General features: G+C 37.5%; 112 protein-coding genes (1 of these 112 cut by a window edge). 41 read left to right on the top strand and 71 right to left on the bottom strand.

The window, feature by feature from the left end:
- The first annotated feature begins 232 nt into the window (after positions 1 to 232).
- From rfbF to MWJ95_RS02365, 6 genes are all read left to right on the top strand, one after another.
- Complete coding sequence (gene rfbF / locus MWJ95_RS02390; protein WP_249072003.1) at positions 233 to 1,015, top strand: glucose-1-phosphate cytidylyltransferase; 783 nt, start codon at positions 233 to 235, stop codon at positions 1,013 to 1,015.
- An 829-nt stretch (positions 1,016 to 1,844) separates the two neighbouring features.
- The gene (locus MWJ95_RS02385; protein ID WP_249072001.1) at positions 1,845 to 3,083 is read left to right on the top strand and encodes a UDP-glucose dehydrogenase family protein; all 1,239 of its coding nucleotides are present in this window, start codon (positions 1,845 to 1,847) and stop codon (positions 3,081 to 3,083) included.
- A gap of 99 nt (positions 3,084 to 3,182) precedes the next feature.
- Entirely contained in the window at positions 3,183 to 4,223 is a 1,041-nt protein-coding gene (locus MWJ95_RS02380) for an NAD-dependent epimerase/dehydratase family protein (RefSeq protein WP_249103977.1), read from the top strand.
- Positions 4,224 to 4,243: 20 nt separating this feature from the next.
- Positions 4,244 to 5,587: a glycosyltransferase family 2 protein gene (locus MWJ95_RS02375; protein WP_249071998.1), complete on the top strand. Its 1,344-nt coding sequence runs from the start codon at positions 4,244 to 4,246 to the stop codon at positions 5,585 to 5,587.
- A 17-nt stretch (positions 5,588 to 5,604) separates the two neighbouring features.
- Positions 5,605 to 6,477, top strand: a complete 873-nt coding sequence (locus MWJ95_RS02370) for a glycosyltransferase family 2 protein (RefSeq protein ID WP_249071995.1) — start codon at positions 5,605 to 5,607, stop codon at positions 6,475 to 6,477.
- A gap of 206 nt (positions 6,478 to 6,683) precedes the next feature.
- A complete protein-coding gene (locus tag MWJ95_RS02365) occupies positions 6,684 to 8,213 on the top strand; it encodes a glycosyltransferase family 2 protein (RefSeq protein WP_249103976.1) in 1,530 nt (509 codons plus the stop codon).
- Between the two features lie 640 nt (positions 8,214 to 8,853).
- Here MWJ95_RS02365 and MWJ95_RS02360 read toward each other — a convergent pair.
- The 3 genes from MWJ95_RS02360 to MWJ95_RS02350 all read right to left on the bottom strand — a co-directional run bounded on the left by MWJ95_RS02360 (position 8,854) and on the right by MWJ95_RS02350 (position 10,966).
- Positions 8,854 to 9,900, bottom strand: a complete 1,047-nt coding sequence (locus MWJ95_RS02360; protein ID WP_249103973.1) for a DmpA family aminopeptidase — start codon at positions 9,898 to 9,900, stop codon at positions 8,854 to 8,856.
- A 1-nt stretch (position 9,901) separates the two neighbouring features.
- Positions 9,902 to 10,600, bottom strand: a complete 699-nt coding sequence (locus tag MWJ95_RS02355; protein ID WP_249071989.1) for an aspartate/glutamate racemase family protein — start codon at positions 10,598 to 10,600, stop codon at positions 9,902 to 9,904.
- Between the two features lie 81 nt (positions 10,601 to 10,681).
- Positions 10,682 to 10,966 (bottom strand): hypothetical protein, encoded by a 285-nt coding sequence (locus MWJ95_RS02350; RefSeq protein WP_249071988.1) that lies wholly within the window; start codon positions 10,964 to 10,966, stop codon positions 10,682 to 10,684.
- A 247-nt stretch (positions 10,967 to 11,213) separates the two neighbouring features.
- On the opposite strand from MWJ95_RS02350, the gene MWJ95_RS02345 reads away from it, so the two are divergent.
- Entirely contained in the window at positions 11,214 to 12,611 is a 1,398-nt protein-coding gene (locus MWJ95_RS02345; RefSeq protein ID WP_249071986.1) for an alanine/glycine:cation symporter family protein, read from the top strand.
- A 50-nt stretch (positions 12,612 to 12,661) separates the two neighbouring features.
- On the opposite strand, the gene MWJ95_RS02340 is transcribed toward MWJ95_RS02345, so the two are convergent.
- Complete coding sequence (locus MWJ95_RS02340; protein WP_249103971.1) at positions 12,662 to 14,623, bottom strand: methyl-accepting chemotaxis protein; 1,962 nt, start codon at positions 14,621 to 14,623, stop codon at positions 12,662 to 12,664.
- A 46-nt stretch (positions 14,624 to 14,669) separates the two neighbouring features.
- On the opposite strand from MWJ95_RS02340, the gene MWJ95_RS02335 reads away from it, so the two are divergent.
- Positions 14,670 to 14,939: a transposase gene (locus MWJ95_RS02335; protein ID WP_308221855.1), complete on the top strand. Its 270-nt coding sequence runs from the start codon at positions 14,670 to 14,672 to the stop codon at positions 14,937 to 14,939.
- Between the two features lie 292 nt (positions 14,940 to 15,231).
- On the opposite strand, the gene MWJ95_RS02330 is transcribed toward MWJ95_RS02335, so the two are convergent.
- From MWJ95_RS02330 to MWJ95_RS02300, 7 genes are all read right to left on the bottom strand, one after another.
- On the bottom strand, positions 15,232 to 17,193 hold the full coding sequence (locus MWJ95_RS02330; RefSeq protein WP_249103968.1) for a methyl-accepting chemotaxis protein: 1,962 nt from the start codon (positions 17,191 to 17,193) through the stop codon (positions 15,232 to 15,234).
- Positions 17,194 to 17,460: 267 nt separating this feature from the next.
- Complete coding sequence (locus MWJ95_RS02325; RefSeq protein ID WP_249071978.1) at positions 17,461 to 19,140, bottom strand: methyl-accepting chemotaxis protein; 1,680 nt, start codon at positions 19,138 to 19,140, stop codon at positions 17,461 to 17,463.
- A 259-nt stretch (positions 19,141 to 19,399) separates the two neighbouring features.
- A complete protein-coding gene (locus tag MWJ95_RS02320; RefSeq protein WP_249071976.1) occupies positions 19,400 to 19,936 on the bottom strand; it encodes a DUF1572 family protein in 537 nt (178 codons plus the stop codon).
- A 181-nt stretch (positions 19,937 to 20,117) separates the two neighbouring features.
- Positions 20,118 to 20,726: an SCO family protein gene (locus MWJ95_RS02315; RefSeq protein WP_249071974.1), complete on the bottom strand. Its 609-nt coding sequence runs from the start codon at positions 20,724 to 20,726 to the stop codon at positions 20,118 to 20,120.
- Positions 20,727 to 20,827: 101 nt separating this feature from the next.
- Positions 20,828 to 20,950 carry a YvrJ family protein gene (locus MWJ95_RS02310; RefSeq protein WP_082337366.1) on the bottom strand — a complete coding sequence of 41 codons (123 nt, stop codon included), beginning with the start codon at positions 20,948 to 20,950 and terminating at the stop codon, positions 20,828 to 20,830.
- A 76-nt stretch (positions 20,951 to 21,026) separates the two neighbouring features.
- Positions 21,027 to 21,251, bottom strand: coding sequence for a DUF2922 domain-containing protein (locus MWJ95_RS02305; RefSeq protein ID WP_249071972.1), 225 nt, complete (start codon positions 21,249 to 21,251; stop codon positions 21,027 to 21,029).
- Between the two features lie 12 nt (positions 21,252 to 21,263).
- Positions 21,264 to 21,479 carry a DUF1659 domain-containing protein gene (locus tag MWJ95_RS02300; RefSeq protein WP_249071969.1) on the bottom strand — a complete coding sequence of 72 codons (216 nt, stop codon included), beginning with the start codon at positions 21,477 to 21,479 and terminating at the stop codon, positions 21,264 to 21,266.
- Between the two features lie 120 nt (positions 21,480 to 21,599).
- On the opposite strand from MWJ95_RS02300, the gene MWJ95_RS02295 reads away from it, so the two are divergent.
- Positions 21,600 to 22,028, top strand: coding sequence for a DUF2621 domain-containing protein (locus MWJ95_RS02295; RefSeq protein WP_249071968.1), 429 nt, complete (start codon positions 21,600 to 21,602; stop codon positions 22,026 to 22,028).
- A 113-nt stretch (positions 22,029 to 22,141) separates the two neighbouring features.
- On the opposite strand, the gene MWJ95_RS02290 is transcribed toward MWJ95_RS02295, so the two are convergent.
- Positions 22,142 to 23,308, bottom strand: coding sequence for an ABC transporter permease (locus tag MWJ95_RS02290; RefSeq protein WP_249071966.1), 1,167 nt, complete (start codon positions 23,306 to 23,308; stop codon positions 22,142 to 22,144).
- Complete coding sequence (locus MWJ95_RS02285) at positions 23,292 to 24,044, bottom strand: ABC transporter ATP-binding protein (RefSeq protein ID WP_249071964.1); 753 nt, start codon at positions 24,042 to 24,044, stop codon at positions 23,292 to 23,294. Before MWJ95_RS02285 ends, MWJ95_RS02290 begins: the two co-directional genes overlap by 17 nt.
- A 177-nt stretch (positions 24,045 to 24,221) precedes the next feature.
- On the opposite strand from MWJ95_RS02285, the gene MWJ95_RS02280 reads away from it, so the two are divergent.
- Both MWJ95_RS02280 and MWJ95_RS02275 read left to right on the top strand, forming a co-directional pair.
- The gene (locus MWJ95_RS02280) at positions 24,222 to 24,920 is read left to right on the top strand and encodes a LytR/AlgR family response regulator transcription factor (RefSeq protein ID WP_249071963.1); all 699 of its coding nucleotides are present in this window, start codon (positions 24,222 to 24,224) and stop codon (positions 24,918 to 24,920) included.
- 14 nt (positions 24,921 to 24,934) lie between these two features.
- Positions 24,935 to 25,885, top strand: a complete 951-nt coding sequence (locus MWJ95_RS02275; protein WP_249071961.1) for a sensor histidine kinase — start codon at positions 24,935 to 24,937, stop codon at positions 25,883 to 25,885.
- A 313-nt stretch (positions 25,886 to 26,198) separates the two neighbouring features.
- Here MWJ95_RS02275 and MWJ95_RS24395 read toward each other — a convergent pair whose 3' ends face one another.
- The 4 genes from MWJ95_RS24395 to MWJ95_RS02260 all read right to left on the bottom strand — a co-directional run bounded on the left by MWJ95_RS24395 (position 26,199) and on the right by MWJ95_RS02260 (position 28,047).
- Positions 26,199 to 26,333 (bottom strand): hypothetical protein, encoded by a 135-nt coding sequence (locus tag MWJ95_RS24395; RefSeq protein WP_283164561.1) that lies wholly within the window; start codon positions 26,331 to 26,333, stop codon positions 26,199 to 26,201.
- Between the two features lie 62 nt (positions 26,334 to 26,395).
- A complete protein-coding gene (locus tag MWJ95_RS02270; protein ID WP_249071957.1) occupies positions 26,396 to 26,893 on the bottom strand; it encodes a CcdC family protein in 498 nt (165 codons plus the stop codon).
- Positions 26,894 to 26,915: 22 nt separating this feature from the next.
- On the bottom strand, positions 26,916 to 27,284 hold the full coding sequence (locus tag MWJ95_RS02265) for a response regulator (RefSeq protein ID WP_249071955.1): 369 nt from the start codon (positions 27,282 to 27,284) through the stop codon (positions 26,916 to 26,918).
- Between the two features lie 52 nt (positions 27,285 to 27,336).
- A complete protein-coding gene (locus MWJ95_RS02260; RefSeq protein WP_249071953.1) occupies positions 27,337 to 28,047 on the bottom strand; it encodes a cytochrome c biogenesis CcdA family protein in 711 nt (236 codons plus the stop codon).
- 528 nt (positions 28,048 to 28,575) lie between these two features.
- On the opposite strand from MWJ95_RS02260, the gene MWJ95_RS02255 reads away from it, so the two are divergent.
- The 4 genes from MWJ95_RS02255 to MWJ95_RS02240 all read left to right on the top strand — a co-directional run bounded on the left by MWJ95_RS02255 (position 28,576) and on the right by MWJ95_RS02240 (position 32,481).
- Positions 28,576 to 29,301, top strand: coding sequence for a FadR/GntR family transcriptional regulator (locus MWJ95_RS02255; RefSeq protein WP_283175697.1), 726 nt, complete (start codon positions 28,576 to 28,578; stop codon positions 29,299 to 29,301).
- 199 nt (positions 29,302 to 29,500) lie between these two features.
- Positions 29,501 to 30,214 (top strand): (Fe-S)-binding protein, encoded by a 714-nt coding sequence (locus MWJ95_RS02250; protein ID WP_249103966.1) that lies wholly within the window; start codon positions 29,501 to 29,503, stop codon positions 30,212 to 30,214.
- Between the two features lie 123 nt (positions 30,215 to 30,337).
- The gene (locus MWJ95_RS02245; RefSeq protein ID WP_249071949.1) at positions 30,338 to 31,765 is read left to right on the top strand and encodes a LutB/LldF family L-lactate oxidation iron-sulfur protein; all 1,428 of its coding nucleotides are present in this window, start codon (positions 30,338 to 30,340) and stop codon (positions 31,763 to 31,765) included.
- Positions 31,765 to 32,481: a LutC/YkgG family protein gene (locus tag MWJ95_RS02240; RefSeq protein ID WP_283164559.1), complete on the top strand. Its 717-nt coding sequence runs from the start codon at positions 31,765 to 31,767 to the stop codon at positions 32,479 to 32,481. Before MWJ95_RS02245 ends, MWJ95_RS02240 begins: the two co-directional genes overlap by 1 nt.
- Before the next feature lie 240 nt (positions 32,482 to 32,721).
- Here the strand turns inward: MWJ95_RS02240 and MWJ95_RS02235 are convergent, their stop codons facing one another.
- Complete coding sequence (locus MWJ95_RS02235) at positions 32,722 to 34,008, bottom strand: MFS transporter (protein WP_249103964.1); 1,287 nt, start codon at positions 34,006 to 34,008, stop codon at positions 32,722 to 32,724.
- A gap of 138 nt (positions 34,009 to 34,146) precedes the next feature.
- Here MWJ95_RS02235 and MWJ95_RS02230 point away from each other — a divergent pair, with 138 nt between their 5' ends.
- On the top strand, positions 34,147 to 35,397 hold the full coding sequence (locus tag MWJ95_RS02230) for a helix-turn-helix domain-containing protein (protein ID WP_249103961.1): 1,251 nt from the start codon (positions 34,147 to 34,149) through the stop codon (positions 35,395 to 35,397).
- A gap of 48 nt (positions 35,398 to 35,445) precedes the next feature.
- Here MWJ95_RS02230 and MWJ95_RS02225 read toward each other — a convergent pair whose 3' ends face one another.
- The 10 genes from MWJ95_RS02225 to MWJ95_RS02180 form a co-directional block, all read right to left on the bottom strand.
- Positions 35,446 to 37,350 carry an endonuclease MutS2 gene (locus tag MWJ95_RS02225; protein ID WP_249103959.1) on the bottom strand — a complete coding sequence of 635 codons (1,905 nt, stop codon included), beginning with the start codon at positions 37,348 to 37,350 and terminating at the stop codon, positions 35,446 to 35,448.
- Between the two features lie 428 nt (positions 37,351 to 37,778).
- A complete protein-coding gene (locus MWJ95_RS02220; RefSeq protein WP_249103957.1) occupies positions 37,779 to 38,168 on the bottom strand; it encodes a DUF302 domain-containing protein in 390 nt (129 codons plus the stop codon).
- A gap of 129 nt (positions 38,169 to 38,297) precedes the next feature.
- The gene (gene rarD, locus MWJ95_RS02215; protein WP_249071940.1) at positions 38,298 to 39,203 is read right to left on the bottom strand and encodes an EamA family transporter RarD; all 906 of its coding nucleotides are present in this window, start codon (positions 39,201 to 39,203) and stop codon (positions 38,298 to 38,300) included.
- Positions 39,204 to 39,326: 123 nt separating this feature from the next.
- Positions 39,327 to 39,860 (bottom strand): hypothetical protein, encoded by a 534-nt coding sequence (locus MWJ95_RS02210; RefSeq protein WP_249103955.1) that lies wholly within the window; start codon positions 39,858 to 39,860, stop codon positions 39,327 to 39,329.
- Between the two features lie 135 nt (positions 39,861 to 39,995).
- Positions 39,996 to 41,168: a toxic anion resistance protein gene (locus MWJ95_RS02205; RefSeq protein ID WP_249103953.1), complete on the bottom strand. Its 1,173-nt coding sequence runs from the start codon at positions 41,166 to 41,168 to the stop codon at positions 39,996 to 39,998.
- A 324-nt stretch (positions 41,169 to 41,492) separates the two neighbouring features.
- Positions 41,493 to 42,743, bottom strand: a complete 1,251-nt coding sequence (locus MWJ95_RS02200) for an ABC transporter permease (RefSeq protein ID WP_249071934.1) — start codon at positions 42,741 to 42,743, stop codon at positions 41,493 to 41,495.
- The gene (locus MWJ95_RS02195) at positions 42,721 to 43,626 is read right to left on the bottom strand and encodes an ABC transporter ATP-binding protein (protein WP_249071932.1); all 906 of its coding nucleotides are present in this window, start codon (positions 43,624 to 43,626) and stop codon (positions 42,721 to 42,723) included. Before MWJ95_RS02195 ends, MWJ95_RS02200 begins: the two co-directional genes overlap by 23 nt.
- An 11-nt stretch (positions 43,627 to 43,637) precedes the next feature.
- Positions 43,638 to 44,168: a DUF2812 domain-containing protein gene (locus MWJ95_RS02190; RefSeq protein ID WP_249071930.1), complete on the bottom strand. Its 531-nt coding sequence runs from the start codon at positions 44,166 to 44,168 to the stop codon at positions 43,638 to 43,640.
- Between the two features lie 211 nt (positions 44,169 to 44,379).
- Positions 44,380 to 44,919 carry a DUF2812 domain-containing protein gene (locus MWJ95_RS02185; RefSeq protein WP_249103951.1) on the bottom strand — a complete coding sequence of 180 codons (540 nt, stop codon included), beginning with the start codon at positions 44,917 to 44,919 and terminating at the stop codon, positions 44,380 to 44,382.
- Positions 44,912 to 45,235, bottom strand: a complete 324-nt coding sequence (locus MWJ95_RS02180) for a PadR family transcriptional regulator (RefSeq protein ID WP_249071926.1) — start codon at positions 45,233 to 45,235, stop codon at positions 44,912 to 44,914. Before MWJ95_RS02180 ends, MWJ95_RS02185 begins: the two co-directional genes overlap by 8 nt.
- Before the next feature lie 328 nt (positions 45,236 to 45,563).
- On the opposite strand from MWJ95_RS02180, the gene MWJ95_RS02175 reads away from it, so the two are divergent.
- A complete protein-coding gene (locus MWJ95_RS02175) occupies positions 45,564 to 46,145 on the top strand; it encodes a TetR/AcrR family transcriptional regulator (RefSeq protein WP_249071923.1) in 582 nt (193 codons plus the stop codon).
- A 53-nt stretch (positions 46,146 to 46,198) separates the two neighbouring features.
- Positions 46,199 to 47,407 (top strand): YhgE/Pip domain-containing protein, encoded by a 1,209-nt coding sequence (locus tag MWJ95_RS02170; protein WP_249103949.1) that lies wholly within the window; start codon positions 46,199 to 46,201, stop codon positions 47,405 to 47,407.
- A gap of 237 nt (positions 47,408 to 47,644) precedes the next feature.
- On the opposite strand, the gene MWJ95_RS02165 is transcribed toward MWJ95_RS02170, so the two are convergent.
- Positions 47,645 to 48,364 carry a metallophosphoesterase family protein gene (locus tag MWJ95_RS02165; protein WP_249103947.1) on the bottom strand — a complete coding sequence of 240 codons (720 nt, stop codon included), beginning with the start codon at positions 48,362 to 48,364 and terminating at the stop codon, positions 47,645 to 47,647.
- Between the two features lie 227 nt (positions 48,365 to 48,591).
- Positions 48,592 to 49,161 carry a TetR/AcrR family transcriptional regulator gene (locus tag MWJ95_RS02160; protein WP_249103945.1) on the bottom strand — a complete coding sequence of 190 codons (570 nt, stop codon included), beginning with the start codon at positions 49,159 to 49,161 and terminating at the stop codon, positions 48,592 to 48,594.
- A gap of 191 nt (positions 49,162 to 49,352) precedes the next feature.
- Between MWJ95_RS02160 and MWJ95_RS02155 the strand changes: the two genes are divergently transcribed.
- Entirely contained in the window at positions 49,353 to 50,111 is a 759-nt protein-coding gene (locus MWJ95_RS02155; protein ID WP_249103943.1) for an SDR family oxidoreductase, read from the top strand.
- A 313-nt stretch (positions 50,112 to 50,424) separates the two neighbouring features.
- Here the strand turns inward: MWJ95_RS02155 and abaF are convergent, their stop codons facing one another.
- From abaF to dapA, 3 genes are read right to left on the bottom strand one after another with little or no spacing between them, the layout of a single operon-like run.
- Positions 50,425 to 51,732: a fosfomycin efflux MFS transporter AbaF gene (gene abaF / locus MWJ95_RS02150; protein WP_249103941.1), complete on the bottom strand. Its 1,308-nt coding sequence runs from the start codon at positions 51,730 to 51,732 to the stop codon at positions 50,425 to 50,427.
- Between the two features lie 32 nt (positions 51,733 to 51,764).
- Complete coding sequence (locus tag MWJ95_RS02145; protein ID WP_249103939.1) at positions 51,765 to 53,249, bottom strand: aldehyde dehydrogenase; 1,485 nt, start codon at positions 53,247 to 53,249, stop codon at positions 51,765 to 51,767.
- Positions 53,250 to 53,264: 15 nt separating this feature from the next.
- Entirely contained in the window at positions 53,265 to 54,131 is an 867-nt protein-coding gene (dapA, locus tag MWJ95_RS02140; RefSeq protein ID WP_249103938.1) for a 4-hydroxy-tetrahydrodipicolinate synthase, read from the bottom strand.
- 449 nt (positions 54,132 to 54,580) lie between these two features.
- Between dapA and MWJ95_RS02135 the strand changes: the two genes are divergently transcribed.
- On the top strand, positions 54,581 to 55,126 hold the full coding sequence (locus MWJ95_RS02135) for a helix-turn-helix domain-containing protein (protein ID WP_249071907.1): 546 nt from the start codon (positions 54,581 to 54,583) through the stop codon (positions 55,124 to 55,126).
- A gap of 162 nt (positions 55,127 to 55,288) precedes the next feature.
- On the opposite strand, the gene brnQ is transcribed toward MWJ95_RS02135, so the two are convergent.
- Complete coding sequence (brnQ, locus tag MWJ95_RS02130; RefSeq protein ID WP_249103937.1) at positions 55,289 to 56,626, bottom strand: branched-chain amino acid transport system II carrier protein; 1,338 nt, start codon at positions 56,624 to 56,626, stop codon at positions 55,289 to 55,291.
- Positions 56,627 to 56,871: 245 nt separating this feature from the next.
- Positions 56,872 to 57,624 carry an alpha/beta hydrolase gene (locus MWJ95_RS02125; RefSeq protein ID WP_249071904.1) on the bottom strand — a complete coding sequence of 251 codons (753 nt, stop codon included), beginning with the start codon at positions 57,622 to 57,624 and terminating at the stop codon, positions 56,872 to 56,874.
- A 346-nt stretch (positions 57,625 to 57,970) separates the two neighbouring features.
- On the opposite strand from MWJ95_RS02125, the gene MWJ95_RS02120 reads away from it, so the two are divergent.
- Positions 57,971 to 58,852: a LysR family transcriptional regulator gene (locus tag MWJ95_RS02120; RefSeq protein ID WP_249071902.1), complete on the top strand. Its 882-nt coding sequence runs from the start codon at positions 57,971 to 57,973 to the stop codon at positions 58,850 to 58,852.
- Between the two features lie 155 nt (positions 58,853 to 59,007).
- On the opposite strand, the gene MWJ95_RS02115 is transcribed toward MWJ95_RS02120, so the two are convergent.
- From MWJ95_RS02115 to MWJ95_RS02105, 3 genes are all read right to left on the bottom strand, one after another.
- Positions 59,008 to 59,481: a GNAT family N-acetyltransferase gene (locus tag MWJ95_RS02115; RefSeq protein WP_249103935.1), complete on the bottom strand. Its 474-nt coding sequence runs from the start codon at positions 59,479 to 59,481 to the stop codon at positions 59,008 to 59,010.
- Positions 59,482 to 59,574: 93 nt separating this feature from the next.
- The gene (locus MWJ95_RS02110; RefSeq protein WP_249103933.1) at positions 59,575 to 60,375 is read right to left on the bottom strand and encodes a DUF1835 domain-containing protein; all 801 of its coding nucleotides are present in this window, start codon (positions 60,373 to 60,375) and stop codon (positions 59,575 to 59,577) included.
- A gap of 15 nt (positions 60,376 to 60,390) precedes the next feature.
- Positions 60,391 to 61,014, bottom strand: a complete 624-nt coding sequence (locus tag MWJ95_RS02105; protein WP_249072548.1) for a LysE family translocator — start codon at positions 61,012 to 61,014, stop codon at positions 60,391 to 60,393.
- Between the two features lie 313 nt (positions 61,015 to 61,327).
- On the opposite strand from MWJ95_RS02105, the gene MWJ95_RS02100 reads away from it, so the two are divergent.
- The 6 genes from MWJ95_RS02100 (at position 61,328) to MWJ95_RS02075 (ending at position 67,868) form a co-directional block, all read left to right on the top strand.
- Positions 61,328 to 61,711 carry a sodium:proton antiporter gene (locus MWJ95_RS02100; protein ID WP_249103931.1) on the top strand — a complete coding sequence of 128 codons (384 nt, stop codon included), beginning with the start codon at positions 61,328 to 61,330 and terminating at the stop codon, positions 61,709 to 61,711.
- Positions 61,712 to 62,306: 595 nt separating this feature from the next.
- A complete protein-coding gene (proB, locus tag MWJ95_RS02095) occupies positions 62,307 to 63,401 on the top strand; it encodes a glutamate 5-kinase (RefSeq protein WP_249071893.1) in 1,095 nt (364 codons plus the stop codon).
- A 12-nt stretch (positions 63,402 to 63,413) separates the two neighbouring features.
- Entirely contained in the window at positions 63,414 to 64,664 is a 1,251-nt protein-coding gene (locus tag MWJ95_RS02090; RefSeq protein WP_249071890.1) for a glutamate-5-semialdehyde dehydrogenase, read from the top strand.
- 292 nt (positions 64,665 to 64,956) lie between these two features.
- Positions 64,957 to 65,865 (top strand): DMT family transporter, encoded by a 909-nt coding sequence (locus MWJ95_RS02085; protein ID WP_249071887.1) that lies wholly within the window; start codon positions 64,957 to 64,959, stop codon positions 65,863 to 65,865.
- A gap of 150 nt (positions 65,866 to 66,015) precedes the next feature.
- Positions 66,016 to 66,996, top strand: a complete 981-nt coding sequence (locus MWJ95_RS02080) for a carbohydrate kinase family protein (RefSeq protein WP_249071885.1) — start codon at positions 66,016 to 66,018, stop codon at positions 66,994 to 66,996.
- Between the two features lie 107 nt (positions 66,997 to 67,103).
- The gene (locus tag MWJ95_RS02075; RefSeq protein WP_249103929.1) at positions 67,104 to 67,868 is read left to right on the top strand and encodes an aminoglycoside 6-adenylyltransferase; all 765 of its coding nucleotides are present in this window, start codon (positions 67,104 to 67,106) and stop codon (positions 67,866 to 67,868) included.
- Between the two features lie 35 nt (positions 67,869 to 67,903).
- On the opposite strand, the gene MWJ95_RS02070 is transcribed toward MWJ95_RS02075, so the two are convergent.
- Positions 67,904 to 68,602, bottom strand: coding sequence for a hypothetical protein (locus tag MWJ95_RS02070; RefSeq protein WP_249071881.1), 699 nt, complete (start codon positions 68,600 to 68,602; stop codon positions 67,904 to 67,906).
- Positions 68,603 to 68,708: 106 nt separating this feature from the next.
- On the bottom strand, positions 68,709 to 69,134 hold the full coding sequence (locus MWJ95_RS02065) for a GNAT family N-acetyltransferase (protein WP_249071879.1): 426 nt from the start codon (positions 69,132 to 69,134) through the stop codon (positions 68,709 to 68,711).
- A 190-nt stretch (positions 69,135 to 69,324) separates the two neighbouring features.
- Between MWJ95_RS02065 and MWJ95_RS02060 the strand changes: the two genes are divergently transcribed.
- Both MWJ95_RS02060 and MWJ95_RS02055 read left to right on the top strand, forming a co-directional pair.
- Positions 69,325 to 69,534, top strand: a complete 210-nt coding sequence (locus tag MWJ95_RS02060) for a hypothetical protein (protein ID WP_249103927.1) — start codon at positions 69,325 to 69,327, stop codon at positions 69,532 to 69,534.
- Between the two features lie 226 nt (positions 69,535 to 69,760).
- Positions 69,761 to 70,213: a MarR family winged helix-turn-helix transcriptional regulator gene (locus tag MWJ95_RS02055; RefSeq protein ID WP_249071875.1), complete on the top strand. Its 453-nt coding sequence runs from the start codon at positions 69,761 to 69,763 to the stop codon at positions 70,211 to 70,213.
- A 248-nt stretch (positions 70,214 to 70,461) separates the two neighbouring features.
- On the opposite strand, the gene MWJ95_RS02050 is transcribed toward MWJ95_RS02055, so the two are convergent.
- The 16 genes from MWJ95_RS02050 to MWJ95_RS01975 all read right to left on the bottom strand — a co-directional run bounded on the left by MWJ95_RS02050 (position 70,462) and on the right by MWJ95_RS01975 (position 92,607).
- Positions 70,462 to 71,289, bottom strand: a complete 828-nt coding sequence (locus MWJ95_RS02050; RefSeq protein WP_249071873.1) for an ABC transporter permease — start codon at positions 71,287 to 71,289, stop codon at positions 70,462 to 70,464.
- Between the two features lie 11 nt (positions 71,290 to 71,300).
- Positions 71,301 to 72,242: an ABC transporter permease gene (locus MWJ95_RS02045; RefSeq protein ID WP_249103925.1), complete on the bottom strand. Its 942-nt coding sequence runs from the start codon at positions 72,240 to 72,242 to the stop codon at positions 71,301 to 71,303.
- Positions 72,243 to 72,259: 17 nt separating this feature from the next.
- Positions 72,260 to 73,807, bottom strand: a complete 1,548-nt coding sequence (locus MWJ95_RS02040) for an ABC transporter substrate-binding protein (protein WP_249103923.1) — start codon at positions 73,805 to 73,807, stop codon at positions 72,260 to 72,262.
- A gap of 17 nt (positions 73,808 to 73,824) precedes the next feature.
- Complete coding sequence (locus MWJ95_RS02035) at positions 73,825 to 74,796, bottom strand: P1 family peptidase (protein WP_249071868.1); 972 nt, start codon at positions 74,794 to 74,796, stop codon at positions 73,825 to 73,827.
- Positions 74,797 to 74,834: 38 nt separating this feature from the next.
- The gene (locus tag MWJ95_RS02030) at positions 74,835 to 75,812 is read right to left on the bottom strand and encodes an ABC transporter ATP-binding protein (RefSeq protein ID WP_249103921.1); all 978 of its coding nucleotides are present in this window, start codon (positions 75,810 to 75,812) and stop codon (positions 74,835 to 74,837) included.
- Positions 75,787 to 76,815, bottom strand: coding sequence for an ABC transporter ATP-binding protein (locus MWJ95_RS02025; protein WP_249103919.1), 1,029 nt, complete (start codon positions 76,813 to 76,815; stop codon positions 75,787 to 75,789). Before MWJ95_RS02025 ends, MWJ95_RS02030 begins: the two co-directional genes overlap by 26 nt.
- Before the next feature lie 14 nt (positions 76,816 to 76,829).
- The gene (locus MWJ95_RS02020) at positions 76,830 to 78,287 is read right to left on the bottom strand and encodes an aldehyde dehydrogenase family protein (protein WP_249103917.1); all 1,458 of its coding nucleotides are present in this window, start codon (positions 78,285 to 78,287) and stop codon (positions 76,830 to 76,832) included.
- 11 nt (positions 78,288 to 78,298) lie between these two features.
- Positions 78,299 to 79,045 (bottom strand): SDR family NAD(P)-dependent oxidoreductase, encoded by a 747-nt coding sequence (locus MWJ95_RS02015; protein WP_249103915.1) that lies wholly within the window; start codon positions 79,043 to 79,045, stop codon positions 78,299 to 78,301.
- 1 nt (position 79,046) lies between these two features.
- Positions 79,047 to 80,135 (bottom strand): tartrate dehydrogenase, encoded by a 1,089-nt coding sequence (locus MWJ95_RS02010; protein WP_249103913.1) that lies wholly within the window; start codon positions 80,133 to 80,135, stop codon positions 79,047 to 79,049.
- Positions 80,132 to 81,364, bottom strand: a complete 1,233-nt coding sequence (locus tag MWJ95_RS02005) for a M20 family metallopeptidase (protein ID WP_249103911.1) — start codon at positions 81,362 to 81,364, stop codon at positions 80,132 to 80,134. The genes MWJ95_RS02010 and MWJ95_RS02005 overlap by 4 nt, the downstream gene beginning before the upstream one ends.
- Before the next feature lie 450 nt (positions 81,365 to 81,814).
- Complete coding sequence (locus tag MWJ95_RS02000) at positions 81,815 to 85,507, bottom strand: S8 family serine peptidase (protein ID WP_249103909.1); 3,693 nt, start codon at positions 85,505 to 85,507, stop codon at positions 81,815 to 81,817.
- Positions 85,508 to 85,988: 481 nt separating this feature from the next.
- Positions 85,989 to 87,113: a conserved virulence factor C family protein gene (locus MWJ95_RS01995; protein WP_249071852.1), complete on the bottom strand. Its 1,125-nt coding sequence runs from the start codon at positions 87,111 to 87,113 to the stop codon at positions 85,989 to 85,991.
- Positions 87,114 to 87,124: 11 nt separating this feature from the next.
- Complete coding sequence (locus MWJ95_RS01990; protein WP_249103907.1) at positions 87,125 to 89,011, bottom strand: ABC-F family ATP-binding cassette domain-containing protein; 1,887 nt, start codon at positions 89,009 to 89,011, stop codon at positions 87,125 to 87,127.
- A gap of 175 nt (positions 89,012 to 89,186) precedes the next feature.
- Entirely contained in the window at positions 89,187 to 90,656 is a 1,470-nt protein-coding gene (locus MWJ95_RS01985) for an anion permease (protein ID WP_374110090.1), read from the bottom strand.
- 338 nt (positions 90,657 to 90,994) lie between these two features.
- The gene (locus MWJ95_RS01980) at positions 90,995 to 91,609 is read right to left on the bottom strand and encodes an HD domain-containing protein (protein ID WP_249071846.1); all 615 of its coding nucleotides are present in this window, start codon (positions 91,607 to 91,609) and stop codon (positions 90,995 to 90,997) included.
- A gap of 764 nt (positions 91,610 to 92,373) precedes the next feature.
- The gene (locus MWJ95_RS01975) at positions 92,374 to 92,607 is read right to left on the bottom strand and encodes an S-methyl thiohydantoin desulfurase domain-containing protein (protein ID WP_249071845.1); all 234 of its coding nucleotides are present in this window, start codon (positions 92,605 to 92,607) and stop codon (positions 92,374 to 92,376) included.
- Between the two features lie 69 nt (positions 92,608 to 92,676).
- On the opposite strand from MWJ95_RS01975, the gene MWJ95_RS01970 reads away from it, so the two are divergent.
- Positions 92,677 to 92,895: a hypothetical protein gene (locus MWJ95_RS01970; RefSeq protein ID WP_249071843.1), complete on the top strand. Its 219-nt coding sequence runs from the start codon at positions 92,677 to 92,679 to the stop codon at positions 92,893 to 92,895.
- 205 nt (positions 92,896 to 93,100) lie between these two features.
- Here MWJ95_RS01970 and MWJ95_RS01965 read toward each other — a convergent pair whose 3' ends face one another.
- On the bottom strand, positions 93,101 to 94,780 hold the full coding sequence (locus MWJ95_RS01965) for a formate--tetrahydrofolate ligase (protein WP_249071841.1): 1,680 nt from the start codon (positions 94,778 to 94,780) through the stop codon (positions 93,101 to 93,103).
- A gap of 213 nt (positions 94,781 to 94,993) precedes the next feature.
- Between MWJ95_RS01965 and MWJ95_RS01960 the strand changes: the two genes are divergently transcribed.
- Positions 94,994 to 95,194: a cold-shock protein gene (locus MWJ95_RS01960; protein WP_249071839.1), complete on the top strand. Its 201-nt coding sequence runs from the start codon at positions 94,994 to 94,996 to the stop codon at positions 95,192 to 95,194.
- 91 nt (positions 95,195 to 95,285) lie between these two features.
- On the opposite strand, the gene MWJ95_RS01955 is transcribed toward MWJ95_RS01960, so the two are convergent.
- Positions 95,286 to 96,071, bottom strand: coding sequence for a VOC family protein (locus MWJ95_RS01955; protein ID WP_249071838.1), 786 nt, complete (start codon positions 96,069 to 96,071; stop codon positions 95,286 to 95,288).
- 194 nt (positions 96,072 to 96,265) lie between these two features.
- Between MWJ95_RS01955 and MWJ95_RS01950 the strand changes: the two genes are divergently transcribed.
- Positions 96,266 to 96,754, top strand: a complete 489-nt coding sequence (locus MWJ95_RS01950) for a flavin reductase family protein (protein WP_249071835.1) — start codon at positions 96,266 to 96,268, stop codon at positions 96,752 to 96,754.
- A 93-nt stretch (positions 96,755 to 96,847) separates the two neighbouring features.
- Here MWJ95_RS01950 and MWJ95_RS01945 read toward each other — a convergent pair whose 3' ends face one another.
- The 3 genes from MWJ95_RS01945 to MWJ95_RS01935 all read right to left on the bottom strand — a co-directional run bounded on the left by MWJ95_RS01945 (position 96,848) and on the right by MWJ95_RS01935 (position 98,902).
- A complete protein-coding gene (locus MWJ95_RS01945; RefSeq protein WP_249071832.1) occupies positions 96,848 to 97,003 on the bottom strand; it encodes a YezD family protein in 156 nt (51 codons plus the stop codon).
- A 256-nt stretch (positions 97,004 to 97,259) separates the two neighbouring features.
- Positions 97,260 to 97,925, bottom strand: a complete 666-nt coding sequence (locus tag MWJ95_RS01940) for a phosphopantothenoylcysteine decarboxylase domain-containing protein (protein WP_249071830.1) — start codon at positions 97,923 to 97,925, stop codon at positions 97,260 to 97,262.
- 101 nt (positions 97,926 to 98,026) lie between these two features.
- Positions 98,027 to 98,902, bottom strand: a complete 876-nt coding sequence (locus tag MWJ95_RS01935; RefSeq protein WP_249071827.1) for a LysR family transcriptional regulator — start codon at positions 98,900 to 98,902, stop codon at positions 98,027 to 98,029.
- Positions 98,903 to 99,037: 135 nt separating this feature from the next.
- Between MWJ95_RS01935 and MWJ95_RS01930 the strand changes: the two genes are divergently transcribed.
- Entirely contained in the window at positions 99,038 to 99,937 is a 900-nt protein-coding gene (locus tag MWJ95_RS01930) for a DMT family transporter (protein WP_249071825.1), read from the top strand.
- A gap of 145 nt (positions 99,938 to 100,082) precedes the next feature.
- Here MWJ95_RS01930 and MWJ95_RS01925 read toward each other — a convergent pair whose 3' ends face one another.
- Both MWJ95_RS01925 and MWJ95_RS01920 read right to left on the bottom strand, forming a co-directional pair.
- On the bottom strand, positions 100,083 to 100,523 hold the full coding sequence (locus tag MWJ95_RS01925) for a Dps family protein (RefSeq protein WP_249071823.1): 441 nt from the start codon (positions 100,521 to 100,523) through the stop codon (positions 100,083 to 100,085).
- 138 nt (positions 100,524 to 100,661) lie between these two features.
- Complete coding sequence (locus MWJ95_RS01920; protein ID WP_249071822.1) at positions 100,662 to 101,636, bottom strand: RpnC/YadD family protein; 975 nt, start codon at positions 101,634 to 101,636, stop codon at positions 100,662 to 100,664.
- A 158-nt stretch (positions 101,637 to 101,794) separates the two neighbouring features.
- Here MWJ95_RS01920 and pepF point away from each other — a divergent pair, with 158 nt between their 5' ends.
- Positions 101,795 to 103,609 (top strand): oligoendopeptidase F, encoded by a 1,815-nt coding sequence (pepF, locus tag MWJ95_RS01915; protein ID WP_249103905.1) that lies wholly within the window; start codon positions 101,795 to 101,797, stop codon positions 103,607 to 103,609.
- 219 nt (positions 103,610 to 103,828) lie between these two features.
- A complete protein-coding gene (locus MWJ95_RS01910) occupies positions 103,829 to 104,812 on the top strand; it encodes an SEC-C domain-containing protein (protein ID WP_249071818.1) in 984 nt (327 codons plus the stop codon).
- 276 nt (positions 104,813 to 105,088) lie between these two features.
- On the opposite strand, the gene MWJ95_RS01905 is transcribed toward MWJ95_RS01910, so the two are convergent.
- A complete protein-coding gene (locus MWJ95_RS01905) occupies positions 105,089 to 105,280 on the bottom strand; it encodes a zinc-finger domain-containing protein (protein ID WP_053482386.1) in 192 nt (63 codons plus the stop codon).
- 157 nt (positions 105,281 to 105,437) lie between these two features.
- Here MWJ95_RS01905 and MWJ95_RS01900 point away from each other — a divergent pair, with 157 nt between their 5' ends.
- Entirely contained in the window at positions 105,438 to 105,830 is a 393-nt protein-coding gene (locus MWJ95_RS01900; protein ID WP_249071816.1) for a ribonuclease HI family protein, read from the top strand.
- A 328-nt stretch (positions 105,831 to 106,158) separates the two neighbouring features.
- On the top strand, positions 106,159 to 106,797 hold the full coding sequence (locus MWJ95_RS01895) for a C40 family peptidase (RefSeq protein WP_249071814.1): 639 nt from the start codon (positions 106,159 to 106,161) through the stop codon (positions 106,795 to 106,797).
- A gap of 396 nt (positions 106,798 to 107,193) precedes the next feature.
- Here the strand turns inward: MWJ95_RS01895 and MWJ95_RS01890 are convergent, their stop codons facing one another.
- Both MWJ95_RS01890 and MWJ95_RS01885 read right to left on the bottom strand, forming a co-directional pair.
- On the bottom strand, positions 107,194 to 108,384 hold the full coding sequence (locus MWJ95_RS01890) for an MFS transporter (RefSeq protein ID WP_249071812.1): 1,191 nt from the start codon (positions 108,382 to 108,384) through the stop codon (positions 107,194 to 107,196).
- Between the two features lie 14 nt (positions 108,385 to 108,398).
- Positions 108,399 to 108,797, bottom strand: a complete 399-nt coding sequence (locus MWJ95_RS01885; protein ID WP_249071810.1) for a MarR family winged helix-turn-helix transcriptional regulator — start codon at positions 108,795 to 108,797, stop codon at positions 108,399 to 108,401.
- A gap of 505 nt (positions 108,798 to 109,302) precedes the next feature.
- Between MWJ95_RS01885 and MWJ95_RS01880 the strand changes: the two genes are divergently transcribed.
- Positions 109,303 to 109,857: a DJ-1/PfpI family protein gene (locus MWJ95_RS01880; protein WP_249103901.1), complete on the top strand. Its 555-nt coding sequence runs from the start codon at positions 109,303 to 109,305 to the stop codon at positions 109,855 to 109,857.
- 43 nt (positions 109,858 to 109,900) lie between these two features.
- Here the strand turns inward: MWJ95_RS01880 and MWJ95_RS01875 are convergent, their stop codons facing one another.
- The 4 genes from MWJ95_RS01875 to coaW form a co-directional block, all read right to left on the bottom strand.
- Positions 109,901 to 110,224, bottom strand: coding sequence for a DUF3889 domain-containing protein (locus MWJ95_RS01875; protein WP_249071806.1), 324 nt, complete (start codon positions 110,222 to 110,224; stop codon positions 109,901 to 109,903).
- A 92-nt stretch (positions 110,225 to 110,316) separates the two neighbouring features.
- Positions 110,317 to 110,460 carry a hypothetical protein gene (locus MWJ95_RS01870; RefSeq protein WP_185903432.1) on the bottom strand — a complete coding sequence of 48 codons (144 nt, stop codon included), beginning with the start codon at positions 110,458 to 110,460 and terminating at the stop codon, positions 110,317 to 110,319.
- A 19-nt stretch (positions 110,461 to 110,479) separates the two neighbouring features.
- Complete coding sequence (locus MWJ95_RS01865) at positions 110,480 to 110,716, bottom strand: hypothetical protein (protein WP_374110079.1); 237 nt, start codon at positions 110,714 to 110,716, stop codon at positions 110,480 to 110,482.
- Positions 110,717 to 110,840: 124 nt separating this feature from the next.
- Entirely contained in the window at positions 110,841 to 111,677 is an 837-nt protein-coding gene (coaW, locus tag MWJ95_RS01860; protein WP_249071805.1) for a type II pantothenate kinase, read from the bottom strand.
- A 563-nt stretch (positions 111,678 to 112,240) separates the two neighbouring features.
- Here coaW and MWJ95_RS01855 point away from each other — a divergent pair.
- A complete protein-coding gene (locus MWJ95_RS01855) occupies positions 112,241 to 113,062 on the top strand; it encodes a squalene/phytoene synthase family protein (RefSeq protein WP_249103900.1) in 822 nt (273 codons plus the stop codon).
- A gap of 60 nt (positions 113,063 to 113,122) precedes the next feature.
- Here the strand turns inward: MWJ95_RS01855 and MWJ95_RS01850 are convergent, their stop codons facing one another.
- A complete protein-coding gene (locus tag MWJ95_RS01850; protein ID WP_249103898.1) occupies positions 113,123 to 113,611 on the bottom strand; it encodes a metal-dependent hydrolase in 489 nt (162 codons plus the stop codon).
- Between the two features lie 191 nt (positions 113,612 to 113,802).
- Here MWJ95_RS01850 and MWJ95_RS01845 point away from each other — a divergent pair, with 191 nt between their 5' ends.
- On the top strand, positions 113,803 to 115,047 hold the full coding sequence (locus MWJ95_RS01845; RefSeq protein ID WP_249071799.1) for a ferredoxin reductase family protein: 1,245 nt from the start codon (positions 113,803 to 113,805) through the stop codon (positions 115,045 to 115,047).
- Positions 115,048 to 115,158: 111 nt separating this feature from the next.
- Positions 115,159 to 115,343, top strand: partial view of a nitroreductase family protein gene (locus MWJ95_RS01840; RefSeq protein ID WP_249071797.1) — the 5' end (the start) only. Its footprint extends 442 nt past the window's final position; the window shows 185 of its 627 coding nt (coding positions 1–185); its start codon is at positions 115,159 to 115,161; the stop codon falls past the right edge of the window.

The following is a 115,343-nucleotide window of genomic DNA, read 5'->3' as shown; positions in this document are numbered from 1 at the left end:
AGCTTTTCTATGAGATATGGCATTATTCGACAGACAATAAGTGGCATGGTCACCACTCAAACCTGTCCCCCGTATCATTCCAAAAATAAAAACAAGTCGCAATTTTTTGTGTTCCTCAGGACTTATGACCACATTCAAACTTTTGGAGTTTTCATTGTCATGCATTTAAAGAGGAGCTAAAACACTGATTAGCTTTCGGTCTTTTAGATCCAAGGCTGGAATGGAGGTTTGTATGAAAGTAGTAATTCTCGCGGGAGGCTTTGGTACTCGCATAAGTGAAGAAACGCATTTACGACCTAAGCCAATGATAGAGATCGGCGACGCACCGATTATATGGCATATTATGAAGATTTACTCTCATTACGGCTTCAACGAATTCATAGTATGTTGCGGCTACAAGGGATATATGATAAAAGAATACTTCGCCAATTATTATATACATCGTAGCGATATGACATTTGACTTTACAGCTGAGAACAAGATGATTGTACATGCAAACGATGTGGAGCCATGGAAAGTCACCGTTGTCGATACGGGGTTGCACACACAGACCGGTGGACGTATTAAGCGCATTGCGCCCTATATTGGCAATGAGCGATTTATGATGACTTACGGTGACGGAGTCAGTGACATTGATTTAACAAAACTGGTACAAATGCATGAAAACTCAGGAAAGACAGCCACATTATCCGCGATTCAACCAGCTGGGCGGTTTGGCATTCTCAATATCAATGATCGTGACGGTACAATAACTGGCTTTCATGAAAAAGCGCAAGAAGAAGGTGCTTGGGTAAACGCAGGGTTCATGGTGATGGAACCCGAAGTCTTTGATTATATTGATGGAGATTCAACGATTTTTGAGCGTGGCCCGCTTGAGCGCTTGAGCGCGGATGGCAAGCTCGGTGTATATAAGCATAACAAATTCTGGTCCTGCATGGATACGGCTCGGGATAAAGGGGCACTCGAAGCTGATTGGGCAAGTGGCAATGCGAAGTGGAAAGTATGGATGGATTAAATCATGCAATCTTTTCGGTGATCGTGCTGAGATAGTCTAAACCATCAGAGGATACCGTATATATGATGATGAACTGGATGATAAAGATAACTATAGCAAAGCGGCTATCCACCAATCAGAATGTCACACTGGTACCAACGGAAACGAATTACTTTTTACTCATCATGCAACAAACTGTGCGGAATCGTCACTTATTTATAGCGTAACTAGCATAAAGAATACTACGGTCTGGTAGTTCACTTGATTATCAGTGCATTGCCACCTTTCAATCAATTATGCCTCGGCATAATTGCGTCCGGAATCGTCTTTGTGTTTAGGCCTACGTGATGTAGGTCAGTTAGCCGTTATCTCATGGATGCGATGACTTTAGGCTAACATCCTATTTCAGAACTCCTTTCCGATTCCATGACATCCGCCGGAGGCTTTACACGAGGTTGGTCACTCAATCGTTGCCACAGGACTTGGCGTTCTTAGACTAAGTTCCTTTATTTCAGCGGGCGTTTGAACACCCGCTGAAAAATAGCTTAAATTCGCATTCATCTACCACCTATTGAGGTGGGAGACTTCTGTACTTGTCGCTATGCTTTCGGTACAAAAAAACATTTGCTGAAAGAAGTTAAAATGGATATTGAAGACGCTACATGGTTCCACAGAAACAATCAAGCAAGGCAAACCAAAACTTACAATTTACATATACCATAATCTAGAAGAGGTTTCTGAATTACCGAGGACCATACTCGGTAATTAGAATGATTATAACTTTGTGCACTGTGAACATGAGAATGGCTATTTTGACACCCTATTGTATGCGGGATAGGAGGAGAAGAAAATGCGTATTGCCGTATTTGGACTTGGATTTGTCGGGCTGACCACTGCGCTCGGTTTTGCGGACAAAGGTTTTTCTGTGTACGGATATGACATTAACAAAGAGCACTGTGCAGTGATATCCGGCGGAAAAGTCCCTTTTTTCGAGCCAGGATTGGACGACGCGCTTGCGCGAAATCTCGGAAAAGCATTCACCTTAGTGGACAGTGCAATTGAAGCGGCGTATAAGAGCGACATCTGTTTTTTCTGTGTTGGAACGCCGAGTCTACCTAACGGTAGCGCGAATTTGGAATATTTGCTATTTGCAATTGACAGAGTTCTTGAAACAGTCTCCCAAGCCTGTGTGCTTGTCGTAAAATCCACGATTCCACCGGGAACGCTTAGCGAACGAGTTACGCCGCATGTCCGTGCGAAGGGAGCAAACAATCCGATTGTGGTAAACCCGGAGTTTTTGCGCGAGGGTCGGTGCTGGGATGATTTTATGAACGCTGACAGAATTGTCTGCGGTGTGAAAGATGATACAGCAAAGAGTGTGCTTGCGGAGCTCTATATGCCGTTTGGCGCGCCGCTTCATTTTGTAGAGCCTAACACGGCTGAGTTTATTAAATATCTATCAAACTCCTTGCTTGCAACACTAATCAGCTACTCGAATGAGATGGCTCTACTCGCAGATGCAGTTGGCGGTATCGAAACGGCAAGGGCGTTTCGCATTCTGTATGAGGACAGCCGGTTTGCTGGCGCAGAAATTAGCAACTACATCTATCCCGGCTGTGGTTACGGTGGGTATTGCCTGCCAAAAGACACAGCTGCCCTTGACGCTATCGCACTAAGCCGGGGATTCACGCCGCGAATACTGGAAGGTGTAATTTCTCTTAATAACGAAATGCCAGACCTGACTGCTCGAAAAATTGCCCGTGCGACAGGCAAAAAAACTGAGAAAATCGGTATACTCGGTCTATCGTTCAAACCAGGCTCTGATGACGTCCGCGACAGCCCAGCGGTGAAGATCATCAGAACATTGATACGCGACGGTTATGTTAATATCTATACCTATGACCCACTTGCCATGCGGAAATTTCAAAGCACGTACAGACTTCCCATTACTTATTGTGAGTCAGCGTACGAGGTGTGCGAAACTTGCGGCACGGTCGCACTTGTGACCGCTTGGGATGAATTTAAAGGAATTGATAAGACCTTTTCGGATACACACTTCGTCGATTGCAGATATTTCTTAGAAAATTAAGCGTTAATTGGACTGGAGTGGCAAAACATTTGGTATAGATAAGGAATGGTGAACAATATGTCGGATAACAGAATTCTACTTGAGGACTTGCAGCGCATCATGGATGGATTAACAGAGTACGAGCGCAGCACTTTGAAAGGAAGGAAAATATTAATAACGGGCTTTGCTGGCTCCCTTGGATTTATGCTGGTACAGTTTTTTGCCCAATTTGGGCAGATACTTGGTGTAAAACGCATATACGCGCTTGATAATTATATTTTCGGAAAGCCCAAGTGGGTCCACGCAATAGAAAGCCATCCCCTGTTTACGGTGCGCGAGGGCGATGTCATTCAGGAGGATTTTTCGTTTGCCGGCGACGCGGACCTTATTTTTCATATGGCGTCACTGGCGTCTCCCGTTTACTACAGAATGCATCCAATCGAAACGATGGACGCCGACGTTGTTGGGCTGCGGCGCCTGCTTAACTTTTACAGCGGCAGAGGTATTTTCAATTTGTTGTTTTACTCTACCAGCGAGGTTTATGGCGATCCTGATCCCAAAATGGTGCCAACGCCAGAAAGCTATTGGGGCAACGTTAACAGCTCCGGACCGCGCTCCTGCTATGATGAATCAAAACGGTATGCCGAAACGCTCTGTTATAATTTTCATTATCAGAAAGCCTTTCCAGTGACGGTGTTACGGCCGTTCAATAGCTTCGGACCGGGACTACATACAAATGATAAACGCGCCCCGGCGGATTTTGCGATGAATATTTTGCAGAATGAACCGATTGTCTTGTACAGCAACGGTAAAGCGACTCGTACTTTCTGTTATTCTTCGGATACGACGCTCGCGTCGCTAAAATGCGCGTTGTACGCGCGATACGACACCTTCAATATCGGTAACGACAAGGAAGAAATGACGATTCTAGAATTAGCGGAGATATACCGTTCCGTTGGGAATTCCATCTTCGGATATAATGGGAGCATCTTATTTAGTGAGCATACAGACAAACATTACAATACAGACAGCCCACAACGCCGCTGCCCGGATTTGAGCAAAATAAAAACAGTACTGGCTTACACGCCGTCCGTAGATACGCGTACGGGAATAGAACGGTATTTGAGGTATTTAGAGATAAACGGTCATAATGGAAAATGAATCATTAAAGAGGTGTAACTATGCAAATGTCTGGGCAGAGACCGCTTGTAAGCTTTATCGTAAGTGTATACAATCTAGAGCGTTATATTGGTGCGTGTTTGGACAGTATCATTAATCAGCCCTTTGATGATTATGAAATCGTTTTGGTTAATAACAATTCTACTGACAGAAGTGATGCCATTTGCAGAGAATACGCAAAGCATAATAAACAGATACGATATTACGCGCTGACCGGTGAATCAATAATCGGCAGGGCGGTCATATACGGCACCCAAAAAGCGTTGGGGCAATATATACATTATATAGATGGCGACGATATGTTAGCTCCGGGCGCGTATGGCGAAATCGCAAATATTTTACGAAGCAGTGCTCCCGATGTGCTATTCGGGCAGTTCAGTACAGTTTTAGAGGAAAGTATCATCAATTTTACTGACAGATTTTATCAAACTGAACGTATTAACGGGCAAGATAAGGATCAAGCCCTTGAATACCTAACCGAAGTACAGCCATTTAATGTAGCAACGTGGCGACTGATTTTTTCGCGAAAATTACGGGCGAATTATAATGCGTCCATAAAACGTTTAAAGACGTCAGCAAGTATTTACCATGATGTCTACGTATCTATCCGTACTTTGCTCTCGGCGCGCTCGGTACACTATGTTGACATGTTGGTTTACTTATACCGTGTGCGTTCTTCATCAATTTCAAGGATCCCCCCGTCCAAGGCTGTTTCGGAGTGCTACAAGCTGTTGCACTCCTTGACGTTGTTGATGCGCTGTGTGGCAAAAACGGAACAAGAGCGCGGTTTTGTCCGCGTCTATATGGAGCAATTTCGTTACCAACTCATTGCTGCATTATGCACCGTAAGCAACGAACAAATAGCCGAAAGCGCCTCCGCGATAGATAGATACTTGGAGCAAAAAGATTTGAAAGATACGGACACGAGCTCGGAAGACTACGGCTGTTCTGTAATTGATACGCTGTTATCAGAGGGCACTGTGGCGGGCCTTGCCAGTTTACAAGTGCAAAACTTAAATATAATTGAGCAAATAGCCAGGAAAGTTTCAGCAAAAGAGGGACATATATATATTGCTCCGACCGGCCATATTGGTTTATATTTAAAAACTGCTTTTGAGGCAAGCAACCTTTCTTTTTCTGGTTTTTTTGACAACGATGTACAAAAAAATAGAATGTTAGCTGATGGAATTCCTGTTTACCTTCCTGCCGCTGTAAAGAAGATAGCTGGTGACAAGCCAATAACAATCCTGATTGTATCCGGATACCAAAATGTGAGGGAAGAACTCAGGACACAGTTTATCGCGCTTGGTATTGATGAAAGCGATTTGCTTTTCGTCGAATTCTAACATCTGGAGAGGTGTCTATGCCGTTTATTAGCGTTATATTGCTTACATACAACCGTGAGCAGTACCTGCCAGCTATGCTGGACTCCCTACGGAATCAGACATTTAGTGATTATGAGCTAATTCTAGTCAACAATGGTTCAACAGACGGTACAGCGGAACTCTGTACTGCTTACGCGGAAGTGGATGCGCGGGTGAAACTATTAACAATTTCGCAAAACATCGGTGCATCGTTTGGACGCAACAGCGGTCTTGCTGCTGCTACAGGCGAATATGTTATTTTTGTGGATGACGACGACCGATGCGAGCCATCGATGCTCTCGTTTCTCGCCGATCTTGCACGCGAAGAGAATGCCGACATTGCTATGTGTGGAAGCTATAACGATTTCGGGGATAGGCTGGAGCCGAACTTCATTTGCAATGTTCGGTTCGTTTTTGACAGATTACAGGGATTAAGAGAGTTATTAAACCGTCGCCTTTACAACGCCGCGCCACCACCCAAAATCTTTCGGCGCAGTTTGTGGACGGGACTGTCATTCCCGGACAATGTAATGGTGGACGATATTCACGTTATCTACAAGGTATTTGAGCGAGCGGAGCGAATAGCTGTGTGGAATATCGCGAAGTATTATTTTAGGAAGCACTCGTCCAACATGACGGCGTTTATACATAACAAGCAGATGACGCCGGAGTTGCTTGATGAGTATTTGGCGATGTATCAAACACGGGCAGAATACCTCTCCAAACGTGCACCGGAAATTGTTGAAGATATTGAAAAATCTTTGTTCGCTTTTATGCAACGTATGTGTGAGAACATCAAATCAAACCACTTTATGGGCTTTGAAAAGCAACTAGAATATATGACGAATTACCTAGCTGATAAGGGAGTGTAAAAAAATGCAGTCGCCAAAAGATATGTTTCCAAATTGATAGAACCGACGCCTGCACGTTGGCAGATTCAAATTGTACACGCATTTGTGGTAACTACAAGAAGTCTCTTAATGTACAAAGAAACATTCTGTATAAACCCACATAATCTATAGGAGCTGGGGAAAAAACGTTTTATGAAAATATTTTTATGCTTAGGGGATGATGTTGCTTGAAAAAGTGTATTTTCTACACATATGCTTATAATGCAGAAAAAACGATGGCGCGCGCGATTGAAAGCGTTATTGCCCAGACTGAGCAGAATTGGGTTTGGTATTTATTAGATAATGCTTCGACAGATGGAACGGGCGAAATCATAAAACAATATGCTTCCAAAGATTCGCGAATTATTGCGCTTAGAAACAACCAGAATCATGTTCATGAAAAAGGACATAGTTGGACAGAAATCATTGAGAATTATGACGAAGGCGATTATTTCTGTTTTCTCGATGCAGACGATGAATATAAAACGAATTTCTTAACGAACATGGTACGATTTATATCAAATTACAATCTCGACGTTGCCGCTTGTGGACATGATTTTATCGATGAAACAAACAAGGATCTCATTGCTGTTCGAAGATTGGATCAAAACCTCATATTAGATACACCAGAAATGTTTAACACATATTTTTCTGATTATCATCAGTTTATGAGGACAGTATGGTGCAAACTTTACAAGGTGTCGGTTTTACGCAGGTTTGATTTTTCACGTATGCCAAGTATGCACTACGGTGCAGATACACTGTTTACAATTGAAAACTTTCGTAATGCCAGCCGTGTCGGAATCCTCGCAGACTCATTACATAAATACTATATGAATCCAAAATCTTCTTCGTATCAGTTAGACGCTACTCGTATTACTTGCGACCGTATACTTGACGATATAGCACGCGCGTTTCTGATTGACAAGTGCGGAGCCATCAGCCCGCAAAACGAACAGTTTCTTCATGTTGTCTACTATAACGGAATAAACGACACGATAGCCATTATATTTAAGGAAACCTTGACAAACTATGCAAAACTGCAAACCCTATATGATGTATTAACCCACGAAAAAACCAAGAAACTGTTCCAACAAATCGATTATCCTGATGAGGAGTTGGATTTACTGCGCACTCCCGTTGTAAACTGGCTTGTTCTTGCGCAAAAAAAAAATCGAGCCTACAACAGCGCTGAAATGACCGTTGAAATACTTATGACCATCTATCCACACTTATCTCAGTTTATAAAAAAAGAAACGATGAAGTATTTACTATTGAAAATTCCTGATATGATACCATATGTTCTACAAAAAGACTACAATAGCATTATTAAACGTTTTCAATCTTGGTATAAAACCCGTAATGTAGATGATCCTTCGTTAACAGAAATGGAAATCATCGCGTATCGTGCCGTAAATAAGCCGGATGACCAGCTACTATTGCTATTTTTAGACATCAAAAAGAAACGACCTTTGTCGTCAAAAACATTGAATATTGACTCGCAAATTGCCAATCTACTCACAAAGTATCCGTTGCTCCAAAATATCAGTGACGACTTAGTAGCTATTTTTTCAAATACGGTTCGTTGGATAATGAAGGGAGATCTAAACCGTGCGTTTGATGAATTTATCTCTACTTCACAGAACACTGAAATTCCTGACACTGAAGCTTATAACTTGTTTGGTCAAAACTTGTCAGCTGCTGTAGAAAATCTCTGAGACATATATATTTCGAAAAACCCGGATATTCTATTTGTTAGATTGCTCGCACAGTTAAGAAGTAAAAGGTAAACTTGCTAAGTTCACGCAATTTAGCAGTAAACCATATACAGATTAGTGGGGGTACCGTATTAGTACCTCTTTTTAATGCCTTCAATATCTGCCCTAATATAGACCTTCATATAAATCGAAACTACAGTGTTTTTTATCTTATCTTCAACTGCTCCATAACTAGCCTCTTGTGATTTTGATGCTGTAATGAAAACACCAGTGATGTTTGAAGAAGCTTCAGATGATAAATTTGTTAAAGTTTATAATAATCTAAAATGCCTATTATATCCGATTCAACAAAACGTCATTTTCCATTTACAAGAGAAAGAGCTACCTCATTGAAAATCTTTAAAAAATGGTTCTCATCAACAATTCATCTAACTGATAACGAGGCAAATAGAGAAGATGCGTGGTATTTGTATTTAAAAGGTGAAAGCGAGTTAGATATCCTTTACATAGAGATTTTTCAAAAGATTGAAACGTTATAAAGGTAGATTTTTATATATTCGCACTCAAAAACCAGCGTATCCGAAAATTCTCGAATACGCTTTTAATTTGATAAAAACCACAATCAAGTTAAACAAAGCAGTCATAAAAATGTATACGCTTCAACTTTATGTCCATTACGACCAATTGTTGTCTTTGCCTGTGATAGTGAATTTAAAATGGCTTCCTCAGTTGCTTCTGCAGCTGCAGCGAATAATTGATTCATGATAGGATGTTCCTCTCGTAGCTGTGTACGTGTTTCAACAAGCTGATCTGATTTATGAGCGATATGGTGGGCTGTCGTAAAGCCAATGACAATGTCTCCGCTGCCATGTGAAAAATGACTACCTGTACGTCCTAGGCCGACACCACAGCGTTTAATGACACGTTTCAGTTGACGACTACTGAGCGGAGCGTCTGTGGCAAGTACGATAATAATGGAGCCATCTGTCGGAGATAATGTCGATTCTTTTTGTGCGTTTGCAGTAAAATATTGATGTGCTAAAAACTCTGAGCTTTGCCCGAAATTACTAAGGACCATACAGCCTATCGTATAGTTCGATGACTCATGTGTTACGATTCGAGAAGATGAGCCAATCCCACCTTTGTAGCCGAAGCACATCATCCCTTTTCCAGCACCCACTGCTCCCTCATCTACCGTTTCATTTGACGCCTTGCGAATCGCCTCTACAGCATGCTCAGGTGTGATTGGACATTCTCGAATGGAATTTAAAAAACTATCATTACATTCCCCAACAACGATATTGATAGTTCCTGTCGAATGCCCTATTTCACTATTAGCATCTAGCATATATTGCAGCGTTCCCTGAGCTACAGCTGGAACACCAAAAGTATTCGTTAGCATAATTGGTGATTCAATAACCCCAAGCTCATTTATTTGCACGAGCCCTGTCGTTTTACCAAAGCCATTAATAACATAACTTGCAGCAGTAACCTTTTGCTGAAATAAATTTCCTCCATGGGGTAAAATAGCGGTTACTCCTGTACATGCATAAGCGCCGTCTCGATTAATTTTCTCATCGAGCGTCACATGCCCTACACATACGCCAGCTACATCCGTAATGCAATTTTTCTCACCTGTTGCTAACGTACCAATTACAACCCCCATTTCACGTACTTTACTAGGCATATTACTCCCCCTTCTGAATAGCCAACTTTACAGCAGCCTGTGCATGGAGAATTGTTGTATCAAAAACAGGGATATTAACATCTTCCTGTTTAATAAGTAATCCAATCTCTGTGCAGCCTAATATAATTCCTTGTGCTCCTGATTGCACAAGGTTTCTAATCACCTGTAAAAAATAGTCCTTCGACGTTTGTTCAATTCGACCCAAGCATAATTCTTCATAAATGATACGATTGACCTCAGCACGATCCTCCGCATGCGGAACAAGCACTTCAATGCCAAATCCCTCTACTCTAGCTCGGTAGAAATCTTGCTCCATCGTGTACTTTGTCCCAAGAAGAGCAACTTTCTGTAATCTCGCTTCTTCTATTTGATTGGCTGTTGCATCCGCTATATGTAAAATTGGAATTACGACTTTCGCAGCAATGAAATCGATTACCTTGTGCATTGTATTTGTACAAATAATTATAAAATCAGCCCCCGCACGCTCTAAACATTGCGCTGCTTCTGAAAGCACTTGACCTGCCTTCTCCCACGCTCCCTCAGCTTGATAATGTTCAATTTCCTGAAAATCTACACTATACAAAATACATTTTGCTGAATGTAAACCACCTAATTGTTGCTTTACTTCTTCATTCATAAGACGGTAATACTCAGCAGAAGACTCCCAGCTCATACCACCAATCATGCCAATAGTTTTCACGAAAACCCCTCCTTTTATTTTATTATTATACTAAAATCTTCAGATAAATAAGGGAATTTTCAAAAAAATAAACTTAACATTTTAAAAACCTTGTTCTTCCATTTCTTCGGCTTTTCTTTTCAAAAATAGTAAGTATCTAATTAATAAGATAGGGATAGAGGAAGCAACAAGATTTATACCGATAAAAAACAAACTTGCCTCCTTAAAATCAATGCATATGGAATACACAAAGCCAATTAAACCACAAATGAGCAATACTACTATAGAAGGAAACCTAGGACATATAAACGTGATCATTCCTGCAAATATCATCATTACCATAACCATTACAAGAAAATGCCAATACAAAAGAACGTAAAATCCCATACAAAACCTCCTGTTCAATTCATTTTTCTTTGTTAATCTTACTCGATAAAATTTCGACATATTCCTGTATGGAGTATAACAAGCATCTAGTATCTCCTTTACTGCACCGGCCTTCGAACAAGATATTTCAACTATTGTAAAAATATTTCAACAAAATTTTATTTCTATAATTCAGTATTTTCTAAAAGTGGATATATTGCAAAAAAACAGTGTAGACTAAAACGTATTGAGATTGGAGGTAAGCAAGATGGAATGGATTTCGAATATTGTAAATGATGCTAATAATGTTTTATGGACATATATCCTCATTACACTGTTATTAGTTGCGGGATTGTATTTTTCATTTGGCACAAAGTTTGTGCAAATTCGACTTTTCCCTGAAATGTTTCGTTTAATAGTGGAAAAAAGAGAAGGAGAGTCAGGTGTTTCTCCGTTCCAAGCCTTCACGATTAGTGCAGCCTCACGTGTAGGTACTGGGAATATAACAGGCGTTGCTCTAGCTATCGGAGTAGGTGGACCTGGAGCAGTATTTTGGATGTGGATTATCGCCATTTTAGGAATGGCGACTGCCTTTATTGAAAGTACGCTTGCACAAGTGTACAAAGTAAAGGATGGCGATACATTCCGTGGTGGACCAGCCTATTATATGGAAAAAGCGTTAGGTCAACGTAAATTAGGGGTCATTTTTGGTATCCTTTTAACGTTGTGCTTCGGCTTTATATTTAATGCAGTTCAATCGAATACGATTGCAACTTCTGTAGGTGAGGCATTTCATATTAAGCCTTCTATCATTGGTATTATGCTCGTTGTGTTAACGGCCATGATTATTTTTGGTGGCGTACATAGAATTGTAAAAGTTACGCAAGTACTTGTACCCGTGATGGCAGTTTTCTATTTAGCAGTAGCCCTTTTTGTTGTTGTAACAAATCTGTCTGAAATACCTGCCGTTTTCAAGCTGATTTTCACAGAAGCGTTCGGTCTTCGTGAAGCAGCTGGTGGAGCGATTGGAATCGCTATTATGCAAGGCGTACGTCGTGGATTGTTTTCAAATGAAGCCGGTATGGGTAGTGTTCCTAATGCCGCAGCTACAGCAAATACTTCACATCCTGCGAAGCAAGGACTTGTGCAAAGCTTAGGTGTATTTTTTGATACAATTATGATTTGTTCTGCGACAGCGTTTATTATTATTTTAGCAGGTCTATATAATACTGGTGAAAGTAATGGAATTATTCTTACACAAAATTCCTTAGCTGTACATGTAGGTAGCTGGGCTCCTTACTTTATCGCCATTGCTATTATTTTCTTCGCCTTTAGTTCGATCGTTGGAAACTACTATTACGGTGAATCTAATATTGAGTTTATGAATGCTCATAAAGGTTGGATGTTTGGCTACCGTATTATAGTTCTTGCAATGGTGATGTTTGGTTCTCTTGCGCAAGTAGAGCTTGTGTGGAACTTAGCAGATCTCTTCATGGGATTAATGGCTTTAATCAATATTACAGTCATCCTGTTACTTGGTAAAATTGCCTTCCGTGTTTTAGACGACTTTACTATGCAACGGAAAACTGGCAAAAATCCTGTGTTTTATGCAAAATCAATCCCAACATTGAAAAATACAGAATGCTGGGAAGAAGAAGATCGATAATTAGCCAAAAACGCCATTCCTTCATTGGAATGGCGTTTTTGGCTATTCTTTTAATATTTAAATTGACTAATTAGCTGTTTTAGCTCATCTGCCATATGCGCAAGCGCTTGTGCAGAAGCATTAATCTCTTCCATTGAAGCTAATTGTTCCTCTGTAGATGCTGCAACGTCCTCTGAAGCAGCTGCATTTCCTCGTGCGGAGAATGCCAAATCCTCCGTAACAGCTGTTACCTCTTGTACACTTGCTGACATTTGTTCAGAGGCAGAAGATACCTCTTCCATTTTTGGGGTAATTTTATCCATGCTTGTATTAATCACTTGGAATTTCGTGATAGCTTCATCCGATACTTGTAGTCCATTTTCAACATCCTCTGTCACTTTTGCCATAATGTTTACAGATTGTTCTGTTTCTAATTGAATACCATGAATGAGCTCGAAAATTTGCTGTGCAGATTCCTGCGATTGCTCCGCCAATTTTCTTACTTCATCAGCAACAACTGCAAAGCCTTTTCCGTGCTCCCCTGCTCTTGCTGCCTCAATTGCTGCATTGAGAGCAAGTAAATTCGTTTGATCTGCAATACTTGTAATCACATCTAAAATGGATGTAATTTGCTTAGAGCGCTCATGTAGTGTTTGAATTTTCGTGTTTGAATCGGTCACCGATACATGAATAGACTGCATTTGATCTTTTGTATTTTGAACTGCATGTCCACCTTCATCTGCTTGTAGTGTTGCATGCTGCGAAAGATCCGTCACAGTAGAAGAGATCTCTGCAATATGAAGAATGGCCTTCGAAAGCTCCTGTAAAGATTCTGCATTTTTGTTAGCACTCGTCGTTTGCGTGTCAGCACTCGTCGCAACATCTTGTATCGAAATAGCCACTTTTTCAGTAGCAATGCTCGTTTGGTTAGCATTGGCTGTTAGCTCTTCTGCAGACGAAGCTACCTCTTCGGCATTTTGTTCAATTTTTTGAATTAGAGTTCTTAAACTGTCTTGCATATCGTTAAAGGCTTGTCCAAGCTGTCCAATCTCGTCATGAGATGTGATTGTCACTGTCTCTGTTAAATCGCCTTTACTAATCGTGACTGCACTATCCTTTAGTAATCTAATCGGTTTTATAATTGCCTTTATAACAAAAAAGAAAACAATCGAACTGATTACAATCGCAGCAATTAGGACGAGAAACGTTTTTTTCAAAATAGGTGATGCTGATTCGTCAATTTCTTTGGTGAAAATTGTCCCTGTGATTTTCCAATTTGTTAATTCATTTGTTGTATAGAACATTATACGGTCTTCACCGTCAAAGACATATTCAAACGTTCCCGATTTGTTGTCGTATATTTTGTCGAGGAAACTTTCTTTTAATTCGCCACCTGCTTCTAAAGTTGGATGCGAAATGACCAAATTATTGTCACCAAAAATAGAAGGATATCCATTTTTTCCGATTTTTATAGAATCCGAAATTTTTTGAAGGTCTGTTAATTTTAAATCAATTGCCACTACCCCAGATTGATCTTTTAACTGACGAGCAACTGTTACGACCATTTCTCCAGTACCTGCATCTATGTAAGGATTCGTAATTAAAGTCTCGCCGTTTAATGCCTTAGCCCTTTTATACCAATCTCTTTCCAAAGGATTATAATCCGCACTATTTATTTTTGGTTCTTGAATGAAAGTTCCGTCATTTGTTCCAATATAAATACTTAAAACATCTGGACTCAGCTTCATATATTCTTGAAAATTTGGTAGTATTGTGGTTTCCTTCTGTTCGTACTTAGAAGAATCTATTTCCTTGCTAAATGAAGTAATTTCGTTTATTTTTGCGCTAATGGAACTATCAATTAGCGTATTCAAAATTTTAACACTTTCATCCGCACTAAAAAGTATTTCTTCTTTTATCGAATTTTTAGCCGAAAGATACGATAAGCTCCCTACTGAAATAACTGGGATTAGTAAGATAAGAGCAAATAACATGTAGAGCTTACCCTTAAAGCTTCTAAATAATTTTTTCATGTAACAGTTCTCCTTTTATCTTCAAAATTCTTATGATCGATGAAATATCGCCCAAGGCTTTTATCGGAAGAAATACTTAAATTCAAACCCCTTTTTTCATTTTTTTGATTTAACTAGGCTTCATCATAAGCTTTCAGAAGAAAAAAATGGTATCATCTATCGACAACGAAAAATCAATGTGGAATCTATTTTTGGATTCTTAAAGAAAAATATTCCTTTTATTCGATTTCCTTTCCGTAGTAAAAATAAGGTTGAAAACGAAGTAGGTTCTGTTTTGACGCCATTAAATCTTCGTAAATACACTACCATTATTTAAAAAGGTAAAGAAAATAGAATGACTTGGTCAGAGAAATCGTGCTATTTCGATTTCTCTTTTTCTATCAATTAGTTATGTCCCAGTCTCGTTTATTAATGTTGATTGAGTACTTCAAAGATTTATCGAAACAAAATCCTGTTTTATCCGAAAAACAACCTCTTTCTATTAACAACGTTTTACCAAGGAGCCATTCTTTATTTAAAATGAAATCTTACTCTCATTGAAACAATAGTTTTTAAACAATTTGAAATGCCACCCCTCAAAGGAGGAATGGCATTTTTTCGTATGTCTATTAATATTTAAATTGACTAATTAGCTGTTTTAGTTCATCTGCCATATGCGCAAGCGCTTGTGCAGAAGCATTAATTTCTTCCATTGAAGCTAATTGTTCCTCTGTAGACGCTGCAACGTCCTCTGAAGCAGCTGCATTTCCTCGTGCGGAGAATGCCAAATCCTCCGTAACAGCTGTTACCTCTTGTACACTTGCTGACATCTGTTCAGATGCAGAAGAGACCTCTTCCATTTTAGGAGTAATTTTATCCATGCTTGTCTTAATCACTTGGAATTTAGTGATAGCTTCATCCGATACTTGTAGTCCATTTTCAACATCCTCTGTCACTTTTGCCATAATGTTTACAGATTGTTCTGTTTCTAATTGAATACCATGAATGAGCTCGAAAATTTGCTGTGCAGATTCCTGAGATTGCTCCGCCAATTTTCTTACTTCATCAGCAACAACTGCAAAGCCTTTTCCGTGCTCCCCTGCTCTTGCTGCCTCAATTGCTGCATTGAGAGCAAGTAAATTCGTTTGATCTGCAATACTTGTAATCACATCTAAAATGGATGTAATTTGCTTAGAGCGCTCATGTAGTGTTTGAATTTTCGTGTTTGAATCGGTCACCGATACATGAATAGACTGCATTTGATCTTTTGTATTTTGAACTGCATGTCCACCTTCATCTGCTTGTAGTGTTGCATGCTGCGAAAGATCCGTCACAGTAGAAGAGATCTCTGCAATATGAAGAATGGCCTTCGAAAGCTCCTGTAAAGATTCTGCATTTTTGTTAGCACTCGTCGTTTGCGTGTCAGCACTCGTCGCAACATCTTGTATCGAAATAGCCACTTTTTCAGTAGCAATGCTCGTTTGGTTAGCATTGGCTGTTAGCTCTTCTGCAGACGAAGCTACCTCTTCGGCATTTTGTTCAATTTTTTGAATTAGAGTTCTTAAACTGTCTTGCATATCGTTAAAGGCTTGTCCAAGCTGTCCAATCTCGTCATGAGATGTGATTGTCACTGTCTCTGTTAAATCGCCTTTACTAATCGTGACTGCACTATCCTTGAGCAATTTAATCGGTTTTATGATGCCCTTCAGAACAAAATAGAAAACAACCGTACTGATAACAATCGCACTAATTAACACGAGTATCGTTTGATATAAAATAGGAGATGCTGACTCGTTAATTTCATTTGTAAAAATCGTGCCGGTAATTTTCCAATTCGTCAGCTCATTCGTTGTAAAGAACATAATACGGTCATCACCGTCAAAGACATATTCAAACGTTCCCGATTTGCTGTCGTACATTTTGTCGATAAAGCTTTCATTTATTTCGCTACCCGGTTCTATAGTTGGGTGTGAAATAACCATTTTATCTTCACCAAAAATAGAAGGATATCCTTTTTTTCCGATACTAATAGAGTCCGAAACTTTTTGAAGGTTTGTCAATTTTAAATCAATTGCTACTACCCCAGATTGATCTTTAACCTGACGAGCAATTGTAACGACCATATCCCCTGTCGCTATATCCTTATACGGCTCTGTTATTAGCGTTTCTCCCTTCAAAGCCGTAGCTTCTTTATACCAATCTCTATCCAGAGGATTGTAATCAGCACTATTTGATGATGGCTCTACAAATACTGCTCCATCACTTGTTCCAAGATAAATGCTTAGAACTTCTGGATGCAACTTTATATATTGTTGAAATTTTGTTCGAACTGCAGATCCCTGCTGTTCATACATCGTAGAATTTATATCCTCACTAAACACACTAATGTCCTTTGTTTTTGCACTGATCGTATTATCAATTAACGAGTTTAAAATTTTTACACTTTCATCCGCACTAAATAGTATTTCGTCTTTTATCGAATCTTTTGCCGAAATGTACGATAAGCTTCCGACAGAAATAACTGGGATTAGTAAGATAAGAGCAAATAATGTATAGAGCTTCCCCTTAAAGTTTCCAAATAATCGTTTCATGTAATAGCTCTCCTTTTAACTTTACAAGCGTATATTTTGTGGCTTCCTTTAAAAGGAAACCGTCCCTGTTCACACATTTCCCTTCTTGGATCGATTAAATTTTCTCCTTAAGTTTTATCGGACGAAATACTAAAATTCAAACCCCCTTTTTCATTTTTTTGATTTTCCTAGCATAAATTCTTCGATTCTTGCACTTTTTCATTAAGTAGTTAAGCATAAAACCCCTATGTATCATACTTTAACTATGATGCATAGGGGCTCTTGTTGTTAATATTTAAATGTCTGAATTGATTCTTGTAGGTCTATCGCCATTTTCGCCAAATGCGTAGAGGCTGCAGCTACTTCTTCCATCGCTGCATTTTGTTCCTCAGCGGATGCCGCGACACTTTGAACATTGCTACTCGATTTCATCGACACTTCGCTAATGTAGTCGATTTCTTTTACAAGTTTTTCGATATCTTGATGGATCGTTCGAATGGCTGCTGTAACTGATTGTGCTTGTGCCTGCACGTCATTAATGGCATTGTCAATTTGTATGAAATTATCTCTTGCCACATTAACTTTTTCACGACCGGCTTTTACTGAATCATTACTGTTGATCATGTCTTCCTCGATAATTCTTGTATCCTCAGTAATTTGCCCTACGACTTTTTCAATATCTACTGCTGCTAAATTTGATTCATCTGCTAGCTTTCGTACCTCTTCTGCCACTACTGCAAAGCCCTTGCCATGCTCACCACTGCGTGCAGCTTCTATAGAGGCGTTGATAGCCAATAGATTTGTTTGAGTCGCAATATTTTTAATAACATTGACTGCTGAGACAATTGCTGCTGTATTTTCATCTAAGTCTTTAACACGAGTACTTAGTTCTGCTGTATTATCCGCAATTTCATTCATCTGTTCAATGACATTTCGAACAGATGAACGTCCTATGCTAGCCATATTTTTAGTTTCTACCGTTGCATCGTTTACATGATCAATACTCGTTGATATGTCATCCATTTTTTTCAAAATGTGTGAGGATAAGTTTCGTACATCACCTGTCAATGTATCCTGTTCCTCAATACCGTGGGCAATATCTTGGATCGATTCTGAGACAACTTCTGTTGCCTGTGTCACTTCCATACTACTCGCTGTAAGCTGCTCGGAAGTAGCTGCTACCTGCTCAGATGAATTAGCTACATGCTTCATAGTATGTCTAAGCTTTTCTGACATCGAATTAAAGGAAGCAGCCAGCTGTGCAAACTCATCCTTTGTTTTAAATTGCAGGTGTGTTTGTAAATTACCATTTGAGAATTTGTCCATCTCTACTACAGTTTGTTGAATATTTTTCGCTACTCTTCGCCCAAAAACTGTCGCAATAATAATGCTTATAAGCAAGGAAACTATTGCTAGTACAGCAATTTCTTTGCCACTTCTGTCGCCTTTTTGCTTTGTAGCCTCTATACGAGCTTGCATTTCGTCCTGCTGAGCCGTTGCCATCGTTTTCCCAAACTCAACGAGCTTGAGAGAACCTTTCCCTAAAATTGGTAATGCTAACTGCTGTGCTTGCTGTTTATCACCACTTTGAAAAAGCGGTACAATTTGATCATCTATAGGTTTTTCCCATTCCTCTAACTGCTTTAAAAATTGTTCAAAATCTGCATTTTTATGTCCGAGTTCTTCAATACGAAGAATGGATTTATGTAAGGTATCTCGTATTTCAAGATGATTGTCGAGCATATCTTTTTTCCCATATAACATATACCCTCGAATGGCTGCGTTTGCCCGAACCGTTTGGAAGGAAATATCATTATATAAATTGATTAATTCCGTGTTTTTTTCGATTTCCGCAAGTGTCTGTTTATTGTCATTTAAATAATACATTGCAATACTAGTGATTAGTAATAGAAATAAAAATACTATACCAAAAGCAAATTGCAGTTTTCGTTCTACCGTTAATCTCATACGACTCCCTCTATTCTACTATTTACATTATCTCTCTTGAGTATAGCCTAAATATATCTATCATCCTATAAGGAGTGCGCCTTTTATCATAAATTAACACTAAAATTTTACAAAAAATAAAACAAGTCTCTAAATGCCTTGACTTCTCCAACTTTTAAAAAGTTTTTATCAGCATTCAAAATGTCTTCGTCAGTAACTGGTACAGAAATGCCCAACACACCAAAAAAAGCCATCACACACTAGTGAGACGGCCCCATTTCTATCTTTGATGTTTTTTTAACATAGACTCTGTAAATGCTTGAGATTGCCCTTTTGGCACACTTAATGTTTGCCACTCAGAGCCCTTTACTTGCTTAGCAATGTAAACGATTTGACCGACATGTTGTGAATAATGAACCATTTGCCTTTCGATAGCATCTATAACAGAATGCTGTTCTCCCCTTATCGTTACAACCCTTTGTAAATCTACTTCCGTTAATCCTTGTAAAGCGTCTAAACATACTTGCCAGCCCTGTTCCCATACTGTAATGACCTCTTCTATAGTTTGTAGGCTATCCGTAAATTCATCATCACGATTTCTCGTTGCTTTCTCACCATCTGTCGTTAAAAAATCAGTCCATCTCGAGATCATATTACCAGCAACGTGTTTTACTATAACGGCAATGCTATTGGATTCCTCATTAAAAGCCCAATGTAGTTGTTCGTTATTTAATTGACAGAGAGTTTTATCGCCTAATTCTTTCATACTTTTAAACCTTTTTAGAATAACATTTAAATAAGTCTGCTCAATGCTCATTTATAAACGCCCCCGGATATTATTAAACTAAATATATGCAGTTTTTTAAACTTAGAAAATACATTGTGGATTGATTTTTATTCAATCGTCTATTTAAATGATGTTAAAATTATAAAAGATTAAATTTCGTCCATAAAAAAAAACCGTCTCTTCGTTAATCGAGACGGTTTCCTTTCATCCATTATAAATTTTCATCAATATATGTTTCTATATCTGATACAATTGTGTCAATTGGCACATCATCCGCATTCTTTGCAAATCCTGAATACATTTTTACGATTACGCCATCTTTATCAACTAAGAAAAATTGATTTCCGTGTATTACTTGGTCGGTATTAGGATCATCTTTTACTAATATTTTCGTTGATTTAACTGCAAACTGCTCGATATACTTTTGTGAATATCCAGTAAGAAGATTCCATTTCGATTTATCCGGAACATTATATTTACCCAAATAATCAGCTAATACTTGTGGCTTATCCACATCAGGATCAATTGAAAACGCAACAATATTATAATTCTCTACACCTTTTTTCTTTAGCTTTTCCTGAACTTGCGTCATATTAAAGGTCATTGGTGGGCAAATTGATCTACAATTTGTGAAAATATACATACCAATCCACGGTTTTCCTTTTAAGCTGTCTAAAGAAACTTTATCCCCGCGTTGATTAACATGTTCAAAATCTGGTAATTCCAAGCTATAATCTGCTTTAAATTTTGTATTTCCACACGCACTGAGCACTGCTGCTAATGCAAAAAGTAGAACAAGCCCAATTATTTTATTTTTCATCTTTAACACGCTCCCCACTACTACCCCCATCCTATCGTACGATGTCACTATTGACAAGGACACTCAAGTGACATCTTTCGTACATCTTTGTGAAATCGATTTCACTTTAAGGAAACAAGTGCATCATGAATTGCATCTAATTTAACTTCTACTCGGTGCAGTAAATAAAACGACACTAAAATAGGAAAACCGATATCCGATATCATGTTTAACCACTGTTCCATATTATCCCCTCCTTCGCAAGATAAACTATTACTGAAAATGGTCCTTGCAGTACATTCTGCAAAGACCATTCCATGATTATTCGATCCCTAAATCAAATTCTGTTACTTGTCGGTCAACGATACGAGCTCCGCTCATCGCAACTAGAGTGCCAGCTTGTCCATCAAAAACGTTTTTAGCGATCATTTTTTTCATTACCTTCTGAATGTCTTCTGTTGTTAATTTTGGCTTCGGCGCATCAATAGAAAATGTGGCCTTTTTCCCTGCTGATGTTTCAAATTGTAGCTCTAAAACTTGTGTCATAACTTTCCCTCCTTAGGATAATTCTGTTGTTTCTAGTTTTACTATACTGTCTAGTGCGTGTGAAGATAGACTTGCAATGGCATATGCTACCTCTACTAAATCCTCTGCCGTATGCGAGCCGTTTAAATTGCGGTACGTCTTTGTTGTGAACATGGGCTCGTTTTGTGCATTGTGCCTATCGACATACTTTAAGCGCAGTGTAGCGCCTACAAAATTGACTTTTGCCATGAGGGTCACCTCCTTTCTACACAATATATACCGACTAGTTGCTAAAAAAGGGACATTTAGGATGAATTTTTTTATGGAAGCTTTTATAATAGAGTGAGAGAAGACAAAGAGGTGAACGATTTGTTAAGTGGTTGGTTTTTATGGTTTATCCTATTTTGGGTAGTTGTACTCATTTCATTTATGGGGATTGGCGGGTTTTTTATGTTCCGCAAATTTTTAAAGGCATTACCGAAACAGGACGGTAAATCTGATTTAGATTGGCAGGAGTATTATTTAGATAAAACCATTCATTTATGGGGACAACCTGAAAAAGAGCTTTTATATGAGCTTGTAAGCCCTGTACCTGAGCTATTTAGACAAGTAGCGAAGGAAAAAATAGCGGGTAAAATTGGCGAGCTTGCTTTAGAAGAAAAAGCACCTGCCATTAGCCAAGAATTGATTATTCGCGGCTATATTCAAGCAACGCCTAAACGCGACCATAAATTTTTACGTAAAAAATTAGATGAAATGCAAATTGACATCGCTCCATATGAACATCTATTTGAATGAAGAAACGCTGCACACTGTTTTTGTGCAGCGTTTTTCCGCTATATACATGTTTACTAATGCTTCGGGGTAACTTTTCATTACATAAATTGCCCATAAGCATTACTTTTCTTTATCTATGAATTCATTACCCATCGATCTTTCATAAACAAAATCCGACAGATGATAAAGATGATTAAAGTTAAAGTAAGATTACTTATAAATGTAATAGCAATATGATCAAACTGAACAATTCCAAAAAGTAACTCTTTAAATATCGTAAATAAATTGACAATTGGAATAGCAAAATGCACAATTTCTAATTCATTAATGCCTAAACCCATAATGTACATTGCAGGGAGTATTACAAGCATTAAAAACGGTGTGCTATAAGTTTGGGCCTCCTTAACGGTTTTTGCTAAAATACTTGTCAACATTAAGAAGGATGCACATACTGAAGCATAAACAACTGCTGTCAAAATAGCTGTTATTAAGACAATATACGTTGCTTCTCCTAATGAAATAGCGGCTTTTAAATCTGTTGTAAATAAGACGATCTCGCTGACAACCACGATTAATGTGATAATTCCTGTAAGTGATGCGATAGTTGTAGTCGTCAGCCATTTTGCCATTAATAACGTAGAACGTTTTACAGGAGTCATTAAAATAGCCTCCATCGTTTTACGCTCCTTTTCTCCTGCAAACAAATCTCCCGCTGATGGACCTGCTCCCATGCCAACTGCTACCGCCAAAATTAAAGGGATTAAATAAGCAATCATCGCCAATGAAAAATCTCCCTCAATTGTTTCCTCATAAGCAATAGAAAACGGCTCCATAATAGAAGCATCAATCTGAAGTTGTTGTAATCGTTCACTAATGATTGTTTTTTCATAATCCGATAATGCACTTTCTATATTGGACATAACAATCCCGGAATTTTGACTAAGTACATCTCCAATGATTGTAATTTCCATCGTATCATTACTTTTTTCAACTTCCGTAACACTTCTACTAAATTCAAGCCCAATAATTGCACGCCCATCTATAACTGCACTTTTAGGATCGTTTACTTCTATAAATTCGAGATTTTTATAGTTTGCAAATATATCTCTATCGGCTTCGTCAAATGGTTGTTTAACAGCAACTGTATACACTTCATTTTTCCCATGTGAAGCAAACTGCTCTAAAACAAAAACAAAGCATGTCATAAGCACAATCGGTAAAACAACTGTTAATAATAGTGTTCGGCGATCACGAAAACAGTCTTTCAATTCTTTAAGATAAATATTAAATAGCATAGTCATCTTCACCTCTTACTAATTTACTCATAAAGATAAAATTCAAATCTCGGCTGCTTTCTTGCTCATACAACTGTTCAAGTGATCCGTGATAAACCAATTCGCCTTTATGAATCATTGCAACAGCATCACAAAGCATAGATACTTCCTCCACAATATGACTAGAGAATATAATTGTTTTTCCTTCCCTTTTTAGCTGATGAACAAGCTGTCTAAATACATTTGAGGAAGTGATATCGAGACCCGTCGTTGGCTCATCAAATAATATTATTTGTGGATTGTGTACAAGGGTACGTGCAATAGCAACCTTTTGACGCATGCCCTTTGAAAAACTTCCTACCTTACGATCCATATAGTCTCTCATTCCAAACATTTTTGAAAGTTCATCAATTCGTACTTTTGTTTCATGCTTGCCAAGTCCATATAACATTGCAAAATATTCGAGATTTTCGCGTGCGGTAAATCGGTCATATAATCCCGTCTCACTCCCGAAAAGCACACCAATCTTTTTTTGAATTTCTGCTGACTGTTTTACCGTATCAAATCCTCCAACTAAGACCTGACCAGTTGTGGGATCTAATAATGTTGCAATTGTACGCAACAAAGTCGTCTTTCCGGCGCCATTTTCACCAAGTAACCCTAATACCTCTCCTTGCTTCACCTCAAACGATACATGCTTCAAAGCCGTGACATATTTCTTTTTATCTTTGAACTGCTTCGTTACTTCTTGTATTTGAATCATTGTCTCACCTCATTCAATTTTCTTAGCTTAATCTTACATAGCAAAACTAGGGGTGTCTGCCATTATGTCGCGAATATACCTTTTTATGTCGCGAATCGGTAAAATTGTAGAAAAACAATAAAAATAATCTGTTATGATAGTAAAGAAATAATATTTATTTTGCTGAAGGTGTTAAATATGAAAATTGGTATAGTAGATGATCGTCAAATAGATTTAGATAAAATTCATGGCATTATTTCTTCAGTAGAGGATGTTGAAATTATCTTTTCTACAACATCAGCGGAGGAAGCTTATGAACAAATTAAGAAACAGTCCATTGACCTATTAATTGCAGATATAGAAATGCCTCATTTATCCGGTTATGAACTAGCTGATATCATACATTCGCATGCTTTAAATATTACAGTCATTTTTGTCACTGCTAATAGCGGCTACGCAGTTCACGCATTTGAATTACAAGTTCATGATTATATAATGAAGCCATATTCGAGAGAACGTTTAATACAATCCATTGAACGATTAATGGAAAAAAATAAAAAATCTGAAATAACTGGACGCCTATATTTAAAGAAAAAGAACAATATTCACATTGTCCAAAAAAAGGATATTATTTTTATTGAACGATCTGGTCGTTCTACAACGATACATACAAAAACGGGTCCGATAACAACCTACCAGACACTAAATGAACTTGAAGGGGAACTACGAGAACGAGATTTTCTTAGATCACATCGCTCATTTATTATCAATATACATTTTGTTACAAACTTCTCCCTGTATGCTAAGAACTCGTACATGGTGTCATTTGAAGGAATCGAAGAAAAAGCTATGATTACAAAAGAAAACGTTGATTTTTTACAGAAACATTATTTTTGAGGTGGTGGTTTAATTTGTCCCAAATTAGCACTATTTTATATTTCACTTTATTTTTAATCATTCATGTACAAGCACAAATTACATTTTTTCAGCTTTCTATTCCAATTTATTTGATAGCTTTAGTCGTTCTAATTATCGTATTTTTGCTTAGAGATCGCCTTGCATCACCACAGTTGTTCTTTTGTATGATTCAAGGAATTGTGTGTAGTATCTATTTCTTAGTAGCCCCTTCCGCTATATATCTAGTTGCAATAGTTCTTTTTCTTTTATTGGAATGGTATCGAAGAAAAGAGTCGAGGAATAATAAATCGCTACAAGTAACTTTACATCAAATTCAGACCCAACAAAGTCAAGTTAATGAGACTTTTAGAGTTGTTCGCCAGGAACGGCACGATTTTTTAAAACATGTAGCAGCCTTACACTTTTTAATGGAAAAGAACGATTATCTTGCAGCTAAGGATTATTTACATCAACTTGTGGAAGGTTACGAGGAAACAAATCTCTCTATTAAGGGAGAACGGGGAGTTATAGCAGGCATTTTACACGACAAGTATAAACATGCAAAAGCATCAAATATAACAATCCTCTATGATTTAGACACCCCCTGCTCACAACTACCTATAGCAGATACACATCTCGTTGCATTACTCGGCAACATACTAACCAATAGTATTGAAGCCTGTCAAGAATGGCAAGTACTAAATCAAGACAAGGGCACTATTAGTTTACAGCTTTATAAACGAAGTGGTTTATACATTTTGATTTGTAAAAACAGCACAATCCCACTGCCTACAAACATCGTAGATTCTTTATTTGACCGCTCTGGGCTAACAACAAAGCAGGAGCACGAAGGCCTAGGTACAACGATTATTAAAGATATAGTCCAAAAATATAATGGTTTCTTAGACTTCACTTATAAAGATGAGGAATTTACACTAAAGCTAAAATTTCCTGCAGTTCATTAAAAGCTATTTCTATAAAAATGGACATGTAAAAAGAATTCTGTACGGTAAAAGTACAGGATTCTTTTATTATTCGTTCGCTTTTGTTTTTCTTTCCGTCGCTCTGACTTCTATCCTTCACTTTGGCTCTTTCTTCCGTCGCTTTTGCCTTTCTTTCCGTCGCTCGGCCGACTCTTTCCGTCGTTCCGGCAATACTATCCGTCGCTCTCATTTCTATCCTTCACTTTGGCTCTTTCTTCCGTCGCTTTTGCCTTTCTTTCCGTCACTCGGCCGACTCTTTCCGTCGTTCCGGCAATACTATCCGTCGCTCTCATTTCTATCCTTCACTTTGACCTCTTTCATCCTTCACTTTGACTCTACCATCCTTCGCTTTGGCTACCCTTTCCGTCACTCGGACGATTCTATCCATCGCTTCGCCAACTTCATCCGTCGCTCGACCTACTCTATCCATCAACAAAACCACGCGCACATAAAAAAACTACACTAGATTAAATCTCTAGTGTAGTTTCTCCACTACATATTCTTCAGCGGAATTGTTTTTTTGATTTTTATAAATTGAATAAGCATTGCGATTCGCCAAGGGAGTAACATAGCGAACGCTAAAATCCAAAACATTCCTGCTAATTCACCAACGTCTATCGAGCTACTTAATATCATTTTTGCGATTACACGGAACACTAATAGTCCGACTAATATAAAAACGAACGCTTTTGAACGTTTTAAATAAATATCTTGACCTTTTACTTCAAACTTAGAAGTGGCAATTAAGATTGTTGAGAACACCACGCCGACTGCAGCCGCTTCAAGGATTTGCATGGGCGGTACTCTAAATTGTTCAAATAAAAACATTAACGCACCTGTAGACATTGCAATAGGTGGAATGATAATTTTCTTCTCATTGGTAGGTTTCTTAGATGCTCGCATACGTAAAACCATGACAAAGGTACCCATAAAAATGGCCATTATGGTAGAACCTATTACATAATATTGAGAAGGGATATTGCTAAACATAAAAATTCCTCCTCTAATGTCATTAACAATTTTGTCCAAGTAATTGATCAACGACAGCTTTTAATCTTTCTGGCTCAAAAGGTTTTGTCATAAAATCCTTTGCACCACTTTCAATTGCTTCCACGATTAACTTCTGTTGTCCTAAAGCTGTAATCATTATTATTTTTGCATCTGGAAATTCAGGAATGATTTCTTTTACTGCTGCAATACCTGTCATAACTGGCATTGTTACATCCATCGTTACAAGATCGGGTTGTAACTCACGATACATAGCCACAGCTTCTTTCCCATTTGCTGCTTTGCCGACTACTTCATAACCCCACTCAGTAAACATATTACTTATTGCAACACGCATAAAGAGCGTATCATCCACTACTAAAACTGTAGGCATATGTTCATCTCCCTCCACGTTAAAGTACGGTATGCCCATTTAGTTTAGCAGATTAGAAGCCCTTAAATCCACCAAAAATAGGCTCTAATATACGCGTAATATAACTTAATCCATCAAAGAACAGTAAAATACCTACGACAATCATAATATAACCGCCGATTTTCACAATTTTTTGGCTATGTGTACGAATCCAAGTCATACGTGCTATAAAGAACGATAACACGAAGAATGGAATCGCAAAACCTAAATAATAAGCTAACATATAGCTAAATCCTGCTGTTGGATTTGCACTTGCTAAAGCAATGATCGAAGCTAAAATTGGACCTGTACACGGCGTCCAGCCAGCAGCAAAGGCTATTCCGATTAATACCGATCCTAAATAACCAGATGGTCGGTTTTTAAATTGGAATTTTCGGTCCTTCATTAAAAAGTCTATTTGTAGTAATCCTACAATCATTAAACCAAATACTACGATTAAAATGGCTCCAACCTGACGTAATAATGTTTTATAATTAAGGAAGAACTCTGCTGCTAATGATGCACTTAGACCAATTAAAATAAAGATGATTGAAAATCCTAGTAAAAAGAAGAGGGTGTGCAAAATTGCACGCTTTTGCATCATACCTCGTTCCGATTTTAGCTCATCTAGTGACATACCTGTTATGTATGATAAAAATGCTGGATACAGCGGTAGCGTACATGGTGAAATAAAGCTTAAAAACCCTGCACCTAAAGCTAAAAATACGTTAATATCAGTTTGCATATTTCCTCACTCGCTCCTTACAGTTACTGTCTCCATCGTACCAAAAATCATTGTAAATTGCGCCCTTCCTGTTTGTGAACGTTTCATGGCAAAAAGGTGTTGAAAAAGTGAAGTTCCATCATACTATTAAACAAAATTTAATTTTCATACCTTATGACATCAAAGTGTATTTGTTAATGTACTTTTGCATTATGCGCCCCCTCGTTTTATCTGTCAATAAAATTCACTATAATTCTGCACAGCTTTATATAGAGGATCTTATATTAAATATCAGCTTTGCGGATTACCGTTTTTATACATTCGATTAAATTCGAATAGCCTGATTTCTGCTACGGGCTACAATCAGTATATTTTAGCAAAATACCAACAAAAAATACTTTTATTACTTAATCATAAACCAATTTTTTTATTAACAAACCTGATTAAATGTAATACCTTTTTTATTTACTAAATTATTAGTAAATAACTTTTCTTCATGTATAATAAAAAACAATAGAACCATTGATAGAGATAAATGAGGTGTAGTCCTTGGAATTAAGAAAAATTAAACCAAAAAAAATATATGAGGAAGTGTCTGAAATCCTCTATGAAAAAATTAGAGCTGGCGAACTGAAGCCTGGTGACCGACTTGATTCAGTAGAACAGCTTGCTGAACAATTACAGGTAAGCAGATCTGCCATCCGAGAAGCTCTTTCCGCTTTAAAAGCAATGGGGCTTATTGAAATTAAACAAGGCTCAGGCACATTTGTTAAAAGTAATCAAACCAAACAGCTCGATTTCCCCTTATCGACTGCCATTTTAACAAATAAGCAAGATATCTCACATTTGTTAGAAGTACGCAAAATTATAGAAGGAGGCGCAGCGGCTAGCGCAGCCCTTCATCGAACTGAAGAAGACTTACAGTCAATGATGCAAATTTTAGATGAAATGAAACGTGTACAAGGTGATGGAGAGCTAGGGGAAAAAGTGGATTTCCAATTTCACACGGCCATTTCTACAGCGTCTCAAAACCCCCTACTCGCAACGATATTAGACCAGGTTTCAGGCTTAATGATCGAAACGATGAGAGAAACACGTCGAATATGGTTGTACTCTAAAAAAACTACAAGCGAAAAGCTATATGATGAACATATGCAAATTTTCCTCGCGATAAAACAGCAAAATGAAGAGCTTGCAAAACATGCTATGGCTTCGCATTTAAGTAATGTGGAGAATGTCTTATTGCAATATTTTGAAACAACTAAAACTTTATAATAAACAGTAGCTGCCTAGTTTTGAATAGGCGGCTTTTTACTTCTTTCAGCCCCGAAGTATAATTAATTTTTCGAAAATTTCAAATAAACACCTTTCATTCTTCCGAAAAGTTGTAGTATGATAAAAACAATATATTTACTTCCAAAGTCATCTGATGACCTGTTGATTTATCTATTTGAGGAAAAAGGAGCGATTATGAATGAAAGTAACACTTTTTGCGACTTGTTTAGTTGATATGTTTCAAGGTGATGTAGGAAAGGCTGTTGTTGAGGTTCTTGAAAGGCTCGGGTGTGACCTAGACTTTCCTGAATATCAAATTTGCTGTGGGCAGCCTGCGTACAATAGTGGCTATGTAAAAGAGTCCCAAAATGCTATGAAGAAAATGATAACAGCCTTTGAACATGCTGAATACGTCGTCTCCCCTTCTGGTTCCTGCGCCTATATGTTTAAAGAATATCCAGAAGTATTTCGGGGTGATCCTGTTTGGGAGCCAAAAGCGCAAGCATTGGCAGATAAAACATATGAATTTACAGAGTTTATAGTAGATGTATTGAAGGTCGAGGATGTAGGTGCCCATTTAGAGGGTAAGGCTACCTATCATACCTCCTGTCATATGACACGTTTACTTGGAGTTACTGAAGCACCGTTAAAATTATTAAATCAGGTTAAAGGCTTGCAGTATGTCGAACTCCCAGGAAAAGATCGGTGCTGTGGATTTGGCGGAACGTTTTCAGTAAAAATGGGCAATATTTCAGGAGAAATGGTCAATGAGAAAGTACAGAATGTTGAAGAAACAAGGGCAGATATTTTAATCGGAGCTGATGCTGGTTGCTTAATGAATATTGGTGGTCGCATTACTCGGCAAGGTAAACCTATTAAAGTCATGCATATTGCTGAAGTATTAAATAGCTGATCCATAATCGTGTCCGGAGTCGGCTTTGTGCGCAAAAGCGAAGCGATTTTTAGGCTAACATTAAGAAATCCTTGCCGGTTCCGTGACATCTGCTGAAAGAAGCTAAAAGGGGGTAAATGAAATATGTCTATGAAAACAAGTAATGAACGCTTTCATCATCGAGTAGCGAAAGAATTAGAAAATACATTTATGCGCGGAGCTGTGTCGAGCGCACAGGAACGCCTTCAGACACGTCGGCTAGAACAGGCTGATGAGCTCGGACATTGGGAGGAATGGCGTTCGCACGGTGAAGAAATTCGAAAGCATGTGCTTGCGAACTTAGATTATTACTTATACCAGCTAAGTGAAAATGTTTCAAAAAGAGGTGGGCATGTTTACTTTGCCCAAACTGCGAAAGAAGCGACAGACTATATTCAAAGTATCGCGAAAAATAAAAACGCCACTAAAATTGTGAAATCAAAATCTATGGTAACGGAGGAAATTGATCTAAACGCCGCTTTAGAAAAACTCGGATGCCAAGTCATAGAAACAGATCTTGGAGAGTACATTTTGCAAGTAGATGATCACGAGCCACCCTCTCATATCGTTGCTCCAGCTTTACATAAAAATAAGGAGCAGATTCGTGATATTTTCAAAGAAAAACAAGGCTATGAGAAAAGTGAAGAGCCAGAGGAATTAGCTTTATATGTACGTCAAAAATTAAGGAATGAATATTTAACAGCCGACATAGGCATTACAGGCTGTAACTTTGCTATTGCAGAGAGCGGCTCGATTACACTTGTGACAAATGAAGGGAACGCAGATTTAGTAACAGCCTTGCCCAAAACACAAATTACGGTAATGGGGATGGAAAGAATTGTTCCTACATTTGAAGAGATGGAAGTCTTAGTAAGCTTATTAACGAGAAGTGCAGTTGGCCAAAAGCTAACAAGCTATATTACAACGTTAACGGGGATCAAAGATGAAGGTGACACAGATGGACCAGAGGATTTCCATTTAGTTATCGTCGATAATGGACGTTCTGCTATCTTAGGTAGTGAATTCCAGCCTATTTTACAATGTATCCGCTGTGCAGCCTGTGTTAACGCTTGCCCTGTTTATCGACATGTTGGTGGGCATTCGTATGGCTCTATCTATTCTGGGCCAGTAGGTGTTGTTCTTTCGCCATTATTAGGTGGCTATGAGGATTTCAAAGAGTTACCATATGCCTCCACTTTATGTGGTGCCTGCACGGATGCTTGTCCTGTCAAAATACCGTTACATCAGCTTATCCATAGACATCGACAAGTAATTGTTGAAAACGAAGGCAAAGCTCCTGTATCAGAAAAGCTTTTAATGAAGGCCTTCGGTTTAGGTGCTTCCTCCCCTACCCTATATAAAATGGCGACAAAAGTGGCTTCACCAGCCATGGCTCCATTTACGAAAGATCAGAAAATTTCAAATGGCCCTGGCCCATTAAAGGCTTGGACGGAAGCAAGGGATTTTCCAGCTCCCAATAAAAATCATTTCCGCGACTGGTTTAAACACCGCCAACAAGGAGGCGATGAATAATGACAGGTACTATTGAAAATAGAGATGTATTTTTAGCAAACATTGCGAAACAACTTGGACGTGCACCAAGAACAGAAATAGCACGACCAACATGGCAATATCATCCACAAGATCGTGTCCTAAAAGAAGCGACAAAAGATGAGTTAGTAAAAGTTTTAGCTGCTCAATGCAAAAATATTCATACGGATATTGTCATTTCAAATACAGCTAATCTTCCTACAGATTTACAAAAAGTAGTTGAGTATTATGGAGGCCAATCTGTTATAACATGGAAAGATGAGCGTTTTAAGAGCTATGGACTCTCCCCATTGATGACCGAGCAATGGCCACAAGCAAATATTCAGCTGCACGAATGGGACTCCGAGCGGCCAGAGGAAAATATTCGACAGGCCGAAAAAGCGAACATCGGCATTACGATAAGTGAAATAACATTAGCAGAATCAGCAACTGCTGTACTTTTTAGTAGTAAAGATAAAGGTAGATCCGTTAGCTTTTTACCAAAGAACTCTATTATTTTAATCCCTAAAAGTACGATTGTTCCAAGGATGACGCAAGCAGCCCGCTTAATTAGCGAAAAAGTTAGAAGTGGCGAGCAAATCGCTTCCTGCATCAACTTTATAACTGGACCAAGTAATTCGGCAGATATCGAAATGATTCTTATTGTTGGTGTACATGGGCCCATTCACGCAACTTATATTGTGATTGAGGATCAGTAAATCAATTTCGCTTGGCATTCGCTGCATTGATTTGTTACTGAAAACAAACCAGGCATACTTCAGTGCTGAAGGCATGCCTGGTTTTATTTTTTAAACGTTAAAACTAGTGAAATTCGCTGGTGAATGGCTCCGAATCGCTGATAAATTTGCCACCATCGCTGATAACTTTCATAAATCGCTGATAAAACTGCCTTTTTCGCTGATAAATCTCATCTCGTTATTAATACCTTTAGCGAGCCATCAATTTGTTACACTCTTTGATACTATCTTTTGTTCATAAAACTCTGGATGTGCTTCTTTTAAGACCGATGTTCGCAGCATAACTAATGATATCGTTACGATAATTACACTTGTGACAAGTAAAATAATTGTGGCTGGGAATGAATCGTACAAGATGCCGTAAACGACCATTCCGATCGGCATCATTGACATTGCCATTGTTTCCATTAATCCCAATACACGTCCACGGTATTCTTCTGAAATTAGCTTTTGCATATAAACCATAATCGGCATATTAATTCCCATCTCAAAAATAGCGAAAATAAAGTAAATTACCAGATAAAAGATAACAACGGTTACATAGGATAAATTTGTTACTAATGGGACAACCGCCAGCCCTAAACTGCTAGCCAACAGCAATAAGCTGAATTTAGAAAAACGTAGTGGTGCCTTTACCTCTGCCCTTGTTGCGAAATAGATGGAAGCAACAAGCATGCCTACCGCACCCGAAGCCTCAATAAAACCAAAATGAGTTGATTTTACTTTTAATAATTCAATAATTATATATGTCCCCCCTACAACGATGGCAGAGAAAAACAAATTAATCCATAACGAAATCCACATGATTGTTTTAACTACTTTTTGTTGCTTTATATAATGAAAACCACTAGCAAGACCAGCCCACATTTTTTCCTTTTCTACAGTCTGTTCCCTAGTACTATAGAGAGTAAAATTCATTGTCGCTTCTAAGCAAAAGGCAATCATATAGGCCACCATATGTACAAGTAAAAAAACTTCCATGGAGAAAAATCCATACATCATTCCCCCGATTACTGGCCCTCCAATAGCTGCTAATGACACTGACATTTGATTGAATGACAGTGCTTTTTGTAGGCGTTCCGGATCTACTAGTGTTGCGATTGAGGAAGTAAATGTTACACCCGAAAAGGCAGCGCATATTGTATTAAAAACGGTTGCCATATAAATAGCATAGACCGACAAACCGACCATTTCTGTATAGAGTAGTAACCCAGCAACGGTTAATATTGTACCTGCTTGCGCGAATAAAATTGTGCGTTTCTTTGAATAATTATCTGCTACATAACCTGCCAGAGGTGCGACCAAGGCACGAGGCAAAATCGAACATATCATGGTTGTCGCAAAACTCATCGCTGACCCTGTTAGTGCCAAAATATATAAACCTATCCCAAATGACAATACATGGGAACCTAGCAACGAAATCATTTTACTAGCTGTAAATGTCCATAAATGATAAGTTGCCTTTTTATATTTTTGCGCTTCATTCATCAAAAATCCCTCCATTTTTTTAACTAAGTTAAAAAGTTTAATTTAATTAAACAAAATATAACATAGCCCCCACTTCCCTCGCAAGTGAAAGTTTAATATAATTAAACAAAGAACATGTTTTAAAAAGGAGGCGAGGCAATGGACTCTTTAGGTACACGAATTCGTAAATTAAGGAAGGAACAAAAGTTAACATTGGAGGCACTTGCCGGTGATCGTCTAACAAAAGGTATGTTAAGTCAAATTGAAAATGATAAGGCCAAGCCTTCGATGGAAAGTCTTGATTATATAGCGGAACGTTTAGGCGTCAAAGCAAGTGAATTGCTTGAACAAGTAACCTCCTCTTCCATACGTCATCTTTTAGAGCAGGTAGAGATTTTATTTGCGGAATTAAAACTAGGTCATACAGATCATGTACAGCAAATCGTAGAGATGATTAAGCCTTATGTAGAAGATCTTTCACTTAGTTATGAGGCAGGGCGTTTACTGTATATATATGCAGCAGCACAACATCATGCGAAATTAACGACATGGAAATCACCGCTTCAACAGGCACGCTTTATGTTTAAAGAAATTAATTTACTAAGCCATTGGTTTGAAACTTATATATTTGAGTCGGGCATATTATCGGAAGAAAGAAACTACAAAATGGCTTATTCTTGTATTTTGCAGGCGAAAGAAGAGGCTGAGCAGGAAAAGTACCAATTAGATTCGCGAGATACTGTGAAAATGGCTTATTATATTAGCATTTTTCAGTTAGCAATTGGTGAATATGAAGAAGGAAAACAGCTTATTTATGAGACCATTACCAATGCACATAAAAATCAATTTTATTCTTATATAGATGATATGTATCGTATTGGGGCGTTTTGTGCCATGATTGACCATGATTTCGAGCAAGTGGAACATATGCTGAATAAGCTTGAGCAGTATCGGATATTTGCCGAACAAGTGAGCGTGGATGCTTTGATTTTCGTATTAAGGGCGCATTATTATAACAATTACACGCACGATTATCAGCAGGCACTAGAGGAAATAGAGCGTTTTGGTTCGCTTATGCATAATAATTCGGTTATTTTCGAAAAAAACTTTTACTATTCGGAAAAAGGAAAGTCCTTATATTTACTAGGTCACTATGAAGAAGCTAAGGAAGCATTTGAACATTTTACAAACGTTCCCCCATTCGTCTTACATCCATTTGACATATTAAGCTTAAATGAGTGCTTTTCCTACAAAGCTCTTTGCTATGCACAATTCGGTGAGCTAACAACTGCCTACGAAATCGCCAAAATGACCTATAAGGATTCTCAGGATTTAATTGATCTACCTTATAAACAAAAAATTGAAGAAACTTATTTTTCAATTAAAGCGCAAATAAATTCGGTTCAATAAATCAAAGGGATTGCACATTAACATTTATGTGCAATCCCTTTTAGGATTTTAGCTTGATTTATCTCTCTTCATTTCCTTCTGAATCTTGCGAAGAGCTTTTTTCGAACCGCGCTCTATATCATGCTGCAGTTTCCGATCTTTATAGTCCACAAACAATGTTTCTAAATCATATCCTTCTGGGTATAATTCTGTTGCCAGTAGCTCTAATGCCAATCGTTTAACATTTACCTTTATGAATTCTCCCTCACAAAACACGTCAATATTATAGAAATTATCCATTTCTTGATAAACAATTCCAACGTCATCATGATCTAACAGCTTCACACGATCGCCCTTTTTATATTCATACTTAACTTTGGTTCTCTCTTGCTCAATCTTAACCTTCCTAATTTTACTGTCATTTACTCGTTCTAAACGATAATCCTTGTTGTCAATATAGCCTTTCGCTCTTTGTAATACGGTTTCACGTATATTCATTTTCTTAGAAATCCATAATGCATTACTTTCTCCAGATGTTCCGATCACTAATTTATATAACGGCTCTAATGTTTCACTATTAAAACGCATCGCCGCATTCATAAAATCACTGTGCATTTCAGAGAAACGCTTAATTTCCCCATAGTGAGTTGTCGCCACTGTCATACAGCCCATATGATAAAACTCCTCTAAAATAGAAATGGCCAGTGCCGCTCCTTCATTTGGTTCCGTGCCACTTCCTATTTCATCAAATAACAAAAGCGTATTATTATTGGATGCCCTCATAATGTCTGAAAGATTTTTCATATGGGATGAAAACGTACTAAGTGCATTTTCAATACTTTGATTATCACCGATGTCTACAAAAATATGATCAAATATAGCTATTTCAGTACCTTTATCTGCAACAATATGGAAGCCTGACATTGTTGCTAATGTTAACAAGCCAATTGTTTTTAGGACGACGGTTTTACCACCGGCATTTGGTCCTGTAATAATTAAGCTGCGATAGTCTTTACCGATTTCAAAATGAAGCGGCACCGCCTCACCTGTTAACAGTGGGTGTTTACAATTGATGAGCTTCACATAGCCAACATCATTTAAACTTGGTTCTACGCCGCCAATATGCTTGCTGAACTTGGCTTTAGCAAACACCATATCATATTGGCTAATTAACTCCATGTTGATGTTGATTTCACGGATATGTTCCATTAGGAGCCCCGATAATGTCGCCAAAATCTGATATTCCTCCATCGCTTCCTCTGCCTGCAAAGTGGCCAATTCCACGTTAAATTTAGCGACCGTACTTGGTTCCATAAAGACCGTTGCACCTTTAGATGAAATCTCTACTACCGTCCCTTGCACATGATTTTTATAGGAAGCCTTAATAGGAATTGTGTAGCGATCATCCTTTTTACTAATAAAGAATTCCTGAATATATGTTTTATTGGCACTATTATTTAAAAATTTTGCTAAGCGCTCTTTAATTTTTTCCTCTGTTGTTTCCATATGATTGCGGATACGCTTTAACTCCCTACTAGCAGCTGAATCCACACGATTTGCTTTTATAGCAAAGTTTATTTCCTCTTCTACACGTTTAAATTCAGACATCGAATTAGCATAAGATGCAAGTACTGGTGCAAAAAATTCCTTTTCCAGCATAAATTTTTTAATTTTTCTACAGCCTCTTAAAAAGTCAGAGATGCTCACTAATTCACTAGGGTCTAAAATAATGCCCTTTTCAAGTTTTTTAATAGTATTGTCAATATTGGATACCCCTAAAAACGGGACATGCCCTTCAGCATCTAAAATTGTTCGTGCCTCTGTCGTTTCATTTAAGCGATTTTTAACAACGGTCAAATTTGAGCTCGGCGTTAATTTATCTAATAACTGTTTACCTAATCCACTAACACAATAGGATTTAACGATATCTTTCAATTCATTGTATTGTAATTTCTCAAAAGTAGTATGATTCATTTTAAATTCTCCTCACGATGATTTTCCATAATCATTCATGAAGATACCTACTCATTAGATATCAACGATGTTCTATTCAATTAAAAAAGCTGCGGGAGAACCCACAGCTTTTACATTACAAGGCAAGTGTAAAAACATCACGAAAAAAACCTCATCAAAATGAAGTACATTCAGAGCATTACACGCTTTATAAAGTATTGTAGGTATCTTCATAGGTATTGAAATAAATCCACGACTAAATAAGGGGTCACTTTATGACGTAAATCCCCCGTCGTCATTCAATTTATTTCATTAAGTTGTTCCTATTTAGAACCTACCGCACTCATCAAAAGCACCTCTCATTACTTTATAATTTTCATCATTGCTATCTAATTGATTGTCATAATATTACTATATGCTGGCAGAAAAGTAAAGTTGCTTACTATTCATCATTTGCTTTTCTCTAATACATCAATTAAAACCTTTTCAATTTTTTCAGCAATTAATTTTAATTCGGGGTCATTTAACAAACCTATCATAGCAGTTGGTTTTAGAAGTCCTATTTTCGTTTCCCCAGCATCTTCATAAACCGTTATCTTACACGGTAGAAAGTATCCGACTAATGCATTATGACCAAGTACCTTCGCAGCTTCTACTGGATTACAGACCTCGAGAATTCTATAAGGCATTTTAAAACTATCTACGCCCTTTTTATGCAACGTTTCAGTCAAGTTGAGCTCCCACAAAACGCCAAATTTATGTTCTTTTAAATGTATTGCTATAGCTGAGATTGTTTCTTCAATCGTTTTAGTTGTTTTGACTGTATAGTGAAAATCCATATAGTTTCTCCTCTTTCATTGTAAACGAAATTCATTTGTGACATTTTACATGTGAGTTAAAAATAGAATTGCCTAATTTTTATGGATTATACGAAAAGGACCTGTAGAAAATTCCTACAAGTCCCTTTTTTAGGCAGATTTATGTTGAGCCCTTCTCGTTTCAATGATTTTCGAGCCTGAAAACAGTAGTAAGGCTGCCCAAATAATGCTAAATGCCAATAGCTCTATTTCACTAAATGGTTCCTTATAAAGCACGATCCCTAAAACTAACACAATCGTTGGCGATACGTATTGAATAAAGCCTAATAAATAAAGCGGAATATTTTGCGCACCTTTCGCAAATAAAATTAACGGTACTGCTGTCACGATCCCACTTACAATCATGAGGGTGTCCGTCTTCACATCAACATGTAAAAACGAGGCTTGATTCGTCATAAAAAGGTAAACATAATAGCCTAATGCAAACGGTAGAATAAATAACGTTTCAATGACTAGACCTCTTGTCGCGTCAAGCTTAATTTTCTTTTTCAGAACACCGTAAATGGCGAAGGATAAAGCAATAAGCAGTGCTACCCATGGAATTGAACCATAATTAATCGTTAAAATAATGACAGCAATAAAGGCAATTCCGGTAGCCGCCCATTGCGCGCGACTAAGTGCTTCTTTAAAGAACACAACCCCAAAAATCACTGACAATAAAGGATTAATATAATAGCCTAAGCTCGTTTCTATTAAGTGGTTATGAGTAACTGCCCAAATATATAAAAACCAGTTCATTGAAATAACAAATGAAGCCCCAACAAGTTGCCAAAAATGCTTTTGATGTGACCACAAATATTTTAAGTCTGCCAGAAGTTCTTTGCGCATTCCAAATACTATAACCGCTAGTACTGTAAAGACAAAGGACCAAATGACGCGCGATAGTAAAATTTCCATACTTGGCACATGCTCAAGTAATTTCCAATAAAGCGGAAATGCACCCCACAAAGCATAGGCTAAAAAAGCCGCCAAGACCCCTTTTTTCTCATTTGACATTGCCTCTAACTCTCCTACTCCATATGAATCTATACGACCTTGCGCAATATTACCATTTAAAGAATAGACTAATTATAGGACTTTGTTCGAAAACTGTAAATGCTAAATTTCATTAAATTGACATTAAACTCTATTTTCAGATTCAAGTTCAGAAATATAGTTACGTACCATGCTATAACTGATGTCAGGATTAATTTGACGTTTAATACGAATGTGAATTTCTTTAATACCAACACCTTGCTCTCGCATATCACGAATCATCGATTTTAGTGGAATTGACAGAGAATCCTTCGACAAAGTAGTATGTTTACTTAATTCAATTAATAACTCTGTATTTTGTTGGCGAAGCTCCTTCAGCTCTCCTATTACACAATTATATTCTGTTAACTTTTTTAGCAAGACCGCATTTTGCAGCTTCATTTTTTGCATTTCATCTACAAGCTGTTCATTTTGTTTCTTTACATTTTTTCGCTCCTGCTCCAAAACATGATGCTTTTCATCTAAATTTTTATGTAAAGCATTATATAACCCTTCTATATGTGTCAATTCTTGATAGCGACTTTGCGGTAACAGCATAAGTATTTCAGTCATATCAATAGCAAGTGTTCCATCTTTTAACGTTTCACACGATAATGTAGTTTGATTTATTTTGTTCATCGACTTACCTTCACTCCATCACTAATTAATTTGTGTAATGGCATACTTTGTTCAACATTTTTAATTATCATCTGAATTTCTTTTTTGTCAATAAAAAAAAGCTTCTTGCGAAAACAGATGCAAGAAGCTTTACGATTACATTTTTTTCAGTTTCTCGTATTCAAGCTGAAGACGTTCAATACGTTTTCGGCCTTCCTCACGATTTTTAGCAGTTTCTGCTTGAATTTGCTTCGTTTCTTGAATACCAGACATAATCGTTTGCCATGTCGTTTCAATTGTTTCGATTTTAATGCTTGGGCTACCAGCCGCACGCGCAATATTAACACTATTTTTGCTAATATTCTCTGCATTTCGTACAAGCATTTCATTCGTACGACGATCTAATTCAACCATTGAATCAGAAATTAGCTTTTGGCGCTTTAATGTTACCGCGTGAATAAGACCTTGTTTGAATATAGGAATGGTCGTCACAAAAGCAGAATTAATTTTAGCAATTAAATGGTTATTACCTTGCTGCATTAATCGAATTTGTGGGGCTGACTGGAATGAAACTTGCTGCGCCATCTCTAAGTCATAACGACGTTGTTCTAGTAAATCAACGGCACGTAGCATCGTTTCGTATTCCATTGCCGCTAACTGATCACCCGTTTGTGCTTTTTGTTCAAGTTCCGGTAATGATGAACGAACTTCATCTGTTTTTACTTCAATTGCTGCAATAAACTTACTTAAAGTTTGGAAGTAGTTTAAGTTTTGATCATATAAGTTTTCAAGATCAACTGTATTACGTTTCATTTCACCTTCGTACTTTTGTACCTCACGGAAAATGACATCTACTTCCTTATTCATGCTGTCATATTTGGATAGAAACTTTTCTAATTGTTCCTTCCCTTTACTGAACAGCTTAGTAAGAAAGCCACCTTTTTTGTCCTCTGCGAAATCTTGAGGATCAAATTTATCCATAATTCTATTTAAATTATTTAATAATACACTTGATTCCTCAAGCTTACTTGTTTTCATTGTTGCTAGCATTTTATCTGAAAAAGTAGAAATACCATTCGCTGTTTCTTTTCCAAGCTCCAGCATGGCAATTTGATCTTTTACATCAATTTTTTGTGCTAACGCATGGACCTCAGGATCTTGCTTTAATGCAAGTTGATTTTGAGCAATTTGTGATAGCTCTTGCTCTGAAACAAGTACTGGTTTTTGCTTTTGCTCTTGCTCCTGTAATAATGGATTAGGCTGTAGTAATGGATTTTCTGATGCGAATGGATCCTTTGATTTTAATAGGTCGTTATCAAATTCAGACATAAAGTTTTACCCCCTGCGATTTATCTCTTTTATTACATACGATTCCAAGCTGAAAAAGTTTCATTTTAGTCAAGCCTTGCAAAAGAAGAGTCACTAATTATAAGAAAACCTACGTGATTCTCCAACCTGGCATGACGTTGATCGGTGATTTCTTTAATCAAGTCTCAATCCTTGCTTGACGAGCCAAACTTCACTCTCTATGTTAAATTATAGCTTGTTTCATTAGGAAATTCGACTGAATCCACGAAATACTTTACACCCTTTTCTATAATTGGTATATCACAACCAAAAAAGCAGCTACTCAATGTAGCTGCTTTTCCTCTATCATGTTGTCACTTTTAGTACTGTCTTAATTTTTTGAATAACGCCACCAGAACTATAAGTTAAAACGCTGCGTTTATAGAATGATATGCTGAATAGATATGCCACAATAATTGTAGCGATTAAAACGCCTAACGATAAAAGTGGTACCGTTACGCCTATATCAGTAGCCCCAATACGCATCGGCATGATCATTCCAGAGGTAAATGGAATATAAGAGAATACCTTAATAATCATTGTATCTGGGTTACCCATTCCTGAAATCATAACATAGAAACCTATTAATGTAATCATCATGGCTGGCATTAATACTTGACCCGCTTCTTCCACTTTAGACACTAAAGAACCGAATAATGCTCCGACAATTAAATAAAGAATAATTGTTAACAGTAGGAATAGAATGGCATATATCACGTAACCTATTGATAATTCTTTAACAACGCTTGCTGCTATATCCCAAATGAAACCATTCTTCACAAATTTCGCATAGATTAGGAAGACTACTGTAATAATACCCATCTGTGTTAATGCCAGTAATAGTACACCAGCAATTTTTGCTTTAAAATGGGTAGCTGGTTTAACACTTACTAGTAGCATTTCCATTGCACGAGAACCTTTTTCAGTAGCAATTTCTGTTGTAATCATAGATAGGAATGTAGAAATAAAGAAATAAATTAAAATACCCACTGCATAAGAGACAAATAGTCCTGATTGTTTTTCCTCTGCGCTTTTACCACCAGAAGATTCTGTATTTAAGTTTTTATCCGTGATAATCGTTTTCGCATCCATAATTTGAGCTGCTTGGTCAGGCGTTAATGATAACTGTTGTACAGCATAGTTTTGGCCTGCAAGTTGCAGGATCGAATTGATCGCACCTTGATCATTTAATTTCAACGGAGTGAAAGTGGCAATTTCAGCATGTAGCTGACCCTTTTCATCTGTTATTTTAACAATCGCATCTAATTTTTCGTCTTTGACCTTTTTCTCTAGCTCTGATATATTCGATTCATTTTGTATAAATTCCATATCACCATTCGATACAAAGAGACCGCTTAAATCAGCTGTTGTTTCGTTGACAATTGCAATTTGTTGCGCATGATCATCACCTGTAAAAAGCTCTTTAATATCTGACCAGAAAACTGCAACGGACATCCCAAGTATATAAATGACTGTCATTACAACAAAGGATTTTGATTTGATTTTTGATTTATAAAGCTGCTTCATTAATAAATTAAACTTCGACAACGTTGCCACCTACCTTATCTTTAAAGATTTCATCTAACGATAAATAATCTAAGCTGAATTTTTCTATATATTTACCATTGGACAGCTTCTCGAAAATGCTTTGTGCATAGCTTTCATCCTCCAGAGTGAGCACGGTTTGCTCTTTCTCCACCCGAACATCTTTAACTCCTTCAAGTGCCAACAATTGAGTTGTCGACCACTCAGAACGTACTGCCAATCTTGTTTTTCCGTATTGTTTCTTTAAATCTAGTAGACTACCTGAAAATAGTGAAACTCCTCGTTTTAATAGACAAAGATGATCGCATAACTCCTCTACATTATCCATTTGGTGACTTGAGAACAAAATCGTTGTGCCCTGTTCTTTTAAATGTAATATTGCATCTTTCAGTAAATCCTTATTTACAGGATCAAGTCCACTGAATGGTTCGTCTAGTATTAAAAACTGCGGTTTATGAATAAAGCTAGCAATCAGTTGAACTTTTTGCTGATTCCCTTTTGACAACGTTTCAGCCTTATCTTTCCGTCTATCTTCAAGCTCAAATCGGCTAATCCAATAGTCAATCTCCTTCTTTAACTGCGACTTCTTCATGCCACGTAACTCGCCAAAGAAGTAAAGCTGATCCTCTACCTTCATCGTCGGAAAAATGCCTCGTTCTTCTGGTAAATAGCCAAGAACATCACGGTTGATGGCATTAACGGGTTTGCCATCCCATGTAATCGTGCCAGCCGTTGTCTCTTGTAAATCTAAAATCATACGGAACGTTGTTGTTTTACCAGCTCCGTTTTGCCCAATCAGCCCAAAAATCTCCCCTTTTTCAATGGTGAAATTTAAGTTGTCGACCGCTGTGAAATCTTTGTATTTCTTCGTAACACTCTCTAATTGTAATGTCATCTTTTGCCCTCCTACGCTTCAAATATATGTAATTCCCGTTGTAGTCCTTTTTTACGCCTTGCAACCTTCAAAATTTGCATACACACAATTATTACGACTACAAAATTTAAGATTGATACTCCTATGTTTAAGAATCTTTCTGTTGATTCTCCAAGCCCCATATAAAGATTGATAAACCCAAATAAAAGATTTAACAATATTGCGGCTATAAAAAGGCGGCTTATTGATGTTAAATATTTTATTTTCGAAGGATTATCTGAAAATAATTCAAATGGGCCTTCTGATTTCTTTTTGCGGTAATAAGCCCATACGCCAAATTTTGAAACAAACTCAATATTCATCGTCTCTAAAAAATCATAGTAGTCCTGCTTTTTACCTTTGACTAGTTCATTGCGATAAATATATTGACCAGGTTCCCCTTTTTCAAAAATAAAGTATCCAACCATTGTACGCTTTAGATACCAACCTTGTTCCGCCATATCATTAACCCATGCTTCTTCCTTCTCATAATCAAGAAAACAACGATATACTCTTTTCTCCATAAAGTTCCACCTCCCATCTACATCTTATAAAATTGATGTGAACTCCTGGTTAAATATGAGCCTTCATAGTAATGTAGCAATTTCTCCGTTGAATTATTTGATTTTTCTGATTTCCCGGGAAATAATTTCGAAGCAAATATTCATCCCATACTTATGAAATCTTTTATCAAACTTGGCAAATAAGCAACCAGTTTTTTATCTATCTCCAAAACTAATCTGTAAAAAGATTCAAATCCTTCTTCAAATTATTGCGCACACGCATAAGTTTTATTAATGGTATAGAAAATAACACGACCACAAGAATATTTGTGATATTCATTGATAATTTAATCCAGTCTATTGCCTGTACCGAAAGAATCCCACTCAGACCAATTACACCTATAATCAAATTTAGAAGGATGAGTGATAGTAGTAGGGAAATTTTTTGAGACAGCTTCCTAATTTTATTTTTCTTATCAGAGTAAAGTTCAAAAGGTCCATCATTTGCCGGCTTTCTAAAAAACACAAAATTTCCAGAACGATCTACCTGTTCAATTCCTGAGGACTTTAGAAATTCTAAGTATTCGTCTTCATATGAGGCACCACCAAATCGCTCCAATTCATCATGCCGATAAATATAGCTACCTGGCTCCCCACGTTCGAACGTAAAACGTATCCAAGTGAATTTTTTTAAATGCCAACCTTGGCTTGCCATATTATTGACCCATTTCTCAATATCATATGGGTTGACGACTAATCGATATTTATCCATTTGTTCCATCCTCCTTTGTTATACGGATGCCATTGTCAAAAAGTTCCCTTAATCTCAAAATTTCGTATCCAATAACTTTCTTTCCACTTTCAGTAATAATGTATTCCTTTTTTCGCCCATCTCCATCTAGCGCCTCAATCCAACCTCGCTCGAGTAATGTTTTAATTGCTCCATAAATCGTCCCCGCTCCTAGCCGAACCCGACCATTACTCATTTCCTCTACTAATTGCATGATGCCGTAACCATGCCTTGCATCAAATAAAGCTAATAAAATATAATAAACGCCTTCTGTTAATGGCGGATGCTCTTGCGTCATACATATCCCCCTTTTTGTATCGTCTATCAATATATCGTCAGCTGATACATTTAAAATATATCAGCTGACGATATAGTTGTCAATGCTATTTTTTCCATAAAAAGTTATAAGAGTTAGCACTATTTGGTTGTTTTTATTCACCTTGAGTGATTTTCATGTCGACCATAGCAGTTTTGAGTCTTACCTGAGCGATTCCAATTGCTACCCGAGCAGTTCTTCTAGTCCCCAAACGTTATCTGATTGCCACTGTCTGGTAATATTTTTATTGCATTCGAAATTGCTCTATGCTAGCATGTAAGTAATTACTTGCATGAAAGGAAGAACTCTATTGTCTACAAAAAGCACCGCAGAAAAAATCATTGATGCAGCTTTACAACTCGTCAGCGAGAAGGGCTATACTGCGGCAACAACTAAAGCAATTGCTGATTTAGCAGGAGTCAATGAAGTAACAATTTTTCGCCATTTCGGGAACAAGCGTGGCATTTTGAAAGCCATTATTGAGCAATTTTCCTATTTTCCTCTTTTGCAGCAAGAGATCAATAAAAATGTTACATGGGATTTGGAATCGGATTTACTAAATTTCTCAGTCAAGCATTTTAACTTTTTAATGTCTATTAAAGATTTTGTCATGATTGGCTTTAAGGAAGCGATGCAGTTTCCTGAAATTAATGAAGAGATTGCTAATATCCCCCTTCACATTAAAAATGAACTAATTCATTATTTTAGGGAAATGCATGAAAGAGGAAAAATTAGAGAAGTTGATTTTGAAGCAGCTGCATTATCACTTATCGCTGTTAATTTTGGTCATTTCATGTCACGTGCACGCTTAGGAACAATTGTTTCAAATATGTCTACTGAAGAATTATTAAAAACAAGCATTTCCATTTTTTCTAGGGGATTGGCTCCCTAGAAAAAATTTTTCCACACCATGCAAGTAAGTACTTACTTTATAGGAGGTCTTTTATGAAAGGTTTACAAGCTTTATTTAAAATTCGCGAAACATATATTGGCATCGCCATCACAATTGCATTTCAAGTAATTTTCTTTTCCGTATGGATGACTGCGTATGATGGTGTCAATGACAGAACAGATAATTTAAACATTGGATTAATTAGTGAAGATACTGAGATGGGGAAGCAAGTAGTAAATGAAATAAAAGGAAAACTACCATTTACAATAAAAAATTACACCTCTCTAGACAAAGCTGAACAAGAGCTAAATCAACGTGATATCCAAATGATTATCCATATTCCAAGCAACTTTACGAGTCAACTACAAGCAGGTAAAGAGGCTGAAATTATTTACTCTATTAATCAAGCGAATGCCAGCATCGCAAAAAACATGATGGACGGAGTAGCCAAACAACTAACTGAGGAAATTAATCATAATATTTATCCTTTACAGCAGGGTAAAATCATTGAAGCATTTTCTCAAAAGTTTTCACAGCTTCCAATGGAACAAAATACAGCACAACAAATTAACAAAGCCGTCGCTACAACAATTATGAGTGTTAAGGATCACGCGATAAATTCTACGATTATGAAAACGAATAATGTTGAAGAATTTGCTGCAAATTTTGTGCCTTTGATGGTTATAATTTCTTCGTTCGTTGGTGCAATGGTAATGATTATGCAGCATCAACAGGCTGCACAACTTGTGCAAGACACCGTTTCGAAATGGCAATTGTTCTTAGCAAGACAGCTTATTAATATTGGTGTTGCCTTCGCCCTTCCGCTCTTAACGATTGGCTTAATGCATCTATTTAATATTTCAAGCACAGCAAACTTTTTAACAGTATATCTTTTCCAGGCGCTATTATTCTGGGCTTTCCTTTGCCTAGCGCAAGCCTTTATTATCATCTTTGGTAACTTAGGTATGATTTTTAATATTTGTGCACTTTCTATGCAGCTTGTTACATCAGGTGCACTTGTTCCACAAGCGATGCTATCTAATTTTTACAATAAACTAGGGTCACTTCTTCCAGCTAGTTACGGAGCAGATGGTTATTATACGATTATTTTTGGAGGAGACACTGATCGTTTAATGAGTAATTGTGGTTCATTAGCAATGATCATAGTTGTAACATTGGGCATTTCTGCTATCGTTGTAGCTTTTAAAAAATCAAAAGTACAAAGCGAAAGCGAGGAAATAGTCCCCGCTATAGTTCAATAATATTGTAAAAAAATGTACTACTGATGAGTTAGTACATCGCTAGTAGGTTAAAATGACAAAAATGTGAGGGTATGTTTTTGCAATAAACCACTTGTTACTTTAAATAAAAAGAATCCATTTTGGAGAAATGAGCAATCAAAATGGATTCTTTTCTTTAGAATTTAAGTTTCAGTTTACAAAAAGTTTGATCATTTTCTGCCAGAGCTACTCTACAATCGCTCCCGATTAAAAACCGCTCTAAGCATTTCGATAATTTGCTAACATAATTTCATCATAATATTTATCAAATTGCGGCAAACCTAACTCTTCTGCAATCATAAGCTCGGCATGCCTGTCGTAATCTACTCTAATAAATTGAATGGCATTGTTTGAATGTGTTCCATCTAAGATTGCATATGAAGCTGAAGTTAAGTCAAGTGAGTTTCCGACACTCCCGACGTTACACAGAATACCCTTTTTATATGTATGTAAAAAAGTCGTATGTAAATCGCCGTAGAATACAATATCAGGAAGTCTATTGTCACTAATAGAATTGGTTTCTTCACTATTCTCAAACATTGATAAACGCTTTTCAATTGGATGACTAACTGAGATACGTTCAAATTCACTTCTTGGAGAAGCATGGAAAAACCTTATCAATTGTCCATTTAATTCAAGATCAATACTAAATGGTAACGAAGCTAGATACTGATAATCTTTTTCTGTAAGTCTAGCTTTGAACCACTGTAAAAAATCATCATCAGAAGGTGATTGAATGAATACGTCCCAGTTACCTCGAACTACTTGTTCGCAGTTCTTTTGGATGAGTTCTAGACATTCAGATCCTCGGGGACCTTTGCCGATTAAATCACCCAAACAAAAGATTCTTTCAATCTTTCTTAATCGAATGTCTTTTAAAACTGCTTCTAATGCAGTTTTATTTCCGTGGATATCTGAAATAATTGCAATTTTCGTCACAAAGATACCTCCTTATATTTCCATCTTTTTTTGTAGTGTCTTCATGTTATTCGACAAACCGCCATTTAATCCTTTAAAAACTAAATGGACCGATAATCTTTAACATAATGAAAGAGTAAAGAAACCTCTTAGACAAAGCATATCTAAAGGGACAAACAATGCAACTTTGTTTAATCGGCACGACTGAACAAAGACTATTTTGTTCCACGCTTCTATTCCGTTGCTTATTACTTTTCACCAATCCGCAAAATAGCCGCAAGTTGTTTATTCAATGTACTAACGCTGTCCACAAAATCTTGGCGATACCATTGAATGATTAGGCCAATGATTGCATTGGCTTGATACGCACTATAGTACTCAATGGATATGTCATCATGTATTTCATTATGAATTGTAATATCCCTTTTCAGCAGGGCAAAAATCCCATCAAATAACATATAATAGTAAGTGAGCGGCACATTTTTTGAAAAAACAATGCGATAGAACATTTTAAAGCGCTCAATATGATGAAAAATACGAATTGTATTTGGATCGATTTGATTTTTATTTAATGTTGTTACTGCACGATAGGGTTCCTCATATGAATTATTCAAATCCTCCATAATTTCCTGAAAGTATTCCTCAAATAACCCTTCTTTTTGCTCATAGTGCAAATAGAAGGTACCTCTATTCACTTTGGCCATCCGACAAATTTCTGCGATTGTAATGTTTTCTAAAGGCTTCTTGCTCAATAAAGTGAGTAAAGCATTATGTAAGGATTGCTTCGTTTTAACAACCCTTAAATCGTTAGCGTTCAAATTTTTTATCCCCTTACTATACAGATTTTTTATTTGTGTTGATTACTGAACAGTTCTTAGTATTTTGCTTATTGAAATCGCTTACAATGTCATTATATTATTTTAATGAACACATGTTCAATATCTAACATAATATATAATCGCTAGGCCAAACTCTATTGAAACAACATAAATAATAGGAGGTCTTTAAGATGAGACTAGAAGGTAAAGTAGCCATCGTAACAGGGGCAGCGTCAGGTATGGGTAAAGCAATTGCAGAAGGCTATGCAAAAGAAGGGGCAAAGGTCGTAGTTTCTGATTTAAATTTAGAAGGTGCACAAGCTGTTGTTGAAGGCATTCAAGCAACTGGTGGCTCAGCAATCGCCGTTCAAACAAATGTTGCATCAACAGAAGATTTACAACGTTTATTTGATGAAACAAAAAATGCTTACGGTAAATTAGATATTTTAGTGAATAATGCTGGTATTATGGATGGAATGGAGCCAGTTGGTGAAGTTTCTGATGAACGTTGGGACAAAGTGTTCGCAGTCAATACGACTGCTGTAATGCGCTCAATGCGTATGGCAACAGAGATCTTCCTTGCTCAAGGACACGGTGTCTTTGTGAACAATATTTCTGCTGGCGGTCTATATGGTGCTCGAGCCGGGGCTGCCTACACTGCTTCTAAGCATGCTGTTGTAGGTCTTACAAAAAACACAGCATTTATGTATGCAGATCAAAATATTCGCTGTAACGGTATCGCTCCAGGTGCAGTTATAACGAACATCGCTTCTACCATGACAAATGTGAGTCAAACAGGTGCAGCTCGTCAATCACTAGGTTTGTCCATTAACCCACGAGCTGGACAACCTGAAGAAATCGCTCAGCTTGCTATTTTCCTTGGCTCAGATGAAGCAAGCTTTGTCAACGGACAAGTAATTGCCGTTGATGGTGGTTGGACGGCTTACTAATTTTCTTTAGTCTCATATAAAAAAATAATTGTGATTTCGACAAGTTAAAAGTTATTTCATTAGTAGCATTTCTAAAATGAGTTCGGTGTTGAATCGAACTCATTTTGTATTTAGCCATTATTATTCATTCACATTAATGCATTAGGACCCATCTCAGAATAATCTCGGCTATTAGTCTCACCTTCTGTTCCATTTCAATGATTAGAAAAGTACATCCATAAAAACCAAAAAAATGACCTCTTAGAGACCCGCAATTCCAAGAGACCATTCTTCACAGTTATCAAGCTATTTTAATTAAAACAAATGGAGCCATTTACTGTGCTTTCTTAAAAGTTAGTGATTTTCCTTTAGTTTCTTTTACTAGCATCATACATGAAATAGAAATGATACTTGCTATGACCAAATAAATTGAAATTGGGATGGAGCTATTATACTTATTTAGAAGACTTAATGAAATTAATGGAGCCAATGAGCCTGCTAAAATTGGTGCTACTTGATAACATAAAGACAAAGCTGTATATCTAATATGGGTTGGAAATAACTCTGTCATTAACGCTGAGTATGGTGAATATGTCATCGATTGTATGAATAAACCAATCATTATGGCAACCATGATGATCCAGTCATTCCCTGTATCCATCATAGGAAAACCAATAAACCCCCAAAATGCAGTTAAAACGGCTCCTGTAAGATAAATTGACTTTCGACCCCAAACATCACTTAAATGTCCCATTAGTGGTATAAAGAAAAAGTGAATAGCATGTGCACCAAACATTAATAATAATATTTGTGAAGTATCTTTATTGACAACAAGTTTTAAATAACTAATGGAAAAAGTGACAACCATATAATATAAGATATTTTCTGCAAAACGTGCTCCAATACCAGCAATAATCGCTTTTTTATGATATTTAATCACTTCTACAACACCTAATTGTTGCTTTTCTAATTGTGCTTGTTTTTCTTGTGCTTCTTTAAAGATAGGAGCATCATCTACACTTTTTCGAATCCAAAGACCAACTAGTACGACAACTGCAGAGAACCAAAAGGCTACCCGCCAACCCCAGTCCATAAATTGCTCGGGACTTAAGCTTTTTGATAAAAGTAGAAGCACAATTGTAGCTATTAAATTCCCCAATGGCACACCCGCTTGTGGCCAGCTTGCCCAATAACCACGTCGATCGTCCGGGCTGTGCTCAGATACTAAAATAACTGCTCCTCCCCATTCACCGCCAAAAGCAAATCCTTGAATTAGACGTAAAGTAACGAGTAAAATAGGAGCCCAATAACCGATACTATTGAATGTCGGAATACATCCCATTAAGAAAGTCGTAATTCCAACAATAATTAAACTAATTTGTAATAAATTTTTTCGTCCAATTTTATCACCATAATGACCAAAAACAAGTCCCCCAATTGGTCTAGCTAGAAAGCCTACTGCATAAAGAGCAAATGCAGCTAGAATTCCATCAATAGCGTTTCCTGTTTTTTGAAAGAACAATTCTCCAAAAACGAGAGCAGAAGCTGTACCATATAAGAAAAATTCATACCATTCAGCCACAGATCCAATCATCGATGCAGCAACAACTTTTTTTAGCTGTTTATTATCTGTTTTCTCCATATATACTCCCCCAAGGAATCTGATTCAAATTATTATGAATGAACGTACCAAATTACTTTTGTCTGCACATATTGTTCAAAAGCTTCTAATCCATTGTCTTTCCCACCAAAACCAGATTGTTTAAAGCCTCCAAATGGAGTTGTAATATCACCCTCGCTAAAACCATTCACAGAAACAGTTCCTGCTTTAATGGCACGTGCCACGCGTATTGTCCGCTGTACATTTTGGCTATAAAAAGAAGCAGCCAAACCATAAGAGGTGTAATTGGCAAGTGCAATGGCTTCTTCTTCCGTTTCGAACGTACTAACCGCTAAAATCGGACCAAATACTTCATTTTGAAATAAAGTCATGTTTGCGGTTACATTATCAAAAATAGTTGGTTCGATATACCAGCCACTACCCAAATCACAACGAATTTGACCTCCAGTAACTAAGCACCCTCCTTCTTGAAAAGTAATGTCCAAGAACGATTTCACTTTATTAAAATGTGCTTCTTCAACCATAGGGCCGATAGAAACCGACTCATCCATCGGATTACCCACTTTCCAGCTTGTTAATCCGGACTTTAATTTTTCTAATAATTCCTCTTTAATGGATTCATGTACGATTAATCTTGAACCACAGCTACAGTTTTCACTCATGTTCCAGAAGGCAGCTGATAAAATATGCGGAACTGCCGCATCCAAATCAGCATCTTCAAACACCACTTGTGGACTTTTGCCACCGCACTCTAAAATAATTTCCTTTAGGTTACTTTCTGCTGAATACTTCAAGAAATATCTACCCACTTCTGTTGAACCTGTGAACGAAATAACGTCCACATCCATATGCCGCCCCAAAGGTTCACCTACTTTTTCTCCCAAACCACACACCATGCTTAATGCGCCTTTAGGCACACCTGCTTCATAAGCAAGTTCAATCATACGGAAAGCGCTAAGTGAAGTTAATTCAGCAGGCTTCACAATCACAGAATTACCAGCGGCTAAAGCAGGTGCCACTTTCCAAGCAAACATTTGCGCTGGAAAATTCCAAGGTAATACCGCACCAACTACGCCAATGGGTTCCGTGATAATTAATCCTAAAGCATCTTTACCCGTAGGAGCGACTTTACCAAAGACTTTATCAATCGCTTCAGCATACCAATAAAATGTTTCAATGGTTGCTGGTATGTCGGTATTTATACATTCTGTAATAGGTTTACCAGCATCCACGCAATCCAAAGCAGCCAATTCTTCGCTGTGTTCTTCTAGCAATTTTGACCAGCGAATCATTATTTTTTTGCGTTCACCCGGGGATAGTTGACTCCAAGTACCCACTTCAAATGTGTTTCTGGCAACCTTAACAGCAGCATCTACATCCCTTGCATCACCATCGGCAATATAGCCAATTTTGCTGTTGTCAATGGGGGTACGATTTTCAATTTTGCAGGCTGCACTCGTAAAACCTTCAATTAAGTTACCAGCCCATAGCTTCCCTTCTTTAGCAAGGGTAAAGACTTGTTCTTTTGATACGATCATTTTCTCTCCTCCAAATTATTTATTAAAAAAAGCCAAAAACTCTGCTTTTTCGTCTTCCGTTAAATCAAATAGAGGTAGGCGTACGGTACCAACGTTAAATTCACCTTTCATGCAGCCTAATTTAGCTTTTTGATTATAGTAACCGGACTCCATAGAATGAATAGCAGGGTAAATATCACTCATGATTTCTCGGGCCTTATCCCAGTCACCACCCTGTGCAGCATTGAACATGGCTACCTGTTCTTCCGGGAACACATTACCTGCTCCAGCAATCCAACTTTTTGCACCCCAAAAGAAAAAGTCTACAGGTTGATCATCGCAACCGCAAATCACTTCAAAATTCTCAAATGGTGTTTGTAACAAACGTAGTGCGCGGCTAAAGTCACCACTACTTTCTTTAAGACCAACAATATTCGGATTTCTCGATAAATGCAGCACCGTTTCGTATTCAATTTCAATGCCGATACGAGCTGGAAAGTTGTACATGATAATAGGTAAATCGGTTGCCGCCGCCACAGTTTCATAATGAGCAATTATCCCCAATTGATCTGGTAGGCTATATGGTGTTGGTGATAACATTAAACCTTCATAGCCCAAATCTTTGGCTTGTATGGCACGGTTAACCGCTCCCTCAGTTGATAAATCATTGATCCCTGCTATTAAAGTTATACGACCTTTAGCAACTTCTGCTACTGTTTTTAAAACCATTTCACGTTCCACTTCGTTTAAAGCGTAGTATTCTCCTGTCGTGCCACAAACTACTAAACCAGTAACACCTTTGTCAATAAATGAGTTAGTCAATTGCTTTAAAGTATCTACATCTAAGCTCTTATCACTTTTAAACGGGGTCACTAACGGAACCAAAATGCCATGAAAATTCATTTTCATTCTCCTTTTCTTTTGAAAGATTACTTAAATCTAAAACACTTATATTGAAGTGACACTTCAATTATTCAAGATAATAACACACTAAATTTTTGTTGTAAATATAATTTTCCGAATATTCTAACTGCTGTACTCTTAAACTATTAAAGTGGTACTTCAACATAAATGACACTTCTTATTTTCGGAATTACGATATTTACTATAGCTCTACAAGTCCATTTTTGTAATCGTTCTGTAATTAGTGCTTTTATGTTATCCTTATCAACGTGACTCCTTATATTTGAAATTTAGACAGGTGCATTAAACTACAAGGCATCGTGACAGCTAGCTATAAATGTAATTAGCTGTTTTGGCATATTTAAGGAGTAAATCTACTATTAACATCTTTTTGTGCAAAAGATTTTAACTAACTTTTATTTTCATATCAGTAACAGGGGTGGAGAATAGTGAATGACTTAATTGGAGCAAAAATGAAAAGTTTACGAAAAGAGCGAAAGTTAACATTAAAACAAATTGCTGATCAAACGAATCTTTCAATTAGCTTTTTATCTCAGGTTGAACGATCAAAATCATCCATAACGCTCGAATCATTGAAAAAAATTTCCGAGGCACTTGGTGTTAATCCAAGTTACTTTTTTTCTGAACCCGATGAGCAGACATCATCGACAGTTATGAGAAATATTATTAGTAAGACAAACACATTGCATAATCAATTTTTTTATAGAGATTTAGCGGGAAACATCGAAAACCCACTTTTTCATCCGATTCTAGTACTGCTGAACCCAGGTGCAAATCGCGAGGATTCTTATTCACATTCAGGGCAAGAATTTCTTTATGTTCTTGAAGGGACCCTGACAATCGTCATTGACACAGAGGAGCATGATTTGCATCCTTATGATTGTATTTTCCTAGATTCAACCACGCCTCATAATTGGACAAATAAAACGGATTCAATTGTAAAGTTCCTTTGCATTTCTAGTATTCCAGTATAAATATTTGGTGAATTCAATAGACACTTCTATAAAAGGAAAAAATACTCACAGCGCATTACACTCTGTGAGTATTTTTTATGTATACCATTTGTAACTAAAAAAAATCATAACAAACTTCATGAAAACAAAATACCACAACCTAGATTGTGGTATTTAAGCCTGTTACCCTCTTCTCGCTGGAAATAAGCATCCTATCAATGCCCCAATTAGTGCTGGTAATATCCAGCCTAAGCCTATATCGTAAAAAGGTAATATATTCGAATATGCTTTCTCAATCACATCAAAAATACTTAACTTTGCTGTAGGGATGCTAACGACTAATGCTTTGTAACCATCAATGATACTAATAAAAATGGTAAAAATCATCGCAATAGCATATACCGTTTGCTTATTTTTAAATAGTGATGAGCATAATGCAAGGACAATTAAGACAATTGCAATCGGATATATGAACATCAACACAGGAATAGCAAACTTAATAATATTCGTTAATCCGAAGTTGGCAATTGTAAATGACGTAACACACAATATCAATACAAACCATTTATAGCTAATTTTCGGAAACACTTCATGGAAAAATTCACTACAAGAAGTGATTAAGCCAATACTTGTCTTTAAACAAGCAAGGACAATAATAACTGCCAATAAAATAGCCCCGAATGATCCAAAATAATGATCTGCCACTGCTGCAAATATTAAACCACCGTTGTCGTAAGTACCAACAGCTTCAATACTCGATGCCCCCATATACGTTATTAAACCGTATATTAACATCATTAATGCCATGGCAAAAATACCAGATTTCCACGTTGCTTTAGCAATTTCTTTTCTTTCTGTGATTCCTGCGCTTTTGATTGCATTAATGACGACAATACCAAAAGCTAGTGAAGCTAACGCATCCATTGTGTTATAGCCTTCTTTAAAGCCTGTCATAAATGCTGAATCAATATAATCTCCTATCGGCTGCTGGAAATGCCCCATCGGTTTTACAATACTAATAATAATTAAAATAAATAACACGATCAAAAATGCTGGTGTTAAATATTTTCCAATATAATCCATAATTTTCGCTGGGTTCAATGAGAAATAAAAAACGATGGCAAAAAATACGAAGCTAAATAAAGCAAGTAAAAGTGTTGTATGCTCAGCTTGTATATATGGCTCAAAGCCTACAACAAACGGAACTGTCGCTGTACGTGGAATCGCAAAAAAAGGACCGATCGTTAAATATAGAGCTAACGAAAAAATAACCCCGAATATTGGGTGAACACGGCTCGCTAAGTCACGCAAACCGTTACTACCTGATAAACCAATAGCTAATATACCTAGAAACGGTAAACCGATAGCTGTTACTAAAAATCCAATTAGGCCAAACCAAAAGTTGGTCCCTGCTAATTGTCCAAGCTGAATTGGAAAAATAAGATTCCCTGCTCCAAAATACAGTCCGAAAAGCATTGTACCAATGACTGCATATGTTGAAAAAGGTATTTTCTGTTGCATTTTGATGTACTCCTTAGATGTATTTAACAATTGCAAATAATTTAAATCGAAGAAATTCCTCACTATAATTCCACTATATTAACATAGCATTTATTTAAAAAACAATGGTTGTTTTTTCTTTTTAGAAAATAAATTGTACAGTTCCTAGTTGTGAACTACCCACCACTTGACAGTTTTTGAAGTGGGAACTTCTTTTGAGGGTAGGTTAAATAGACAAAACTAAAAGAGCTGTCTGCTGACAGCTCTTAGTTTGCTACAGACCACTCTATATGATCTAAAAACTTGTATACGTCCTCATACACTTTTTCACGTTCTTTATCTAAAGTAATAATATGACCGGAATTTTCATACCAAATAAGATCTTTATCATCAGTTTCCACAGTGTTTAAAATGAAAGGCGCACTTTCTTGATAAAGTTCATCATCTAATGAACCTTGTAATACTAATGTAGGTGCTTTAATAGTAGATAAATCTTCGCGTGTTTCTGTAGTCAAACGTGTCACACCATCTAATGAATCCTTAGGTGTAATACGTAGTTCATGTAATTCTGAAATAATTTGATCTTTTGATTTATTTTCAAAATGTTTATATAAACGAGCGTAATGATATAAACGTGTAAATAAGCCTTTTGAGTTATCGCGTGTGATTGGTGCACACATAGCAACACATGCTTTCACAGGAAACGTTTCTGCTACTTTTAACGAAAATACGCCACCAAGTGAAATTCCTACTACAGCGATTTCTTCATAGCCTTTACTTTTTAGGAAGTTATAACCTTCCACAACATCATTCCACCAGTCTTCTGGTTTTGTTTCTAGTAATGCTTCTGGTTCTACTCCATGCCCACTATAAATCGGTGCATGAACCGTATAACCACGTTTTGATAAAAATTCACCTAGCTTTTTCACATCTTTTGTGCTACCTGTGAATCCATGCAGTAATAGTACGGCTTTTTTGCCTCCCTCAATTGTTAGAGGTTGTGGCTTAGATAAATTCATTTATAATATCCCCTTCACGGAAACTTGTAATTGTGTAATTTATGTGTCTATCTTAACACCCTTTATTCATAATGTACAATTTATAGTTTTTATCATATTAATGTCTTTCATGCATTAACGATGTAAGGTTAATGACTGTTATAGCACACTTTCTGCTACTTTCATTTTGCAATCTTCATTTTTCGTATTCCATTTTCATAAAAATTTTTTATGCCTCATTATCTGCTTAACTGACCGAAAGGAAGCATTAGGTTCATGCAAAAATTCACTTTATATCTCTATACTTCCTACCCTTTAACCGTTATAATGCAGTTAACTCAAAAACAACTGGAATTAAGGTGAAAATATGGAATGGCAGCAATTAGAATATTTTGTAGCAGTAGCAAAGCTTGAGCATATGACTCGTGCTGCTGAAGCATTAGCGATTTCTCAGCCAGCATTAAGTCGCTCGATTTCAAAGCTCGAAGAGGAGTTAGGAGTGCCCTTGTTTGATCGACAAGGACGTTCAATTATGCTTAATAGATATGGCGAGTTATTTTTATATAGAGTCCAACGCATGCGTAAGGAGTATGAAAAAGCAGTCATAGAGTTACAGGAGCTTAATAACCCAGAGCTTGGTGATGTGTCACTTGGCTTTTTACATACTCTGGGGACTAGCATTGTACCTGATTTAATCCGCGCTTTCCGCCAGAATCATCCGCATATACGTTTTCACTTTACACAAAACTACTCACATTCACAGCTGAAGCAATTACTCGCAGGAGAATTAGATCTTTGCTTACTTGCGGCGATTGACACCGAGCCACCTGTTTGCTGGAAGGAGCTGTGGCGTGATGAACTTTTTATTATGGTGCCGATTGATCACCCCCTCTCCGGCCGTAAAAGCATTAAAATGAAGGAACTTGAGCATGAGAATTTTGTTCTGATGAAGAAGGGTTACGCATTGCGCCGTACAGCTGATAAATTATTAAATGCTGCAGGTATCAAACCGAAAATTACATTTGAAGGTGATGAGGTATCGACAGTTGCTGGTTTTGTAAGTGCTGGGCTTGGTGTGTCGTTACTCCCTGTGGACGAAGACTTAAATCCAAATAAATTGGCAAAAATTCGTGTTGAGGATATGGTTTGTGAACGGATCATCGGTATGGCTTGGATTGAAAACCGCTATCTTCCACCGTCAGCACGACAATTTCAGCAATTTGTATTTGATTTTTATGATAAAAAATAATGAAAGTAAAAAATGGGCTAAAGAGGGCGAGTAACAACTGTTACTCGCCTTGCTGTATATATTCAATTGGAGAAGGTAACAAAAAAACAGAGTTAATCTACAAAATATGTAGAATCAACTCTGTTTTTATGGGACGTTCAATAATAAACTAAAATTTAATCTAATTTTTTTACAAATAAAACCCTGTCTTGATTTGGTCCGTCATAGTCTGTATTTAATGATAGACTATCAACAATTCTATCTCCATTTTCAATTTCAAAACCCATCTTGGTATGATAGGCAATTGAAACTTTATTGACAGGTGACGTTACACAACGAACAATACTTCGATTATTTTGCCTTACCACATTAAAAAATTGATTGTATAATTTTTTTCCAATATTATGCTTTCTGTATGCAGGATGAACGCCAACGAAATGAATATACGCTTCATTTGAATAAGTTTGAGAGAGGAATCCTATAAGAAAACCCACAAGTTCACCATCCTTTTCTGCAATGAAACTTGTTTGTGTAAAATGGTCAAAGAATAATTTTGGTAACATATCAGACATATTCCTACCACCCCACCACTCATTGACTAGAGGTGAAATTATATAGTAGTCTGAACCTTTAACTGAGCGAATTTCCACTTTAATCTCCCTATTTATGTAAAAATCTATTTAAACAAATACAAACGGCACTTCATAATCTATTAGAAAACAGCTTTTATCTAAGAAGCTTCTTTAGTTTTTTCCTACATATTTTACTTGATACGAATACATATCTGTTGGATCTCCATGAATTTCAAAAAGTCCCTGCTTTGCAAGAGTCATTAGGCGTTTTTCCACAAACTCTTCACTTAAATAGTCATCTATTGCACCAATTGTTTCACCGATGATACGCATTGGTATAAGCCATTCCTCATTTAGTTGTGCATGTGCTTTTTCCGCACTTTGTAAAATAATAGGATCCAATGCGTCCTCCGCTACGTGAACTATTCCTTCTTGCCAAATGCGCAGTGTACTAGGGTTTTGTTTTATCTCTTCCCATTCCTTTGCGAGTTGTTGACACTCATCCACAGAAAAACGCTTTGCCTCAGAACGCAGTCTCATGAGCAAGTCTGAAGAAAGCTCACCTGTTTGACGAATCGTCATGTTTGGCTGTATACGTTTCAATCCATCGGTTGCATCAATTCCATATACCATATTACATGTATTGATCAACTCGCTCATGGCAAAACGTAACCCAATCTCTTCATGAGTGCATTGGCTGTACCATACCCAGACATCAATATCGCACGGTAAATTTTTAATTTTTTTCTCCCACGCTTTATGGAAATCGTCGTACAAATCAAGGTCTTCACTTTCCCTATAGATATAGGCTTCTAACCAGCTTTTTCGTTGTTCTAAACTACTTAGTGGACCAATCGAGAAAATATCATTGACGCTAATCACTGACTCATCACGTTGTAAGTGATGTTGTCGTATCGCATGTTTTAACGAACCTTGTGCAGATAAACCAAATGTTATATGTAAAATTGCCAAAATAATCCTCCCCCGTTATTGTTTACTAAGCGCAATTTGTATTCCAATAAAAGTGAAAAGTACGCCTTGGATCATATTTAATCTTTTAGCAATTGCAGGCTTTCCAATAATTACTCTTCTTACTTTACCAGCAAAAATACTAAATAAAGAAAATAGTATAAGCGCTTGTACTAAAAATACACTACCCAAAATGAACATCTGTAAACTTACATGGCCATTCGAAGGGTTCACAAACTGTGGCAAAAGTGCTAAGAAAAATAAAGAAACTTTTGGATTTAATATATTCATTAATATACCTTTTCGATATAACATCACATAGGCTTGTTCATTATGCTGTCCCAGCGTGAATGGATCACCTTTCGCGCGAAACGATTGCCATGCTAAATACAACAAATACGCTGCTCCTGCAAACTTTACAATGGAAAAAATAACTGTTGATTGATAAATAATAGCTGAGATACCGAGAACAGCCGCGCCTATATGGACGAGTAAACCTGTACACAGACCAAGTGATGTCGCTATACCTGCTTTTTTGTCCTGTGTAATGCTTTGTGCAAGAACAAATAAATTATCTGGTCCTGGCATTAATGTTAAAATAATTGCTGCACCTAAAAACGCTAATAACGTAGAAAAAGTCAGATACTATCCCTTCTTTCTATTATTTTTAGAAATTGCTCCCATCAAGTAGAGTTGGATTCCTGTCCGATTGGGCGCTTTCTTAGGAGCGTCCAGTTTTCATTTCAATTAACTTTTTTACATTATGAACAAATACTTTATAATCAATATTATATGTTTTATTTCTATTATACTATATTCCACTTATTCATTTCTGAATTTTCACAAAATAAAAAAATCAATTATGCCCTCTTCAACACTTTTCTATTTTAATACATTATAATGAAAACTATCATCATGTAAAAGTCGTATATTTTAGAGAAAGGGGTGTTTGTCGGTGGCAGTAAGTCATATTGTAACGCAATATGAAGACGAGCAAGGAAACGTCTATTATAAAATGAAAACACATGCTATCGAGGTACACGCTACACAAACTTCAGGTTTAGCGCCAGTTATTACTTATTGGATGGGTGAAAAAGAGATTACAGACGACATTCGAAGTTTGCGCTTTAGCCCTCGCCCTCCATCGAGTTATATTCAAGATTACGATGAATTTCAAGCCATGCTTTATGCGAAAGAACAACATGCCATCAACGAGCTATATGAACAAATGAGTATAAAACCGAAAAATATGTCTTCAGGAAAACAAATGTTATGGAGTTTTTTCGTCATTGTTATAGCGATGCTCCCACTATTCGTCGCAATCTGGTGGTTTAAGTAAAAAAAGTGGAGTTTCCGCCTCATACTTTACTCTCGATTGTTCAGTTTTACCTACTCATTTATTCAAAACTTTCTATTAACATTCCTAATTAGCTTGACAGACATGCTAAAGTAGTGCATTCTTTATAGAAATCGGACACCCACCAATTGTGTGGTTCCTTTCAACAAAGATTTTGGATGATACTATAAAAGCGAGCGAAGATTAGTACCTAGAAACTGCTTGATCAGAGAGCGATGTCCATCGGCTGTAAGACATTGTACAAGAAAGACTAAAGAACCTACTTCGTAAAACGTCCTAGCTAAACTAGGCGCAGTCTCAAGCGTTATGAGCAAAGTGGAATGTCAAAATGATGTTCAATGTAGGTGGTACCACGGAAAGCAAACCTTTTCGTCCTAAATATTAGGATGAAAAGGTTTTTTTTATTTTTATTTTCTTTGTAGGCGTCAGCTACATATATCAGCCACACCTATAGGCGATAAAAAATGGATAACCAAACCCCTGCTGATAGAAATTAGTCTATTTGCGGATGTCACGGAATTATGCCGGGGCATAATTGATTTAAAACAAAGTGTAATGGCAAATTGGAGGTATTGCTATGGAAAGAAAAAGAATTGTCGTCAAAATCGGGAGTAGCTCCTTAACAAATGCAAAAGGTGAAATTGATAAAATACGTTTAATGGACCATGTTCAAGCGATAGCTGAATTAAAAAAATACGGTCATGAAGTATTGCTTGTTTCTTCAGGGGCAGTTGCAGCAGGCTTTAAACAGCTAGGGTACCCTTCTCGTCCAGTCACAGTAAAAGGTAAACAGGCAGCGGCGGCAGTTGGGCAAAGTTTACTAATTCAAACCTACAATGCTTTATTTAGCATTTATGATATTGTGCCTGCACAAATTTTATTAACACGCACTGATTTTTCAAAAAAAGAGCGCTATAAAAATGCCTATGCTACGTTTGAGGAATTATTAGAGCGCTCCATGCTACCCATCGTTAACGAAAACGATACGGTATCTGTCAGCGAATTAACCTTTGGAGATAACGACATGTTATCAGCACTAGTCAGTGGTCTTGTTCATGCTGATCAGCTCATTATTTTAACAGACATCAATGGCTTGTATAACGCCAATCCAAATAAAAACCCATATGCCAAACGTATTGATCGTTTAACAGAGGTATCTGATGAGATGCTAGGCTTTGCGGATGGTTCTGGCTCGAAAATTGGAACAGGTGGTATGGAATCCAAATTATTAGCAGCTCGAGCAGCTTTAAATGCAGGTGTCAAGGTGTTTATCGGAACTGGTCATGGCGCAAATAAGCTGGTCGACATTTTAGAAGGACGTGGCGATGGTACGTATGTAGAACATGACGCGCTTGCTGTTTTAACAAATAATAAACAGTGGATTGCACTCACGGAAGTATCTGGTAAAATTTTTATAGATAGCGGTGCAGAACATGCACTATTAGCAAATGGGAAAAGCTTGTTGCCTGCAGGTGTTTACCGTGTCGAAGGTGACTTCGCAAATGGCGACGTTGTCGAGGTCTTTAGTGACAAGGGATTACTTGGCCGTGGTGAGGTTTTATATTCTTCCCTAGAGCTAGCACATGCGATGGGAAAACGAACAGATGAGTTAGCGAACTATCCTATTGAGGTTATTCACCGAGATAAATGGCTAAAAATTCAAACAAATTAAGGAGGAATTCACATGACAAGTGAGGTTCAACAAAAAGGAAAGCTTGCAAAGGCCGCAAGCTATATTTTAAATATTAAAACAACTTGTGAAAAAAATGAGGCTCTCACGAAAATTGCTGAGCAATTACTAATCGACCAAGATACTATCATTGCAGAAAATGCAAAGGATTTAGCACTGGGCGAACAACAAGGAATGCCCGCTTCTACACTTGATCGCATCATGCTCAATAAAGAACGAGTAGAAGCTATGTCAAGCGCTATTCACTTACTTGTAGAATTAAATGATCCAGTAGGCAGTCTCTTAGAACGAATTGACAAAGATAATGGATTACTCATTGAAAAGCGTTTAGTGCCACTTGGCGTTATCGGGATGATTTACGAGGCACGACCTAATGTAACAGTAGATGCAGCAACATTATCTTTGAAAACAGGCAATGCAGTCATTTTACGCGGCAGCTCTTCTGCCAAATTTTCAAATGTAGCGCTTGTGGCAAGTATTCATCGTGCACTTAGAAAAACATCTATTCCTGTGGATGCTGTACAATTAATCGAGGATACAAATCGTGAAACTGTTAAAGAATTATTCCATTTAAAAGATTACTTAGATGTCTTGATTCCTCGTGGCGGAAAGGCACTTATTGACTTAGTAGTAAATGAAGCCACTGTACCAGTACTAGAAACAGGCGCTGGCAACTGTCATATTTATGTGGACCAAACGGCCGATTACAAAAAAACAGAAAAAGTTTGTATCAATGCTAAAACACAGCGTCCTTCAGTTTGTAATGCAGCAGAAAGCCTACTTATTCATCCTGATTGGTTTAATGAGCACGGTCAACAGCTACTTAGTGCTATGCATCAAGCAGGTGTGACAGTTATCGGTGATGAATCTGTTTGTCAAGCTCTTAATTTCGCTCAACTAGCAACAGAAGAAGACTATACAACTGAATATTTAGATTTAAAGATAAGCGTAAAAATAGTGGAAAACGTTTATGAAGCCATTGAGCACATTCATAAATACGGTACGAACCACTCTGAAGCCATCATGACAGAAGATCAGTTAATAGCAGATACCTTCTTAAATAGCGTGGATGCTGCGGCTGTTTATCACAATGCTTCAACTCGCTTCACTGACGGCTTTGAATTTGGCTACGGTGCAGAAATCGGCATAAGTACGCAAAAATTACACGCTCGAGGACCAATGGGTTTACCAGCTTTAACATCTACAAAGTATTTCATTCACGGCAACGGGCAAATCCGAGAATAATTGTAGAATCATGAAAAGCCGACAGTTGACCTACGCTGTCGGCTTTCTCTGTCTATTTTTGTATCATGCGATTGAAAGATTTGTAGAGTGGTGGAAGGTTTCTATCTGAGTAGATTCTACTGTTAACTCAGCAGGTTCAGACTCACAAGCTGAGCGGATTTCACTCTTTGCCGAGCAGTTTCTTTATCTATCTGAGCAAAGTCCTTTTACAACGGGGCGAAATAACGTGAAGTCTCCCCTACTTTCAAAAGCATCAAAAATTATATTTATTTAAATAGAAAGAAGGTTTTGTATGAACATTTCAGCAATTATCAAACTAACTGTTTCAATGGCCCTTTTTGGCTCAATTGGATTTTTCACCGTTCATACCGGCGTACCTGCTATCGAGCTAGTATTTATTAGATGTATTTGTGCTACTCTCTTTCTAGGAGGAATGTGGCTGATCACGGGTGGTCATAAGACGGAAAAATGGGATAAAAAAGAAATATTACGTACACTTTTATGCGGTGTCTTTATTGTCTTAAACTGGGTATTTTTATTTAAAGCCTTTGAAGAGATGTCGATTTCCATTGCCATTTCTATCTATAATTTAGCACCCATATTCGTTTTAATTTTTGGGGCATTGTTTTTAAAAGAAAAAATGACTATTCAAGCACTACTAGCAACAGTAACTTGTTTTATCGGCAGTATGTTCATAATTGGCTTAAATAATTTTATGTCACTCTCTGAATTTATGAAATCTGGCTTTATTTGGGCATTGCTGTCTGCATTGTTTTACGCGTTTACGATGCTTACAAGTAAAACAATCACAAATCTTAGCTCTTACGCATTAACATATATCCAAACAGCAGTCGGAATTATCATACTATTGCCATTTGTTAATTTTTCGCTGTTTGAAGGCTTAACAACCACTAACTGGCTATATATTTTAGGAACAGGCTTTATTCATACAGGATTTGTTTATTATTTATTTTTTGATAGTATTCGTAGCCTATCAACTATTCTAGTTTCTGTTTTAGTATTTGTTGACCCGGTTGTGGCTATATTGCTTGATATGCTGTTGCTTGATTTTATACCGAGCTTCATGCAAACAGTTGGTATTGTATTAATTTTTGGCGGTATTTTTTACACAATTTACGTTCCAAAGAAAAAGCGTGTGCCTCGTAACGATAGCGAAGCGTCAGCTAGAAACTCCGTCTAGGTACTTGTGACGGAAAAGTCAAGCTAAACGACGGAACGCTCTTGTAGAACGACGGATTCTAAGCGCAAGGTGACCTGAGCGACGAAATACCCTCGTCCTGTGTCAGCTACAATTAAGCCTAGGCGAAATGGATATCAAGGAGGTTTTTCCGTGAGTAAACTTTATGCAATTGGTGAATTATTAATTGATTTTACACCTTCTGAACCAAACGCCTCCCTAGCTACCGTTGAGCAATTTACTAAAAATGCTGGAGGGGCTCCTGCTAATGTTGCAGCTGCTTGTGCAAAGCTTGAACAACAAGCGGCCATCATTACACAGGTAGGTCAGGATGCTTTTGGAGATTTTCTTATAGAAACTTTAAATAAGGTCGCTGTCGATACAAACTATATTGCTCAAACTGTTGAGGGTGAAACAAGTTTAGCATTTGTTTCACTGACAGGTGATGGTAGCCGGGATTTCTTATTTTATCGTCGTCACGCAGCAGATTTACTGTATAACAAAGAGCAACTCCCACCAAATCTATTAACTGATCAAGATATTCTTCATTTTTGTTCAGTTAATTTAGTGGAAAGCCCCATGAAACATGCACATATGGCGTTGATAGAACAGGCTCATCAAGCGGGTAGTCTTGTTTCTTTTGATCCAAATGTTCGCTTACCACTTTGGCATGATGAGATGGCATGTCGTCAAACCATTTTGGCATTTTTACCGGAAGCTCATATCGTGAAATTGTCAGAGGAGGAGCTTTTATTTTTAACAGCGATTGAGGATGAGGAAACAGCTGTCCATTCTTTATTTCAAGGGAAAGTTCAGGTACTTATCATTACTTGTGGAGCAAAAGGTGCTCGTCTTTATACTAAAAAACTTCATGTCAAAGTTCCTGCTGACAAAGTCCAGGCGATTGATACAACTGGAGCGGGTGACGCCTTTATTGGAGCATTGTTAGCGATTCTCCTAAGCAAGCAAATTACAGCGACCAATTTAAAAGACTTTTGTGAACAGCATGCTGCCCCCCTTCTCACGTTTGCGAATGGCTATGCAGGAGCTTCAACAGAAAAACACGGTGCCATTGCCTCTTACCTTACCAAGCAAGAATTTCCATTCAAAGATAATCTAAGGGATTTGGCTTAATAAATGGTGCCAGGTCTTGAATTATCATGCTTAAAAGAAATCTAACGAAATATGGCTGCTCAAAATATACTTTGAGTAGCCTGTTTTAACATAAGGAGTGAATACATTTGAATTTGGACCATGTTGTTGAGGTGTTACTCGAAAGTCTAAAAGATGATCCATATATCGAAGCGGTATTTTTAAGAGGATCTATAGCTAGAGAGGAACATGACGAATTTTCAGATATTGATATTTATTGCGTTGTTCATGAAGAAAATGTCGAAGCATTTTTGCCCAAACGCAAACAACATATTGAAACTTATAAAAAAACACTATTCGTTGATGACATTTATATTATTGCCCCTCAGTTATTAGTCGTATATGAAGATATGATTCATATCGATTTATTTACCGTAACTCCCTCTAAAATAGGTAACCAAGATGCCATAAAAATCTTATGGGATCCAAATGGAGTCCTTACAGTTAAACAGAAAAATACAACTTTGTCATTAACTCCACTCGAATTTAAAGATGCTGTAGATGATACTGTCTGGTATTTATATCAATATTATTGGAGTGCTAAACGTGGAAATGGGATTTGGTGTGTTCATTTACTGCGAAATAGTTTAGAACACTTCGCTAAAGTACTATTGCATAAATATTGCCCTGAGCGAGCTTTACTTGGACTTAAAACGTTATATAATTCGTTACCTACTTCCCCATTACATGAGATTATGGAGATCATGAATTGTATGAGCCTAGAAACACATGAAATGGCAGTAAAAAAATTAGTGAACGCCTTCCACAATGAATCCGATTGGATATTTGAAAATGTGCCGAATAAAGAAGAAATTAAGCCGTTATGGGAAAAAACAAAAGAGCTATTGCACTAAAACAAAAATAGCAAACTAATTTTAGATCTAGTTTGCTATTTTTTGGGAATAAAACGTTGGATGTCGCCTGACAAAATCTCTGTATCTGACGGGTACCAAAAATATGTAGTTCCGTCATATTGAATACTGCACTTATAAGCAATCGGATCATCCGTGTATAAAATAATATCGTACATCATTGGATCACTAGTAGTAGTATTAGGTTGAAATGCTGGAGCCTTCTTACTATTTGAAAGGATTTCCAAAAAGTCTTCTATTTCCGTTTCATCCTCAAAAGCAGCTATTTGCTTGTTTCCCTCTGTTGTCGAATATAGTTCAATCTTTTTTACTTGATCTAAAGGTACTTGATCAAAGTGCCATTTATAATCGGTTCTTTCTCTATTAAAATAAATTCGATAACCATTAATAGCTGATTGATCCTTTACGGCTATAATATCATCTTTTCCTTTAACAGAATAAAGTTTAGTTCCCTTTTCATGAAACGCCGCATCTCCGTCTTTTAACTTATAAGATGGATTTGAAACATTATCGGCTACTTTAAATTGAACTTCTCCTATTTCTTTTTCTATTAAGGATTTATCTGCTAATATACCATCGTAAACAACGTCATATTCACTATCGTCCCATTTGATAAAATCTACCCAGTCAATTTCTGTTTGACTACTTCCAAATGGTATTGATTGACAGCCAACAAGGAACATTAAGAAAAAGCTTAGCGCTACCCATTTCTTCACTTTATCACCCCTTTTAGAATAGTAGACTTTCCATATCCTAAAAAGTTACAATTTTAGCTATAATGATGATTATTTGGATGTAGCTTTTCCCTGATATTTCTCTCAATTACTTTTTCATTAAAATATGTGGGATTCCACAATCCATAAATTCTTCTCCTGAACGTTTATAGCCTAATTTTTCGTAAAAACCTTCTGCATAAGATTGAGCATTTAATTTATAATTTGATAACCCTTTTTCAAGTGCAATCTCCTCTAACTTTTGGATAATGACTTTACCAAGGCCAAATTTACGAAAGTCTTTTAGTAAACAAATTCGCTCTAGTTTGCCGTAACCATCAACAACTCGAAGTCTACCAGTACCAACTGGTTGATCGTTATAGTACACAAGAATATGATCACATGCCGCATCTAGTGTGTCGAATTCGTCAAATTCTTCTTCTTCAGGCACCTTTTGCTCCTCAATGAAAACCTTTTGACGTATAGCAAATGCTATTTGTAAATCTTGTTCCTCTGTAATTTGTTTCGTATTCATTTTTATATTCCTCCTGATTGTTACTTGAATTTGGTGAACTCTTAAGGCTCATCAACATAATGTAGGGTTGATTTCCGTTCCGACTGGGCGCTTTGTAGCTGACGCTTCGCTTTCGCTACAGATAAAACATTGTTGCTGACGCTTCGCTTTCGCTACAGAGCAGAGCTTCCTGGGGGCGTCGGGGCAACAGATGTTTTTTGCGCTAAAGCGTAGTGTTAACGCAGCGGCAGCAGAGGGTTTTGCTTGTGCGAAAGCGCAGCGACAGCAACAGCAGGATGTTGGTCACGAAGGCGTTATCACAGGATGTGATGGTTTTAGCCTTCGTTCCTCTATCGCTAATCCCCAAGGAGTCGCCCAGTCTCCACTCCAATCAACTTATATAAATAGCATAAAAATATAAAATATAATCCTAACCTTCAATGATGAGTTACTCTTTTTATCTTTTGATAGAATTTTCCGTTCCATTAGTAGAATTGTCAATTGCGCTGCTAAATTCGCCCATTGCACCACTACGCTTTGAAAAAGAAAACCATATGAAGATATAAAGTGAAATTTCCCTTCTTGTTTGATAATATATAGTATAGAGTATTTTTTATTGCAAATACAATATTTTTTGGAGGCAATCAATGAAGGAAATTTTACGAGATATTGGTGCGATTGCGCGGGCACTTGATTCCATTAGTAATATTGAGTTTAAAGAACTTGATTTAACAAAGGGACAGTATTTGTATGTCACTCGCATCTGTGAAAACCCTGGAATTATTCAGGAAAAGGTTGCTGAACTATTGAAAGTAGATCGCACAACTGCCTCCCGAGCGATTCAAAAGTTGGAGACAAAAGGCTTTGTAGAAAAGCGTCATGAAATTGGAAACAAGAAAAACAAACAGCTTTTCCCGACAGACAAAAGTCTCAAGATTTATCCATTTTTAAAGCGAGAAGGAGATTATTCGAATGCTAGAGCATTAGATGGTTTTTCTCCTGAAGAAATTGACAGTATACATGACTTTTTAAATCGTATTCGTCAAAACATTGAAACGGATTGGGAATATGTAAAAAAAGGTCATACACGAAATTATTAAAGGCGATTCCTTGCGCATCTAAGCATTAGGAATCGCCTTCCTTTGCGAAAAAACCTTTTCAATTACGAATGAAGTCCCCCTTGATGATGATATTGCAGCACCACCTCAAAATGATACAGCTGAACAACTATTTATTGTCCACCAAACACTTAATAATCGAATACTAGAATATATTGTAGGTGCCGATTTTTTTACAGGCCCCATATCGTCTTAATTTAGAAATAATGAATTATTGAAAAAAGCAGCTTTTACGTTTTTGAACGAGGATCCATAAAATCTCGTAACGCATTGCTAAGCAAATATAAACCTAATACGAGTACTGTAATAGCTCCACCTGGCGCATAAGTGTACCAAGGAGCTCCCACTAAATAGGCTTGTGAATCTTTTAACATTCGTCCCCAACTAGGGTTTGGTGGCTGCACGCCAAGCCCTAAATAACTTAGTGCCGCCTCCGCGAGCATCGCAGTCGCAAAGGTCACAGTTGCAGCGACGATAATCTGCGATGAAATATTAGGTAATATATGGCGAAACATAATGCTATAAGGTTTTACGCCGATTAGCTTTGCGGCTAAGACATATTCAGTGTCACGATGTTGGACGAAACCACTACGTGTAATTCTAGCAATGGCCGGTATGGCAATTATGCCTAATGCGATAGCCGTATTAACAATCCCCGGTCCAAATACCGCCACGAGCATTAACGCTAATATTATTCCTGGAAAGGCCATTAATGCATCCATCATGCGCATAAAAATTTCATCGATCCAGCCCCCTACATACCCGGCTATACTACCAATTAAAATACCAAAAATTGTTCCTATAAATACCGTTAGTAGACCGACCGCAAAGGCCGTTTGTGTTCCTTTCATAATACGGCTAAAAATATCACGACCGAATTCATCCGTTCCAAAAAGATAATCACTACTTGGGCTCCGTAATTTTTCAGGTATATTCATCGAATTTACATCATGGGGTGTATAAAAAAAGCTGACAATCATGACGATAAGAAAACCGACAATGACTAGTAGACCAATGATTAAGTTGATATTTTTCATGTACCTTTGTATAATTTTCATCGTATCCACTCCTATCGTAATCGGATTCTAGGATCTAACACAGAATATAAAATATCGACTATAAAATTAATCATCACGACCGCAACCGTAATATACATAACGATTCCCTGTACTAATGGAAAGTCACGATTACTAATAGCCGTAATAAGGAGCTGACCGACACCCGGGAGCGAAAATACTTGCTCTACAATAATTGTTCCAGCAACAACTTCAGCCATGATCAATCCAAATACCGTTAATATTGGAATCATCGAATTTTTTAAGACGTGCTTATACATAACATTTTGCTCAGACATTCCTTTACTACGGATCGTACGCACATAATCGAGCTGAACTTGTTCTAAAATGGCCGTACGAACATACCGGAAAATAACTGCTATTTGTGGAATCGCAATGGTTAACGCCGGGAGCAAGAGCGTACTTAACGCCCCTGCTACACTTTGCGTCCACGGAATATACCCACTTATTTTAAAAAAGCTGAATTGCATGCCAATATATAAAATGAGTATCATCCCAAGCCAGAAGGAAGGAATGGCCATTCCAACTTGCGTCACTGTTGACAAAGACATATCACTCCACTTATTTTGTCTTCTCGCCGCAAACATCCCTAGCGGTAAGGAAATGAGGAGCACGATGAAAAGAGTGAGCCCAGCCAATGACATCGTTACAGGCAGTCTATCAGACAGTAAATCTGTTACTGGCATTGAAAAACGAATGGAATTTCCTAATTCCCCTGTCAATAATCCCTTCATCCAATCTGTATATTGCTCATAAAGAGGGCGATTCAAGCCAAGTTCTGATCGCAAATTTTCAATTTGTGTGGGATCCGCTTCAGTTCCTAACATTGTCCGAACAGGATCACCAGGTAAAATTTGAAAAACACCGAATGTAATGATCGACACTAGAAGGATGGTTGTTATTAACAGGATAAATCGACGTATCATATACATCATCAAGCATTCATCCCTTTCTAGTTGGAAAATTTAACTTCAGACATATCATGGAACCAGAATGGATAGTTCTTTAATCCTGTAATTTGCTTTTTAGAGCCCCAAACAATTTGATAATCTGCGATATATACCGCTGCTGCCTGCTCAGCTAAAATTTCCTGTGCACGGTGGTAATACTCAATTTGTTTTGCCTGATCACTTTCCTTTAAAACGTCTGCCATAATTTTATCGTATTGATTATTTTTAAATTTGAAGAAGTTTTCACTATCATTATTTGAAATGTAATCATTTAAAATATCATAGGCTGAAGCTCGTCCTGTTAAATCGATTGTTGTCATTTGATAGTCGCGGCCGAAATAAACTCGGTCTAGCCAAATTCCCCATTCTACAACTTCAATCTCCACATCAATGCCAATTTCCTTTAAATTAGCTGCTACGATTTGCGCAATATTTGAATAAATATCATTATGCGAGGATACCGTAATTTTTGTTTTAAAGCCATTAGGATAGCCCGCTTCTGCTAATAATGCTTTGGCCTTTTCCACATCACGCTTATACATATCTTCTAAGCCTTTCTTTTGATAGTCCCCCATCGCAGGGCTCATATTTGAACCAAGTGGTACAGCATAGCCCGCAAAAACTGAATCAATAATATCGGATTTACTGATAGCATAGTTGATTGCTTGTCGGACCTTTAGATTATCAAAAGGTGCTTTCGATTCATTAAACGTAACAATTAATGATGAGTTATTATTTTGATGAGATAAGTTATAACTACCTTTTACTTCCCCTACGCGTTGCCAAGGTACACTCGTTAAATCAACTTCATTAGCCATTAAACTCATAATCGCCGCTTGATCATCCGATTGGAAGGTAAACGTCACTTTATTCAAGAAAGGGTACCCTTTCTTCCAATAGTTTTCATTTTTCTTCAACTCTAAATTTGTACCAGGAGAGTATTTTACAAAAGCAAATGGTCCAGTACCTATCGGGTTTTCATTATGCTTTCCATCATTGCTTTTTGGTAAAATAGCTGATTGACGAGCTGTTAATGAATTTAAGAAGTTAGAGTTCGGCTCTTTTAGCTTGATCACAAATGTATTGGCATCTGGGGCTTCCGTTGACACAACATTATCAAAGCTGTTGGACATCTTTTCGCCACCACTTTTCCCCATTAAACGATCAAATGAATATTGAATATCCTCAACAGTTAAATCTTCACCATTATGAAATTTCACACCCGGACGAATTTTGAATGTATATGTTAAACCATCTTCAGATATTTTGTAGCTTTCGGCTAACCCTTCTTTTAAAGTCCCATCTGTTTCTGGTGCCATTAGTCCTTCAAAAATATTGAGAATCATTTGATACGATATGGATGCCGTTGCTTTATGTGGATCTAAAAAATCTGGATCATCATTAATACGTACTACGATTTCTTGAGGTACTTCAGCAACTGACTTCCCTTCAGATTTTGCATTTTTTTTGTCATCATTTGAACAGGCACTAATTAGTAAAACTATTATCAATGTCCATAATAACATCAACCAATTATTCTTTAGCCTCATGTTATTTCCCCCTATCCCTATGTGCTCATTATTTGAATGCTTTTATAGCTTTCTACTTCCGCTAATTTATTTGCAGCTTTAATGCCAGTTATTATGGCTTCCTCCATAACGCTTGTTGCCAAATGCCCCAAATAATCAACTGGATATGTTTTACCTCCTGTCCCAAGCACGAAAATCGTGTCTCCATCAAGCATTGTGTGTACAGGATAAATTGTTCGTGCGAGAGCATTTTGTGTAAGCTGAGCTATTTTTTTGGCCTCTGCTTTTGTAAGCTTCGCATTCATTGCAATGACACCGATTGTCGTGTTCGTACCAGGTAATCCTTCCGATTGCGCATGCTCTTCTAAATAAGCACAGCAATCAATCCATTCTCCTGTTTGCGGATTCCTTGCACCTGCTAGCATTTCTCTTGTATGAGGATCTTTGACATCCCCAACAGCATTGACAGCAACAATGGCGCCCACTACAATACCCTCTTTAGCAGCTATAGAGGCGCTACCTAGTCCCCCTTTCATACAAAATTGAGGGCCTGCCAATTTCCCTACTGTCGCACCATAACCAGCTCCTGTATTACCATTTGCAAATGGACCGACAACCGCACTTTTTGCCGCTTTATAGCCCATCGAAGCAGTAGGTCTTGTCATTGGATCACCGATAAATAAATCGAACAACACCGCACTAGGTACAATTGGAATTGTAGCAACACCTGCACCTAGCCCAACACCTTGCTCCTCCAAAAATTGCATGATGCCCGTCGCAGCATCCAATCCAAATGCACTTCCTCCGGACAAACAAATCCCGTGTACTTGATCAATTTCGTTGATAGGATCTAATGCATCAGTCTCTCGAGTACCCGGTGCAGAGCCTCTTACATCGACACCACAAACTGCACCATTCTCCACTAAAATCGCTGTACAACCTGTAATTCCTTCACTATTTTCTGCATGCCCAACTTTAACTCCAGGCACATCTGTAATATTTCCAAACATCATACACACCCCACTTTCAAAAAAACTGATTATTCAGTCTATTTATCGTATAAAAAGCATGCTACTCGCTGCTGTTTATTTTTTTCCTGAAGCACAGGGCGTTCCTGCCGACATCTTTCCATCACATATGGACAACGTGTATGAAACACACAGCCGACAGGAGGATTCATAGGGCTTGGTAATTCACCCTGTAATGCTATTTCTTGTTTCGGTTTATCAAAATTGATCTCTGGAATAGCTGACAGTAAAGCCTTCGTATATGGATGCAGAGGATTAGCATATAAGTCATTTTTCACACCAATTTCCACTACCCTCCCTAAATACAACACAGCCACTCGATCACTAATATGTTTCACTACACTTAAATCATGTGAAATAAATAAATACGTCAAACGAAATTCATCCTGTACATCCATCATTAAGTTCAAGACCTGTGACTGCACCGAAACATCTAGAGCAGATACAGGCTCATCCGCAATAATGAACTCCGGATGTATAGCAAGAGCCCGCGCAATACCGATTCGTTGTCTTTGACCACCAGAAAATTCATGCGGAAACTTTTGCATAGCATCCTCTGGTAGACCTACCTTTTGTAAAAGTTCCGTTACACGTGCCTTGCGTTGCTCTTTCGTTAATGTTAACTGCAACTTCATCGGCTCTTCGATAATGGTACCTATTCGCATACGGGGATTAAGGGATGCAAAAGGATCTTGAAAAATCATTTGCATTTGATTGCGATAGGTTTGTAGCTTACTTCCCTTTAACTGTTGAATAGGCTGCCCTTTATACAAAATTTCTCCCTCGATCGGTTCAACGAGTTTTAAAATAGTTCGGCCAAACGTCGATTTTCCGGAGCCAGATTCTCCTACGATTCCAAGCGTCTCACCACGGAAAATTTCAAGAGAAATGTCATCGACTGCTTTAATGACTTTTTTCTCTTCCTTCATCGACTTACGTTTTACGGGAAAGTAGGCTTTTAAATGGTTAATTTCAAGCAAAATTTCTTTTTTCGTCATGATTTAACACCCCTTCCTCCGTAAATAAATGACAGCGTACTTTATGCTCGTCTAGCATATGGATTACCTCTGGGAGAACGGAATGGCATTGTTCCATTGCAAACGGACAACGTTGTGCAAAGCGACAGCCCTCGGGTAATGCATAAGCCGGTGGAACGGTACCCGGGATTGACGGTAACCTTTTAACATCCATTTCTAAATTAGGCATTGTTTTTAAAAGAGCCGTTGTATATGGATGCTTTGGATTCATGAAAAGCTCTCGTACTGGTGCTTCTTCTACAATTTGTCCTGCATACATGACCAACACGCGATCTGCCGTTTCTGCTACAACACTCATATCATGCGTAATAAATAAGATAGCCGAATGATGTTCTTCCTTCATCTTCATCATAAGTTTTAAAATTTGTGCCTGTACGGTTACATCAAGTGCCGTCGTTGGTTCATCAGCAATCAACAACTGAGGGTTATTGGACATCGCAATCGCAATCATGACACGTTGGCGCATACCACCTGATAATTGGTGCGGGTATTCAGCAATAACCTTTTCTGCATTGGCAATACCGACTTCTTTTAAAAGCTGTAGAGATTTCCCCCACGCTTCTTTTTTTGAAATCCTTTGATGTCGACGAATTCCTTCTATCATTTGATTACCAATTGTAAAAACTGGATCTAACGATGTCATTGGTTCTTGAAAAATCATGCTCATTTCATTGCCTCTTATAGTGCTCATCTCTTTATTTTTATAGTCTAAGAGATTTTTACCATTCAATTTAATCGTACCAGCTGTAATTTCTCCTGGTGGTATGGGTAGTAATCGCATAATTGATAATGATGTAATACTTTTACCACTTCCAGACTCACCAACAAGCGCAACAGTTTCTCCCTTACGAATCGTAAAGCTCACATCATCAACAACTTTCGCCTGCTTTCCATTTTTTAAATGGAATGTTATTTTTAAATGATTTACCTCTAGAAGCACCTGTTTCTCATTTGGCTGATCCATATGCTTCCCTCCGTCTATCCCTTGTGATTAGGTGGTGCATAGCGTATTGCAATATTTTTCATTTGCGTATAATTTCTCAATGCGACTAAACCTTTTTCTCGGCCAATACCACTCTTTTTATAGCCACCAAACGGCATTTGAATCCCCCCCGCTGCTCCATAGTTATTAACAAATACTTGCCCAGCTTTTACACGGCTTGCGACATAATGTGCCGTATCTAAATCCTTCGACCATACTCCTGCAACTAGACCGTAGTCTGTACTATTCGCTAATGCAATGGCCTCCTCAACAGTCGTAAATGTAAAGACAGTCAACACCGGTCCGAAAATTTCCTCCTGTGCAAGTGGATCGTTCGCCTCTACCCCTACAAGTATTGTTGGTTCAACATAATACCCCTGTTCATAGCCATCAATCGTCAGTGTTTTTCCACCTGTAACCACATAGCCATCTTCTTTTGCCTTTTGCAATAGTGTTGATATCTTCGTATATTGTCGTTCATTTAGAAGTGGCCCCATATCAACGTCAGCCTCACCCGGACCCACTTTTAAAGCTTGGAATTTTTGCACTAATTGTGCTAAAAATTTTTCTTTGACGCTCTCTTCAATTAGTAGTCTGGCGCCCGCAGAGCATGTTTGTCCGGCATTCTGAATAATAGCACGTACAACTCCCTCGAGCGCTTGCTCCATGTTGGCATCCGCAAAAACGATATTTGGAGATTTCCCTCCAAGCTCTAACGTCACAGGTACAACATTTTCAGCGGCTGACTTCATCACCGCAATGCCTGTTGCAACAGAGCCTGTAAACGTAATTTGGTTGATATCTGGATGGGCTGTTAAATAGGATCCAACCTTACGACCTAAACCTGTAATATGCTGAAAAATACCTCTTGGCAATTTATCCGCAAACCATTCTGCTATTGCGTGTGTAGTTAATGGCGTATCCTCAGCACTTTTGACAATGACCGCATTGCCAGTCGCAATGGCAGCTGCTACACTTCTCGCTGTGATTTGAATAGGATAATTCCATGGCACGATATGTACGGTAATTCCAACAGGCTCTAACACTACCGCATTTAAAATACCGTCTTCAATAGGAATCGTGTCACCCATCACTTTATCAGCAGCTCCCCCATAGAACTCAAAATAGCGAGCTGCTGCTTCAATATCGGCTCTTGCTTGTGTTAACGGCTTTCCTACATCTCTACATTCTAATAAACTCCATTCCTCTGCATGCTTGCGAATATAGTGTGCAAACTCAATGAGTAGCTGTCCCCGTTCATAGGCTTTTATGTTTCGCCACTCTTCACTTTCAAACGCTCCACGTCCAGCGCGTACAGCCTCATCGACATGAGCTTTACTCGCATTCGTAATTTGAGCAATGACTTCACCAGTAGAAGGATTCATGACATCCAATAATGCTTCCATATCACCATGAATCCACTCGCCATTTATAAACATCGGAATTTTTTTCACCCTTATCCCTCCTATAGTCCACGGCCACCGTCTACATGTAATGTCGTTCCTGTCACCATGCCCGCTGCATCTGAAAGTAAATAACTTACTGCCCCTGCAATGTCCTCGGGCTTCACTAAACGCCCGAGGGGGACAGATTGCACAAAAACACTTTGCTTTGTTTGCTCGATGTCCGCTCCTTGTGCTGTAAATTGAGCGAGCATTTGTGTATCGGCTGGTCCTGGGTGAATCGTATTCACACGTATTTGGAACGGCGCTAGCTCAATTGCCAAACTTCGTGTAAAGCTCTCCGCCGCACCTTTAGATGCAATATAAGCCTGTAAACCAGGACGCGGACGAACTGCGGAAATGGAGGCGATGGTAACAATTGAACCTCGTCGACGCTCCTTCATATACGGAACAACTGCCTTCGTTGTAATAAACAAGCTTTTTACATTGACATCCATTAACCGATCCCAATCGTCCATCGTTACTTGCTCAAGCGGTGTTGCTGACTGTGCAATACCAAGTGCATTGACTAGCCCATCAATCCGTCCATACTTCTCAAAAACCTGCTTGAACACTTCGTTCACGTGCTCCTCTTGCAAGACATCGACTTCAAAGCATTGTAAGGCATCGTGCGCTAAATCGCTTAGGGGAGCTACTGATAAATCGAGCCCTACTGCAATATTGTCCTTTGCAAGCTGCTCCTGAATAATGGCTTTCCCCATACCACCCCCTGCACCTGTGACGATGATAACCTGTTGTTCTACTGCCATGTTATACACCCCTTGTAGATACATTCATTTTGGAAATCTCCTGACAAATCGCATCACCCATTTGTGCTGTTGTCGCCTGTCCACCAATATCTGCGGTTCTCACATTACCTTCTCGCAGCACTGTCTCAATCGCATAGACAATTAGCTCTTCTAGATCCGATCTCCCACTATGTCCAAGTAACAAAGCAAGTGACCAAATCTGTGCAATTGGATTTGCTATGCCCTTTCCTGCAATATCCGGTGCTGACCCGTGCACAGGCTCAAACATAGAGGGAAAATCCTTTTCTGGATTTAAATTAGCTGATGGTGATAATCCGAGACCACCAACTAGGGCAGATCCTAAGTCTGATAAAATATCACCGAACAAATTAGAGGCCACAACAACTTGAAAATCTTGTGGTCGTTCTACAAAATAAGCTACTAAAGCATCGATATAGATAGATTCAAGCTCTAGAGTTGCTGAGCCCTGTTCTAGCATTCTCCTAACATGCTCATCCCAGAACTTCATTGAATGGATTATCGCATTTGACTTTGTCGCACTCGTAATTTTTGTTTTGCCATTTTCAGAAGCATAATCGTAGGCAGCTCGAACAATTTTTTCAATACCTATACGTGTCATAATCGTATTTTGAATCGTCATTTCCTGCGGCTGATTATGATATATTCGACCACCACTATCGGAATATTCCCCTTCTGCATTTTCCCGGAAGATCACAAAATCAATATCTCTTCCATTGGCAAGCGGTGAGGCTATGCCCGCTAGCGATTTAATCGGACGGAAATTAACATATTGCTGGAAGCTTTTTCGTATCGGCATAATTAATTCCCAAACTGTCACGTCATCTGGAACGCGAGCATCTCCAATAGCCCCGAATAATATCGCATCAAATTCTTTTAATATGTTTAATGCATTGTCTGGCATCATCCGCCCGTGCTTAAGGTAATAATCTGAACTCCATGGAAAAATTGTTGTTTCTATTTGTAAAGAAGAATCGTGTTCCTGCAGAAAATTTAGTACCTTTAGTGCTTGCTCCATCACTTCTTTTCCAATGCCATCACCTGGAATGACGGCGATTTTTATGTGCGTCATTGTGCATCACCTGCTAAAAACTTTAATGCTGCCAAACGGTAAATGGCTGTCGTTTCTGCTAATTCTTCGACATCGACATATTCGTCAATTTGATGGGGAATATCACGATCACCAGCTCCAACGGTCACTATTGGTACTCCATAAGCATGAAGGAACGTTCCATCTGTAGCCCCTGGGACACCGTTATATTTCGGCTCTTTTTCCGTGACCTCAGCGACTGCCGCATAAATAGCTTGTACAACAGGATCCTCCTTTGCAGTTGCTGTTGCAGGGCGGTTATCAAGCACCGTTAACTCAACTTTAAAATCTGGATCATCTGCTTGCAGACGTTTAATCATCGCATCAATTTTACCGAGAAGCTCATCATGATCCTGTGTGGGAACTGTACGAATATCAAGCGTCGTCATACAATGATCAGGAATCACATTAATTTGCGCATCTCCTTTTACGGGTGCTCGTAAAATCGTCGGTGTAATAGAGGGCCAATTAAGCAAAGGATCACGCCCTAAACGAGCTTGCTCTTCTTTTTCCAATTTTTCAAGCTCTACGATCAAACGTGCCATGCGCCAGTTCGGGTTAATGCCACTCCAAGAAATTGCACCGTGTGCCATTTTACCGAAAATATCTACTTTCAAGCGTATTGCCCCGCGCTGTGCGATACAAACGTTGTTTTCCTCAGGCTCACATATAATCGCGCCATCCACACCATCAGCCCAGCCATTTTTTATAAAATGTTTAATACCAAGCATCAGTCCTTCTTCATCGCACGGAATACATAAAATAATCTTGCCTGTAAATTCCTCCTGATCCAGTAACAACGACTGACAAGCTGTAATCATACAAGCAAGATTTCCTTTTGTATCATTTGTGCCTCGACCATACATTCGACCATCAATAATTTCTGCGCCGAATGGATCATAAGTCCACGCTTCACGATTTCCTTCAGTAACGACATCTGTATGACCTTCAAAGAGTAATGTTTTTCCCGGCTTGCCCGAATCAATAATTCCAATGACATTCGGCCGACCTGGCACAACCTCCTCAACATGCGTTTCAATCCCTATATCGCGTAAATATTGAGCTACATAATTCGCGACTTCTTGTTCATTGCCATTTGGATCATCTTCTCGATAAACGCTTTCTATACGTACTAGCTTTCGTGTAAGCTCAATAACTGCTTCGCGGTCACGAATATAAGATGCTGATGTCTTTAAACTTTTTACTGTCATCCACAAGCCCTCCTTATTTGAAAAAAATTTCAGAGATCAATCATACCTCGGCATAATTGGACACCGGCTAAAAGAAGTGAAATAATTCTATCATTGTCCTATTAAACAAGTATTAGACAATTTGTTAATAATATATAGAATGCTATTAACTTTTTGTTTAGTAGTAAAAAGTTAAAAAACAACAAAATTATCTATCTTATGTTGTTTTCCGATAATAAAAGACTCGATATTTACCATAATGTAGGGGTTGAAATCCATTCCATTGTGCTCTTTCTTGAGAGAGTCAAACTTCACTTCGCATGCCCTAGGTTTTATCAAAATGTTATTTCTGAAAGAACATGTCACAGTTAGTTTTGTAGGAGATCATCTTTTTAAAGGAATTGCTTATAGTAAATAGCAAAAAGAGAAATTGCACTGTGCAATTTCTCTTTTTGCTTGAACTGAACTTAATTATAGCTCATCCTCGGTCACTTCATTATTATTTTTATTACCATTGCCATTGCCGTTGCCGTTACCGTTGCCGTTACCATTAGCCGGCTTAACAACCAACACATCAAAAGTTAGTGTGTGCTCACCATACGTTACCGTAATCTTCGTATTACCTTGACCTTTACCTTTTACAGCCCCTGCTTTTACAGTAGCTATTTTATCATTCGCTACTTCGTAGGTTGCAAGCTTTGTAACGTCTTTTTCTGTTGTCTTACCTTTAAAAGTAGTTACTTCAGTAATCTTAACTGGAACTTCTTTACCTATTCTAGTTTCGACCTGAGCTTTATCAATTTCTAGTGTTACTATTGGTTTTTCTTCAACAGGTGCTTTAACTGTCACATTTATAGTAACGTCATTATTTCCGTATGAAATAGTAATTGTAGTCTTGCCCTCACCTACTGCCGTTACTAATCCATTTACTATTGTTGCAACACTCTCATCTCCAACAACATAAGTAGCTTTTGACGTTACGTCTTCCTCTGTTGCATTACCTTCTGCAAGTTTTGACGTTTCTGTCACCGTAAGTTGTTCAGTTTCTCCAGCTGTTAGGTTTAGCTCCGTTGGATTGACAGAAAGTGTTACTTTTGGTTCTACTACGTCTTTTTCATAAATCATTGCTTTACCAACATTCCCAGCTGCGTCATTTATTACTACTGATACAGCATTAGTTTCTGGTGATACCGGGAATGTGAAGCTACCGTCTTGATTTAATTCAAAAGCAACTGGCGCTTGTTCTTCGCCATTTACCGTCGAAATATAGGAAGCTTTTAATTTATCATTTAAATTGTAATTTAAACCGTATAAATACAACTCTTCATTGTAGTCGATATACTTATCTTTTACCTGCCCTGTAGCGACACCTTCAGCTACTGAACCAGTAATTTCTGGTTTAGTCGTTTTCACGACAATTGGTCCAACATAATCGGAAACTACCCCTGATGCTGCAAGAGCGGTGAAGTCAATTGTATACAGACCATCTGGAATCGTTGTGGCAGGTTTTGTTCCCCATGGTTTATACTGCCCAGCAACATTCAGCGTATATGAGCCTTTTCCTAGCGCAGTACCTGCATGTAGATAACCAATGTAGCCGTCTCCATATTCTCCACCTTCAGGATTCATAATATCCCAAAGCTCGATATAGTTTGTTGTTACATCTCCAGTCAGTGTGAATGAAAGTACAGCCGAGTCTTTCACTCCATCTCCATTAAAGGATAGGTCTGTTTCTGTAATCTTAAAATCTTTTATTTCAGTTGCTGCCGCGCCGCCAAAGTCAGCAGCGAATGGCAATGAAATTTCTGTATCCCCACCGCTGATGTAAATATACCCTAGTATTTCAGAGCCTTTTGGTGCATTAGCTTGTGAAGCAGTTAAAGTAATATTTAAAACTTGCTCACCATCTAGATTAAATGTCGGCTGATCTACTGTAACCGTTGCATCACCAAATGTTTTTGTCACATCAATAGATACGTTATAATTGCCGCCGTTCCCTTTCATATCTTTTACTAAAACTTGCTTCGTAACAGAAATATCCCGATCTTTTAGTGATTGTGGACCGAAAGTAACTGTACCTTTCAAGTTTTCTGTAACTGCACCAGTTCCATCTAAAATTGCGCTATCGAGTGCATAGGCAAGAATTTCCGGATGAGCTGCTGCATAAGCATTTACACGCCCTGCTCCCTGAGAAAACACATCGTATTTTGTTTTATCTATAACCTTTGCTGTATTAGAAAGCGCTACTTTTACATCGAACGCGTTCCAATCAGGATTTGCTTGTTTAACTAATGCAGCAATACCAGCAATATGGGGTGTTGCCATAGAAGTTCCTGTTTTACGACCATATGCTTCTCCATAATCTGCATCAGGGAAATCTTTTTTATACATTGGAATCGTTGACATAATGTTTGTTCCAGGTGCACTTACATCTGGTTTAATATCAAAGTTTGGTGTAGATGGTCCACGTGAACTTGTATCGTTTACATCATCCCCCAGTGTCTTCGTGGAAGCAAATTTACTAAAGCTTACTTTTCCAGTTCCCCCTGCTAATGCAGCGCGAATAGCATCGCCATCCGTTTGGGACATATCAAATGTTGGCAGAAATTCAAATGAATCACCAAGGAATGTGCCTGAAATGTTCGGCGCATTTGTTCCACCAGCAAAGTTATGAATAATGGTTGCGATTGCTCCATTTGCCTTTGCGTTTGCAATTTTATCAACGAATGCGATACTCCCACGAGAAATCAATGCCACTTTACCTTTTACATCAATTCCTTCATAGTCTTTTACTTCCCCGTTTCCAGGAACAGCAACTAGGTCAAATTCTCCTTCAAGCTGTGTTGCTAAATTCTTTGCAAAAGTCGTTCCCATTAACGGAAGCTGTTTTGTTAAGTTGTAGTCGCCAACTGTAACATTCACTTCCCCGTTATACATTGTTTCAGGATTTGATGTATTACCAACAGCAATTCCTAAACGAGCGGTTGCAGGCGTGCCCATTGTTCCGCGATTTGGACCCTCGTTCCCTGTTGCAATTACTCCGATTGTTCCAGCCATCATTGCATTATTAATAGCAAATGAACCAGCATCCGTTTCGGAGTTAGCTCCCCCGCCAAGTGAAAGGTTGATAACATCCATTTTTTCTTTTACAGCAGTTTCAATTGCTTTAACAATACCGGATGTGGCTCCACTTCCGTACGCTCCAAGAACACGGTAAGCATACAGGTCTACTTTTGGAGCAATTCCTTTAATACCAAATTCGTTAGCTCCGATTGCTGCAATTGTTCCAGCAACATGTGTACCGTGAGAAGTATAGAAGGCACTTCCCTTTTCATTAAATTCAGGTGTCCCAACCGGACGCTCCGAAGGCAATGTTTCCGATGCATCGTCATCTGTCCGAGGCTTCGTGTATGTTGCCGAATTGGGAATGAAGTTTTTCCCACCTTTGTAAACTCCGGCGAACTCAGGGTGATCTGCATCAATACCAGTATCTAATACTGCTACTTTTATTCCTTGTCCTTCAATTCCTTCCTTCCATAGCTGTTCGATGCCAAGGAAAGAAATACTAGTATTCATTCGAGCTTCTATTCGATCTTCCTTCATAAGCTCCGATGATTTTATCGTACTATCTTCAGATGCATAAACAATTGCATCTGGTTCGATTAATGTAATTCCTTCTACTGTAAGCAGTTTCGGGAGATCATTTGCTTTAACAGTTGCCGCAAAACCGTTTAAAACAGTATCAAATGTGTATCCTTGAGTCATCTGAACCTTTTTAGTAGCTAACTCTTTTTTAACTTTTTCTTGTTGTGCTTTTACATTTGAACGGACTTCATTTGCTCGGGCATTGGAGAATTTTTGGCCTTTGACTTGGCTCATTCCTTGCTCTAGTGCCACAGGCTTTTCAGATAAATGAACGATGACTGCAACATCTTGATTGCCTGATACATTTTGTAAGCTATCGTGAAGAGTTGGACCATCTTTAGACAAGCTTAGCTGTTCAGCGATAGCAGCTTTTTGTTGAATTATACTTTCACTTTGACTATTCTGCTTGAATGGTTTCGATTCTTCAGCACTAGCACTAGACAACGGAACCAACAGAGAAAGCACCAAAAAGAAAGCTAGAATACTACTTAAAAACTTCGTAAACTTAAACTTTTTCAATTCTCATTTCCCCTCTCTTTTTAATTGTCACACTTTTCAGTTTAATGTGATATTTCCAATCTATCACAAGGGAACTAATCCGAATATCTTAATGTTCGAAAATTACAAAATATTGATAATTAGTATCAGTTTGTCAACTATAGATTAAAACTATCTTCCTAGTAAACTCATAAAAAAGTAGAACTTTTTAAATGAAAAACGACTAAGTAATTCATTCATTTTTTCAATTAATCCTATCAAGACAGCAGTTATAGGTTTAGTCGGTGGTGTAGTTATGAATAGAAAATTAGAAGGAAATGTAGTCAGCAAGCAATTTCCTTATCGGCATTTGCCAACTGGAAAAGTGAAATTTAGCTAGAAACTTCACTTTTCAGAAAAATCGACAATAAAAGAAAACCAGCATCTCTGTTGAACTTCATTCATAGCAGAGAGCTGGTTTATTTCTTTTATACATTATCGGGTCACTGATTAAAGTTTCTCATTATTGCTGACGAGATTCCGTCATTTGCTTCCAAACAGAACCTTTTGCTTCCTCACCTTGTTCGATGCGGGCAATCGCCATTTTTACTTGTAGTTTTACTTCAAACTCTTTATCTTCTGAAGCGGCCTTTAATGCCGCTAATGATTTCTCAGTGCCGACCTCATATAGGTACATAGCTGCACGCCAGCGAACAAGTTTGTTTTTGTCCTGTAATGCTTGCTGCATCGCGTCTTCAAATTCTACAAAGCCGAGGTCGCTCATACAATCTCCGGCAGTTCGACGGACCGCTGCACTTTTGTCCTGTAATGCCTTTTCCAAATATGGCACAACTGCCACATCCTCAATCATTCCTAAATAAACGGTTGCAAGTCGTCGGATAGACATTTGCTCATCTTGTAACGCCAATTCTAAAAGCGGTAAATCATCGAGCTCTGGATCTGCCATTTGGTCAAGCAATTGGAAACGTTTTTCCCATTCTGGTTGCTTAAACTGTTCAACCGTAATTTTTAGCTTAGCTGGCTTCTGAATCGCTTTCTCGGAGTCATTAATCGTTGCAACAATCTCTGCTAAACGTTCCTCAGAATATGTCACATTGATTTCTTGTTTTACGGATTCCGCAATTTCTTCGAGCTCTCCATAACGTACGCCATAGTCAATCCATTTACGTTGGAAAATATAATTTTCGTCAACCACTGTTTCAATAATTTTATTGAAAGCTTCTACAAAGCGCTCACCACAGCTTACACGGTGCTCACGTTGGTTATCAAATACTTTTACTTGAAGTGGTACTTGCTTATAAAACTGCACATGAACATACACTTCACCATAAAATTCATTGGCTACTTGTTCTTTATTTACTTCCTGAACGTCTTCCCCTAACACTTGGCGAATGCTTGCTAAAATACCTTCCCATGCGTACTTTGCGTTACGCTCAACTGCGAAGAAATCTGCTACATGATAAACGCCCTTCACACCTTCAATTGCTAAAATGGCTGCTGCTTCGCCTGTCGCTTCCTCTTTATTATCCTTTGTAAAATTATAGGCTTTGCCAAAAGGTAACTCAGTATCAACGACAATCTTCATAGAATTAGGGCTTGGTGTCGGTTCAATTGTAATAATCTTCATATCTTTCGCTCCTATCCGTTTACGATTTCATCTAAATACGACCATCTTTCAATAAGATGTTCATATTGTGCATTTAACTCATCCAGTTTTGCCGTTAATTCCTGCAGCTTTGTAAAGTCCGCACCCGCATTGGCAATACCTTCTTCTGTCTCCATAATCGCTGCTTCCGTCTTTTCTATTTCGTCAGCAATAGTTTCCCATTCTTTTTGCTCTTTAAAAGATAATTTTTTCTTGTCTGATTTAGGCTTTTCAGTCTTAGGTTTTTCGACTTTTGGCCCCTCTACCTTCACAACTGCTTCCTGTTCACGCTTTTGTAAATACTCACTGTAAATATCAAGCGATTCATCAACATGTCCAAGACCATCTAAAATCCACAGTTTTTTAGCGATTCGATCTAAGAAAAATCGATCGTGGGAGATCGTTATAACGACTCCAGGGAAATGCTCAATGAAATCCTCAAGCACACCTAATGTTTCAATATCTAAATCATTTGTAGGTTCGTCTAGTAACAGTACGTTAGGTTGCTCCATTAATAATCGTAATAAATGCAGACGTTTACGCTCGCCACCCGATAATTTACCAATCGGTGTACCGTGCGCATGAAGTGGGAATAAGAAACGCTCCAGCATTTGAGCAGCTGAATAACGGACACCCTCTGCATCTGTTATATCATTTGAAGCTTCTCGGATATATTCAATCATGCGTTCATTCTCATTCATTTTTGGTAAAGTTTGTTTAAAATGCGCTAACTTCACTGTCGAACCAACAAGAATTTCACCAGCATCAGGTGTCAGCTCTCCTGCTAGCATGTTCAATAATGTTGATTTTCCTACACCATTCGCGCCGATAATGCCGATACGATCGCCCTGCTGTAGTAAAAATGAAAAGTGATCAAGGATTTTTTGATGGCCAAAAGCCTTTGAAATATTTTCAGCCTCTAAAACCTTCCTACCGAGACGTGTTGTTGCTAGTCCCATTTCAAGTGAAACATCCTCAGATTTACGCTCCAAGTTCTCCTCTAACTGCTCGAAGCGCTGAATACGTGCCTTCTGCTTCGTAGAACGCGCTTTCGCTCCGCGACGAATCCACTTCAATTCTGAGCGATAACGGTTTCGATCTTTTTGCGCAGAAGCCGCTTTCATTTCCTCACGAATTGCACGTGCTTCTAAATAATCCCCATAATTCCCTGTATGGCGGTACAATGTTTGATCGGCTAACTCGTAAATATGAGTCGACAGCTCATCTAAAAAATAACGATCATGGGTAATAAATATAACTGCTCCCTTTAATCGTAACACCATTTCCTGCAGCCACTCCGTAGACTGCACATCCAAATGGTTGGTAGGCTCGTCCAATAAATAAAGATCTGCCGGCTCTATTAATACTTTAGCTAAAGCAACGCGCTTTTGCTGACCGCCTGACAGCGTTAATACTTCTTTATCAAACATTTCAATTCCAAGCTTCGTCAGCGCTGTCTTAGCGAGGGCATTGACATCCCACGCCTGCTCCTCATCCATACGATGTTGCAAGCTAAATAACGTTTTCTGTAAACTTTCTGAAGTCGGATTTAACGCAAGTGCAGCAACCGTTTCCTCATACTCACGATTTAATTTTAAAATAGGGGAATCCCCTGCAAACACTGCCTGTAACACAGTTTCACCACTATTAAAAGTAGGCTCCTGTGGTAAATAAGCAACACGGTATTTATTTGGACGGTCAACATTCATTGAATCCGCTTCAATTTCTCCTGCTAAAATAGAAAGCAATGTGGATTTACCAGTACCATTAATACCAATTAGCCCAGCTCGCTCCCCCTCATAAATTGTAAATTCAATATTTTGAAAGAGCGTTTTATCGCCCACAGTTTTCGTTAAATTTTGTACTATTAAATGACTCATTACACTTGTCCATCTCTTTCATTTAGGTGTTGTTTAGTGTCAATACTACTATGTAGTTTATTATTGATATCCATTTTTATCATAACACCAAATGACAGGTAAACAAAGGACAACAAACTCTCAAAAAAATATCCGGATAGAAAATATTCTATCCGGATACAGAAGCTTATTCATATTACCAATAACCAAGAAGCTTCCACCATAATCCTCCTACTACAACAAAAATCAGGATCGTCACAACGGAAACTACAAAACCAACTGTCCACCATCTTTTTTGATCAATATAGCCTGCACCAAAGAAGACCGGTGCTGGACCAGAACCATAATGAGTAGTGGCGCCAAATAAATTACTAAATGCAGCTAATAATATCGCTGCCAACATAGCAGGTGCACCTGCTTGCAACATAACAGATAAAAACGCTGCATACATCGCACTAATATGAGCAGTAGAGCTCGCAAAGAAGTAATGAGAATAGAAATAGACTAATGCTAATATGACAACGGCCCAGATCCAGCTATACCCAGATACAAGTCCACCCACTTCATTACTAAACCATGGAATTAACCCTAGTTTGTTCATAAAAGATGCCATCATAAATAATGTTGCGAACCAGACTAGCGTATCCCATGCTCCTTCTTCCTTTTTGATATCTGCCCATGTTAATACATTTAACAATAACAGCAATGAAAGACCTATAAGAGCTGCTGTAGTAGCACTAATGCCTAAGTAGTCCCCACCTATCCATAAAGACAACACAACAACAAATACTACGATCATTCGTTTTTCAGAACTTTTAAGCGGCCCAAATTCTTCCAATTTCTTTTTCGCGATATCTGCCGCCTCTGGTGTTTCTTTGATTTCAGGCGGATAAATTTTATAAATTACATAAGGAACAACGATTAAAGCTGTTAGTCCAGGGACAATCATTGCCAATGCCCAACCGAACCAAGTAATAGTTACCCCAGCTGAATCACTTGCTAGCTTAACAATTAAAGGGTTCGCTGCCATGGCTGTCATAAACATAGCAGATGTTATTAAATTCCCTTGAAAGCCCACTTTTAAAAGAAAGGACCCCATTTTACGCTCTGTCCCATCTTCTGGTTTAGATCCGAAAGTATGAGATAATGACTGGATGATTGGGAATATAACACCACCAGCACGCGCTGTATTACTAGGAATAGCGGGCGCTAATATTAGATCACTCGCAAGTAAAGAGTAAGACAAACTCAACGTTTTTTTCCCAAAAAGACGAACAAATACATAGGCAATTCGTTCCCCTAGTCCCGTTTTAATAAATCCACGAGAAATAAAGAATGCAATTACGATCAACCAAATCGTTGAATTACCAAAACCACTTAATGTTTCTTCAATGGTTAATGTATTCGTTATGGCAATCATAGCCATAGCTATAAAGGATACCGCTCCCATTGGCAACGGTTTCGTTATAAATCCTATAATTGTCGCCACAAAAATAGCAAATAGATGCCACGCTTTTTCATCTACTCCTGAAGGTATTGGACAAAACCAAATAGCCACACCAACAGCTAGAGAAATGAAGAAAGGAATCCAATTGACTCCGCTTTTTGCTTCTTTCATGATGTAAATACTCCTTCGACGTTTACCCCGTTGTTTTTCACAAGAGATTTCTCCCACGATCTACTATTTATACTCAGATCTCAAGATCCCATTGTCAAAAAAACATAAGTAATTATATATGCTTTATGTTATGGATGAAAAGAGATTTAGCTCATTTCTAATAAAAAAACGACCTAGATTCAAAAACTTTCCCTTTTTTGTCAATTTTATTGGTAAAAAGATACTTTATTCATTAAAATTAGCATGTGCAAATCTTTTGAAAAAATACACTTAACGCGCGAATCACAAAACATGCACGTTTTAAAAAAATTAAATTCACATTTCATCAAGTTCCAAATTTTTCAACATAAAAATCCGTTGTCTATTGGAAAAGACAACGGATTTTTTTACTTACCTATTTCATTTTGTAATTGCTCTAAAAACTGTACCATAAATTGATGGCGTTCTTCAGCCATTTGCTTGCCCTTATCTGTAATCATTAAATCCTTCAACAATAATAGCTTCTCATAAAAATGGGTTACTGAGGAAGTATTTTTATTGCGATACTCCTCCTCTGTCATGTCTGTACGTGCATTCTCTTCCTTATCGTAAAGCTTTCGACCCTTTGCCCCACCATAAGCAAATGTGCGTGCTATGCCGATTGCTCCAATCGCATCTAAGCGATCCGCATCACGTACTATTTTTGCTTCGAGAGAAGTTGCCTCTAGCTCATTGCCACCATTAAACGATACTTGCGCGATACAATCTCGAATATGTTGCTTCTTCTCCTCGCTTAAAGACAGCTCCGCAATAAGCTTATTCTCTTGCTCCTTGCTATCGGTATACTTTTTATCACTAACATCATGTAACAGCACAGCAATTTTCACGACCTCTGCATCGGCATCTGGCTCTGCCTGTAAAATAGCTAAAGCATTTTGATAAACACGTTCGATATGTTGAAAATCATGACTAGCATCAAATTGCTCGTAAATTCCACGTACTTTGTCCATTAAATTGTTCATAATCCTTGTTCAGTCCCTTCAAGCTTTATTATACTGTATTGCTTAGAATAGTTGGCAATTATTAAGTAACATATAGGCTAAACAAAAAACAATATAGAAAGTAAATTTCAATTGACAAATTTTTCAGAATATTGTAAGGTGAATGTACAGAACATTTAACTTTGTTCTGTAGCTCACTATTTCAGTGATGTACAATAACTATGTTTTGACAGCTTACAATAACTTCAGCGGGCTTTACAATTGAATATTGTATTGAAAGATGACGTGCGTAAAATGAAAACCAATCATCTAAACAAATAAAAGTGAACACTTTCCCTTAGAAATTCTTTGTTTTAACCCGCATAGTGAATGTACATGACGAGATAGGTGAATAAATCATTAACTTGTTTTCACGACCAAAAAAACTTTGAGCATATGTTGCAAGTGTGTGATAGTTTTATCATTAATCGATGTTACCTTCTTCTATTCATGATCTTGAATAAGTGAACGTAACTCCTCCCATTAATGACAAATAGCCTACCAATTTCTTGCCAACATTTTGCGAAAAGGAAATTCAGAGTCGTGCAACAAAACTAGAGAATTCTTTTTAGGCAACAATTTTTCCGAATTTTTTAAACCGTAAGCGAAGTTATAAGTTATGAAGGAAGTAGGAACGATAGTTATGTTATGTAATACCAACCCGCTGAAGAAACAATAAAAGCTGCCCATCTTATTTATTTTAGATGATGGCAGCTTTTATTGTTTTTCCCCATTTTTCAACTCATTTATAGAACCGCTTTTATAACCTCATAAATCTCCTGTAACAGCACCTCATTTTTCATCGTTGTACTTAATTGTAGATGATGTTGATCGACTAAAATAACAGCAACGCGCATCCCTTCTCTAATGCTTGCACTCGGTACTGGAATCATGTTTTCCATATCAAAAGTCATGATGAGGTCTGGAAATTGAGATTGGATATTATCTTCTTTAAATACGAAAAAACCCTGGTTATACACCAGAATCTCAAATCAAGTGACTACATAATGAAACTAGCCAACTCATATCCTCTATATGAGAGGATGATTATGTTGATAAATCTAGTAGAAAATACAAGCCTTTTAGAAAACGTATATGAACTATCTATTGCCACTCTACTTCTATGTTCTGTTTTTTTCGTTAGACTTCTAAAAAAAGTAAAACGAGAGAGAAAGCTTTCTGCCTTTGAATTGACAATGGATATAATCATTCGAGTAGCCATTTTTTTATGGTTGGCTAGCTTTTTGCTTCTTCAATATGGAGCCTAACTACTTTGAACTTTCTTTCAATATTACCTTGGCATTATTACGTTCGGAATGGCTTTGTGCTTAGGCCTCTAGATGTTTTTTGTACGAAAGCGTAGCGGCAGCTGAGTTCCTCTATTAAACCGTTATTTGTCACCCGCTGAAAAAAGTTAAAAGCTGCCCCCTTTAAGAAAAAGGGAACAGCTTTAACGTTAATATTTTGTAGCACTTAGAACAACCCTACCGCATGTCCTTCATTATCTACATCCATGCGTAAGGCAGCTGGTGCTTTTGGTAAACCTGGCATTGTCATAATATCGCCTGTTAAGCAAACGAGGAAACCTGCACCGAGCTTAGGGATGACTTCGCGAATAGTAATTGTAAAGCCTTCAGGACGTCCTAAAAGACTTGGTTGGTCAGATAAAGAGTATTGCGTTTTCGCCATACAAACCGGCAGAGAATCCCAGCCGAATTTTTCGATTTGAGCAATTTGTTTTTTCGCTTGGTCGGTAAATTGTACATCTTTCCCGCCATACACTTTTTGTACAATCGTACGCACTTTTTCTTCAATAGATTCTGTTACATCGTATAAAGGTGAGAAATTGTTTTCTTCTTCAAGAACAGCTAGCACTTGTTCAGCTAAGGCTAAACCACCTTTTCCGCCTTCTTCCCAGACATTTGTACGAGCAATGCGTACATGTTTTTCTTGACACCAATTTAATACAGCAGCAAGTTCTGCCTCTGTATCTGTAATAAAGCGATTAAGTGCAATAATCGGCTCTACACCAAATGAACGAATAGTCTCGACATGCTTCTCAAGGTTTTCAATTCCTTGTAAAAGTGCCTCTACATTTTCGCCAACTAATTCTGTTTTTGCTACGCCACCATGCATTTTTAATGCACGAATAGTAGCCACAACGACAACGGCACTTGGTTTAAAGCCTGCTTTACGTGCTTTAATGTTCATGAATTTTTCAGCACCTAAATCTGAACCGAAGCCCGCTTCTGTCACAACAATATCAGCAAGCTTACGGGCCGTTTGTGTCGCCATTATCGAGTTACAGCCGTGTGCGATGTTCGCAAATGGGCCACCGTGAATAATGGCAGGTGTTCCCTCAAGTGTTTGCACTAAGTTTGGTTTGAAGGCATCTTTTAATAATAATGTTAATGCCCCTTCCACTTGAAGATCACGCACGAATACAGGCTCACGATCAAATGTATAACCGATTACGATACTTGCTAAACGTTCTCGTAAATCTTCAATACTTGTAGCTAAACAGAATACAGCCATAACTTCTGATGCAACCGTAATATCGAAGCCGTCCTCACGTGGCATCCCTTGAACAGGTCCACCGAGACCTACCACAACTTTACGAAGGGCGCGATCATTTAAATCCATAACACGCTTCCAGATAATACGGCGAGGATCAATGTTTAAAGCATTTCCTTGGTGGATATGATTATCGATAAAGGCTGATAATGCATTGTTCGCAGTCGTAATAGCGTGAAGGTCACCTGTGAAATGTAAGTTAATATCCTCCATCGGTACTACCTGTGCATATCCGCCACCTGTTGCACCACCTTTAACACCCATTACAGGGCCAAGAGATGGCTCACGTAAAGCAACAGCAACATTTTTCTTCAATTGATGAAGTGCATCTGCAAGACCAACTGTAACAGTTGATTTCCCTTCACCTGCTGGAGTTGGACTAATAGCTGTAACTAAAACAACCTTTGCATCCTCACCATGTGCTGTTATTTTTAAGGGATCAATTTTTGCTTTGTAGCGACCGTATTGCTCAAGTGCATCCTCTGGAATACCTACAGCTTTCGCGATTTCTGTAATAGGTTTCATCACCGCTTGATTCGCGATTTCTAAATCTGATAAAGGTTGATTTGTCGTTGTCATTTGGCATCCTACTTTCTATGTTGTTAATTTCCATTATAGACTTAATTGTGAAAAAAATCATAGTTAGTTATACAAGCATTTCGACAATCAATTGACAACTTTGCTCAATTCATGTATGTTCTTAATGAAAATGCATTTTTTTCACATTTTCACAATTATGTCACGACTGTATTGATTTTATTCTACATTCAAGCGCATGGGAGGCGAATGCTTATGCAACAAGGAATCGTAAAGTGGTTCAATAATGAAAAAGGTTATGGCTTTATTGAATGTGATGATGGAGAAGATGTATTTGTACATTTTACGGGAATCCAAGAGGAAGGCTTCCGTACACTTGAAGAAGGTCAAAAAGTTTCATTTGATGTGGTGGAAGGCAATCGAGGCCCACAGGCGTCAAATGTTATGAAAGTATAAACGTAAAGGAGCTGTTCGATGGATGAACGGCTCCTTTTTTAGATGTTCTTAAATTGTATTAGTGCTGCTTTTTCTTATAAACGCGATAACTTCAGCGGTTGATCCAATAAAGAGCTCCGGGAAAAACCAGCGTTTCCTTCGTTCTGTCAGGATCCTTTAATGTAACGCCAAATGCCCCTTCATTTAAATGACCTAGCGTCATAGTAGTTGCAGCAACTTCGTCATAAAAATCTAGGCGAATATTTGGTAAATGTAAGGAAACAAACTTTTCTTGTTGTTCAGGCTCTGGTAATTGTAATACTTCCCGCCATAAATTCACTATAGCTTGCACATCTTTCACATAAAATTGGACAGATTCCATCGATATTGATTGATTCGTATCAATGGCTCCATTTTCTTTTAATTGTGCAACACGTTCCTCATCAGTATCAGTCCACTCAATCAAAAATGGAAAATCAATTGCTAGCTCTGGCTTCCCAAAATGCAATAGCTTCCATTCTACTACAGTGCCATCTGGTCTTGTACGACTACAAGCATCGGGTCCATATACTTCATATCCAAGTGCACGTAAACGTTGTGCCTCTTCCTCAATATTTTTTGTACGTAAGGCAATTCTTGAAAAACCATAGCGCTCGTTTGCACGTTTAAACGTATAATGTAGGGAATACGGTAATGTCACTGCATGTTCAAATAAATGACGATCATAAATGGCTATTTGCTCAATATAGTTTAATCCAAAGTAGCTTAACGTATTGTATGTCCCCCACATTGTATGTTGACCACCGTTAACTGTATGGATATTTCGTTTATTTAAGAAAACCTTTGTATTTTCTGGTGATTGAACTTGATGAACTAGATGGTCAAAAACTAAAGTCATGACTGAACCCCCTTTTTTCTATTATATACTTTACCTGTTAGTTTTGTTGGTTTAAAATAAAATTATGAATATTATAACTATTATGAAGTTACTATATTTTATAATATCTCCTTTAAAATGCTAAGAGAAGTGATTTTAATGCTGATAGTTCATCAAAAAATTTTGTTCCGAAAATCAACGAAGAGGTGATAAGAATGACAGACAAAGTAGCTGCTTTTAAACTAGCATTAGGTAATTATCCAACAGGTGTAACGGTTGTCACTACTTGTAATGATGTAAATGAACCTATTGGCTTAACTGTCAATTCCTTTGCGTCAGTTTCCATAGATCCACTCCTTATTTTATGGTCACTTGATAAAAAATCACAGTTACATCCATATTTTACAATAGCTCAAAAGTTCGCTGTCAATATTTTAGCAAGCAATCAAGAACAATTATGTACGATATTTTCAAGTAAAATCCCAGATCGTTTCGCCCAGGCTAAATGGTCAACCTCATCTTTAGGTCTACCAGTTTTACATGATAGTGCAGCCATTTTACAATGCAAAGCATATCAGCAAATTAATGCTGGAGATCATACGATATTTATCGGGCAGGTCTTAGAAATTGATGATGCACAGAAGGAACCATTACTATATCATCGCAGACATATTGGTGAAATCCCAAAAAGTTTTTATGAATAGGCTATTGCAAAAACAGGATGATTCGTTGTTATCATCCTGTTTTTCGTCATAATCTTCTCTGTGGCCTTATAAATTTGTTCAACTATCATCTGCTTACTTTTTCTGTGGAAATCTCTGCTTTTCAAGTCTGTTAATTTGCACAATGACACCATCTTGAATCGTAATGTGTACTTCTCCAAACTCCAAATTTTGAATAGCCTTTGCTATTGCCTCTAGTTTTTTGTCATCTACCTTTGCCTGTTGAGTCATCCGATACACCCCTTCTTTTAACAAATTTTTAGTACAAGAAAGGCAAGACCGCGTAGTACATCGCTTGGGAATAATTCTATAATTCAAAAAACACATTGTCAATAATAAATACCAGAAAACTTAGTTGTTTACTAAGAAATTAAGAAAAATGACGTTTATCTATAGTGATGTCAGTATGTATCACCTTTATCTTCGGAAAAAAACAAAAATAAAAAACTGCGTAGATCTATTTTACCTCTACACAGTTTTAATCACTTTATAAAAGATCTATTAATGTTTTTGCTGTCTTTTGCTTGCCCATAACCTTTGTCGGTTTGCCTGTAGCCGGTACAATCCAGTGTGGTTCATCCCCACCATATAAAGATTGTGAGCTATTAGCTACCATAAATTGAGCGTTGGCCGATTCCATTCGCAAACGTGCGCGGGACAGTAAAAATTCCTCATCATCTGTTGCCTCAAGTTTAAAGCCCACTAATTTAACTTTCGGCTGCCACCCTTTTATTTGGCCTAATATTTTAGGCGCCTTTTTAAAGTGAATGATAGGTGGCTCATCAGATGGCATTTTACCTGTTTCCTCTATTAAATTCCCAGATTGGTCAAACACTTTATCAATGAGCCAATCGGAACCTGCAGCTGCCATAATAACGATATCCACCTGTTCTTCCTGAACAGCATGTCGAACCTTCTCGCCTAAATCTTCAATACCTTCGAATCGAATGGTACGCATTTGATCTTTATTCGCAGGAAGCTGTGCGAAATAACCATGCATATACAATACATTTGCCCCAGCCTCTAGTGCCGCTTCAGCTAAATAACAGCCCATCGATCCTTTCGATAAATTCGTATGCCCACGCACACGATCCCATTTTTCAAGTGTTCCCCCACTTGTAATGAGTACGGTCTTACCTCGTAATGTCCCCATACACTCACCTTTTTTCTAGAAAATATACAAATACTATTTTAACGTAATGCTATATCATGCTTCAATGTTGTTTTTATAGGATAAGTCGTTCCTATAAGAGGTTATTTTCTATTTTGTTCTTTTAACCAGGAACTTAATATTTCCGCAAATTGCTTTGTCACTGGTGATGCTTGGTGTTTCATAGCTATTCCAATTGTGCGATAGCCACCTTGTTTTAAAGGTATAGCTTTGATAGTAGGAGGTAAATTATACGTCACTAATTTCGGTAATATACTTATTCCAAGATGATGAGCAATCATCGAAATAATCCCTACTTCTTCCGAAAGTTCAAAGCGAATATTTGGCTTCACGTGATATTGTTCTAACAGTACTTTTACATCATTTGTCCCTTTATAGGAAGTCATAATAAATGGCATATTTTCTAATTCAACAATATCAATTTCTGCTTTATTATAAAGTGGACTTTTATCAGAGACAATACAAAGCAGCGGATCCTGCTGAAGTTCAGTAAACTGAAACTGCTTAGACTGTTGGCCATTCAAAAATCCTGCGTCAACTTCTCCACTCAATAGCCATTGTTCAATTTCATAATAATCTCCCTCACGCAATTCAACTTGTATGCCAGGAAATTGATGGTCCATAATACGAACGATTTCCGGCATCCAGTTGGAAGAAATACTTGAAATTACTCCAATCCTAACTTTCCCTCGAGTAACGCCCAGTATTTGAGCAGCTTCTTGCTGTAACAGTTCCTCTGCATCGAGGACATGTCTCATTGCCCTTAGCATTGTATCGCCTTCACTCGTTAAGATGACACCCGCTCGACTTCTATGAATAAGTGCAAAGCCGAACTCCTTTTCCAAGCTTGAAACAGCATGACTGACAGCAGATTGGGTTAATCCCAGTGCATCTGCTGCTTTTGTAAAGCTAGCTACCTCAGCCACTTTATTCAAAATCTCATATTTGACTAAACTCATCGCATTGTGTCCTCAATATACATGAATTTTTTTAATACTAATTATTATAAACATTCGTTTTACTAATAACAACACAAGAGATATAGTAAATTTTAGGTTAAAAACTGTTTTAGTACACAGATTGTAGGTGAGCAAATGGGTATCCAAGGAAAAGCAAATTTATTAATGGTTATCGTGACAATGTTTTGGGGCTTATCTTATACCTTTATGGTTATGGGGCTTGAAACATTGGCTGTTTATAATGTGGTGGCATTGCGTTGTATCATCGCATTTTTTGTAGCAGGTATTATTTTTTATAAACGCATGATTAAAGTCGATGCGAAAACATTAAAATATGCAGCTATACAAGGGTTTCTATTATTCATAGTGTTTGTCCTAAGCTTATTCGGACTAGAAACCACTTCGGTATCAAATGCTGGTTTTATTTTAAGTCTAACAGTTATCTTAGTACCTATTTTCAGCAGTTTTATTGAAAAAAAATTACCTTCAAGAGCAGTTAGCTTTGCGATTATTTGTACAATGATTGGTATTACAATTTTAACAACACATGGCTCATTTACCTTTCAAAAAGGGGATATTCTAGTTGCCATCGCTGCACTATGTTATTCGTTTTACTTGTTGTTAAACAGTACATTTACACGGAGCGTTGAATCAATTACTTATGGCATTTACCAGCTTGGTTTTGCTGGGCTATATGCACTTGTATTTACATTTATTTTCGAAACTCCAACACTTCCAAATACAACGACTTCTTGGATTGCCATTATAGGACTTGGTGTCATTTGTAGTGCATTTTGCTTCATAGGTCAAACTGTTGCACAACAGTTCACTTCTGCTACACATACAGGACTAATATTTTCCTTAGAGCCAATTTTTGCAGCAATGTTTGCTATGATGTTTATTGGTGAAGGAATCACAGTAAAAATATTAATAGGTGGTAGTTTTATCCTAATTGGTAACCTTGTTGCTCAACTGGAGCATCTACATGTATTACGCTTTATTAAAAAACATCAACATGAAAAAGCTATTAATTAATCCTTACAAACAACTAAACAGAGTGATGCATGCGCACACTCTGTTTTATATGCAATATTTTAAACTCTCCCTATTATTTACCTTTTGAAACAAAGAAAAGGAAAAAGGCAATGGAACTACTGTAAATTCCCATCACCTATTGTTATTAATGTCCTAGGAAGGCCTTCAACATCCATGCATGCTTTTCAAGAGACTGGTACATAGCATTTAGGATATCCTCAGTTCGATCGTCCCCTTCTTCTGCCGCAAGCTCCATTGTTGAATTTAAAGCCTTCATTAACTTTTGGAAATCTGCAATGATTGTAGCCACCATTTCCTCTGTCGTCTCATTTCCTGTCGCTTCCTCTACATAGGATAGCTCAAGATGTTCTTTTAACGTAGCAACTGGTTTTCCATCTTTCGAAAGAATGCGCTCTGCTATTTCATCTAGATTTAACGTTGTTTCATTATATAATTCTTCAAATTTTGCATGTAGTGTAAAGAAAGCATTTCCCGTCACATACCAATGATAATTGTGTAATTTCGTATAAAGTACAGACCATGTAGCGACAAGTTTATTCAGTTGTTTGTTTAAGTTTTGTGTCATAATTGCTCCTCCAATGTGCTAGTTGTTATAGCCATTAGTATGCGTTGTATAGTGTACTGGCTATACGCACATTTTTCACACTGACTCAAAAAAGCCATTGTAGATACAAAAAAACAAAACTAAAACATTTTTTACTAATTATTTAAGTTCCTCACGAATATCTTTTATCTTTGCCACTGGAAGCTTTGAAACTTTAGCAATCCACTCATCATCAGCACCCGTTTCAATCAAACCACTGATTATTTGTTTAATGGTTTGTTCAATTCCTTGTTCAATTCCTTGTTTAATTCCTTGTTCAATTCCTTCTTGTCTTTCTAATTCCAAAACTGCAGCAAGTGTCGGTGGTAAATCTTCTTTATATAGATGCAAAACCTCTTCCTCCCCTTTAATTTCTTCTTTTACATCCCTTACAAGTTGCTCAGATATAGCTCTTGGTAGTTTTAACAAAAAATCAATAAAGTAAAGCAACGCTCTTACTTCTTCTCGTTCCATATTGTGTAATGACCATACTTCTCTTAACAAAGCTCTTTTGTAGGCACTACGAAGGTTCATCTCGTTTTTGGTTCGATTTAAATAAATAGAGGCTAGTAACGCTTTACTAAGTAGGTTCGGTGATTTTTTCAATTCTTCTTCATCAAAATCTGAAACAACAAACTTGTTAAATGTGTAAGTGATTTCTGTACCATAATACTTTTCATGATACTGATTCTTACTTTTTGTACTCTTATTCGTAAAAATAGCAATAGCCACAATCTTCTTACCATATCGATCCCTGATACGATAGAAATACTCAAACATACGCTTCGCAAAATGTTCTTCATCGATAGCTTGTATTTCCGTATGAACAAGAATCCATTGCTCTTTCCCACTTTTAAGATGTACCTTCGCTATTTGGTCGGCTATTTTGCGTCCTTGACGATGTTCAATAATTTCTTTGAAAAGCTCCTGTTGCAAAAACTCGACTTGCTTTGAAAAGTCCACTTCTGCGTGTAATTCAGGCAAAAAGAACAACAAAAAATCTTCAAACAAATCCGCAATTAACTTCTTCCATAAATTATCTTGATTCACGTGACTAAGCTTATACATGTCCGGATTTTCCCAAACTAGAAGCATAGTAAATAGTTTCCCCCCTTTTAAATCTATTATAGCTAACCAGAACATAAGTTTCTACATTATTTTTAAGAAAATTAAAACTATTCTCTATAATTATTTCACTTTCCGAAATAGTTTCGTTATAATGAAGTCACTTATACAAAAAGGGGTGTTCATTGATGGAGGTTTTACCATTTCGAAAAGATGTACCAGTGGAACAAACATGGAATTTAAAAGATTTACTTGAAAATGACGCGGAATTTGAGCCTGTTTTAGCGCAGCTTGTGGAAGATGCGCTAAATTTCGAACATACGTATCAAGGTACAATTACTAATGCCCAAAAGGTAATTGAAGTTTTAACAGCTTATGAAGCACTGTTTGAAAGCATAGTTCCTATTGGTACTTATGCAAGCCTTAATAATCAAGCTGATCATACAGATAACGCAGCCCAAATGCGTGCAGCAAAATATAGTACGGCAGTCGGAAAAATAAGTAGTACATGTTCTTTCGTACGCAGTGAATTACTAGCACTAGATGAGTCTATTTTAGTGGAAGCTTCAACATTAAACCCAAACTATAAAGTCTATTTAGAGGAATTATTAAAACAAAAGCCTCATCAGATGCATCCGGAGGTAGAAAAAGCATTAGCTGCATTCAGCTCTACTTTTGATGCACCATATGAAACGTATAATACGACAAAGCTTATCGATATGCAGTTTGGCGAATTTGAGGCTAATGGAGAAAAACTTCCGCTTAGCTTTGTATTATACGAAAATGACTGGGAGTTTAACGCTGATACAAAAGTACGCCGTGCAGCATTCCAAGCATTCTCAAATAAGTTACGCGATTATCAGCACACAACTGCGAAAATTTATAATACACACATTCAACAGGAAAAAACAATGGCTGATTTACGAGGTTTTGATTCTGTCATTGACTATTTATTATTTAGTCAAGATGTTGATCGTTCTCTTTATAATCGTCAAATAGATCTAATTACGAAAGAACTTGCTCCACATATGCGTCGCTACGCAAAGCTTATTCAACAAGCAAATGGTATTAAAAAAATGACATTTGCTGATTTAAAGATTGCCCTTGATCCAGACTATGATCCGAAATTAACAATGACGGAAGCAAAAGAATATGTTGAAAAAGCATTAGACGTTATGGGTGAAGATTACAAAGAGATAATTGAAAAGGCGTTTAATGAACGCTGGATTGATTATGCACCAAACAAAGGAAAATCGACTGGTGCATTTTGTTCAAGTCCATATGGTAGTCATCCGTATATTTTAATGTCTTGGAACGAACGTATGAATGAGGTATTCACTTTAATTCATGAGCTTGGTCATGCAGGGCATTTTGTGAATGCACAGGCCCATCAATCCTATTTTAATAGTCGTCCTTCACTATATTTTATCGAGGCACCATCAACTATGAATGAAATGCTGCTAGCCAATTATTTATTAACCCATAACAATGACCTTCGCTTCAAACGTTGGGTAATTTCTAATATTGTGTCCAAAACGTATTATCATAACTTCGTCACACACTTGCTAGAGGCAGCTTATCAACGAAAAGTATATGAATTAATCGACGCTGGAGAAGCTGTGAATGCAACTGTTTTAAATCAGTTAAAACGCTCTGTATTAGAAGACTTCTGGGGAGACACTATCGATATTATTGAGGGAGCAGAGCTTACTTGGATGCGTCAACCACACTATTATATGGGCCTATATCCATACACATATAGCGCTGGCTTAACAATTTCTACTCAAGTATCCAAGCGTATCTTAAAAGAAGGCAAGACGGCTGTAGATGAATGGTTAGCAGTCCTTCAAGCTGGAGGTACGAAATCACCTGTAGAGCTAGCTCAAATGGCTGGTGTCGACGTTACAACCGATCAGCCTCTTCGAGATACGATAGCTTACATTGGTCACCTTATTGATGAGCTTGAACGCTTAACGACAGAAATGGAAGCTATCAAAGGCTAAACAAAACGAGAACCATCTATATTATTTAGATGGTTTTCTTTTTTAGTTCTATGTATGAAAATACGTGCATATACTAGAATCAGGGCGTCCCTCTATATTTTTCCGACATTTCAAAATAGACAATCATTTTTCTTCATACAAATGTACCGTTATTATTAATTGTATGCAATTTATTTAGCAAAATTCGACTAACAATTTTCAAAGGAAGTGTTTCTAATTATGGTAAAACGTAATGATCCATGCCCATGCGGTAGCGGCAAAAAATATAAAAAATGTTGTGAAGGTAAACAACAGGTTACCGTAGAAGCAGTAGCAATCGAAGAATTAGAGCGTGTACTACAAACATTTTACTTAGAATATCCTGAACGCAAAGATGTTCGTGCCTATATAGAGCATGTAGGTACATGGCAACCTAAATTAGAGAGCGTTCTACAAAGAGAGCTGATTGAAGCGATCGCGTTAGACGACTTCTTCTTCCATCAAGAGCCATCTATTTGGAAAGGTTACTTAAAGAAAACCAAGAAAAAAACGGTTAGACCTTCTACGGTAAAAGTATTAGAAGGCTGGACTCAACCTCGTCTATTTATTGGTTCCGTATCAGTTGTAGAAGAAAAGTATTTTAAGGCTACACATGTGTTATCAAATGAAGAAATTTATATTCGTCGTGAAAATGACAAACCAATTCCTGAAGGTATGCATGTCTTTGCATTCATCTTACCAGACGGTACAAAAAAATCAGAGCATTATTTAGCTGTTTCAACGCTTATCTTTTTCCCGGAAGATCACGCAAAGGTGTTTGAGCAATTCAAGAAAAATTTTGAGGCTTCTGAGAAGAAGGTTGGAACATTCTTAAAAGAAGAGCATCTATCCTTCTGGGCGTTACTTGTGTCAAACGGTTATAAAGGCGAGGAATTTACGAACTTTGAGAGCAATGTCATCACACAAGTTAAAGATTTCCTAGAGCAAAACGAACGCGAAACAGCCCCTATGTTAGAGCTTTTAGAAGACTATTTAATTGAAGGACAACCATCTGCGCGCAAAGAGGCTGCCATTGCCGCTGGTGCAATTCGATATGGTCAAGAAAAAGAGCTGTTCGAGCCGTTATCAATGACAGTAAAAGAAATTGCCGCGACGTTCGATATTTCAGCTTCTTCTCTCACAAAATACTATCAAGATTTAAGTAACTATGCAGAAACTAAATAATGCTTAAAATAGTGCCATACCCTCTAAACAATCTTAGCGTGTATGGCACATTTTAATTACCCATAGAAAAAAGCTACATTTTTATCGGCAATGTGCCAATAAAAAGTAGCTTTTTCTATGGTAACCAACCAATACTATTATTTCCGATCATAATGTTATTTATGCATCGAATTTAGTAAATATGATAATTTATTGCGTAAAAATAAATTTAGTTTTACTTTATTTAAACATAGTCCCTATGATTACTTTGCTACACAATTCTAATAGTAAAAACATTTATTTACTATACACCTTTAAGAGCTCTTCTCCGAGAAATTGCAGGCGCTCCCCTACTGAGCAGGCTTCAATACAGAAACGATGAGCTCCAGGTTTACCACGCTCTTTTCGTAATTGCTTTATCACTAAACAGTCAGCACAATACGTATCATGTAGTTCATCGATATCTTTCATAACCGTCACTTTATCCAATTTGAACTTTCGCTCCTTTCACGCCCAAATTTCGCTTCTTACTATTATGAAGTGAACATTTTGAACAAGCAACTATTTTGTTTTTCCATATTTAACATCAACAAAGCACTATTGATGTACAATAAGTGTAAAATCTAAATCAAAAAGTAGGGATTTAATGTTAGAAGTATATATTGATGCTGCTAGTGCCGGAAATCCTGGCCCCAGTGGTATTGGGATATTTATCAAAGGAGAAAGCCATCATATACAGATCAGTGAGTATATAGGGCAAACTAATAACCATATTGCCGAATTTACTGCCTTAGTACGCGGCCTTGAAGAAGCACGAAAACTTGGTTCAACCATAATCTCAGTGCGCTCAGATTCAAAAATTGTTGTAGCCTCTATGGAAAAAGAATATGTGAAGAACGAGGAATTTAAACCTTTTCTTGAACAGGCACTTACACTTGCAAGTAGCTTCGATTTATTTTTTATCAAGTGGGTTCCAGATACGCAAAATAAAGCGGCAGATGCACTTGCACGTAAAGCTATTCAAAAAGAAAAAAAATAAACTACAGGGACAGTCTCTTGCCTTAAACCAAGAGTCGGTCTCTCCACTTTATTCAGATACTTATTATTCCCCAATAATCTATCTTTATTCAGCAAATATTTTTGGTTGCGAAAACGAAGCATCCGCTCTATTACTCCAATCCACTTATATTACTGCATACGTTTAATAAATTCCTGACTTTTGATGATGAGCCATAAAGTTAGCGATTTCCCAACCTTTATCAGAGAAATTGTTTCCTTAATGTTATTTTATTGACATACTATTGTAATATTACAATGTTAATATCATTTATGTATTAAGCGTTAAAGCTTTTAGGAGGAAATATATTATGAAAAAGAATAAAAAGTATAGATGGGGATTGAGATTGGCTACATTGGCTTTAAGTTCATCTGTACTTTTTTCAACAATCGAAACAGCATCAGCGGCAACTTACACAGTAAAATCTGGTGATTCTTTATGGAAAATTGGCAATCAATATGGTGTTTCTTATCAGACAGTCATGAAATGGAATAACTTATCTTCTTCAACAATTCGCGTTGGTCAAAAGTTAACTATTAATGCTCCAACAACATCAGCATCCACGTCTACATCTAAACCAACATCTAAACCAACAACAAGTGTAGTACAAGTTGCTAAACAACAATTAGGCGTAAAATACACATTTGGTGGAAGTAAACCAAGTACAGGTTTTGATTGCTCAGGCTATGTTACTTACGTTTTAAATAACGCTGGTATTTCGACAGCTCGTAAGTCTGCAGCAGGTTTTTACAATTCAGCTAAAAAAATTAGTTCACCTCAAGTAGGCGATTTAGTATTTTTCTCGAATACATATAAAGCTGGTATTTCACATGTAGGTATTTATCTTGGAAATAAGCAAATGATTAGCGCAAGTGACAATGGTGTTTCTGTTGCGAACCTCAACAGCACTTATTGGAAAAACCACTTTACAGGATATGGTCGTTTATAGTGCATAAATAACAAGCAAAAAACGCTCTGAATTTAATCGGAGCGTTTTTTCTTGTAGAAAAATCATCAAACAACCTCACTTTCGGTTATTCGCTGACATTATATTCAATAAAAAGCAGACCAAATTCTTTGCAAATTAGTCTGCTTTTTAGTATTCTAATTTAACTATTTTTTCTTAACCTTAAACATATACTACTTATTTTTTCGATCAATTATACCTCAGTATAATATCGTCCCGAATAGGCTTTATGCTGACAGATGTTTTTTTGCGAAAGCGTAGTGCTAACGCAGCGGCCGCAACCGGTTTTATCTGCGCGAAAGCATAGCGGCAGCGGCAATAGCACGATGTTGGTCACTTAGTCGTTGCCACATGACGTGGTGTTCTTAGACTGAGTTCCTATATTTCAGAGGATGTTTGCCCGCTGAAAGAAGTTAAACGCATTAAATAAATGATAAAGACAATAACTAATAAGCCTGCCCCAATTAAATAAACAGAACTGTAGCCTGCTTGCACAGCCACCATTCCTAAAATATAAGAGCCAAGCGCAATACCAAGGTCAAACATCGTAAAGTACGTTGCGGTTGCATAACCACTGCGAGTGTGTGACGTAGACTGTACAGCTAATGCTTGTAAGCTTGTATTCACTGCTCCGTAACCAAATCCTATAAAGATGGCTGCAAATAAAAATAATGCCGGTCCTGAGACAAATGCGAGCATAACAAGGCCTATTGCAAAGGATATGATACCAGGAAGAATAACAAACTGCGGCCCTTTTGTATCATAAAGCTTACCTGTATATGGTCTTGTTATAAGCATTGCCGCTGCAAAAACTGCATAAAACAGACTCGCAACAGCCATTAAATCCTTTTCTTGTGCGTACACTGATAAAAACGATAAAACACTCGCGTATGAAAAAGCTACTAAACTAGCAATAGCGGCTACTGGAAGTGCATGACGTTCAAATAAATCATCAAATTTAAACGTCAATTTCCCCTGATGTTCAGGCTTAGGCAAATCATCAGTATTTATCGTTACAGCTAGAATCCCCCCTACTAATATACATATACTCATCACAATAAATAGTACATTGAAGCTACTATATTGAATAAGCAGTAAACCGATAAATGGGCCAATTACTACTGCTAAGTTAGTAGACATTGTAAAATAGCCTAGACCTGCACCTTTACGATTGGCAGGAACAATATCTGCTGCTAAAGAGCCAGCTGCCGTTGTAATAATACTAAAGAATATCCCTTGAATAAAACGGAGTCCTAGTAAAAGTCCAAATGGATGAATAAATAAATATAAAACGGTACATAAAAAATAGCCGATTATTGAAATAATTAAAAGCTTTTTCTTTCCAAAAACATCTAATAGTTTACCTGAAAAAGGACGAACAATAATGGCTGATAATAAAAACCCCGATAATAACAATCCCGCTTCTTTATCTGTTTGGTGCAGTTCACCAATCGCATAAAGCGGCAACGTCGTTACCAAGCCATAGAAAACGAAAAATACCGAGATATTTGTTAAAAAGAGACTAATAAAACGTTTCGTCCATATTTTTGTATTTCCCTCTTGCTGCATGTCAATCAACTCAATCAACCTTTCATTTTTTCCAGTAAAATCATAAATTGCTGCTGTTCCTCGTCAGTTAATGCTCCCACCATTTCTTTTTCAAAAGCTAAAATCGTTTTCTTAATAGCAGGAAAATTTTCCTCAGCATATGGTGATAAGGTAACGATTTTTTCACGTTTATCTTCACCATCAACTCTTAGCACCCAACCTAAATTTTCGAGTCGCGTAATTGCTCTAGTTATACTCGGTGCCTCAACGTTTAAATACTTCCAGATTTGTGTTAATGTCATTGGCCCATGATTATGTAAGCAATATAAAATAGTCCATTGTGAACTATACAAATTGTGCTGTTTCAGTACTTCATTTAAACAATTCGTTAAATAACGACTTTTTTGGAATAAAGCATGAAATATAGGATTCATGTTAGCAACCTCCTAAGTCTAATTTATTTACCTAGCTAAACAAATACTATACGCTTCATTTTTTTTGTTGTAAAGTATGCTGTTTGAAGGTTTGATTATCAGCGACTTTTATGGGGTTATCAGCAATTTTTTTATTTTTATCAGCGATTCTTCTGCGGTTATCAGCGATTTTCTTACTTTTATCAGCGATTCTACTCCGGTTATCAGCGATTTTTTACTTTTATCAGCGTTTCTACCCCGGTTATTAGCGATTTCCTTACTTTTATCAGCGTTTTTACTCCGGTTATCAGCGATTTTTACTTTTATCAGCGATTCTCCCCGGTTATCAGCGATTTTTTACTTTTATCAGCGATTTTACTCCGGTTATCAGCGTTTTTTACTTTTATCAGCGATTCTCCCCGGTTATCAGCGATTTCCTTACTTTTATCTTTTCTAAAATATCAGAAGGAAATTTTTTGAAAGTGTCGAATTAAGCTACTAGATTACAATTAAAGGAGATGGAAGCATGGGGAAAAAGGTATTGATACTTGCAGGAGACGCTGTTGAAGCTTTAGAAATTTTTTATCCTTATTATCGTTGTCTTGAGGCTGGCTATGAGGTAACGATTGCGGCACCTTCCGCAAAGAAATTACAGACTGTCTTGCACGACTTTGTCGATGGAGTCGATACATACATCGAGCGTACAGCATATGGCTTAGAAGCACACGCATCCTTTGCTGAAGTTGACCCAGCACAATTCGACGGACTGATCATTCCTGGTGGACGTGCGCCAGAATACATTCGTTTAAATGAGCATGTTCCAGCATTAGTGAGCCATTTCTTTGAAACAAATAAACCAATCGCTGCTGTCTGCCATGCAGCTCAAATATTTGCGACCATTCCAGAGGTTCTGAAAGGCCGTGAGCTAACAGCATATATTGCTTGCAAGCCCGAAGTTCAAGTAGCAGGAGCAACGTATGTAAATGCTAATCTTCATACAGACGGTAATTTAATAAGTGGTCACGCATGGCCAGATTTACCTGGATTAATGCGAGAATTTATTAAGAAGTTAGAAAGTTAACGGACGGAATGAGGATGCCTGAAAATTTAGGCATCCTCTTAATTTACGATGTGGTTTCTTGGATTTCTATCTTTTCCACTTTATTAGAATTTGTAGCAAATTTGATTCGAACGTGTACACCGAATTCCTTGTCACTTTGTTTTAGCCAAAGCTTAAATTTTTCAATAGTGGCGTCTTTAGTAACTTCTCTTCCCTCATGCAAATAATCGATGATTTTAGCTTGAGGGTATTTTGCCTGTGTTTCTTTTATCGCTACTTTTCCCCATTTTGCATGGGCAGGTATTTCTTGTTGAGCATAAGCGATTGTTGAATTAATGACAGCAAACAATACAAGAAAAATTCCAAGTTTTACACAAAGTTTTCGCAAGTAAATCCACCTCTCAAGCATAATATCGCCAAAACAGCAAAAAATAAGTGCTCCTTAAGTATTTTTCAATCTTCTTAAGGAGCTGTTTTTTATTATCTTTTACTGGATTGTTTTGGTTGTTGAGGATTGTTATGAATTACTTGATTAAATTCTGCTGAATACTCTTCGCGATCATTTCTTTTATGTGTATCTTCTTTCTTTTTCTTTTTGAAGCTTGTTTTATTCTTCTTTGCCATTATTTAAGCCCCCTGTTGATTATTTGTTTTTATTGGACTGTTGATGTTTCTTATGGTTCGTTTTATTATCTTTATTTTTGGCTTTTGCATCAAATTCTGCACCGAATTCTTCATTTAGATTATCATTCGGATTATTGTTATTACTATTTGATTGATCGAGGTCTATTTTTTTGTAGGTATCAAAAGGATTATGCGTTCTGACATTCATTGTTTTATTGTTATTTTTATTGTTCCTATTGGTGTTTCTATTGCCCACGGATATCACCTCCTAATTGTAATTTGCTCAGGATAAAAGGATTTATGCTTTGGGGATTGCTACAGACATTACCAGTATAAAAAAAATGTACATCACTAATTTAAAATAGTAATGTACATTGTATTTAGACAATCGTATATTCAGTTATATTTAATAATGCACCGACTGCACCTGAAAAACCGTGGTCATTGATAAAGATTGGTGTATGCTTTTTCGTCCGTGTGTAATTGGCAATAACACGTGTAAGATGATCATTGTTACTTAAAGTAGAGCCAATATAAACAATATGCTGGGCATTTTTCTCTTCCGCATACTGAATACTAAGTGTAGTAATAACCTCACCGACAAGCCCTTGTACAGTTGCAATAATATCTTCTGTTGGATGTTTAACAGACTCTGTAATACCAACTTTCCCAAAATTACTGGCTGTCAATTGCCCATCAATAGGTGTGTCCATCCCTTGGTAAATATCCTTTACAAGTAAATCAATTTCTTCTCGATTACCGTTAGAAGCTAGTTTTCTTATTTCATTATAATCTGTGATACCCGTTGTAAGCGCTGACAATCCAATCAATGTTCCGCCACCAACGCCTGTCCCACCAACACGAACATGCGTATTATCTTCCATATAATGAATTGAAGTACCTGTACCAATATTCGTAATCATACTTCGCTCAAAGAAGTAACCCTCTTTATGCAACAAAAATCGAACGCCCTTCAATGTGGCTTCAAATTCTACTATATAATGAATCGATTTCATTGTTTTAATGACATCCAGTAATTGATCTGTACGCCCTCCCGTAACACCAATATCCTCAATATCTGGATGATTAATAATCCAATTTTTCACAGCTTGCAAATCATTTGACGGGAAAGTTGTTAAAACAAGCTCATTATGCTCATCTAAATAAGCAACTTTTGTCAATGTTCCGCCTGCATCAATACCTATAGCCTTTGGCATACCATTCTCCTTTGACTTTACGTACAATCTCTATTTCAGAAGGTGAGATATATACTAGATTTTGCTTGTATTCAAGAGGATTTTATAGCCTGTTGAATAACGTTCATGCCTCCACAAATGTACGGATTTCGCAAGGAGTTATTGTGCCAAAATCCGATGTATTGTATTTTAGTACCGAAGGCAAATCAACAGCTTCCATTACTCGAAAAGTGAAGTTGTTTCTTTGTCCTTCCTAAACTTTAACCCTGTTGAAATAATTGTGCAATAACTTAGCAAACTTTCATGAAAAAAATACGAAAAACATCAAATTTTTTCTATTAAACACACGATTTTCGTCGCATTTTTATAACTTTATCATTATTCTACTAAAAAAACAAAAGAAGTGGAGTGTCATTTCATTTTATGAACTACTAGTCCGCTTACCGAAAATTATTTTGCCTTTCGTCTTACTCTATACCTTTTTGAAATTAGTTGATTATAAATTGAACAATCTGTTTTATCTTTCATCATTTTTACGATACGATATACTATAGATGTGTGACCATTTGAACGGAGGAATACAATTGAAAGATCAAAAGAAACTTTATAAAGAAGCGATGCAAGTTTTAAAGGAAACTAGTCGCACTTTTTATATACCGATTACTTTTTTAAAAAATGATTTAAAAATGTCAGTGGCAGCTGCTTATTTAGCAATGCGTGCTATTGATGAAATTGAGGACCACGAAAAGCTTTCAAATGATGTAAAGTTTGATTTATTAACTGCGACAAGCGAATTATTAAAGGAAACGTTTGATGCGAAAGCATACGAAGCATTATTAGCTCCTTTCGCAGATCAGCTTCCTGAAGTATCTCTTCGTTTAACAGATTGGCTAAATTTCTGCCCTGAGGGTTCACGTAAAATTGTTCAAGATTCAACAAGTGAAATGGCTTTTGGAATGGCTAAATGGGCTAAAGCAAACTGGCAGGTGCATACGCGAGAGGATTTAGATGATTATACATACTACGTAGCAGGGCTTGTTGGGACAATGCTGTCAGAGCTTTGGGCGTGGGGTGCAGACATTCAAACAGATCGCGATTTAGCTATTGGCTACGGTCGAGGTCTCCAAGCAGTTAATATTTTGCGTAATCAGCACGAGGACATGGATGAGCGCGGCGTAAGTTTCGTTCCTGATGGCTGGACACGTGATGATTTATTTGCATATGCAGAAGAAAACCTTGCGAAGGCAGATCTTTATATGAAGGATATTAATAAACGTACGGTACTATTATTCTGTCGTTTACCGCTAGCATTAGCACATAAAACTTTGAAGGCAATGCAAGAGGGTCGTGAGAAAATGTCAAGAGCAGAGGTTGAGAAAACAGTCGAAGAGGTTCAGGCTGACTAGTGCTTTCACCTTTTTAAAAAGCCCCAGTATGAGAAAAATTCCATACTGGGGCTTTTTACATTAAAAGTTCTGAATTAGATTCATCATAATTTCATAGCTAAAAAAGACTGAAAGCATTGTTAACATCATAAACACTACCTTTTCCGCTTTACTACCCGTTTTTGTAGTAATAGGTAGACGTATTGAAATGGTTACTGGGAAGAAAAGCTTAACACCCTTCTTCGTCCCCATATCAAGAAAAATATGACTTGCCATCCCTATTAAAATACCAGCTGTTACGGGTTCGTAAGGTACAAATGTATGTAGTAGCAATGCGACTAAAAACAAAAAAAGCAAACTATGTGTAAAGGAACGATGCCCAAATAGCATATTGACGCTTTTTGAAATGATCGGAAACTTCCTCCCGATTTTGCTTCCACCATGGCAAATATCTGGAAGTAATGCACCAATAACGCCTGCTCCTACTAAAATAAACGGATTATCATTCGAAATTTGTGCAAAGGCTAGGCTTGCAGTGATGCCTCCAACAATATGTGTATTCCCTTGCATTATTTATGTCTACTCCTTATGTCTCTATATTTTTACCCTTCTTAATTTAACACACTCTACCGTAAAAGGGAACATATATTCCGAACGTACAATCCCTTTTTACTCCCGAAGTTAAAAATATCAGAAACATTTCAGGTTCCACTTGTATATATAGGATGAATAGAGATAAAAATGAATAGTGGAGGTTATTTATGAAATCTATCAAAGGAATTTTGTTTATTATACTAATCATGAGTAGTAGTGCTTTACTGTGGTATTTTGCTACACCTATAGAGCCGATCCAGACGGTTAATAGGCTTAGTCACGTGATTGGAGGCATGGCCATTACGGGCTTCTTTCTTGTCTTTTTGTTAGCAACAAGAATGAAGATTTTTGAACGCTGGTTTCATGGACTAGAGAATGTTTATTTTTATCACAAATATATAGCCATATTTTCACTAGTGTTGGTGATTATTCATGGGCAATTACAAGGTATAGTACCCCGCTCAGATAAAGTAGAAAGAACTTCATTCAGCGAATTAGCGAAAGAACTGGGGTCACTAGGCCAATATGGTTTCATAGCACTTATTTTGATTGCACTTCTTGCTAAATTTCTAAAATATGAACACTGGCGGATCTTCCATCGATTATTGCTGATCCCTTATGCATTCGGAATTTATCATGCTTATTTTTCAAGCAGATACGATTTATTACAACCTACACCTTTAGGAATTTTTACCGCAATAACGATGACTATTGGGTTTATGTCAGCATTATATATGTTGACAATGTATCAGGATATGTTTTTTAAATATAATGGTAAGATTACCGGGATTAAAAAATTGGGCTCCGATGTTATCGAACTAGAGTTAACACTTGATAAAAAAATCTCTTATCGACATGGACAATTTATTTTTATAAAGATTTTACAAGATGGCATAGAGAAGGCGCCTCATCCGTTTTCTATTTCAGGTGGCGATGGAAAAAAAGTATTTATTTCTATTAAGGCACTTGGTGATTACACAAAAAAAGTATATGATGCCGTTCAACTGAATACACCAGTCGTACTTGATGGTCCTTACGGTCATTTAAACTTTGAAAATGGTACGCAACAACAAGTATGGATAGCTGGTGGTATAGGCATTACCCCATTTTTATCGTATTTGCAATCACAGCCCGTTGATCGAGATATTGAGTTATTTTACACGTATCATGGTCAAGGCAACGCTATCTATAAAGAGTTTTTACAAGATTATGCACAAACTAACGAACAGTTTAGCGTGAACTTTATTGATACTAGTCAATCGGACAGGCTTTCATTTGAAAATTTTTCAGTTCCCCCGCAAACAAGTATTTTTATGTGTGGCCCTGAAAAAATGCTAAAACATTTTAAAAAGCAATTGAAATCCTGCAATAAAGATATAAGCGTCGACTTCGAAGCATTTAAATTTAAATAATTAATAAAAATAGGTAATTCAAGAATCTCAAATTCGAGCAATTTACTTGGAATATTAAAAAGTATATCGTATAGTAAATTATCATTAAAAATAAAGGAGATTTTTTAAACGATGCCTACAACTAAAAGTTATTTAAATAAAGTAATGCACGATCGTAAATCTGTTCGTAAATATGAAGCAAATTTTAAAATTCCTCAATCTGATTTGGAGGAATTACTTATAGAGGCAACAACCGCTCCATCATCAAGTAATTTACAACCTTGGCGCTTTTTAGTGATCCAAGATGAGGCAGTAAA

Origin of the sequence: Lysinibacillus sp. Bpr_S20 (assembly GCF_023337835.1) — a bacterium.
Taxonomy (GTDB): domain Bacteria; phylum Bacillota; class Bacilli; order Bacillales_A; family Planococcaceae; genus Lysinibacillus.
Note: the sequence above shows the minus strand (reverse complement) of the source record. Positions and strands in the feature narration are given on the sequence as shown.

Excerpts from the sequence above, each read along its gene's own strand:
- rfbF (WP_249072003.1), top strand. The coding sequence starts at position 233 with ATGAAAGTAGTAATTCTCGCGGGAGGCTTTGGTACTCGCATAAGTGAA.
- MWJ95_RS02385 (WP_249072001.1), top strand. The coding sequence starts at position 1,845 with ATGCGTATTGCCGTATTTGGACTTGGATTTGTCGGGCTGACCACTGCG.
- MWJ95_RS02380 (WP_249103977.1), top strand. The coding sequence starts at position 3,183 with ATGGATGGATTAACAGAGTACGAGCGCAGCACTTTGAAAGGAAGGAAA.
- MWJ95_RS02375 (WP_249071998.1), top strand. The coding sequence starts at position 4,244 with ATGCAAATGTCTGGGCAGAGACCGCTTGTAAGCTTTATCGTAAGTGTA.
- MWJ95_RS02370 (WP_249071995.1), top strand. The coding sequence starts at position 5,605 with ATGCCGTTTATTAGCGTTATATTGCTTACATACAACCGTGAGCAGTAC.
- MWJ95_RS02360 (WP_249103973.1), bottom strand. The coding sequence starts at position 9,900 with ATGCCTAGTAAAGTACGTGAAATGGGGGTTGTAATTGGTACGTTAGCA.
- MWJ95_RS02350 (WP_249071988.1), bottom strand. The coding sequence starts at position 10,966 with ATGGGATTTTACGTTCTTTTGTATTGGCATTTTCTTGTAATGGTTATG.
- MWJ95_RS02345 (WP_249071986.1), top strand. The coding sequence starts at position 11,214 with ATGGAATGGATTTCGAATATTGTAAATGATGCTAATAATGTTTTATGG.
- MWJ95_RS02340 (WP_249103971.1), bottom strand. The coding sequence starts at position 14,623 with ATGAAAAAATTATTTAGAAGCTTTAAGGGTAAGCTCTACATGTTATTT.
- MWJ95_RS02330 (WP_249103968.1), bottom strand. The coding sequence starts at position 17,193 with ATGAAACGATTATTTGGAAACTTTAAGGGGAAGCTCTATACATTATTT.
- MWJ95_RS02325 (WP_249071978.1), bottom strand. The coding sequence starts at position 19,140 with ATGAGATTAACGGTAGAACGAAAACTGCAATTTGCTTTTGGTATAGTA.
- MWJ95_RS02320 (WP_249071976.1), bottom strand. The coding sequence starts at position 19,936 with ATGAGCATTGAGCAGACTTATTTAAATGTTATTCTAAAAAGGTTTAAA.
- MWJ95_RS02315 (WP_249071974.1), bottom strand. The coding sequence starts at position 20,726 with ATGAAAAATAAAATAATTGGGCTTGTTCTACTTTTTGCATTAGCAGCA.
- MWJ95_RS02310 (WP_082337366.1), bottom strand. The coding sequence starts at position 20,950 with ATGGAACAGTGGTTAAACATGATATCGGATATCGGTTTTCCTATTTTA.
- MWJ95_RS02305 (WP_249071972.1), bottom strand. The coding sequence starts at position 21,251 with ATGACACAAGTTTTAGAGCTACAATTTGAAACATCAGCAGGGAAAAAG.
- MWJ95_RS02300 (WP_249071969.1), bottom strand. The coding sequence starts at position 21,479 with ATGGCAAAAGTCAATTTTGTAGGCGCTACACTGCGCTTAAAGTATGTC.
- MWJ95_RS02290 (WP_249071966.1), bottom strand. The coding sequence starts at position 23,308 with ATGACTATGCTATTTAATATTTATCTTAAAGAATTGAAAGACTGTTTT.
- MWJ95_RS02285 (WP_249071964.1), bottom strand. The coding sequence starts at position 24,044 with ATGATTCAAATACAAGAAGTAACGAAGCAGTTCAAAGATAAAAAGAAA.
- MWJ95_RS02280 (WP_249071963.1), top strand. The coding sequence starts at position 24,222 with ATGAAAATTGGTATAGTAGATGATCGTCAAATAGATTTAGATAAAATT.
- MWJ95_RS24395 (WP_283164561.1), bottom strand. The coding sequence starts at position 26,333 with ATGGATAGAGTAGGTCGAGCGACGGATGAAGTTGGCGAAGCGATGGAT.
- MWJ95_RS02270 (WP_249071957.1), bottom strand. The coding sequence starts at position 26,893 with ATGTTTAGCAATATCCCTTCTCAATATTATGTAATAGGTTCTACCATA.
- MWJ95_RS02265 (WP_249071955.1), bottom strand. The coding sequence starts at position 27,284 with ATGCCTACAGTTTTAGTAGTGGATGATACGCTCTTTATGCGTGTTGCA.
- MWJ95_RS02260 (WP_249071953.1), bottom strand. The coding sequence starts at position 28,047 with ATGCAAACTGATATTAACGTATTTTTAGCTTTAGGTGCAGGGTTTTTA.
- MWJ95_RS02250 (WP_249103966.1), top strand. The coding sequence starts at position 29,501 with ATGAAAGTAACACTTTTTGCGACTTGTTTAGTTGATATGTTTCAAGGT.
- MWJ95_RS02245 (WP_249071949.1), top strand. The coding sequence starts at position 30,338 with ATGTCTATGAAAACAAGTAATGAACGCTTTCATCATCGAGTAGCGAAA.
- MWJ95_RS02240 (WP_283164559.1), top strand. The coding sequence starts at position 31,765 with ATGACAGGTACTATTGAAAATAGAGATGTATTTTTAGCAAACATTGCG.
- MWJ95_RS02235 (WP_249103964.1), bottom strand. The coding sequence starts at position 34,008 with ATGAATGAAGCGCAAAAATATAAAAAGGCAACTTATCATTTATGGACA.
- MWJ95_RS02230 (WP_249103961.1), top strand. The coding sequence starts at position 34,147 with ATGGACTCTTTAGGTACACGAATTCGTAAATTAAGGAAGGAACAAAAG.
- MWJ95_RS02225 (WP_249103959.1), bottom strand. The coding sequence starts at position 37,350 with ATGAATCATACTACTTTTGAGAAATTACAATACAATGAATTGAAAGAT.
- MWJ95_RS02220 (WP_249103957.1), bottom strand. The coding sequence starts at position 38,168 with ATGGATTTTCACTATACAGTCAAAACAACTAAAACGATTGAAGAAACA.
- rarD (WP_249071940.1), bottom strand. The coding sequence starts at position 39,203 with ATGTCAAATGAGAAAAAAGGGGTCTTGGCGGCTTTTTTAGCCTATGCT.
- MWJ95_RS02210 (WP_249103955.1), bottom strand. The coding sequence starts at position 39,860 with ATGAACAAAATAAATCAAACTACATTATCGTGTGAAACGTTAAAAGAT.
- MWJ95_RS02205 (WP_249103953.1), bottom strand. The coding sequence starts at position 41,168 with ATGTCTGAATTTGATAACGACCTATTAAAATCAAAGGATCCATTCGCA.
- MWJ95_RS02195 (WP_249071932.1), bottom strand. The coding sequence starts at position 43,626 with ATGACATTACAATTAGAGAGTGTTACGAAGAAATACAAAGATTTCACA.
- MWJ95_RS02190 (WP_249071930.1), bottom strand. The coding sequence starts at position 44,168 with ATGGAGAAAAGAGTATATCGTTGTTTTCTTGATTATGAGAAGGAAGAA.
- MWJ95_RS02185 (WP_249103951.1), bottom strand. The coding sequence starts at position 44,919 with ATGGATAAATATCGATTAGTCGTCAACCCATATGATATTGAGAAATGG.
- MWJ95_RS02180 (WP_249071926.1), bottom strand. The coding sequence starts at position 45,235 with ATGACGCAAGAGCATCCGCCATTAACAGAAGGCGTTTATTATATTTTA.
- MWJ95_RS02170 (WP_249103949.1), top strand. The coding sequence starts at position 46,199 with ATGAAAGGTTTACAAGCTTTATTTAAAATTCGCGAAACATATATTGGC.
- MWJ95_RS02155 (WP_249103943.1), top strand. The coding sequence starts at position 49,353 with ATGAGACTAGAAGGTAAAGTAGCCATCGTAACAGGGGCAGCGTCAGGT.
- abaF (WP_249103941.1), bottom strand. The coding sequence starts at position 51,732 with ATGGAGAAAACAGATAATAAACAGCTAAAAAAAGTTGTTGCTGCATCG.
- MWJ95_RS02145 (WP_249103939.1), bottom strand. The coding sequence starts at position 53,249 with ATGATCGTATCAAAAGAACAAGTCTTTACCCTTGCTAAAGAAGGGAAG.
- dapA (WP_249103938.1), bottom strand. The coding sequence starts at position 54,131 with ATGAATTTTCATGGCATTTTGGTTCCGTTAGTGACCCCGTTTAAAAGT.
- brnQ (WP_249103937.1), bottom strand. The coding sequence starts at position 56,626 with ATGCAACAGAAAATACCTTTTTCAACATATGCAGTCATTGGTACAATG.
- MWJ95_RS02125 (WP_249071904.1), bottom strand. The coding sequence starts at position 57,624 with ATGAATTTATCTAAGCCACAACCTCTAACAATTGAGGGAGGCAAAAAA.
- MWJ95_RS02120 (WP_249071902.1), top strand. The coding sequence starts at position 57,971 with ATGGAATGGCAGCAATTAGAATATTTTGTAGCAGTAGCAAAGCTTGAG.
- proB (WP_249071893.1), top strand. The coding sequence starts at position 62,307 with ATGGAAAGAAAAAGAATTGTCGTCAAAATCGGGAGTAGCTCCTTAACA.
- MWJ95_RS02090 (WP_249071890.1), top strand. The coding sequence starts at position 63,414 with ATGACAAGTGAGGTTCAACAAAAAGGAAAGCTTGCAAAGGCCGCAAGC.
- MWJ95_RS02085 (WP_249071887.1), top strand. The coding sequence starts at position 64,957 with ATGAACATTTCAGCAATTATCAAACTAACTGTTTCAATGGCCCTTTTT.
- MWJ95_RS02065 (WP_249071879.1), bottom strand. The coding sequence starts at position 69,134 with ATGAATACGAAACAAATTACAGAGGAACAAGATTTACAAATAGCATTT.
- MWJ95_RS02060 (WP_249103927.1), top strand. The coding sequence starts at position 69,325 with ATGTTTTTTGCGCTAAAGCGTAGTGTTAACGCAGCGGCAGCAGAGGGT.
- MWJ95_RS02055 (WP_249071875.1), top strand. The coding sequence starts at position 69,761 with ATGAAGGAAATTTTACGAGATATTGGTGCGATTGCGCGGGCACTTGAT.
- MWJ95_RS02050 (WP_249071873.1), bottom strand. The coding sequence starts at position 71,289 with ATGAAAATTATACAAAGGTACATGAAAAATATCAACTTAATCATTGGT.
- MWJ95_RS02045 (WP_249103925.1), bottom strand. The coding sequence starts at position 72,242 with ATGATGTATATGATACGTCGATTTATCCTGTTAATAACAACCATCCTT.
- MWJ95_RS02040 (WP_249103923.1), bottom strand. The coding sequence starts at position 73,807 with ATGAGGCTAAAGAATAATTGGTTGATGTTATTATGGACATTGATAATA.
- MWJ95_RS02035 (WP_249071868.1), bottom strand. The coding sequence starts at position 74,796 with ATGTTTGGAAATATTACAGATGTGCCTGGAGTTAAAGTTGGGCATGCA.
- MWJ95_RS02030 (WP_249103921.1), bottom strand. The coding sequence starts at position 75,812 with ATGACGAAAAAAGAAATTTTGCTTGAAATTAACCATTTAAAAGCCTAC.
- MWJ95_RS02025 (WP_249103919.1), bottom strand. The coding sequence starts at position 76,815 with ATGGATCAGCCAAATGAGAAACAGGTGCTTCTAGAGGTAAATCATTTA.
- MWJ95_RS02015 (WP_249103915.1), bottom strand. The coding sequence starts at position 79,045 with ATGGCAGTAGAACAACAGGTTATCATCGTCACAGGTGCAGGGGGTGGT.
- MWJ95_RS02010 (WP_249103913.1), bottom strand. The coding sequence starts at position 80,135 with ATGACGCACATAAAAATCGCCGTCATTCCAGGTGATGGCATTGGAAAA.
- MWJ95_RS02005 (WP_249103911.1), bottom strand. The coding sequence starts at position 81,364 with ATGACAGTAAAAAGTTTAAAGACATCAGCATCTTATATTCGTGACCGC.
- MWJ95_RS01995 (WP_249071852.1), bottom strand. The coding sequence starts at position 87,113 with ATGAAGATTATTACAATTGAACCGACACCAAGCCCTAATTCTATGAAG.
- MWJ95_RS01990 (WP_249103907.1), bottom strand. The coding sequence starts at position 89,011 with ATGAGTCATTTAATAGTACAAAATTTAACGAAAACTGTGGGCGATAAA.
- MWJ95_RS01980 (WP_249071846.1), bottom strand. The coding sequence starts at position 91,609 with ATGAACAATTTAATGGACAAAGTACGTGGAATTTACGAGCAATTTGAT.
- MWJ95_RS01970 (WP_249071843.1), top strand. The coding sequence starts at position 92,677 with ATGTTGATAAATCTAGTAGAAAATACAAGCCTTTTAGAAAACGTATAT.
- MWJ95_RS01965 (WP_249071841.1), bottom strand. The coding sequence starts at position 94,780 with ATGACAACGACAAATCAACCTTTATCAGATTTAGAAATCGCGAATCAA.
- MWJ95_RS01960 (WP_249071839.1), top strand. The coding sequence starts at position 94,994 with ATGCAACAAGGAATCGTAAAGTGGTTCAATAATGAAAAAGGTTATGGC.
- MWJ95_RS01955 (WP_249071838.1), bottom strand. The coding sequence starts at position 96,071 with ATGACTTTAGTTTTTGACCATCTAGTTCATCAAGTTCAATCACCAGAA.
- MWJ95_RS01950 (WP_249071835.1), top strand. The coding sequence starts at position 96,266 with ATGACAGACAAAGTAGCTGCTTTTAAACTAGCATTAGGTAATTATCCA.
- MWJ95_RS01945 (WP_249071832.1), bottom strand. The coding sequence starts at position 97,003 with ATGACTCAACAGGCAAAGGTAGATGACAAAAAACTAGAGGCAATAGCA.
- MWJ95_RS01940 (WP_249071830.1), bottom strand. The coding sequence starts at position 97,925 with ATGGGGACATTACGAGGTAAGACCGTACTCATTACAAGTGGGGGAACA.
- MWJ95_RS01935 (WP_249071827.1), bottom strand. The coding sequence starts at position 98,902 with ATGAGTTTAGTCAAATATGAGATTTTGAATAAAGTGGCTGAGGTAGCT.
- MWJ95_RS01930 (WP_249071825.1), top strand. The coding sequence starts at position 99,038 with ATGGGTATCCAAGGAAAAGCAAATTTATTAATGGTTATCGTGACAATG.
- MWJ95_RS01925 (WP_249071823.1), bottom strand. The coding sequence starts at position 100,523 with ATGACACAAAACTTAAACAAACAACTGAATAAACTTGTCGCTACATGG.
- MWJ95_RS01920 (WP_249071822.1), bottom strand. The coding sequence starts at position 101,636 with ATGCTTCTAGTTTGGGAAAATCCGGACATGTATAAGCTTAGTCACGTG.
- pepF (WP_249103905.1), top strand. The coding sequence starts at position 101,795 with ATGGAGGTTTTACCATTTCGAAAAGATGTACCAGTGGAACAAACATGG.
- MWJ95_RS01910 (WP_249071818.1), top strand. The coding sequence starts at position 103,829 with ATGGTAAAACGTAATGATCCATGCCCATGCGGTAGCGGCAAAAAATAT.
- MWJ95_RS01900 (WP_249071816.1), top strand. The coding sequence starts at position 105,438 with ATGTTAGAAGTATATATTGATGCTGCTAGTGCCGGAAATCCTGGCCCC.
- MWJ95_RS01895 (WP_249071814.1), top strand. The coding sequence starts at position 106,159 with ATGAAAAAGAATAAAAAGTATAGATGGGGATTGAGATTGGCTACATTG.
- MWJ95_RS01890 (WP_249071812.1), bottom strand. The coding sequence starts at position 108,384 with ATGCAGCAAGAGGGAAATACAAAAATATGGACGAAACGTTTTATTAGT.
- MWJ95_RS01885 (WP_249071810.1), bottom strand. The coding sequence starts at position 108,797 with ATGAATCCTATATTTCATGCTTTATTCCAAAAAAGTCGTTATTTAACG.
- MWJ95_RS01880 (WP_249103901.1), top strand. The coding sequence starts at position 109,303 with ATGGGGAAAAAGGTATTGATACTTGCAGGAGACGCTGTTGAAGCTTTA.
- MWJ95_RS01870 (WP_185903432.1), bottom strand. The coding sequence starts at position 110,460 with ATGGCAAAGAAGAATAAAACAAGCTTCAAAAAGAAAAAGAAAGAAGAT.
- coaW (WP_249071805.1), bottom strand. The coding sequence starts at position 111,677 with ATGCCAAAGGCTATAGGTATTGATGCAGGCGGAACATTGACAAAAGTT.
- MWJ95_RS01850 (WP_249103898.1), bottom strand. The coding sequence starts at position 113,611 with ATGCAAGGGAATACACATATTGTTGGAGGCATCACTGCAAGCCTAGCC.
- MWJ95_RS01845 (WP_249071799.1), top strand. The coding sequence starts at position 113,803 with ATGAAATCTATCAAAGGAATTTTGTTTATTATACTAATCATGAGTAGT.